The 115,343-nt window shown below is 48.4% G+C and carries 110 protein-coding genes, 1 tRNA gene, 3 pseudogenes and 2 riboswitches; of the genes and pseudogenes, 38 read left to right on the top strand and 76 right to left on the bottom strand.

Annotated features, from left to right (window positions below):
- Positions 1-271: 271 nt before the first annotated feature.
- The 4 genes and pseudogenes from recQ to P364_RS0106920 form a co-directional block, all read right to left on the bottom strand.
- Positions 272-2,152, bottom strand: a complete 1,881-nt coding sequence (recQ, locus tag P364_RS0106935; RefSeq protein WP_024629419.1) for a DNA helicase RecQ — start codon at positions 2,150-2,152, stop codon at positions 272-274.
- 343 nt (positions 2,153-2,495) lie between these two features.
- Positions 2,496-2,783 (bottom strand): annotated as a pseudogene (locus P364_RS0106930) (Rpn family recombination-promoting nuclease/putative transposase); the annotation flags it as partial.
- The gene (locus tag P364_RS0106925) at positions 2,783-4,597 is read right to left on the bottom strand and encodes an ABC transporter ATP-binding protein (protein ID WP_024629417.1); all 1,815 of its coding nucleotides are present in this window, start codon (positions 4,595-4,597) and stop codon (positions 2,783-2,785) included. The gene P364_RS0106925 and the pseudogene P364_RS0106930, both read right to left, overlap by 1 nt.
- Positions 4,590-6,425, bottom strand: a complete 1,836-nt coding sequence (locus P364_RS0106920) for an ABC transporter ATP-binding protein (protein WP_024629416.1) — start codon at positions 6,423-6,425, stop codon at positions 4,590-4,592. The genes P364_RS0106925 and P364_RS0106920 overlap by 8 nt, the downstream gene beginning before the upstream one ends.
- A 115-nt stretch (positions 6,426-6,540) precedes the next feature.
- Between P364_RS0106920 and P364_RS0106915 the strand changes: the two genes are divergently transcribed.
- A complete protein-coding gene (locus tag P364_RS0106915) occupies positions 6,541-7,434 on the top strand; it encodes a helix-turn-helix domain-containing protein (RefSeq protein ID WP_024629415.1) in 894 nt (297 codons plus the stop codon).
- Positions 7,435-7,453: 19 nt separating this feature from the next.
- Positions 7,454-7,975, top strand: coding sequence for a DUF5412 family protein (locus tag P364_RS36075; protein ID WP_024629414.1), 522 nt, complete (start codon positions 7,454-7,456; stop codon positions 7,973-7,975).
- A gap of 82 nt (positions 7,976-8,057) precedes the next feature.
- Here P364_RS36075 and P364_RS0106905 read toward each other — a convergent pair whose 3' ends face one another.
- The 5 genes from P364_RS0106905 to P364_RS0106885 form a co-directional block, all read right to left on the bottom strand.
- Positions 8,058-9,176 carry a glycosyltransferase family 2 protein gene (locus P364_RS0106905; protein WP_024629413.1) on the bottom strand — a complete coding sequence of 373 codons (1,119 nt, stop codon included), beginning with the start codon at positions 9,174-9,176 and terminating at the stop codon, positions 8,058-8,060.
- 179 nt (positions 9,177-9,355) lie between these two features.
- A complete protein-coding gene (locus P364_RS0106900) occupies positions 9,356-10,102 on the bottom strand; it encodes a class I SAM-dependent methyltransferase (protein ID WP_024629412.1) in 747 nt (248 codons plus the stop codon).
- Entirely contained in the window at positions 10,089-11,645 is a 1,557-nt protein-coding gene (locus P364_RS0106895; protein ID WP_024629411.1) for a nucleotide sugar dehydrogenase, read from the bottom strand. The genes P364_RS0106900 and P364_RS0106895 overlap by 14 nt, the downstream gene beginning before the upstream one ends.
- 19 nt (positions 11,646-11,664) lie before the next feature.
- Complete coding sequence (locus P364_RS0106890; protein ID WP_024629410.1) at positions 11,665-12,654, bottom strand: polysaccharide biosynthesis protein; 990 nt, start codon at positions 12,652-12,654, stop codon at positions 11,665-11,667.
- Between the two features lie 17 nt (positions 12,655-12,671).
- Positions 12,672-13,361 (bottom strand): glycosyltransferase, encoded by a 690-nt coding sequence (locus tag P364_RS0106885; RefSeq protein ID WP_024629409.1) that lies wholly within the window; start codon positions 13,359-13,361, stop codon positions 12,672-12,674.
- Positions 13,362-13,717: 356 nt separating this feature from the next.
- Between P364_RS0106885 and P364_RS0106880 the strand changes: the two genes are divergently transcribed.
- On the top strand, positions 13,718-14,428 hold the full coding sequence (locus tag P364_RS0106880; RefSeq protein WP_024629408.1) for a GT-D fold domain-containing glycosyltransferase: 711 nt from the start codon (positions 13,718-13,720) through the stop codon (positions 14,426-14,428).
- A gap of 180 nt (positions 14,429-14,608) precedes the next feature.
- Here the strand turns inward: P364_RS0106880 and P364_RS0106875 are convergent, their stop codons facing one another.
- Complete coding sequence (locus P364_RS0106875) at positions 14,609-15,025, bottom strand: hypothetical protein (RefSeq protein WP_024629407.1); 417 nt, start codon at positions 15,023-15,025, stop codon at positions 14,609-14,611.
- Positions 15,026-15,214: 189 nt separating this feature from the next.
- On the opposite strand from P364_RS0106875, the gene P364_RS0106870 reads away from it, so the two are divergent.
- From P364_RS0106870 to P364_RS0106815, 12 genes and pseudogenes are all read left to right on the top strand, one after another.
- Positions 15,215-16,348 carry an RluA family pseudouridine synthase gene (locus tag P364_RS0106870; protein WP_024629406.1) on the top strand — a complete coding sequence of 378 codons (1,134 nt, stop codon included), beginning with the start codon at positions 15,215-15,217 and terminating at the stop codon, positions 16,346-16,348.
- Positions 16,349-16,457: 109 nt separating this feature from the next.
- Positions 16,458-17,039, top strand: coding sequence for a DUF1273 domain-containing protein (locus P364_RS0106865; RefSeq protein WP_029880796.1), 582 nt, complete (start codon positions 16,458-16,460; stop codon positions 17,037-17,039).
- A gap of 177 nt (positions 17,040-17,216) precedes the next feature.
- On the top strand, positions 17,217-18,032 hold the full coding sequence (gene speD, locus P364_RS0106860; protein WP_024629404.1) for an adenosylmethionine decarboxylase: 816 nt from the start codon (positions 17,217-17,219) through the stop codon (positions 18,030-18,032).
- A 180-nt stretch (positions 18,033-18,212) separates the two neighbouring features.
- Positions 18,213-18,623: a flagellar basal body rod protein FlgB gene (gene flgB / locus P364_RS0106855; RefSeq protein WP_024629403.1), complete on the top strand. Its 411-nt coding sequence runs from the start codon at positions 18,213-18,215 to the stop codon at positions 18,621-18,623.
- 205 nt (positions 18,624-18,828) lie between these two features.
- A pseudogene (locus P364_RS36760) lies at positions 18,829-19,320 on the top strand (GNAT family N-acetyltransferase); the annotation flags it as partial.
- Positions 19,321-19,494: 174 nt separating this feature from the next.
- A complete protein-coding gene (locus P364_RS0106845; RefSeq protein WP_029880802.1) occupies positions 19,495-19,923 on the top strand; it encodes an NUDIX domain-containing protein in 429 nt (142 codons plus the stop codon).
- A 232-nt stretch (positions 19,924-20,155) separates the two neighbouring features.
- A complete protein-coding gene (locus P364_RS0106840; RefSeq protein WP_024629402.1) occupies positions 20,156-20,671 on the top strand; it encodes an RNA polymerase sigma factor in 516 nt (171 codons plus the stop codon).
- Positions 20,668-21,999, top strand: coding sequence for a DUF4179 domain-containing protein (locus P364_RS0106835; protein WP_024629401.1), 1,332 nt, complete (start codon positions 20,668-20,670; stop codon positions 21,997-21,999). Before P364_RS0106840 ends, P364_RS0106835 begins: the two co-directional genes overlap by 4 nt.
- Positions 22,000-22,110: 111 nt before the next feature.
- On the top strand, positions 22,111-23,154 hold the full coding sequence (locus tag P364_RS0106830; protein ID WP_024629400.1) for a S66 family peptidase: 1,044 nt from the start codon (positions 22,111-22,113) through the stop codon (positions 23,152-23,154).
- 64 nt (positions 23,155-23,218) lie between these two features.
- Positions 23,219-23,524 (top strand): hypothetical protein, encoded by a 306-nt coding sequence (locus tag P364_RS0106825; protein ID WP_024629399.1) that lies wholly within the window; start codon positions 23,219-23,221, stop codon positions 23,522-23,524.
- A 367-nt stretch (positions 23,525-23,891) separates the two neighbouring features.
- Positions 23,892-24,587, top strand: coding sequence for a threonine/serine exporter family protein (locus P364_RS0106820; RefSeq protein ID WP_236642097.1), 696 nt, complete (start codon positions 23,892-23,894; stop codon positions 24,585-24,587).
- A 19-nt stretch (positions 24,588-24,606) separates the two neighbouring features.
- Complete coding sequence (locus P364_RS0106815; protein ID WP_024629397.1) at positions 24,607-25,056, top strand: threonine/serine exporter family protein; 450 nt, start codon at positions 24,607-24,609, stop codon at positions 25,054-25,056.
- 229 nt (positions 25,057-25,285) lie between these two features.
- Here the strand turns inward: P364_RS0106815 and P364_RS0106810 are convergent, their stop codons facing one another.
- The 8 genes from P364_RS0106810 to P364_RS0106775 all read right to left on the bottom strand — a co-directional run bounded on the left by P364_RS0106810 (position 25,286) and on the right by P364_RS0106775 (position 33,735).
- The gene (locus tag P364_RS0106810) at positions 25,286-27,148 is read right to left on the bottom strand and encodes a transglycosylase domain-containing protein (RefSeq protein ID WP_024629396.1); all 1,863 of its coding nucleotides are present in this window, start codon (positions 27,146-27,148) and stop codon (positions 25,286-25,288) included.
- Positions 27,142-27,867: a HAMP domain-containing protein gene (locus tag P364_RS0106805; RefSeq protein WP_161634215.1), complete on the bottom strand. Its 726-nt coding sequence runs from the start codon at positions 27,865-27,867 to the stop codon at positions 27,142-27,144. The genes P364_RS0106810 and P364_RS0106805 overlap by 7 nt, the downstream gene beginning before the upstream one ends.
- Positions 27,868-28,003: 136 nt before the next feature.
- The gene (locus tag P364_RS0106800; protein WP_024629394.1) at positions 28,004-29,170 is read right to left on the bottom strand and encodes a sensor histidine kinase; all 1,167 of its coding nucleotides are present in this window, start codon (positions 29,168-29,170) and stop codon (positions 28,004-28,006) included.
- Between the two features lie 54 nt (positions 29,171-29,224).
- Complete coding sequence (locus P364_RS0106795) at positions 29,225-29,947, bottom strand: response regulator transcription factor (RefSeq protein WP_029880794.1); 723 nt, start codon at positions 29,945-29,947, stop codon at positions 29,225-29,227.
- A 344-nt stretch (positions 29,948-30,291) separates the two neighbouring features.
- Positions 30,292-30,759, bottom strand: a complete 468-nt coding sequence (locus tag P364_RS0106790) for a DinB family protein (RefSeq protein WP_236642096.1) — start codon at positions 30,757-30,759, stop codon at positions 30,292-30,294.
- Between the two features lie 174 nt (positions 30,760-30,933).
- Positions 30,934-31,878, bottom strand: a complete 945-nt coding sequence (locus P364_RS0106785; RefSeq protein ID WP_024629391.1) for a YwqG family protein — start codon at positions 31,876-31,878, stop codon at positions 30,934-30,936.
- Between the two features lie 151 nt (positions 31,879-32,029).
- Complete coding sequence (locus P364_RS0106780) at positions 32,030-33,319, bottom strand: ammonium transporter (protein ID WP_024629390.1); 1,290 nt, start codon at positions 33,317-33,319, stop codon at positions 32,030-32,032.
- A gap of 2 nt (positions 33,320-33,321) precedes the next feature.
- Entirely contained in the window at positions 33,322-33,735 is a 414-nt protein-coding gene (locus P364_RS0106775) for a hypothetical protein (RefSeq protein ID WP_024629389.1), read from the bottom strand.
- A 281-nt stretch (positions 33,736-34,016) separates the two neighbouring features.
- Here P364_RS0106775 and P364_RS0106770 point away from each other — a divergent pair, with 281 nt between their 5' ends.
- Complete coding sequence (locus P364_RS0106770; protein WP_024629388.1) at positions 34,017-34,517, top strand: DinB family protein; 501 nt, start codon at positions 34,017-34,019, stop codon at positions 34,515-34,517.
- Between the two features lie 88 nt (positions 34,518-34,605).
- Here P364_RS0106770 and P364_RS0106765 read toward each other — a convergent pair whose 3' ends face one another.
- Positions 34,606-35,109 carry a GNAT family N-acetyltransferase gene (locus tag P364_RS0106765; protein WP_024629387.1) on the bottom strand — a complete coding sequence of 168 codons (504 nt, stop codon included), beginning with the start codon at positions 35,107-35,109 and terminating at the stop codon, positions 34,606-34,608.
- A 100-nt stretch (positions 35,110-35,209) separates the two neighbouring features.
- The gene (locus P364_RS0106760; protein ID WP_161634214.1) at positions 35,210-36,346 is read right to left on the bottom strand and encodes a M23 family metallopeptidase; all 1,137 of its coding nucleotides are present in this window, start codon (positions 36,344-36,346) and stop codon (positions 35,210-35,212) included.
- Between the two features lie 238 nt (positions 36,347-36,584).
- On the opposite strand from P364_RS0106760, the gene P364_RS0106755 reads away from it, so the two are divergent.
- The 3 genes from P364_RS0106755 (at position 36,585) to thrS (ending at position 41,563) form a co-directional block, all read left to right on the top strand.
- On the top strand, positions 36,585-37,352 hold the full coding sequence (locus P364_RS0106755) for a response regulator transcription factor (protein ID WP_024629385.1): 768 nt from the start codon (positions 36,585-36,587) through the stop codon (positions 37,350-37,352).
- On the top strand, positions 37,349-39,109 hold the full coding sequence (locus tag P364_RS0106750; RefSeq protein ID WP_024629384.1) for a sensor histidine kinase: 1,761 nt from the start codon (positions 37,349-37,351) through the stop codon (positions 39,107-39,109). Before P364_RS0106755 ends, P364_RS0106750 begins: the two co-directional genes overlap by 4 nt.
- Before the next feature lie 477 nt (positions 39,110-39,586).
- Positions 39,587-41,563, top strand: coding sequence for a threonine--tRNA ligase (gene thrS, locus P364_RS0106745; protein ID WP_236642095.1), 1,977 nt, complete (start codon positions 39,587-39,589; stop codon positions 41,561-41,563).
- A 121-nt stretch (positions 41,564-41,684) separates the two neighbouring features.
- Here the strand turns inward: thrS and P364_RS0106740 are convergent, their stop codons facing one another.
- The gene (locus P364_RS0106740; protein WP_024629382.1) at positions 41,685-42,548 is read right to left on the bottom strand and encodes an SDR family oxidoreductase; all 864 of its coding nucleotides are present in this window, start codon (positions 42,546-42,548) and stop codon (positions 41,685-41,687) included.
- Between the two features lie 128 nt (positions 42,549-42,676).
- On the opposite strand from P364_RS0106740, the gene P364_RS0106735 reads away from it, so the two are divergent.
- Both P364_RS0106735 and P364_RS0106730 read left to right on the top strand, forming a co-directional pair.
- Positions 42,677-43,240, top strand: coding sequence for a hypothetical protein (locus tag P364_RS0106735; RefSeq protein ID WP_024629381.1), 564 nt, complete (start codon positions 42,677-42,679; stop codon positions 43,238-43,240).
- 60 nt (positions 43,241-43,300) lie between these two features.
- Positions 43,301-44,032, top strand: coding sequence for an MBL fold metallo-hydrolase (locus P364_RS0106730; RefSeq protein ID WP_024629380.1), 732 nt, complete (start codon positions 43,301-43,303; stop codon positions 44,030-44,032).
- A gap of 114 nt (positions 44,033-44,146) precedes the next feature.
- Here the strand turns inward: P364_RS0106730 and P364_RS0106725 are convergent, their stop codons facing one another.
- On the bottom strand, positions 44,147-45,355 hold the full coding sequence (locus P364_RS0106725; RefSeq protein ID WP_024629379.1) for a PQQ-dependent sugar dehydrogenase: 1,209 nt from the start codon (positions 45,353-45,355) through the stop codon (positions 44,147-44,149).
- Between the two features lie 502 nt (positions 45,356-45,857).
- Between P364_RS0106725 and P364_RS0106720 the strand changes: the two genes are divergently transcribed.
- On the top strand, positions 45,858-46,946 hold the full coding sequence (locus P364_RS0106720) for a M24 family metallopeptidase (RefSeq protein ID WP_024629378.1): 1,089 nt from the start codon (positions 45,858-45,860) through the stop codon (positions 46,944-46,946).
- Between the two features lie 145 nt (positions 46,947-47,091).
- Here P364_RS0106720 and P364_RS0106715 read toward each other — a convergent pair whose 3' ends face one another.
- Both P364_RS0106715 and P364_RS0106710 read right to left on the bottom strand, forming a co-directional pair.
- Positions 47,092-47,775, bottom strand: coding sequence for a queuosine precursor transporter (locus P364_RS0106715; RefSeq protein ID WP_024629377.1), 684 nt, complete (start codon positions 47,773-47,775; stop codon positions 47,092-47,094).
- A 236-nt stretch (positions 47,776-48,011) separates the two neighbouring features.
- The gene (locus P364_RS0106710; RefSeq protein WP_024629376.1) at positions 48,012-49,409 is read right to left on the bottom strand and encodes an L-cystine transporter; all 1,398 of its coding nucleotides are present in this window, start codon (positions 49,407-49,409) and stop codon (positions 48,012-48,014) included.
- 333 nt (positions 49,410-49,742) lie between these two features.
- Between P364_RS0106710 and P364_RS0106705 the strand changes: the two genes are divergently transcribed.
- Positions 49,743-51,443, top strand: a complete 1,701-nt coding sequence (locus P364_RS0106705) for a methyl-accepting chemotaxis protein (RefSeq protein ID WP_024629375.1) — start codon at positions 49,743-49,745, stop codon at positions 51,441-51,443.
- A 215-nt stretch (positions 51,444-51,658) separates the two neighbouring features.
- Here P364_RS0106705 and P364_RS0106700 read toward each other — a convergent pair whose 3' ends face one another.
- The 11 genes from P364_RS0106700 to cobD all read right to left on the bottom strand — a co-directional run bounded on the left by P364_RS0106700 (position 51,659) and on the right by cobD (position 63,129).
- Positions 51,659-53,212 carry a cobyric acid synthase gene (locus P364_RS0106700; RefSeq protein WP_052016534.1) on the bottom strand — a complete coding sequence of 518 codons (1,554 nt, stop codon included), beginning with the start codon at positions 53,210-53,212 and terminating at the stop codon, positions 51,659-51,661.
- A gap of 72 nt (positions 53,213-53,284) precedes the next feature.
- The gene (gene cobS / locus P364_RS0106695; protein ID WP_024629373.1) at positions 53,285-54,175 is read right to left on the bottom strand and encodes an adenosylcobinamide-GDP ribazoletransferase; all 891 of its coding nucleotides are present in this window, start codon (positions 54,173-54,175) and stop codon (positions 53,285-53,287) included.
- Complete coding sequence (gene cobU / locus P364_RS0106690) at positions 54,172-54,732, bottom strand: bifunctional adenosylcobinamide kinase/adenosylcobinamide-phosphate guanylyltransferase (protein ID WP_024629372.1); 561 nt, start codon at positions 54,730-54,732, stop codon at positions 54,172-54,174. Before cobU ends, cobS begins: the two co-directional genes overlap by 4 nt.
- The gene (cobT, locus tag P364_RS0106685) at positions 54,729-55,859 is read right to left on the bottom strand and encodes a nicotinate-nucleotide--dimethylbenzimidazole phosphoribosyltransferase (RefSeq protein WP_024629371.1); all 1,131 of its coding nucleotides are present in this window, start codon (positions 55,857-55,859) and stop codon (positions 54,729-54,731) included. The genes cobU and cobT overlap by 4 nt, the downstream gene beginning before the upstream one ends.
- A 48-nt stretch (positions 55,860-55,907) precedes the next feature.
- Positions 55,908-56,723 carry an ABC transporter ATP-binding protein gene (locus P364_RS0106680; RefSeq protein WP_024629370.1) on the bottom strand — a complete coding sequence of 272 codons (816 nt, stop codon included), beginning with the start codon at positions 56,721-56,723 and terminating at the stop codon, positions 55,908-55,910.
- A 2-nt stretch (positions 56,724-56,725) separates the two neighbouring features.
- Entirely contained in the window at positions 56,726-57,772 is a 1,047-nt protein-coding gene (locus P364_RS0106675; RefSeq protein WP_024629369.1) for a FecCD family ABC transporter permease, read from the bottom strand.
- Positions 57,769-58,764, bottom strand: a complete 996-nt coding sequence (locus P364_RS0106670) for an ABC transporter substrate-binding protein (RefSeq protein ID WP_442952269.1) — start codon at positions 58,762-58,764, stop codon at positions 57,769-57,771. Before P364_RS0106670 ends, P364_RS0106675 begins: the two co-directional genes overlap by 4 nt.
- 442 nt (positions 58,765-59,206) lie before the next feature.
- A riboswitch (cobalamin riboswitch) is annotated at positions 59,207-59,355 on the bottom strand.
- 154 nt (positions 59,356-59,509) lie between these two features.
- Positions 59,510-60,157 (bottom strand): histidine phosphatase family protein, encoded by a 648-nt coding sequence (locus P364_RS0106665; protein ID WP_024629367.1) that lies wholly within the window; start codon positions 60,155-60,157, stop codon positions 59,510-59,512.
- Positions 60,148-61,128, bottom strand: coding sequence for an adenosylcobinamide-phosphate synthase CbiB (gene cbiB, locus P364_RS0106660; protein ID WP_024629366.1), 981 nt, complete (start codon positions 61,126-61,128; stop codon positions 60,148-60,150). The genes P364_RS0106665 and cbiB overlap by 10 nt, the downstream gene beginning before the upstream one ends.
- 44 nt (positions 61,129-61,172) lie before the next feature.
- Positions 61,173-62,000 (bottom strand): adenosylcobinamide amidohydrolase, encoded by an 828-nt coding sequence (locus P364_RS0106655; protein WP_024629365.1) that lies wholly within the window; start codon positions 61,998-62,000, stop codon positions 61,173-61,175.
- Positions 61,981-63,129: a threonine-phosphate decarboxylase CobD gene (cobD, locus tag P364_RS0106650; protein ID WP_063870631.1), complete on the bottom strand. Its 1,149-nt coding sequence runs from the start codon at positions 63,127-63,129 to the stop codon at positions 61,981-61,983. Before cobD ends, P364_RS0106655 begins: the two co-directional genes overlap by 20 nt.
- Before the next feature lie 212 nt (positions 63,130-63,341).
- On the opposite strand from cobD, the gene P364_RS0106645 reads away from it, so the two are divergent.
- Together P364_RS0106645 and P364_RS0106640 are read left to right on the top strand one after the other, a co-directional pair.
- The gene (locus P364_RS0106645; protein ID WP_024629363.1) at positions 63,342-64,343 is read left to right on the top strand and encodes a lipoate--protein ligase; all 1,002 of its coding nucleotides are present in this window, start codon (positions 63,342-63,344) and stop codon (positions 64,341-64,343) included.
- 242 nt (positions 64,344-64,585) lie between these two features.
- Entirely contained in the window at positions 64,586-65,389 is an 804-nt protein-coding gene (locus P364_RS0106640) for a Cof-type HAD-IIB family hydrolase (RefSeq protein ID WP_024629362.1), read from the top strand.
- 173 nt (positions 65,390-65,562) lie between these two features.
- Here P364_RS0106640 and P364_RS0106635 read toward each other — a convergent pair whose 3' ends face one another.
- Positions 65,563-66,501: a DMT family transporter gene (locus tag P364_RS0106635; RefSeq protein ID WP_024629361.1), complete on the bottom strand. Its 939-nt coding sequence runs from the start codon at positions 66,499-66,501 to the stop codon at positions 65,563-65,565.
- Between the two features lie 120 nt (positions 66,502-66,621).
- Here P364_RS0106635 and P364_RS0106630 point away from each other — a divergent pair, with 120 nt between their 5' ends.
- On the top strand, positions 66,622-68,043 hold the full coding sequence (locus P364_RS0106630; protein WP_024629360.1) for an aminotransferase-like domain-containing protein: 1,422 nt from the start codon (positions 66,622-66,624) through the stop codon (positions 68,041-68,043).
- Between the two features lie 178 nt (positions 68,044-68,221).
- On the opposite strand, the gene clpP is transcribed toward P364_RS0106630, so the two are convergent.
- From clpP to cysT, 8 genes are all read right to left on the bottom strand, one after another.
- Positions 68,222-68,803 (bottom strand): ATP-dependent Clp endopeptidase proteolytic subunit ClpP, encoded by a 582-nt coding sequence (gene clpP / locus P364_RS0106625; RefSeq protein ID WP_024629359.1) that lies wholly within the window; start codon positions 68,801-68,803, stop codon positions 68,222-68,224.
- Between the two features lie 18 nt (positions 68,804-68,821).
- Complete coding sequence (locus tag P364_RS0106620) at positions 68,822-69,688, bottom strand: RNA polymerase sigma factor (RefSeq protein ID WP_024629358.1); 867 nt, start codon at positions 69,686-69,688, stop codon at positions 68,822-68,824.
- A 132-nt stretch (positions 69,689-69,820) separates the two neighbouring features.
- Entirely contained in the window at positions 69,821-70,600 is a 780-nt protein-coding gene (locus P364_RS0106615; RefSeq protein ID WP_024629357.1) for an MBL fold metallo-hydrolase, read from the bottom strand.
- A gap of 197 nt (positions 70,601-70,797) precedes the next feature.
- Positions 70,798-71,244 carry a hypothetical protein gene (locus P364_RS0106610; protein ID WP_024629356.1) on the bottom strand — a complete coding sequence of 149 codons (447 nt, stop codon included), beginning with the start codon at positions 71,242-71,244 and terminating at the stop codon, positions 70,798-70,800.
- Between the two features lie 218 nt (positions 71,245-71,462).
- Positions 71,463-72,524 (bottom strand): sulfate ABC transporter substrate-binding protein, encoded by a 1,062-nt coding sequence (locus tag P364_RS0106605; protein ID WP_024629355.1) that lies wholly within the window; start codon positions 72,522-72,524, stop codon positions 71,463-71,465.
- 54 nt (positions 72,525-72,578) lie between these two features.
- Positions 72,579-73,643 (bottom strand): sulfate/molybdate ABC transporter ATP-binding protein, encoded by a 1,065-nt coding sequence (locus tag P364_RS0106600; RefSeq protein WP_024629354.1) that lies wholly within the window; start codon positions 73,641-73,643, stop codon positions 72,579-72,581.
- Position 73,644: 1 nt separating this feature from the next.
- Positions 73,645-74,442 (bottom strand): sulfate ABC transporter permease subunit, encoded by a 798-nt coding sequence (locus P364_RS0106595; RefSeq protein ID WP_024629353.1) that lies wholly within the window; start codon positions 74,440-74,442, stop codon positions 73,645-73,647.
- A complete protein-coding gene (gene cysT / locus P364_RS0106590; protein WP_024629352.1) occupies positions 74,439-75,254 on the bottom strand; it encodes a sulfate ABC transporter permease subunit CysT in 816 nt (271 codons plus the stop codon). Before cysT ends, P364_RS0106595 begins: the two co-directional genes overlap by 4 nt.
- A gap of 348 nt (positions 75,255-75,602) precedes the next feature.
- Between cysT and P364_RS0106585 the strand changes: the two genes are divergently transcribed.
- Positions 75,603-76,004 carry a secondary thiamine-phosphate synthase enzyme YjbQ gene (locus tag P364_RS0106585; RefSeq protein ID WP_024629351.1) on the top strand — a complete coding sequence of 134 codons (402 nt, stop codon included), beginning with the start codon at positions 75,603-75,605 and terminating at the stop codon, positions 76,002-76,004.
- 189 nt (positions 76,005-76,193) lie between these two features.
- Here the strand turns inward: P364_RS0106585 and P364_RS0106580 are convergent, their stop codons facing one another.
- From P364_RS0106580 to tkt, 5 genes are all read right to left on the bottom strand, one after another.
- Entirely contained in the window at positions 76,194-76,796 is a 603-nt protein-coding gene (locus P364_RS0106580) for a TetR/AcrR family transcriptional regulator (protein WP_024629350.1), read from the bottom strand.
- 5 nt (positions 76,797-76,801) lie between these two features.
- Positions 76,802-77,434: a YigZ family protein gene (locus P364_RS0106575; RefSeq protein WP_024629349.1), complete on the bottom strand. Its 633-nt coding sequence runs from the start codon at positions 77,432-77,434 to the stop codon at positions 76,802-76,804.
- Positions 77,435-77,596: 162 nt separating this feature from the next.
- The gene (locus P364_RS0106570) at positions 77,597-78,952 is read right to left on the bottom strand and encodes a glucose-6-phosphate isomerase (RefSeq protein WP_024629348.1); all 1,356 of its coding nucleotides are present in this window, start codon (positions 78,950-78,952) and stop codon (positions 77,597-77,599) included.
- Positions 78,953-79,138: 186 nt separating this feature from the next.
- Positions 79,139-79,456, bottom strand: coding sequence for a pyrimidine/purine nucleoside phosphorylase (ppnP, locus tag P364_RS0106565; RefSeq protein WP_024629347.1), 318 nt, complete (start codon positions 79,454-79,456; stop codon positions 79,139-79,141).
- Between the two features lie 142 nt (positions 79,457-79,598).
- On the bottom strand, positions 79,599-81,641 hold the full coding sequence (gene tkt, locus P364_RS0106560; RefSeq protein ID WP_024629346.1) for a transketolase: 2,043 nt from the start codon (positions 81,639-81,641) through the stop codon (positions 79,599-79,601).
- 434 nt (positions 81,642-82,075) lie between these two features.
- Between tkt and P364_RS0106555 the strand changes: the two genes are divergently transcribed.
- Positions 82,076-82,564 carry a hypothetical protein gene (locus tag P364_RS0106555; RefSeq protein WP_024629345.1) on the top strand — a complete coding sequence of 163 codons (489 nt, stop codon included), beginning with the start codon at positions 82,076-82,078 and terminating at the stop codon, positions 82,562-82,564.
- Positions 82,565-82,642: 78 nt separating this feature from the next.
- Here the strand turns inward: P364_RS0106555 and purU are convergent, their stop codons facing one another.
- Together purU and P364_RS0106545 are read right to left on the bottom strand one after the other, a co-directional pair.
- The gene (purU, locus tag P364_RS0106550) at positions 82,643-83,536 is read right to left on the bottom strand and encodes a formyltetrahydrofolate deformylase (RefSeq protein WP_024629344.1); all 894 of its coding nucleotides are present in this window, start codon (positions 83,534-83,536) and stop codon (positions 82,643-82,645) included.
- Positions 83,537-83,558: 22 nt separating this feature from the next.
- Positions 83,559-84,686: a deoxyribonuclease IV gene (locus P364_RS0106545; RefSeq protein WP_024629343.1), complete on the bottom strand. Its 1,128-nt coding sequence runs from the start codon at positions 84,684-84,686 to the stop codon at positions 83,559-83,561.
- 170 nt (positions 84,687-84,856) lie between these two features.
- Between P364_RS0106545 and P364_RS0106540 the strand changes: the two genes are divergently transcribed.
- Positions 84,857-85,327, top strand: a complete 471-nt coding sequence (locus tag P364_RS0106540) for a DUF2621 domain-containing protein (RefSeq protein ID WP_024629342.1) — start codon at positions 84,857-84,859, stop codon at positions 85,325-85,327.
- A 157-nt stretch (positions 85,328-85,484) separates the two neighbouring features.
- On the top strand, positions 85,485-86,396 hold the full coding sequence (locus tag P364_RS0106535) for a TIGR01777 family oxidoreductase (protein ID WP_024629341.1): 912 nt from the start codon (positions 85,485-85,487) through the stop codon (positions 86,394-86,396).
- Here the strand turns inward: P364_RS0106535 and P364_RS0106530 are convergent.
- From P364_RS0106530 to P364_RS0106455, 16 genes are all read right to left on the bottom strand, one after another.
- The gene (locus P364_RS0106530) at positions 86,385-88,301 is read right to left on the bottom strand and encodes a DUF6382 domain-containing protein (RefSeq protein WP_024629340.1); all 1,917 of its coding nucleotides are present in this window, start codon (positions 88,299-88,301) and stop codon (positions 86,385-86,387) included. The two genes, P364_RS0106535 and P364_RS0106530, sit on opposite strands and share 12 nt — an antisense overlap.
- Before the next feature lie 63 nt (positions 88,302-88,364).
- Entirely contained in the window at positions 88,365-88,868 is a 504-nt protein-coding gene (locus P364_RS0106525) for a prepilin peptidase (protein ID WP_024629339.1), read from the bottom strand.
- 17 nt (positions 88,869-88,885) lie between these two features.
- Complete coding sequence (locus P364_RS0106520) at positions 88,886-89,935, bottom strand: pilus assembly protein (protein ID WP_081717923.1); 1,050 nt, start codon at positions 89,933-89,935, stop codon at positions 88,886-88,888.
- Between the two features lie 29 nt (positions 89,936-89,964).
- Positions 89,965-92,115, bottom strand: coding sequence for a hypothetical protein (locus tag P364_RS0106515; RefSeq protein ID WP_024629337.1), 2,151 nt, complete (start codon positions 92,113-92,115; stop codon positions 89,965-89,967).
- A gap of 57 nt (positions 92,116-92,172) precedes the next feature.
- A complete protein-coding gene (locus tag P364_RS0106510; RefSeq protein WP_024629336.1) occupies positions 92,173-92,850 on the bottom strand; it encodes a TadE family protein in 678 nt (225 codons plus the stop codon).
- Entirely contained in the window at positions 92,828-93,022 is a 195-nt protein-coding gene (locus tag P364_RS0106505) for a Flp1 family type IVb pilin (protein ID WP_024629335.1), read from the bottom strand. The genes P364_RS0106510 and P364_RS0106505 overlap by 23 nt, the downstream gene beginning before the upstream one ends.
- Positions 93,023-93,033: 11 nt before the next feature.
- Complete coding sequence (locus tag P364_RS0106500) at positions 93,034-93,903, bottom strand: type II secretion system F family protein (RefSeq protein ID WP_024629334.1); 870 nt, start codon at positions 93,901-93,903, stop codon at positions 93,034-93,036.
- Between the two features lie 12 nt (positions 93,904-93,915).
- Complete coding sequence (locus P364_RS0106495) at positions 93,916-94,683, bottom strand: type II secretion system F family protein (RefSeq protein WP_029880787.1); 768 nt, start codon at positions 94,681-94,683, stop codon at positions 93,916-93,918.
- A gap of 19 nt (positions 94,684-94,702) precedes the next feature.
- Positions 94,703-96,007 carry a CpaF family protein gene (locus P364_RS0106490; protein WP_024629332.1) on the bottom strand — a complete coding sequence of 435 codons (1,305 nt, stop codon included), beginning with the start codon at positions 96,005-96,007 and terminating at the stop codon, positions 94,703-94,705.
- Positions 96,004-97,227, bottom strand: coding sequence for a nucleotide-binding protein (locus P364_RS0106485; protein ID WP_024629331.1), 1,224 nt, complete (start codon positions 97,225-97,227; stop codon positions 96,004-96,006). Before P364_RS0106485 ends, P364_RS0106490 begins: the two co-directional genes overlap by 4 nt.
- Before the next feature lie 162 nt (positions 97,228-97,389).
- Positions 97,390-97,773, bottom strand: coding sequence for a VOC family protein (locus P364_RS0106480; protein WP_024629330.1), 384 nt, complete (start codon positions 97,771-97,773; stop codon positions 97,390-97,392).
- 272 nt (positions 97,774-98,045) lie between these two features.
- Entirely contained in the window at positions 98,046-98,909 is an 864-nt protein-coding gene (locus P364_RS0106475; protein ID WP_024629329.1) for a DUF6612 family protein, read from the bottom strand.
- Positions 98,910-99,007: 98 nt separating this feature from the next.
- Positions 99,008-99,430 carry a thiol-disulfide oxidoreductase DCC family protein gene (locus tag P364_RS0106470; protein ID WP_024629328.1) on the bottom strand — a complete coding sequence of 141 codons (423 nt, stop codon included), beginning with the start codon at positions 99,428-99,430 and terminating at the stop codon, positions 99,008-99,010.
- Between the two features lie 147 nt (positions 99,431-99,577).
- Positions 99,578-99,856 (bottom strand): hypothetical protein, encoded by a 279-nt coding sequence (locus P364_RS0106465; protein ID WP_024629327.1) that lies wholly within the window; start codon positions 99,854-99,856, stop codon positions 99,578-99,580.
- A gap of 98 nt (positions 99,857-99,954) precedes the next feature.
- A complete protein-coding gene (locus tag P364_RS0106460) occupies positions 99,955-100,200 on the bottom strand; it encodes a zinc ribbon domain-containing protein (protein ID WP_024629326.1) in 246 nt (81 codons plus the stop codon).
- 206 nt (positions 100,201-100,406) lie between these two features.
- Positions 100,407-100,826: an organic hydroperoxide resistance protein gene (locus P364_RS0106455; RefSeq protein ID WP_024629325.1), complete on the bottom strand. Its 420-nt coding sequence runs from the start codon at positions 100,824-100,826 to the stop codon at positions 100,407-100,409.
- A 456-nt stretch (positions 100,827-101,282) separates the two neighbouring features.
- Between P364_RS0106455 and P364_RS0106450 the strand changes: the two genes are divergently transcribed.
- Positions 101,283-102,578 carry an Nramp family divalent metal transporter gene (locus P364_RS0106450; RefSeq protein WP_029880785.1) on the top strand — a complete coding sequence of 432 codons (1,296 nt, stop codon included), beginning with the start codon at positions 101,283-101,285 and terminating at the stop codon, positions 102,576-102,578.
- Positions 102,579-102,728: 150 nt separating this feature from the next.
- On the opposite strand, the gene P364_RS0106445 is transcribed toward P364_RS0106450, so the two are convergent.
- Both P364_RS0106445 and P364_RS0106440 read right to left on the bottom strand, forming a co-directional pair.
- Positions 102,729-103,421, bottom strand: a complete 693-nt coding sequence (locus P364_RS0106445; RefSeq protein WP_024629323.1) for an HAD family hydrolase — start codon at positions 103,419-103,421, stop codon at positions 102,729-102,731.
- A gap of 165 nt (positions 103,422-103,586) precedes the next feature.
- Complete coding sequence (locus tag P364_RS0106440) at positions 103,587-103,985, bottom strand: hypothetical protein (RefSeq protein ID WP_228469185.1); 399 nt, start codon at positions 103,983-103,985, stop codon at positions 103,587-103,589.
- Positions 103,986-104,102: 117 nt separating this feature from the next.
- Positions 104,103-104,278, bottom strand: a riboswitch (cyclic di-AMP (ydaO/yuaA leader).
- 367 nt (positions 104,279-104,645) lie between these two features.
- Here P364_RS0106440 and P364_RS0106430 point away from each other — a divergent pair.
- Complete coding sequence (locus P364_RS0106430; RefSeq protein WP_024629320.1) at positions 104,646-105,122, top strand: glutathione peroxidase; 477 nt, start codon at positions 104,646-104,648, stop codon at positions 105,120-105,122.
- Here P364_RS0106430 and P364_RS38665 read toward each other — a convergent pair.
- Both P364_RS38665 and P364_RS0106425 read right to left on the bottom strand, forming a co-directional pair.
- A pseudogene (locus tag P364_RS38665) lies at positions 105,098-105,166 on the bottom strand (hypothetical protein); the annotation flags it as partial. The gene P364_RS0106430 and the pseudogene P364_RS38665 sit on opposite strands and share 25 nt — an antisense overlap.
- Positions 105,167-105,272: 106 nt before the next feature.
- Positions 105,273-105,355 (bottom strand) — tRNA-Leu (locus P364_RS0106425).
- A gap of 420 nt (positions 105,356-105,775) precedes the next feature.
- On the opposite strand from P364_RS0106425, the gene P364_RS0106420 reads away from it, so the two are divergent.
- The 3 genes from P364_RS0106420 (at position 105,776) to P364_RS36070 (ending at position 107,636) form a co-directional block, all read left to right on the top strand.
- Positions 105,776-106,477: an urease accessory protein UreF gene (locus P364_RS0106420; protein WP_052016528.1), complete on the top strand. Its 702-nt coding sequence runs from the start codon at positions 105,776-105,778 to the stop codon at positions 106,475-106,477.
- 273 nt (positions 106,478-106,750) lie between these two features.
- Complete coding sequence (locus P364_RS0106415; protein WP_024629318.1) at positions 106,751-106,954, top strand: hypothetical protein; 204 nt, start codon at positions 106,751-106,753, stop codon at positions 106,952-106,954.
- Positions 106,955-106,982: 28 nt separating this feature from the next.
- A complete protein-coding gene (locus tag P364_RS36070; RefSeq protein WP_024629317.1) occupies positions 106,983-107,636 on the top strand; it encodes a hypothetical protein in 654 nt (217 codons plus the stop codon).
- A 25-nt stretch (positions 107,637-107,661) separates the two neighbouring features.
- Here the strand turns inward: P364_RS36070 and urtE are convergent, their stop codons facing one another.
- The 5 genes from urtE to urtA all read right to left on the bottom strand — a co-directional run bounded on the left by urtE (position 107,662) and on the right by urtA (position 112,528).
- Entirely contained in the window at positions 107,662-108,357 is a 696-nt protein-coding gene (urtE, locus tag P364_RS0106405) for an urea ABC transporter ATP-binding subunit UrtE (RefSeq protein ID WP_024629316.1), read from the bottom strand.
- On the bottom strand, positions 108,335-109,144 hold the full coding sequence (gene urtD, locus P364_RS0106400) for an urea ABC transporter ATP-binding protein UrtD (RefSeq protein WP_024629315.1): 810 nt from the start codon (positions 109,142-109,144) through the stop codon (positions 108,335-108,337). The genes urtE and urtD overlap by 23 nt, the downstream gene beginning before the upstream one ends.
- Entirely contained in the window at positions 109,107-110,198 is a 1,092-nt protein-coding gene (gene urtC, locus P364_RS0106395; RefSeq protein WP_024629314.1) for an urea ABC transporter permease subunit UrtC, read from the bottom strand. Before urtC ends, urtD begins: the two co-directional genes overlap by 38 nt.
- 21 nt (positions 110,199-110,219) lie before the next feature.
- On the bottom strand, positions 110,220-111,125 hold the full coding sequence (urtB, locus tag P364_RS0106390) for an urea ABC transporter permease subunit UrtB (protein WP_024629313.1): 906 nt from the start codon (positions 111,123-111,125) through the stop codon (positions 110,220-110,222).
- A 152-nt stretch (positions 111,126-111,277) separates the two neighbouring features.
- A complete protein-coding gene (gene urtA / locus P364_RS0106385; RefSeq protein WP_024629312.1) occupies positions 111,278-112,528 on the bottom strand; it encodes an urea ABC transporter substrate-binding protein in 1,251 nt (416 codons plus the stop codon).
- Positions 112,529-112,788: 260 nt separating this feature from the next.
- Between urtA and P364_RS0106380 the strand changes: the two genes are divergently transcribed.
- From P364_RS0106380 to ureC, 3 genes are read left to right on the top strand one after another with little or no spacing between them, the layout of a single operon-like run.
- A complete protein-coding gene (locus P364_RS0106380; RefSeq protein WP_024629311.1) occupies positions 112,789-113,091 on the top strand; it encodes an urease subunit gamma in 303 nt (100 codons plus the stop codon).
- 18 nt (positions 113,092-113,109) lie between these two features.
- Positions 113,110-113,499 carry an urease subunit beta gene (locus P364_RS0106375; RefSeq protein WP_024629310.1) on the top strand — a complete coding sequence of 130 codons (390 nt, stop codon included), beginning with the start codon at positions 113,110-113,112 and terminating at the stop codon, positions 113,497-113,499.
- Positions 113,496-115,214 carry an urease subunit alpha gene (gene ureC / locus P364_RS0106370; RefSeq protein WP_024629309.1) on the top strand — a complete coding sequence of 573 codons (1,719 nt, stop codon included), beginning with the start codon at positions 113,496-113,498 and terminating at the stop codon, positions 115,212-115,214. The genes P364_RS0106375 and ureC overlap by 4 nt, the downstream gene beginning before the upstream one ends.
- Positions 115,215-115,343 lie beyond the last annotated feature (129 nt).

Below are 115,343 nucleotides of genomic sequence, written 5' to 3'. Positions count from 1 at the left end.
CAATGTCCACCCTTTGGAAGACAATCCGCCTTCTTTTGTCCACCCTACAGAGACAATATATCCAAATGTACCTTGTAAAAGGCCTCATTCGTTTCCCATCTGTGGTAAGTCTCAATCGCGTTGTATTCACTATCCACTATATACAAAACACTGATACCGAACGATTCCCCATATTCATGGACGAACCATTCCTAAATCTAAATACATATATCTCATCTATTTGAACACTTGAACTTGAACTTTACACAACCGAAAGCATACATCCATCAACTCACTCATACTCGTAAAACGCATCGTCATCCGTATCCACGTCTTCGCCCGTTTGCTTCTGGAAAAACTCCAGGAACGGCAGTCCGTACTTGCGGTACTTCACCTCACCGACCCCTTTGATATCCAGCATGTCACGTTCTGTCTGTGGACATACCACACTCATCTCGCGCAAGGTCGCGTCATTGAAAATAATGTACGACGGCACATGCTCTTTCGCCGCCAGATCACGTCGAATCAGACGCAGCTGCTCAAATACCGTCTCGTTAACCGCAGATGGCATGGCGTCGCGTCCACGACGTCCGCCGTAGTTCGTACCTGAAGCCGTCGCCGCTGTCTTGCGTACCACCCGCTGCATCACTTCACGCTGGCCTTTGAGTACTTCCACCGCCAGTGGCTGCAAACGAACAACCGGATACTGCCCCTCAGACAGCATCAGATAACCTTCGGACACCATGACGTTGATGATCTCCGCGATCTCACGTTCTGTACGGTTGCCCATTACGCCATAGGTTGGCAGGGAGTTAAAGCCGTAATCGAGCACTTTTTTGGCACGGGAGCCTTTGAGCACCGAAGCGACCAGCGATACTCCATACCGTTCACGCATGCGGTGAATGCAGCTGAATATTTTCTGCGCATCAATCGTCATATCCACCAGCTCACGGTCGTCCGTACATGAACTGCAAATGCCGCACGGCTTGTCCTCATGCACCTCACCGAAATAGTCCAGCTGTGCGCTGCGCAGACAACGCGTCGTGTAACAGTAATCCACCATCTGCTGCAGCTTCCGGTAATCGTTCTGCTTCCGGTCACCCTCCATCGGATTCTGTTCGATGAGGAACTTCTGAGTGATAATGTCCTGTGCTCCGAATAACAAAATGCACTGGCTCGGCTCTCCGTCCCGTCCCGCACGCCCGGCTTCCTGCACGTATGCCTCCATGTTCTTCGGCATGCTGTTATGAATAACGTAACGTACGTTAGACTTATCAATTCCCATCCCGAAGGCATTCGTAGCTACCATTACCCGGATATCATCGTACAAAAAAGCTTCCTGGCTTTGGGCCCGTTCATCGTCCGTCATCCCGGCATGGTAGCGTCCTGCTGGCAATCCCGCCTGGAGCAAACGCTGATGCAGATCGTCCACGTCCTTGCGAGTCGCGGCGTATACAATCCCCGGCTCGCTCGCATGCTCGCGCGCGTAATTCAGGACAAAGTCCTTTTTGCTCTCGCCGCGCAGCACGCTGAACGCCAGATTATCCCGCCCAAGTCCAGTCACATACGTCTGCGGGTCCTGCAAACGCAGCAGCCGCAGAATATCGCCCATGACCTCGGGCGTCGCTGTCGCCGTAAAGGCTGCAACCACTGGCCGCTCCGGCAAACTGTCCACAAACGGCGCTACCGCCAGGTAGCTTGTCCTAAAATCATGCCCCCACTGTGACACACAGTGAGCCTCATCCACAGCAACGCATGAGATCGGCAGAAAGCCCATCTCCTCGCGGAACCAGTCCAGCTCCAGTCGCTCAGGCGCGACATAGAGCAGCTTCAGCTCACCGCGCTGCGCCGCGCGGATGCGATCATTCACTTCTTTGCCGCTGAGTGTACTATTAATATAGGCGGCTGCAATACCAGCCGTGGTCAACGCATCGACCTGGTCCTTCATTAAGGAAATCAATGGGGAGACGACAAGTGTCAGCCCCGAATATAACAGAGCGGGGATCTGATAACAGATTGATTTCCCGCCTCCGGTTGGCATAATGCCCAGTGTATCTTCGCGTTCAAGCAGGCTGGCTACGATCTTTTTCTGTCCCTCACGGAAGTCGGGGTAGCCATAATATTTTTGCAGGAGACCCTGCGCTTCTTCTAATGTAGGTGTTTGCACACTCATGTAAAGACTCCTTACTTATCACCGGTGTTCTTCCACCAGCTTGGTCCAATCCGATTCTGACATCCGAAAGCGGCTTAAACCGCATCCTTGACAACAAAATGGCGTTCTCATGACTTGTCCGTCAAGCAAACGCCGCTCCCTTTAGTTTAACGGCCCAGACCCGAATGAGCAACCGCGTTTTCATGTAAAACGATCTTTGGTAGATGTGTAACAGCGGTATCCCCTAAGTGATCGGAAAGATTGCATGTAGAATCAAGTATGATTAAACATTTCTAGGAAAATAAAAAAACAACCGCCTGCCCTTTTGGGGACAAGACGATTGTTTGGTTTTAGCGTGCATTTGCTATTCTTTCAGCTCCTCAACTTCAGATTCAGTTAGACCGCTTGTTTTAGCAATGACTGAAACTTCGATACCGAATGAGAGCATATTTTTTGCTATTTCGATCGCCTTTCTTTTTTCACCTTCCGCTAATCCCTTCTCCGTAGCCCACTCAATCATTAAGGCTTCATCGTGCAAATACTTCTGCCGTTCCTCGTATAGTCGACGCGCCTCCCGATCCTGACTCAGAAACTCCAGCGTATCCATCGCTTTCTTCAATGTTGGTTCATTCATTTGCAGCACCTCATCATTTAATCCTCAAAAGCTTCTCGCATATTCATACGATAATATATACCCTTCTTCTCCATCAACTGCTCATGTGCTCCATCCTCGATAAGTCGACCTTCTTCCATCACAATGATGCGGGAACACTGACGAGCGACTTCCATACGATGAGTAACAATTAGTGCAGTTTTTCCTTCTATGAAACTTAGCAGATTACTCATTACTTTTTGCTCCGTCTGGATATCCAGCGATGATGTCGGTTCATCCATAATATACAGATCTGATGATCGCACGAACATTCTAGCCAGCGCGAGCCGCTGCTGTTGCCCTCCGGACAAATTGGAGCCTTTCTCCTGTAAAGGAGCATCATATTGCCCATCATGCGCTTCAATAAATTCATGCAATGCCGCTCGCTCTGCCGCAAGTCTTACCCCTGGTAAAGCAACTTCTGCAGTTAGGCGAATATTTTCTTCCACTGTACCTGTAAAAAAGTTCGGTACCTGCGGCATATAGGTCAGGATAGATAGTTCATCCATTCCGATATATTGAGTAACAGGCTTGTTATGCAGTAACGTTCTCCCTCCTGTGGGTTCAATCAGCCCCGCACAGACTTGGCACAAGGTCGACTTGCCCGAACCACTGGCACCAACTACCGCCACCGTCTCCCCCTGCCTCACATTCAACGTAAACTCATCGAGAACGACACGACCACTAATCTCATTGGTTACTCTAACCTGTTCAAGTCGAAGTATCGGTTCTGCCGGATCATCGGATTGTAGTATATTCCTCTGTTCTTTCAGCTTAATATCACCATACGCTCCCCCCAACTTCAGCCATGTCGAGATTCGTCCGAATGCCCCAACACTCGCCTGCATTTGGCTCCACTGACTCGACAACCCTAGTACAGGCCACACGACCAGCTCAAACAGCAGGCTGCTGGCTACAACCGTACCTGGTGACAAACCGTCTCTGGCCGCTGACAAAGCGATGAGGGACAAGGCAGCCAACTGGGCAAAACCGAATACGGCCATAGATACGTTATCTGACAGGCTCAAGGTCATTTGCAATTTCGCCTGACTCCGGTTGAGTGATTCTTGTTGTGACCGAAAACGAGACAGAAACCAGTTGGATGCGTTATAGGCTTGAACCAATGGTATCCCCTCAACATACTGTTGAATTTGCTGCTGAGACTCCCCTTCTTTCGCTTCTACCTCATCAGACAGACGTACAATTCGTTGATCATATAGTCTGGCAGTTAACCAAATCGCTGCCGCACTCACCAATGCAATTACAGCGACCCATGGATCTGCTCGGTACAAATATCCAAGTGACAATACAATAATAAAGACAACCGTTACCCCCTCTGCAATCGCCTCCACGACTTCTGCGCCATGTTTGGTGTCCTCTTTAATGCGGAGCATGATATCTCCAGATTTTTGTCTGCGCACCCACGCATACGGCATTCGGTTTAACAGCGTCAGCAGATCCATCGACATATCCCTGTATAGAGATTCTTTTAGCCACACGAGAACGTATCGATGCATCGCCAGTAAAACGATAAAACCTGTCAGGAGGCCTATGACGAGAATTGCTGTGTCGTTAAGCTGCTCCTGCCCTCCCTCATTAATGGAATCTACGAAGAATCCCTGGACAAAGGCTATTCCCCAATCAAACACGGCATCTGCTGCTATAAAAACAAGCAAGACCGCAACAGCAAGTCCATACGGTTTCATGAAGCGAAAAATAACAGGCCATACATTCGCCAGAGTTGCCGATACCTTATGTTCATTGGCTTGGATCCTTTCATCCATACGTTCCGTTTCCACATTTATGTTACTCATGACGTTCCTCCACTTCCAGGACCTGCTCCTCAATATAGCTACGATACCCATTGGGGCGCTCCAGCAATTCGTGATGTAATCCTGTATCCACAACGCGGCCTTCCCGCATATAAACCACCCGATCAGCCTGTTGGAGGAGCGACACTCGGTGTGTAACTGCAATAATCGTCGTTTCTTTCTCCGCAGTAAGTTTGGTAAACATGCCATGTAATCGCTGTTCATTTATGGGGTCTTGTGAAGATGTGGGCTCATCCAGCAACATGACATTAGGCTCCCTAAGAATTGCTCTTGCGAGACTGATTCTCTGAAGCTCACCGCCAGACATCGAACTTCCTTGAGGTTCAATAACCGTGTGATATCCCGATGTTTGATGCATAATTGCTTCATGTACCTGAGCATAAGATGCCGCTTCTACTATTTGTTCCGGGAAGACCGGTTCATGACCAAAGGCGATGTTTTCTTCCACTGTACCTGTGAAAATAAAAATTTGCTGCGGAACGTATACCTGACAATAGTCACTCATGCCAGAACTGTGTTCAGGTACAAATTGCACCGAACCATCCACAGGCATATGTACATCAGCTATACATTTTAGCAATGTGGATTTCCCACACCCGCTTGGCCCGGTGATAACAGTGAGTTTTCCCCTTTCAGCCGTAAAGGTGACATCGGATAGCATTTCTTTCTCCCCGTATCTGAAGTACACATGCTGGATATGCAGACCTGCCTTTTGGAGCTGTCCTTCGTGATCAGCAGCACTTTTTTCTAAGTTCTCATATTTATCTCCATTCATTGAACCAAACTCCATATTCTTCAAGGGACGCGTCATCTGCTTTGTCAGGGTTTTCTTTTTCTCCAAATCCATCACTTCAAAAATTCTCGCCGCATGAGAAGCTGATCCGATAAAACCATTCCAGAGGCTGGACATGGCCTCAATCGGACGAGTTAACTGACTGCTCGCAACCAGAAAAGCTGCCAGTCCTCCGACATCCATATGCCCATTTAGCACCTGAATCCCACCAAGATACAAAATCAAAATCATCCCGCCATAAGTTGACACTCGCCCAGCCGCTTCCGAAAGACGCTGCAAAACTGATACAGACATCGTTTGTCTGAATACCTGTTTCATTCGTTCCTTATAACGTTTGTATATGTAACCCTTCAGTCCGTAGCTTCGGATCTCAATAGGAGCCTGAATCACTTCAGTCAGCAGTGCATCCCTTGCCGCAGCATCTGCATTCAACTGATCATGTCGTCTTTGCAGGCGTCTGCCCAGACGCATAGTGACAACAGGATAGACCAAAGTGAATACAATGATCGACAACGACAACGGCAGATTCACCCAACTAAAGTACGCAAATGCAAGGATGAGTTGAATGATATTTTTTGCTAGCTCAATACCATGCTGGTTCAACCCATTTTGCGCTTCTTTGGCAGAAGTCCAGACCCTCGCAGTCAAATCACCTGTATGATAACGAGTGAGCTCACGTGAAGCAGTGTTTCCCAGTGAAGACAGCAGCAACATCTGTAAAGACAACAGCGTCTTTTGTTGAAAAAGCGTCTCAATCCACGTCATGATTGCGGTAACGATGACTCTTAACGCGACAATTGAAACACCAATCACGAGCCCCGAATAGATCAGGGAAAATTGTGATTCCGTAGCACCTTTGACCAGTCTTCGTATGGATTCCATATAACCCACTTCTATCAATGAGATCGCAAAGGCGGCGAGGAGCAACAGGACGATGAACATCCGATATCTGCCCGTTAATGTCCATAAACGCGTTATCATCCCTCGTGTGGTATAAGTTCTTTTTTCAGCAAACATGGATGCTTTCTCCAATCTTGTCATTAAATTAAGTACTTGGTTATGATATCATCAGAGATAAGAAAAAAATGAACATTTCTTGCTCTAACTACTTGAACTGATAAGGGAGATTCAAATGCAACACGATCAGCTACATACCTTTGATAAGTTATTTGATTACATAGAGGATCATATCCATGAAAAATTAACGCTGGATCATCTAGCTTCAGCCGCTCACATATCCAAGTTCCATCTCCATCGGATGTTCAAACATATGAGCGGACAATTGCCCGGAGAATATATACGCTCACGCAAACTGGCCCGCAGTCTGGAGCAGTTGGTCGATCAGAACTGGAAGATCATCGATATTAGCGGTCATTATTCTTTCGAACATGAACAGTCCTACATACGCGCATTCAAACAGGCATTTGGTATCACGCCTCTGCAATACCGCAAACAAGGAACTGGCGATCTCCAGCTTACCGCACGCTTGACTTCGTCTATGATTACGACGCTTCCGTATGGATACATTTTCAAACCTACGTATGTACGGAAACCAGCCATGATGCTGGTCGGTGAACGTTCACAGATACGGTATATCGATAACGAGGAACATTATGAATCCAATGCAAAAGGCAATAGCTTTTTTGAAAAATATTTCCACACCATACCCGATACAATGCATCCAAATATCTATATTGGGTTCACCAACGAGATCAATGATGACTACAGTACCTATCTGCCCTCAGTGCAAGTGACATGCCTCGACAATGCACCCGCAGGGTTGGATCAGATCGTGGTTCCGGCCAACCAGTATGCCGTATTCAAATACGTCTGTGATTTCCATCCCAGCCTAATCAACATTGATCATCTGGACAGTGTCTGGACGTTTATTGACGAGTACTGGCAGAGCCATTCAGGATATTCGAAGAGTGACTCATATTATTTTGAAAGGATCGACGGTAGCCTCGCACAGGATCATTACGGGGAGATGGAAATTTATATTCCTGCACAGCAAACTTCGCTTTAAAAAGGGGGGATCAATGCATATGGACCAGAAACCTCAAGCTAAAAGCTTATCTATGACAAAGCCATTTAAATCATGGATACGTCGACATCCGATACTCACTGCATTTTCCTTTCTGACTATGTCGATGGTTGCCGCCGTGTTCCTGTATTTCATGCTTCGCCCTTACTACTCCACGTTTGATCGCTCAGAACAAGGGGAACTCGCCTACACGATGCTATCGCCAAATGGAGAGTATGTCGCCGAGATGTACGGTGTGCCTTACGGTGGTGCGGCAGGTGGAGTCACAAGCTGGGTGGATGTGAAGAAGATCATTGCCCCGGACGTGCTCTCAGTAAAGACCATATATCGAGCTGAACATCACGGGGCCAACCACCTTGAATGGAAAAATGAAAATACGCTCCGGATCGAAAACCGGAACGAGTACAGCGATGATAGCATTACACTAAACATCGATGATGAAATCTATGACGGTTGGGGCTGGGCATGCCGGAGCCTGCGCATGAAGGATCAGTACGTTCGCTGCTTGGCACCCAAAAAGTAGAAAATACAAATAAGCAGCCACACTCCCCATCTCTCATGGCCCAGCGGGGCTACTCTTGTTTCACATCTAGAACGGATCAACACTACTCTTGCTCTTGCTCCCCCAGGCCCCTGTTCACCTTACTTAACACCGCTTCAATCTTCTGCCGATTGGCGAGCAGGCCGGGGTCATTCGGCAGATACTCTCTTGCTTTGCCATTATGCAGGAGCGCCTGCTCCCAGTTTCCCATGTGAGCGTAACAAAGTGAGAGCCGGGCGTGGGGCAGCCAGGTGCGACATGCTGCAGGCACGGGACGCAGACCCGGATCACGGCTGCTGACATCCAGCGCTTGCATATACCAGTAGATGGCGGAGAGCAACTCCTGCCGCTCCTGGAAACAGGCAGCGATGGCGCAGCAGAAGTCAGCATGTGGCAGATCGAATTGAAATGACTGTAACAGCGCACCCAGCTTCCTTCCCGGCTCGCCAAGCCGCTCATAACATTCCGCCAGCCGCGCGCAGGCAATGAGCCGATCCTCGCGATAACCGCTCGGCTCCAGCAGCAGCTTCGCGTACGCCCGAACCGCCGCCGCATAACGCTGGCGGTCGAAGCATTCGCCTGCATAATAGAACAGCAGGCGTCCCTGGGCTGCGCCCTCTTCGGCGATCCATTTGCGCAGAATGCGCACGTTTCGCGCCGAATGATGGCCCGCTTCGCGGCGGTGCGTGACGGCAATGTCTGCCGTGATGACCCCGCCCTGCGGGAAGTCCAACTGCTCGTGCAGCCGGCCATGCCAGCGGCACCCCGCCTCCCGCTTGACGAGGCGCAACCGTCGGTCCGTCACAAGCGGACTTCCCTCCGGCCCCTCGGCCAGCGTATAGCTCAACATCACAGCCGCCGTCTCACCGCCGGACGGCAGCTGCTGCTTCAGCATCTCCAGCTTCGCCCAATCAGCGGGAAGCAGCACATCATCCGCGTCCAGCCACAGGATATACTCCTGCGTAGCCTGGTCGAATGAATAATTCCGCGCGGCGGCAAAATCGCCCTTCCACTCATACGTGTAGACACGGTCGGTATACTGCGCGGCGATCTCGATCGTACGGTCGGAAGACCCGGTATCTACAATAACAATTTCGTCCGCGATTCCGGCGACCGAGTCGAGACAGCGCGCAAGCGTGCGTTGTTCGTTCTTCACAATCATACACAGACTGATGGTGATCACGGTTTAAGCCCCTTCCTGTCTTGCGCGTATTGCTACAGTTGTGTGACTGCCTTACTCTTTTCTACGTACTTGTCACTTGCCTACTTGGCCTACTTGGCTTCCTTCTTATCTTCCTTCCTGCCTCCTGGCTTTACCCTGACCTTCACCCTCAAGCTTCAACTTCATCCAATTATCATCCGTTACCCTTCTCCGTTCTCCTGACGACGCAGACGTTTAACCTGCTCCACCGCATTGTCCAGAGCTTTCTTGCGCTGATTCATAAGACGAAGATGATTCTTCTCCACCTCTGCAAAATGTACATGATCCAGCTCCATCCATTCCGTCAGTTGGTTCAGGGTTGGTGACATATACAGCTGAGTTTTCCGCCGCTTGCGTGCCACGCAACATAGATATTTATGATGCACTTCCAGCTTCAATACTTCAAAATACGGCAGCAGGCACATCGCCAGATTCCCGGCATAGAACGTCTGCTTGTGATCGTAAAAGGGATGGTAACCATACGGCACAGTCACAACCAGGGTTCCCTCCTCCTGAAGCAGTCGGTGAATTTGCAGCAATAACGTCTCCGGATGGGCAAAATGCTCCAGCACCTCGCCGAGCAGTACCGTATCAAAGGTGGTTCTGGCTTTCCATTGTGTAATATCCAATAAGCGAAAATCCACATTGTTCCGCACGGGTCTGGACTCCTTCTCCAGTTCCGCTCGCGCGTATTGTATACTCTCTTCTTCCAGATCAATTCCGGTCACCCGAAAGCCTTCCCGTGCCAGCAAAATGGAAGTAACTCCCTGGCTGCATCCAACATCCAGTATCCGCTTGCCTGTCGCTTCCCGGCACATCCAGTGAACACGTGTACGTGTAGCTTCGTGTGATTCCTCTGAATTGATCTCGCCATAATAACGCTCGTTTACCCGATCATGATTCGCCATGGCTGCCTCCAGAATTTTCGTGTGAGTGTTTCAGGTGAGGTTCACGGTCTGCCTCAATCTGGCCTGTCAGTTCCTGCTTATCCCCATCCAGCGTCTGATCCACTCGCATGTTCTCATGAACTTGCATGTCATGTACTTCCTTCACACCTTGCACCACATTCACATCCGGCTGAATCGGCTGGCCGAGCACCACAATATTTCCACCCACACAGCCTGCGGTTGCGTTACGTGTATCAAAGACAAGCTTTGCGTGGTCCGCCATCTCCTGATAATTGAAGCCCGTATGATCCGTCGTAATAATCACCAGATCAGCCCCCGCCCACAACGCTGGTGATGCTGGTTGAGCATGAGCAGTCGTGCCATCATCCTTGCGGAAGACAGATACCATCGGATCGGTAAAGACCACATTTGCCCCCGCTGCTTCCAGCAGCCTGAAGACATCCAGCGCTGGAGATTCACGCAGGTCGTCTATATCTTTTTTGTAAGCCAAACCGGCCAGCACAATGCGAGCTCCCTGCATCGACGAGCCATACTGTTCGAGCAGCTCTGCAGCACGTTTCACGACGCGCTCCGGCATTTGCCGATTGGTCGCATCCGCAAGCGTAATGAATTGCAGCTCCGATCCCTGACGGCCAGCGGCCCAGGACAGATAGATCGGGTCAATTGGAATGCAGTGCCCACCAATACCCGGCCCGGGATAGAATGGCATATAGCCAAAAGGCTTGGTCGCCGCAGCGTCCAGCACCTCCCAGATGTTTACGCCCATTTGCTCACAGGCGGGTGTAAGTTCGTTCACGAGCGCGATATTCACGCTGCGAAATGTATTTTCGAACAGTTTGGCTGTCTCCGCCACTGTCGTTGAACTAACGGGAACGATTTCGTTCAGGAACGAACCGTAGAATGCTTTTCCATAGGACAGACAGGCTGGCGTGGAGCCACCAATGATCTTCGGTGTATTTTTTACGCTGTAATGCACACTTCCCGGATCTACCCGCTCTGGAGAATAACAGACATGGAACTGCTGCCCTACTTTCCACCCTTTCGCGGCCTCAATCGGCTGCATTACACGCTCCTCGGTGGTGCCGGGATACGTGGTACTCTCCAATATGACAAGACAGCCCTCCTGAAGATAAGGCGTTATGCCATCCACGGCTGCAGCGATAAATGAAATGTCTGGCTGGTGATCCGCGGTCAAAGGCGTAGGCACACAGATAACAATGACGTCGGCCTGCGCTACTGCGGCGTAATCCGTACCCGCCATGAATAATCCAGCCTGAGCAAGAGATTGTACAGCCTTATCTTCAATGCCGATAATGTAAGAATTTCCGGCATTCAGCTTAGCGACCTTTGCTCCATCAATGTCAATCCCCTGCACCCGATACCCCGCCTGCGCCATCTCGACTGCCATGGGTAAACCGACATATCCCAGACCGATGACGGCGGCTTTCAGGGAGCGGTTGTTTATGTTTTGAAGCGTGGTACGTTCCTGTGTTTCCTTATTTCCACCCAACTCGCTGCTCTCTTCCATTCCTTCCGCCTCCAAACGGTCCGCCTCCCTTCTATTAATCGATAAAGCCGCCTGCACGCAAAAATTGGGCAATTGCGAAACGATTCATCATCGCGCTGTCTGAACGATACTCGGAAAAGGTCACACGAGGTAGACCGCTGTATGGATCTGTAAGGCTCTTGTCCGGTTCCTGTGGCAAAATCACATAATATTGCTCATCATATTTGTAGGTACGCGGTGCCTCGTATGGAGAAATGAGTACCTCGTGCAATTTTTCGCCCGGACGAATTCCGGTTACTTTATAATCGTGAGCCGGACGACCTGCCTGTTCCAGCATGACCGAAGCCAGATCCGTCATCTTGCAGGCTTTCATTTTCATTACAAATGTCTCTCCACCCACCGCTGCCTCAGCCGCCTTCAGCAACAAATGAATGGCCTCCGTCCGTGTCAGGAAAAAGCGGGTCATGCCTTTGTCCGTAATGGTCGGGCTCTTGCCTTCATCAATCTGACAACGGAACAATGGAACGACACTGCCGCTGGTTCCAAGCACATTGCCTCCGCGAATACACACAAAACGCGTTGACTCGCTCAGCCCATTGGCACGAATCATCATTTTTTCACCCAAGGCCTTGGTCATGCCATAAACGTTAATCGGATCTACCGCCTTGTCGGTGGACACGTCAATGACTTTGGCAACCTGCATGCGAATCGCAGCGCGGATAATGTTCTGCGTACCGATGACGTTGGTCTTGAACGCTTCATCCGGCTGGTCCTCGCATACCGGGACGTGTTTCAGCGCAGCCAGATGGAAGAGAACGTTCACTCCGCGACAGGCCGCCTCCACCGCCCGATCATCCCGAATGTCTCCAATGACAAAACGCAAACGCGCATCATGACCAAAATCCCGCTGCATCGCAACCTGGGCGTATTCATTACGCGACATAATCCGAATCTCAGCCGGATTCTGCTCCAGCAGTACCTCGGTCAGCTTTTGTCCCCAGGAGCCGGTTCCTCCAGTGATCAGAATCGTTTGTCCTTGAATCATGGTAAATCCCTCCTTGTTCAGATCATGAATTCGCGTAATACCGCAGCCATCTCTTCCCGGTTTAACCGATCTTTCGGCGGTACTTTTTTAATGGAAGTATTGCTGGAATGCACGATGTTCACGTAATTACGCGGAGCCAGCAGCTCATGCGGCAGCTCAATGACATTGCCATGTGTTCCCCGGCCCGGCAGCTTCACCCGGTATCCTGCAGCGTACTCTGCCGTTTTATATAGGTAGACATAGAATTGCGGGGAACGATGAAACGCTGGCGCCATCTCATGATTCACGCTGTCCCACAGGTATCCATTCTGGTTAATGAGTGCCATCGTTCCAGGCTGTGGCTGCACATCATAAAGCTGCTGAACAAACGTTTTGTGATACAGATCATCCGAATCTAGTCGGGCAATATAGATATCCTCTACTCCCTCGGCAAAAGCCAGAATGGCACGCACACTTTCGATTGTTGTTCCAAAACGTATATTGGAAGGCAGCGGCTCCTGTTCAGCCAGAATCTCTTGCATCAGTTCCCCCGATTCCTTGGACAGCTTCAACACGGCCAGGAAATCCTGATTCGTCTGGGCCTTAAGGCAATGAAGGGTGAATCTACGAAAAATGCCCACTCGCCGCTCCAGCCAATCTCTCGTTAATCGCTGCGGGTCCATTCCGTAATTGTTGAAGTTAATCTCAATAACCACTTTTCTGGACATACCCTTCCTCCTCATTCATTCTGTTATTTCTTTCACTTCAGTCAGACTATTTTCATAGTCTTTTACAGCCCTTTCCACACCAAAAACGGCCTCTGTCTGCCTGAAGATGCCATACAGAAGCTCTATTCAAACAAGCTGACTCTATAACGTATGAAAAAATAATAGAATCGGTCCGGACACTTGCACAGGTTCTTCCATAAATCAGCTTTTACATAAGCCCTTCAGCGCTTACCTCTCCCGGAAGTAGATTGATATACACCCGAAGATGTGCCCTGCCGGGTCGAATGCACAATACGTTGTCGAAGCTGCAACATAGAATAGAGCAATTGAATTTTCAAAGGGGGCCTTATACCAAAATGAATGCAGTCTATCTTGAAATGGAGGGTGTGCTGGATCAACTTGAAGCCGCGGTGAGGGAGAAGCGTCCTTTCTCTCTTGTTCGTGTAGGCGATGGGGAGAATATCGTCATGTCTCAGGAAACGGTCTGGAGCACGGAACAGGTTCTGAAGGAGCGATGGGCCATCAAGGCTAATTTGGGGCAAAAAGGACTGCGTCTACCCAATCTGCAGCTCCGGGATGAGGTTGCCGCTTCCTTGCAGCGCGCGGATATCGTAGGCGTTCTTCCACACGGGGACAGTAGCATCAAAGCCCCGGAGCATCTCAAAAGACAGCTGACCGACATTGTGTTCGCACATTTCGGCATCTCTCCGGCACTGACTTGCCATGCCTGTGTCAATCGGGAACTCGCCCAGGTGCCACGCTTCTGGAATATGCTTGCTGGCAAGCGTATTCTGCTCGTTACCCGGGAGATTGAGCAGCTGAGGGCCATGCTCGTTCAGGAGCCATATCATCTGGATATTACAGCTGCGCTGCCCTTCGACAGCTGGGATCAGATGCAGGAAACACTGCAATGGATTCAAACGAATCGGGATACCTTCGATGTAGCTCTCTTCTCCTGTGGCGTGAATGCGGTTGTACTTGCGGAGCGGACAGCAGCACTTGCAGGCAAAGTCGCCATTGACTTCGGCAAAGCCAACAACATTATTTTGAAAGGCCGCGCCAACTAGTTTGTAAAAGTGGATATTACAACAAAATCCCGGACTCCTCAGAGCCGGGATTTTGTTCTGGTTTGTTCTCTCTTTTCTCTTTTCTCTTTTCACCGTAAGACTTGAGGGTCTTATTAGCGCTAAACGTAAGGGATACCCTATCCATTTCAGGACTTCATCTGCTGTGGTTAGCAAGTCTGTTCATAGGAACCAATTGGTAGCTGCAATCCCATAGAACACCTCAGGTCCAGTCCGTACAGATGTGGACACCCCGGAAATAAACGAGGTATATACACTTTCCAGTGCAGGCGGTGCGGACAGATCCTGTGCAGTGAACGAATGAAATTCAGCGCCACCGCTCTGACCTACCGTCCCTTCAGCGCGATAAATCACAAAGAACGGATCGTAAAAACTGCCCCGTACAAGCTCAACAACGAACGTATCCCCCTCTTCTCCGGTAACACCAACCGTGCCATTCAAGGTGATAATGGGGTTTGGGACACCAAGGGTCTGCAGACCAATGGAGCCGAACGCTTCTGGTGATGGGCCCAGAGACAAACCGGGCTGTCCAACCGTTCCCGAGTTCATCGAACTTCTCATATCAAGAAACACACCCATGAGTAACACCTCCAATGCTATGGGATACGTTATTCTATGAATCTCGACTCTCTTTGGATTGGATGGGTAACAGATTCTCTCCACCTATTTTTATTTGCCCCCGGTTAATGGTATATTGGACTGCATAACGAAATGAACGGATCGTATGCACACAAGCGGTACAGGCTGTTCAGAAGGAGATTAGTATTTATGAATAAACGCAAACGCCCAACAGGCAATACATCGGCCAAGGGGAAAGCATCTGCAGGTTCGTCCACAGCGCGGTCCGGGCGGTCCACTTTTACTTCCGCCAAATCATCAGGACCATCCGCATCACGCAATGCAGGAGCGGCGAAAAAGCCAGTAGCTGCCAAGTCCTCCGCAGCTCCCAAGAAAGCCGGAGCATCCAAACCCAAAGCAGCCAAACGCTCGGGCAATTCCTATTATCGTAAGCAGGAACCACCACGCCCGTACAAAGTCACCGAACCGGATGAACTGCTCAACTTTTTGCTGAAACACTTGAAGTCCGGCCGGAATGCGGTCAAATCCATCCTGGGTCGCGGACAGGTATCCGTTGATCAGAAAGTGGTTACCAAGTTTAATCTGGAGCTGACGCCAGGGCAGATCGTAACGATCAGCAGAGAAGGCGCCGTTGCCGCTCCTTCCTTGACAGGCATTAACATTTTGCATGAAGACGATGATATCATTGTCATTCGCAAGGAAGCCGGACTGCTATCCATTGCCGCTGACAAAAGTGATGATCTTACCGCTTATCGCCAGCTGACCGAGCATGTTCGCCGTACCAACGCGCTGAACCGGATATTTATTGTCCATCGTCTGGACCGCGACACTTCGGGTGTCATGATGTTCGCCAAGAGTGAAGAAGTGCAGCAGAAACTGCAGGACAACTGGAAAGATAATGTACAGGAACGTGTGTATGTTGCCCTTGTAGAAGGTGCCGTTGCGAAGGAAGAAGGAACCATTTCCTCATGGCTGAAAGAAACCAAGACACTCAAAATGTATTCCAGTCCTCGCCCGAATGATGGACAGCATGCGATTACACACTACAAACGTCTGCAGTCGAACCGCGAGTTCTCCCTGTTGGAAGTCCGTTTGGAAACGGGACGAAAAAACCAGATCCGTGTGCATATGGAAGATCTCGGACATCCCATTGCAGGCGACAAAAAATACGGTGCACAAACCAAAACACTTGGACGCCTCGGACTGCATGCACGGGTACTCTCGTTCATCCATCCAACGACAGGCGAGCTAATGCGATTTGAGACCGATATTCCAAAGCAGTTCCTGTATCCATTCCGTGCAGATGCCCCACCAGCGAAATAACGAAATGATTCAGAGAACAAGCATTGGTGGCTCAGATCTCAGCCTATTCAAGACAAGCCCCGGTGCCAGATTTGGCCGATGGCCTAACCAAGTCTGAAGGGAGGAACCGATGCTGAACAACTTGCTGATTACCGGTTATCGTGCACATGAACTACAGATTTTTGGACAGAAGCATGAGGGGATTCCTTTCATCAAGAAGGCCATCTCCTCCCGTCTTACACCTCTGGTCGAAGACGGGCTGGAATGGGTACTGACCCCAGGACAATACGGCGTGGACCTATGGGCCTGCGAAGTGGTGCTTGAGCTGAAGAAGACGTTCCCGGATCTGAAGCTGTCAATCATTACTGCTTTTCAGAATCCAGAGGAACAATGGAAGGAAGACAAACAGGAGTATTATCGCTCCATCCTGCAAGGTGTAGACTATTACGGAGCGATTAGTCGTCAGCCGTATATCGGCCCGTGGCAGTTCACTGCTCGGGATGACTTGCTGCTGCGCAAAAGCGACGGTCTCCTGCTCGTCTATGACGAAGATGCCGGAGATGGCAGTCCTCGTTTTATTAAGGAAAAAGCAGTCAAAAAGCAGCAGAATGAAGATTACACCATCATTAGTATCACATCAGAGGATATCCAATCGGTCGCCGAAGATGAACGGATGAACGATGTTGGGGATTACGAGGATTCTTCATTCTAAGTGATCAAATGAGTCAACCTCGGATAAGGTACGAATGAATTAGTGATCATTGCACTTTTATGTAGCAGCTTAGTTGTTCAGGAATTCGTACATATGTTTTTTTTGGCCGCAGGTTGGGTATAAGTAGTAGTAAAACTGCGATTACCATGTCGTATGGGACAAAGGGGAACTGCAACCATGACATTAACGCCAGAACAGCGCATTCAACTGCATGGATTCAACAACCTGACCAAGTCGCTGAGTTTCAATATGTACGATATCTGTTACACGAAAACCAAAGATGAACGCGAAGCTTACATTGAATATATTGATGAACAATATAATGCGGCCCGGCTCAGTAAAATACTGACCAACGTGTCTGACATTATCGGTGCCCATGTGCTGAATGTCGCCCAACAGGATTATGTTCCACAGGGTGCAAGTGTGACAATGCTTGTCTCGGAAGGCCCCATTGTGGAGATTCCCGAAGAATCCTTCGATGAATCCCCCGGTCCCCTGCCCGATAATGTCGTCATGCAGCTCGACAAAAGCCATATTACCGTTCATACGTATCCCGAATTCCACCCGAGTGAAGGCATCAGTACGTTCCGGGCAGACATTGACGTCTCTACCTGTGGTGAAATCTCGCCCCTAAAGGCGCTGAACTATCTGATCCACTCGTTTGATACGGATATTATGACGATGGATTACCGGGTACGGGGGTTTACACGGGATACGAGCGGACGCAAGCTGTTCATTGATCATGAGATCGGTTCGATTCAGAATTATATTCCGGATGAGATCAAGAGCAGCTTCGACATGATTGACGTGAACGTGTATCAGGAGAACATTTTTCACACCAAGTGCAAGTTGAGGGAATTCGACCTCGATAACTATCTGTTTGGTTATACCAAAGATAAACTGAGTAAAGCCGAGCAACAGGAAATTACGGAGTGGCTGAAGCTGGAAATGGACGAGATTTATTATGGCAAAAACATCAATCGTCCTTCTTAATGGCTGATTCGTGAGGACTGATTCATAAAGACTGAATAAGGATAAGATGACATGAGGGCAGGATTTCTTAACGGAAGCCTCCGGCGTGCGCTTGTCCTTTTCTTTTGCCTAACTTGACAGGCGGCAGCGCAATTTTTTATGATGAAAGCAATTGCATTTCCATTGAAGGAGACTGAGCCGTTGATTGAAACGAACACTTCCAGACGCAATGAATCTCTGTTACAAGCGCTGAACGTACAGCACCAGGTTACCACTGAAAATATTGCCAATGCAGACACACCCAATTACAAAAAGAAATCGGTGGAGTTTGAGGAAGAGCTTAGACGTATCATTGAGAATGGTAAAACAGATCAGCTCGCCATGAAGCGGACTCATGAAAAACACTTTCCGGTCAGTAATCCCAATGCTTCCATCGTTAATTACCAGATTGTCGAGAACAACGAAACATCCATGAATAATAACAACAATAACGTTGACATTGACAAGGAAATGGCGGATCTTTCGGAGAATCAGCTTATGTATAACTACATGGTTGACCGGGTAAGCGGGCATTACAAGAAAATGAAAAATCTGTTGCAGGATATGAAATAATGAATGGTAGAGCAGCCCTTTGGCTGCTTTTTGTTTTGTCTAATATTCGGAAATATACAGATGATCTATATTAAATTTGGTGGAGCTTTTCTTTTCCTAATCAGAAGGTTCGACTCCCCTGGTTATGTCCTTTTTCGGTATCCTCTCCTTTCGTAGTATAATGAGATAAAATGATTGATTTCATATCAAATAAAAGAGGTGCAACATGGCTCCACGTCATTTAAATGCTTTTCAAGGCTCCAAAGTACGACTGGCCGCTCCTTGCCCGGAAGACTGCATGCGGCTCAGCCGCTTCACTGACAGTTATGATTACTTGCGTAATCTGGATACCGATATTGCTGTTCCACTAACGCCTGATGAGACGGGGTCATCCGCAGTTCGGAGAGACAACGGCTTTGAATTTGCGCTGCGTACTCTGGAGGACAATCGGTTCATTGGATTTACGGCCCTCTACCGAATTGAGTGGAATAACCGCTCTGCACGACTGGCGATTGGTATTGGTGATGACAAAGATCGTGGTCAAGGCTACGGCAGTGATGCTCTTGCCCTGATCATTCGTTATGGATTCCATGAATTGAATCTGAACCGGATTTCGCTGGAAGTGATTGAATACAATGAAGCTGCGAGACGTGCATATCTCAAAGCCGGATTTCGGGAGGAAGGTCGTCAGCGCTCTGCCGTTCTGCGGGATGGCACGCATTATGATCTGATCTCCATGAGTATCCTTGCGGAAGAATGGTCAACGCAGACCAAGCTTCCTTTGGCGTTTCAGTCCACTCAAGTCCGGGGAGCTGCACAGACGGAAGATCACTCAGACTCACAACTGCTAGCTGCTGAAGAATCTGCGTTGTCTGATTCACAAGCCAAGCTCATGGCGGATGCTTCTGTTCAACCTCGCATTGGTGTTGGGGCGGTTATCCTCAACGAGCGCAATGAAGTCCTTTTGGTTTGGCGGAATCGCCAGCCTGAACAGTACACCTGGAGTATCCCCGGAGGCAAAGTCGATCCTTACGAATCGTTGGAAACGGCGGTCATTCGGGAAATTAAGGAAGAAGTCGATTTGGATATTGCCATCGAGGGATTACTCTGCACGGCCGAAACCATTCGTCCGGAACAGGAAGAACATTGGATATCCGTACTTTATTTTACTCGGGTCATCCGCGGTATTGCCCGCAATCTGGAGGAAGGCGGTGCCATTGGCGAGATCGGCTGGTTCCCATTGAACGATCTTCCCTCTCCGCTAGCGAGTTTTACCGTGCCTGGCCTACAAGCCGTAAAGCAACTCTATTCCCAAGATTGAGTGTGGGAACCGTAATTTAGGATGACGAAACTTCAATAAAATGCATAACAACCGCCGAACTCCTTTTTCTGAGTCAAAGGGGAGCTTGGCGGTTATTTTCGATTTTCTGCGCAAATTCCTTCTTTATAGTAGTTTCAGTACATGTATACATAACTTTATTTTCCAAAACCAAGAACCGTTTGGCCCTTTCCACGGTCTAATACGCAACAACATCCATGAAAGGAGGAGCCATGTGACCCCTGCTCAACTAACCATCGTGGCACAAAAAGGGGATGCCGAGGCTTTTGCAGCCTTAATGGAGATGCATCAGAGCCGACTGTATCGGATCGCTTATGCCTATCTGCGCAACGAAGGCGATGCGCTGGAAGCGATACAGGAGACTACCTATAGAGCTTATCGAAAGCTCAAGAAACTAAAAGAACCCTCCTATTTCGGCACCTGGCTAATCCGTATTCTGCTGAACTACTGTGCGGACGAACGCAAACGCAAGAGCCGGTTCAGCCACGTTACCGAAATTCATGAACCCAGCGGCTGGGACCGACCCGAAGACCCCGATCTTGCCGCAGCCGTCTCTGCGCTGGATCGGGATTGTAAGCAGATTATTATTCTGAGTTATTTCGAAGGCTTCTCTTTGACAGAGGTCGCTGACATTCTGGAAATTCCTACAGGGACCGTAAAATCCCGACTGCATCGAGCTCTCGGACAGCTTCGGAATCAACTTGAAACGAAAGGAGATAAATTATCATGACCGATGAAATGGAATCATTTGAAGGTCTGGAACATCGTCTGGATGCTCGTAAAACGGAATACAACACTATACCTGTACCCGGCCCCGGAACATATCAGGCTGTACAGGCCGGAATCCGTCAGGCCACGCGCAAGCGCAGATCGCGGCTGCGCTGGTATATGAGTTCCATCTCGGCAGCTGCAATTATCCTCTTGTTTACGGGATGTATCCGCGTCTCTCCCGCTTTTGCGTCCTTTGTAGAGCAGCTACCGGGCATGGAAGGTATCGTTAGCATGATTCGCCAGGATAAAGGATTAATGATGGCCATCGATCAGTCCCTCTTGCAGAAGGTCGGTGTGACCGATGAGCATGATGGGGCTTCAATGACCGTGGACGGCATTATTACAGACGAGTCACGTATGGTTATTTTTTACACACTGAAAGGCATGAAAGATTCCGAGAAAGGCAACTATGATATCGATCTGCTTGATGAAAAGGGAAAGGATCTTCCTGTTGCGTTTAGCTATTCCTCTCCTAAGCCTGCTTCAGAAAATGGCGTTTATGAGGATAAAATCGATGTCTCATTCACAGAATCTTTACCGCCACAAGAGCTGACCGTTGTATTTAAGGAACGAGGTAAGGAAGGGGCTAAAAAGTGGAAGGTCACTTTCCCAGTGGATCACAGCTTAACGAAAGGTATGAAAAAAGTCATCCCTGTAAACCAAACCATGACCGTGGACGGGCAGCGTATTCATGTAAAACAGGCCGTTCTGCATCCCACTCGCCTTGTACTTGATATAGAATATGATCGGAACAACACCAAAAAAATCTTCGGAATCCGTGATCTACATTTAGTGGATGAGCAAGGCCGAGCATGGCGAACGGATTCTTCTTCCATCTCGGGCTCTGGGAGTTCCGTCTTTTTCGAAAGTATGTACTTCTCCACTCCGAAAAAACTGACGTTGCAGGGGTCTGGCCTTGCAGCGCTGGATAAGGATGAACTGGTTATCAGCATCGATCCTTCTTCAGGTGAAATACAAGGTGGCCCATCGAGTTTGAAATTCCTGAAAAGCACGGTACAGGGCAAAGATCTGGTCATCGAGTTTTCAATCTCAAACTCTCAAGATGCCACTTCTGGGCTATCATTTACCAATATCGAGGACAGTAAGGGAAAGCCTTTCGAAATTAATGAGTTCGGCTGGAGTCCTTCAGGTGAAAATGGGATCTCCGAAGCAAGGATTGTCATTAAAAATGCAGCCGTAGCTAAAGGAAAACTAACAATGGAAATATTCTCTTACCCTTATCAAAGTCGTGCACCGTTTTCTATTGAAATTCCTGTGACTCCCTAAATGAAAGATGAGCCGCCATAATAGCAAGCCACATAAAGTAATCATGCACTATAATGGAAACACCAAACATCTACATTAAATCAAAATGTCACAGGAAAGGATGTTTCCACAATGAATAACCGTTCCATCCGTTACCCACAACCACTCGCACCGGGAAATACCATTGGGGTGGCTGCGCCATCCAGCGGTGTGGGTGAATCCTTGCATCATTACCTTGAAGAGAGCAGGCACAACATGGAGCGCCTTGGTTTTGGTGTTCAGGAGAGCCCTTTTCTACGGCATAACGCCAAATGTGTAAGTTCGTCCAAGGAAGATCGCGCAGCCGAGATCAATGCGTTTTTCCGTGACCCTGAGATTCAGGCAATTATCCCTCCGTGGGGTGGAGAGTTCCTTATGGATATCCTGCCCCTGCTGGATTGGGAAGCTTTGAAAACCTTGCCGCCCAAATGGGTCATGGGGTATTCAGATATCAGTACCTTTTTATTCGCATACACCCTGATCACCGGAACGGCTTCGGCACATGGTACAAACTACGTGGATCTTAGGTCCAATGAACTCGATCCGGTGACCGCCCGCTGGATTGATGTATTGCAGACTGGACACGGAGGGCAGATCAATCAATCTTCCTCCACCCACTATCAATCGGAATGGAAACCGGAGTTGTCGAGGTTTAATCTGGATACCCCTTCACACTGGAAACAGCTGGGGCGGCCCCAAGGAGCTGACGCACAGGTTACGTTCTCAGGTCGGTTGATCGGCGGCTGTATGGATACAATCACTTGTCTGATCGGCACACCTTACGCACCAGTTGAAGCGTATCTCGATCAGTTCTGTGCGGAAGAAGGAACCATCTGGTATCTGGAAAGCTGTGAAATGAATGCGGGTGATATCTACCGTCATCTGTGGCAGATGAGACAGGCTGGCTGGTTTGCTGGCGTTAAAGGCTTCATGTTCGGCCGACCTGCCGGGTATTCGGATACAGGAGATTTCAATTTTACCGATGCCCTAACCTCAGCGCTGGGGGATATAGATGTTCCCGTACTGTATGATGTGGATCTGGGCCACATCCCGCCACAGTTAACCTTTGTGAATGGCGCACTGGGCAAAGTCGCTTATGAAAATGGGCGCGGAAGGCTTGAGATGGCATTTGTGTAAACACCTTTTGTAGGCAGATGCATACCTTGAAGTAAGAACTTATTTTGAGGAAGGGTTGTGCATCATGTCTGAATCCACATCCACACCATCCGCACTTGTCGTATACCAAGCCAATCAACCGATGCTTCAATCCGTGCAAAGTGTGCGGAATATGCTTCATCATACAGCCCGGCAGCACGTAGGCAAGAAGGTGCAAGTCCAGAATATCGATGGTCAGGTATGGGAAGGTGTCATTATCAGCGCAGATCGGGGTATTCTATATCTCCAGGTTACGCCGATGCATGGATATCCTGAGCCGCGTGCCTTGTTTGGACCGACGATTCTGCCACTCGTACTGTATGAGCTGTTAGTCATTACGCTGTTGATGTAATTGTTTTTTTATCGCTATAGAGCCAAATCCAAAAATCTTTGCTCCGGAGGCCCTTGGGTCCGGGAACGAAGATTTTTTTGGTTGGTTTAGGGGTGCTCGGGTAGTCCTTTTGGCTTGAATGTATGCATCAATCTCTGCAATCTGGATGACTTCCTGTCGTTCGTGCGGTATGTTTCCTTGCTAACGTGTGAAATATGATACAATGGTGTCGGCACCAAGCCTTATCTCATATGAACGGAGCTTGATCCGGTTGGAATATATCCCTCATGATCCTCCACCCGTGCCTCAGTCTGAGACGGAGCTGGTTGGGACAAATCATACTGAACAATCCCGTGTGATCGCAATCTGTCTATTGGCAGGCAAAATCATGCTGCAAAGCGGCGGTGAAACCTATCGTGTGGAAGATACGATGAAACGCATGGCTGCCGCGCTGGGCCTTCCCCATTCACACAGTTACGTTGTGCCCACAGGCATCTTCTTCTCGGTTGATGCAACCGAGCCTGCCAAGTTGATACGAATCTCCGAACGAACCACGGATTTGCATAAGGTATCCGAAGTGAATGCCGTTTCCCGGCGTATTGGACAAGGTGAATTGTCCGTTGAAGAAGCGTATGCGTTATTACAACAAATTGAGGGACAGCCCTCCTCCTATTCTGCAGTTGTGCGGCTTACGGCGGCGGCGTTATCCAGTGGGTGCTTTACCATTATGTTTGGTGGAGGCTGGGTCGACTTTCTCCCTGCAGTGCTCTGCGGTGGTATCGGCTATGCAGCGGTCATCGCCTTCCATCGACTGGTACTCGTGAAGTTTTTTGCCGAGCTGACAGCTTCATTTGTCATCGGTCTGCTCGCCTTTTTGCTTGTCTTTATGGGTGCAGGTCATGAACGGGACAAAATCATTATTGGCTCAGTCATGCCACTGGTACCGGGGTTGCTGATTACCAATGCTGTGCGTGACCTGATGGCTGGGCATCTCGTGTCCGGATTATCCAAGGGAGCCGAGGCGTTCCTGACGGCTTTTGCGATTGGTACCGGCATTGCTGTTGTTTTTTCACTTTTTATGTAAGACGGAGGAGTTGCAGGTTATGCTTCATTTTATTGAACAAGCCCTGACCAGCTTTGTCGCCTCGGCTGCATTCGGCATCATCTTCAACGCCCCACGACGCATGCTGCTTCACGGTGGATTTGTTGGCATGATCGGCTGGATCATCTACATTGTGCTTGAATATGCAGCAGATGCTGTTCCTGCTACACTGGCAGCGACCATCGCTGTAGGTGTCATCAGCCAGCTGTTCTCCCGTACGTTTCGCGCACCCGTCATTATCTTTAGCGTGGCAGGCATCATTCCGCTCGTTCCCGGTGGGCTGGCGTATAATGCGATGCGCAATTTTGTGCAAAATGACTACGGTGCTGCCATGGAGATGGCTGCCAAGGCACTCATGTTATCCGGTGCCATCGCGATCGGACTTGTATTGTCCGAAGTGTTGAACCAAATGATTCGTCGTTTACCAGAATCGTTGCGAGCAAAATCCTAGCAGTAGATGAATATACTATCACTAAAACGATAATGGCCCGTGGGAGACAGGGTAAACTGTCCTTCACGGGTTTTCCATATTTTTAACATATATTGAATCGGGATTATCTCCCTTGCAGCGGTCTCATCGTTGCATCCATCTATTCGATAACTTTACGATCCATAAGACAGAAATCCCCCATGTCTGCTTGAAAATCCTTGTCCTTTGTTATACAGTAAACCTTTCTCTTTTATGGCAAAGCACGCTTCATAACCGACGCAAATAAATCTGCCGCCACACCACTTCCGGATCTCATATAATGCTCTGCATCCGTACGATCAAATCCCATCCAGACTGCAGCCGTCCACTTGCCAGTATATCCCACGAACCACAGATCCCGATTGCCCTCCTTGCTTACACCAGGTAATGCAGCCTGCGTTGTTCCTGTCTTCCCCGCTACCTTATGCCGACTCAGCTGTGCTCTACTGCCTGTTCCCTGACTGACCACATCTTGGAGCATACCAGTCATGGCCGTTGCCGTGCTGGTGGAGATCACCTGCTTATTCTCTGGCTTAAAGGTATAGATCGCCCGGCCACGTGAATCCGTAATTTCACGAATCAGATGTGCCGTATTAAACTTGCCGTTATTGGCAAAGACAGAATAGGCCTGAGCCATTTTCAGTGGAGATACCCCCTTATGCAAGCCTCCCAAGGCAATCGACAGATTGAGATCCTCCTTACCCAGTTCAATGCCCAATCGATCAGCAAATTGATGTGCGCGTCCCAACCCTGTCTCATGCAGCAGCCATACGGCTGGAGCATTAATGGAATGTTCAATGGCTTGTGACATCGTAACTGCACCTCGGTAACGCCCACCCAGATTGCTTGGTTGATAACTCCCATATTTCATGCGTTGATCGGGTAGTATACTCTCCGGCTTAAACCGCCCGGATTCCAGTGCAGGTCCGTATGCAATAATGGGCTTGAATGCAGAACCTGGTTGCCTCGCATCCGTGGTTGCCCGGTTGATGCCTCCTTTTACAGGGTCACGCCCGCCCATCATCGCTTTGACTTCACCGTTATGCTGGTCCAGTATGACCATGCTCGCCTGCACTTGCTCATCCTTGCGATCATCGGGGAACCGGGAAGATTCGCGGAACGCTTGCTCCATCGCTAGCTGCGCTTGATCATCCAATCCTGTATGAATGGTCCAGCCTGCGGATTGAATCTCTGCCATACTTTTGCCTGTAAGGCGAGAAGCCTCCTCGATCACCGCATCTAATGCAGACACGTAAGCAGGCACTGGCGAGCCTGGACTCGATGCAGATGCTGGATCTGGCGGTGTATAGTCCACACTTCGCGCTTCCTCCATCTGTCTCTTTGTAATAATTCCTTGCTCATGCATGAGGCCAAGAACCACAGACCGCCTCTCTTGTGATAGTTCTTCCCGATCCACCGGGTTGTATATAGAAGGCCCCTTCGGAATTCCGGCGAGCGTAGCCATTTGCCAAATCTCAAGCTGATGTAAATCCTTAATCCCGAAGTAGCGCCAAGCCGCTGCTTTAACCCCGTACTGCTGACGTCCCATATAAATATGATTCAGATACAGCTCCAATAGCTCATCCTTGCTAAATTTCTTTTCCATCGCCATGGCAATCGACATCTCATTCACCTTGCGAACCAGGGTTTTATCTCCGTTCAAGTACAGATTTCTGGCCAGCTGCTGTGTAATGGAGCTACCTCCCTGACTCAGGTTCATATGTAAAACATCCTGCACAACCGCCCTGCCAATCCCGATAAAATCCAATCCGTCATGATTATAAAAACGTCGATCTTCCGTAGCCAGAAACGCCTGCTTTAACAGATCGGGCATGTCCTTCAAATCGGCATATTCCGAATATCCCTTGGTTTGCACTTGTAATCTCGAAATTTCTGTTCCGTTGGCATTCGTAATGATGGTGGAAGAGGCCGTTGATATGGCCTCAGGATGATTTCGAAGTACACCTTCGCCGTAAGCAACCAGATAGATATAGCCGATCACAAGCAAAATAACGATCACTACAGAGGCATCAAATATGTGATAGATTCCCCGCCTTATACTGGATCTCAACATTCAGGCTCCCTGAATACATGTGGAATGGAACCTGAATGTTCTTGTGGCTTCATTTCCATGGAATCCAGGGCAAGCTCCAGCCTTAACGTCTGTTCATACGCCAGCCTGACCCAGTGCTGAATCTCCGCTTCATCCCGGCAGCGTCCTTCCATGACCGTATCAAGCGATGAACGAACACCATAGAGAGTCAATTTAATCGGCAGATCGGCACTTAAGCGGCCCGATTGTGAACCAACCAAATCATCTTGGATATGTCGCTTTCCGAACCATTCTTCGCCTCTCGGCTCCCGTTCTATCCACTCATGATCTGAACTATTTATGTGCTCCGCTTGTATACGTATCGCAACGTCATTCAGATCGGCAGCAATCTGCCGCAGTTCCCCGCCATTCAGCACTTCAATCGGTGCTGAAATTTGGCCATTAGCCAGCTCATGAGCTCCACGAGCAATGACCTTGAGGTCATCTGCAATCTTCTGCGATCGAAACCAAAAAAACAAGGCAAACAAACTTCCCCCGATGAATATAACCAACGGTGTTGTTCCGATATGGTTTATCACCCAATGCATAACGCGAGTTATCCCTGTTGTCTCAGACAGGAGATGACGGTGGGCAAAACGTAACATGTGATAAACGACAAATAGGAGCGCTGCGCTAAGTAACGCGCTTGCTCCACAGATATATATGTATCTAAGTCTGACTGTACGTAATAATAATCTCATATTCGGCATCCTCCTCAATTTTGCAGCTCATGTGTACGATTGAGGTTAAGAATACCGAATATTTCTTAATGAGGAAGTGGGTAACTTCTTATCATTTTCTTAATTAAGCAATTAGGATGTTGAATCAAGGGAAGATCTAATACATCGGACGAGAATTCTGCCCGGTTAACGTACCTCTTGGATCTCTGTTCATCGGAGCAGCAGTTACAGGGAAACGCGTAACAAAATCGGTTCGGCCCTGTTCACTGTAGGCAGCTATACTTCCTTGATGTAATTCTATCATTGACTTGGCAATGGCCAGCCCCAGACCGGTGCCGCCCGTATCACGAGAGCGGGACTTGTCCACCCGGTAGAATCGATCAAATAAATGCGGCAAATCCTGCGCCGGAATCGGTTCACCGTAATTGCTGATACGCACCACGGCTTCATCACCTTCAAGAGACAACGCGATCTCCATCACTTTCCCCTGTGCCCCGTAACGGATTGCGTTACTGAACAGGTTCTCATATGCACGTACAAGCTCCCCGGGAGCGGCCTGAATCCATAAAGGCTCCTGTCCACCGATGATCTTGTATGTCATGCCCGCCTCTTCCAGCATCGGAGCGAACTCTTCCGCCAGCTGCATCAGAAACGGGTTCAGGTTCAAAGAAGTCAAGGACAAGGGCAGGCTCCCACCACTGACACGGGTATATTCGAACAAATCGTCGATCAGCTTCCTTAATGTCAATGATTTCTCGTACGCAATGCTCACGTAATAGCGCATTTCAATTTCATCCTGATACCGATCCTTCTCTATGTACTCCAAAAATCCGAGAATGGAGGTAAGCGGTGTCCTCAAATCATGAGAAATGCCTGTAATCAAATCATTTTTGGCAGCGACTGCACTACGCTCCTCCTGCAATGACAGCTGCAATTGTTCAGCCATCTGATTAATGCTGGCAGCAACAACGCCAAATTCATCCGATGTCTTTACCTCGATCCGATGAGACAACTCTCCTTTGGCAACCTCCTGAATTCCCGCCGTAATCTCATCCAAAACGAGCATCAGCCTCCGTGTGAACAGGAAAAAGAACAGCACAAAGCCAAGTATGCCAACTATAATCATTAATGGCACCGACCCAATATTGTTCACCAGCCACCTGATACCCCTTGCAGGGAGCGAATAATCAGGATAGGTCTGAGCATCCAGAATGGATCGTACAACTTTGCTGCCCCCATACAAAATAGCCGCAGTCAAAATGCCACTCAGCATAAATGCGTAAATAAATTTCCACCGGACTGTGTTAATTAATTTTGAATTCATCTCGGAACTCCCTGCTCACGCTCTGTATCCAATTCACCTTGTAAACGCACGTGCTTATTGTGGTTTGATCATCTTATACCCAACACCCCATACCGTCTGTATGAACTTGGGATGTTTGCTGTCGAGTTCAATTTTCTCCCGAATCTTGCGGATATGCACCATGACGGTGTTGTTGGATTCCATGAATTCCTCTTTCCAGACCTGTCTGTAGATCTGCTCCATACTAAGCACAGAGCCTTGATGGCGCGCCAGCAGCTCCAGAACGGCAAATTCACGGGGAGTCAGACGAACAGGCTGCTCATCCACCCAGACCTCATGGGTATCGGTATTGATGACCAGATCGTCAATCACCCATTCATGCTCCTTGTTCTCCCGGCCTTCATTGAAGGTATGATACCTGCGAAGCTGTGATTTTGCCCGTGCCACTAGTTCAAGCGGGTTAAACGGCTTGGTCACATAATCATCAGCACCGATGCTCAGCCCTGTGATTTTATCCATATCCATGCTTTTGGCGGACAGCATAATGATCGGCATTTTCTGCTCTTCCCGAATTTTCATACAGGCTTCAATTCCGTCCATATTTGGCATCATGACATCCAGAATGATCAGATCAATTGGCTCTTTCTTCAATTGCTCAAGCGCCTCGATCCCATCACTAGCTGTTAGAACTCGATACCCTTCATTGCCAAAATAAATCTCCATCAATTTAATAATATCCTGCTCATCATCCACAAGCAGAATGGTTGCTGGCTGTGCCACGGCATTATTCCTTTCCATTCCATGAATCATTGCTTTGATCAGAGTATACCACTAGAATATGAATCTGCGAAAATCATCACGCTCAGAAAAGGGATACCAACGTTAAATTTCCAGTATACTGAATACCCTCTCATAATGGGTTCGATTATCGTAAGCTGATAAAGTTTCTGAATATGTTCAGTCTATTTCTCTCAACCTATGTAGTGTTGTTGCCTTCCATTTGGTACTCCCTATCAGTAAAGTATAGTATCGTCGATCTAATCCCGATTTAACCGTTGCTTGTTTCGGATAACATGCTCTATGTATTCTATCTAATCTTGTTTCTATTCAGGCAGAAACTCGGTATGATGTATCTATTTTTTCTATTCAAACAATGCCACTTTGGGCTCTATACCAGTCAAAGTTAGCATCGTGTGCAGTTGGCCCCTGTGGTGGTATACATGTCCCATAATCTCAAGCAGCCACTCCAGACGACTGTACGAAGCGCCCCAGTAGGAGTCAGTCACCTGTAATAAGTCCTCCGTATTAAACTGTCTGTATCTATGGTAAAGGTACATCTGATTGGCAATCAGCGCTTCCTTGATCTCACTGAGTGTATTCGGCTGATTTTCCTCGTAAAACAAAGCCATTTCTTCTTCAGAGGCTCCCTCCGAAATATGTACATCTGCACGACAAATGACGGATAGATGAGAAAGCAATTCTCCAACCGGCCGTTTGCCTTCAATCGGAGTCAAAGCCAAATCCTGTTCGGATAGTTGGTCACATAAATTGATTAATGATGTGACTGCCACATCAATATGTTTAAATGCGGATTGAATCAACAGAAACACTCCCTTTTTATCCCATTATATAGAACGTATGATCGCTAATCAACCCATTTATTCCCCCTTCATATATAAACCAGCCATGTTTGAAAACTAACAATGACTAACAAAAAAGCCCCTCCTCCCTCTTATAGACGGCATTTGGGACTTTTTGTTGCTTCTATGATAACAAACATGAACTTAACTTGAATATAACGAACAATACGTTTGATCGAATCGTCCTGCAAGCAAGTCCTCCTTGCGAATGAAAAATTGCAACTCTCCACAGTCCCACCATTGAAATCCGATAGCGTCATGCGTATCAATTTTCAATAGAAGCAGTGTATCCGAAAGCTCTTGTTGTGTCCGTTCCTCATCTCCGCCATAATGAGCAGTCAGCTTCTTCTCACACGCCAGCTCATCATAATCATACTCTTCACCAAGTACGATCTGTAACAGCGCCTGATGCTCTGCATCCGGATGTTGACCGTCAGGATATCCAAACATGCCACCCCAGTTCTGTGTACTCGGATGATTCCAGCTGGACTCGAATTCAAGGTATCGGTCATATAGACCTTCCTCCCCTTCGACGGCTACTTTTCCACCAGATAGCGGGGCAGCGAGTGCATTCAGATCCAGGGAATCAATGTACGCATATGTAGGAAACTCAAGGTTAGGCAGCACCGTTACCGAGTGCGCTACAAAATCCTCCTGCTTCAGCGCAGTTTCGCCCGCAGGCTCTCGCCTTGTCAGGTTATGAGCGTCCGGCTCGTAAATTACACGATGCTCAATATGATAAGCAGGCTCATCCACTCCAATGAAAAAATATAACATGCCCCGTTCGGGCAAATTCCCGCGACCATCATTTGGCGTATATGGCGTCAAGTCCACAAGATTCAACTGGGCCAGGAAAGTCATAGGTACTCCATCCTGTGTCAAAGGCCATTTCATGTTCTCCGGCAGATCCGGATCTCCACCTACACGTGAATTTCCTGTTCTGCGATACTCATCCGTTGTCGATACATCAAGGCGAATTCCCCAACGACTTGAAGATAACAGCAGATCGGCAGCATTACCCAATCCATATTCCTCAAGTGTTTTCCGGGCTTTTCTGGTCAGACGTTCACATTGTTCTGGTTTAATCATACAGATCCTCCCCTTCTGACAATACATCTATGGTGAGACATATTCAGGTACACACCTGTATATTCTTCCGCTGCCTCTTCTTTCCCTGCTTCTAGCGAAAAAAGAGACTGACATTCGCTGTCAGCCTCTATCCTTACGATCCATCCCATCCCTAACGATTCCGATGCGGTAGATCATCCTGGAATGCACGAATATGCTCCTCGCTATCCAGAAACTCATGCGACTGGTGGGCAGCCATTACACCATGATAACTAATATCCAGGCCCAGATCTTCCTCTTCTTCCGTAGAACGGACAGGAACCATCTTGCCAATCAGCTTCAGACCGATCCAGGTCATGACAAATCCCCAGACGACCAAAGCCGTGAGGCCGAGCGCCTGAACACCCAGCAGCCTCCAGCCGCCTCCCATGAACAAGCCCCCATCCGTTGCAAATAAACCCACGGCAATCGTTCCCCACATCCCGGATACAGCATGAACAGGGAACGCACCCACCGGATCATCAATCTGCCTGCGGTCCAGCCAATTCGTTGCAGCCATCATGAGCAATCCGGATACCGCCCCGATGAATATCGCAGCCACATCACCGACAAAGGCACACCCCGCCGTAATACCAACTAAACCGGCCAGCGAGCCATTAATGACGGATGGTGCATCCGAACGATTGAAACGAAACAAGGTGTAGAGCAGTGTAACTGCGCCGCCCGAAGCAGCAGACAACATCGTAACAATGGCAATGTGACCGATCCTTACATCAGTCGCGCTGAGCGTACTTCCTGCATTGAAGCCAAACCAGCCGAACCATAGCAGAAATGCGCCTACAGAGGCCAGCGGCAGATTGCTCGGAAGCGCAATGGCACTCACGCCAAGCGGCGTGTATTTTCCTTTACGCGGCCCAATAATAATCGCTGCGGCCAGTGCAGAGAACCCGCCCAACGCGTGAATGACCGCAGAACCGGCAAAATCCTGCATGCCCAGCTTGCTGAGCCAACCGCCGCCCCATGCCCAGTGACCACCAATTGGATAAATAATTGCCGTCATCAGTATGATGTACAGCAGGTAGGCGCGAAAGTTAATCCGCTCAGCCACAGCACCCGATACGATGGAAATGACGGCAATGGTAAACGCGGCCTGGAACAGCCAAAATGTTTCCAGTGATACGGGTACGTCTAGATGAGACAAATCTCCATTGAGGAAAAATCCGGTTATGCCTACCAAACCACCAGCATCAGAACCATACATTAAACCAAATCCGATCGCATAGAAAAGCAATGTTCCGATTGTAATGTCGGCGAAAACCTTCATAATAATATTCACGCTATTTTTATAACGTACAAAGCCAGCTTCCAGCAGGGCAAACCCGCCCTCCATCAACAAAATCATGGCTGCACTCAGTACGACCCAGACCGTATCAATCCCGGAGCTTAACGTCTCCAAAGTCATGCTTATACATCCTCCGTTTCCCTAAGCTGTCTAATCTCCCGGATCGTTTCGGGCGTAAGCTCGATTTCGTCCCGTTCAATGCTGTCCGGATGCTTGATTCGTTCGGCAATGCGGTCCAGTTCTCGTATCCGCCGCCGAATCTGCTCCATTTTGCGAAAACGTTCCTTCACCTGGACCATATATTCCACCGCCTGGTGATGGGATGCGGGTCGCCCTGCGAACCATTTGCGTACTGTCGACAAAGATTGATAAGCGACTTCTTCCGCACGTTTTTTTTGCTCGAATTGTTCAATTTTATGTTTGAGCGTTTCAATCTCATTTTCTTTTTTGACCTTGAGCTGTTGGATAAGGTACAATAAATCGGACGATGATATTTGCAATGCTGTATGTTGATACACCTCGTCAATTACTAACATACCATGTCAGGACTCCTTACATATCAAGTTACTTGTTATCGATTATAGAGTCCAGCAGCACTTAGCGTCAATCCTTTTTTGGCGATGGTATGATTTGAAATAGCTCATTTATAAGAAATAGTTTTGTTCTCACCTGTACAACTTCAACTAACAAGGAAAATGTAATCCATCTTCGCATTCACCCTTCATATCCTCTATGATATATATCAAGCACCCACATGCTGGGCCTACACATAAACAAGCTAACATCATAGAACTCATATAAAGGAGAGGATTGCACGATGTTCACTCGTAATAACGACATTCGTAGCCAAATCTGGGAAGCGATCTCTGGACTTAATGAAGAACAATTGAACCTTAGACCCACACCTGAACGCTGGAGTATGATGCAAGTGCTCCGTCACCTAAATCTGATGGAACGTATAATTGTTAAGCAAGCTCGTGCGGCGCTAGAGAAGGAACAGACCGTTTCTGTGGACAAAAAACCATATGAGCTAACACTGGATCGCAGCCACTCTGTCAACGCTCCGTCTCATCTCCAGCCTCCTGCGGAACCGGAAGCTCTGACGAATGTTCGCCACGACCTGGAAGCCTCGCATCAGGCGCTGATGCACGTTGCACAGGATCATGATGCTGAACTGCTACGGAGCAAGTCCTTTCCTCACCCGGTTTTCGGTGAGATGGATCTGGCTCAGTGGATCGATTTTGCAAGCTATCATGAAGAGCGTCATCTGGCACAGATTCAGGATATTAAGCAAAGGCTTGGCGTGTCCCACACCTAAAACCTCAGTTATATATTCCATGTAAGCAAAAATAACCTCCAATCCACGCGCTGTGGATCTGGAGGTTTTCATTTACTTTGAAATACGCTTATATTTTTTTGCCCAAGATCGCCAAATCCCGGTTGATGCCATCCAGCACAGCCACTTCGGGGTAATACCCCCACTGTTCAAAGCCATGCTTGCGCAATAACCCCAGACTCGGTTCATTATGCCCAAAGACAAAGCCCAAAATCGTCTTGATTCCAAGCGCAGGACAAGCTTCAAAAATCGTGTTCAGCAAGCGTCCTCCTGCCCCAATGCCCCGACACTGCTGATCTACATATACGCTGACTTCCACCGTCCCATTGTAAGCAGGGCGTCCGTAAAATGAACTCAGGCTGGCCCAGGCCACAACCTGTCCGTTATGCCTCATCACCCAGAGTGGACGATGATCCGAAGAATGCTCCTCAAACCACGGAACTCGCTGCTCTACAGTCACTGGCTCCAAATCCGCCGTCACCATCCGGCTCTCAATCGTGGAATTATAGATCTCCACAATCCTTGGCAAGTCTTCGCGACGCGCATACTCAATCTGCACACTATCCAGTTCCATGTCTACTCCTCCATCATCCTGATCAATTCTATCTCATGACGGTATTATAACGGAGGAAGGAAGCTGGCGTCATCCCCCAAACATCCGGTCAGCCCCGCAATTACTCAGGCAATCCCTGGAAGGTCTTTCCCCGGGTTAACTGCTGGCTCTGATCCGCCCAACGAATGTTAACGGAACGGGAAGTGAACAGATCCGGGCCGTCCGACACCTGGAAGTGCAGGTGAGCCTCGCTGGAGTTCCCCGAGTTGCCCAGCGCTCCGATGAGGTCTCCCTGCTTGACTTTATCCCCTTTTTTGACCGCTACACTGCCTTCCTTGATATGACCGGTGATGCTATATTCTCCATTTCCATGGTCAATGACCACGTTGTTACCTGCCGGTTCTTCCGGGTTCATAACGCCTGGCGTATTGTCTGGAATATCGTTCTTGATGTCAACTACGGTTCCGTCCGCAGCTGCATAGAGCGGTTCACCAAAAGCGTAATAACTTGCATTCACCTGCGCATCCCCGTTATAGCTGAAACCTTCTTTGGTTCGCACGATATCAAGCGCGTAGCGCTGTGTTTCATGCTCATAATGATAGTTAGACATCACATCATTGCCTCCCCAGAACACATACCATTCCCCCTTCATAGGGAACTGAAATTCGGTTTTAGTGAACTTTTCATCCGTGTCCTCATGGGTTACCAGCGGCTGGATCAACAGCCCCTCAATCTGATTGGCTTCGCTAAAATAGGCTTGAATCCCTTTTGTTCCGGTTTGATCCTTCCAGGCAAGCTCAGTCAACTTGTTCATTTTGAGATGGACCACTTGATTCAGTGAGGTTACCCCCTCCAGAAATTGATCAGCAGATGTTTTGAATTGTTCAAGGGTTATCGCTTGCTTCAATTCCGGACTCATTTGACTGTAAATGTCATCCTTGGAACCGTTCATTAACGTATCAATGAAATTGTCAGGTGTAATGATGGCGCTCACCTCTGTACCTGAATTCTCTTCCAGACGACTGCTCTCACTCGCTTCATTTGTATTCGTCGTTTCTTCCTTTGACTGTCTGGCCTGTTCCGACGTAATCGAGTTACTGTTACCGCAAGCAGACAATATCACGCAGGCACCAAGGGTTATGGCAATCACCCTCCAACCCTTTCTACTCTGTAATTTCTCAGGTGCCGCATATGTGGATTCCAGCTGACTTCTCCCGTAATTCGAGCGCTGCTCCTGTACCTTAGTTCTCTCATTCAACCTGTTCATTCTCCACCTCATTCTCAACATCCCTTCTGGTGCTCGTTATACTTTCCAGTTAAGTGTACAGAATGAATCTTATCCTTCGTCTAACCCATCCTTACATGTAGCTAAACTATGGCGTCCTCTATGGCATCATAATTAAGATTCCGTTAAGATAGCTCTCACACTACATTGCCCTTCTGGATGGTATGATTAGCAATAAACAATAGGAAGTCCTGGGAGGTCATTTCACATCATGGATCACGTCTCCATACTGCTAGTTGATGATGAACAAACCATTTTACATATGCTCAAAACCGTTCTGCTTAAAGAGCGATTTGTAGACATTGATACCGTCGCGACTGGGGAAGAAGCGATTACCGCCTGCCAAAATAAAACCTATCATTGCATCGTGCTGGATATCATGCTGCCTGGCAAAAGCGGACTGGAAATCTGTCCATTTCTGCGGCAATTGACCGATGCACCGATTCTTTTTCTCACTGCCAAAACAACGGATTATGACAAGTTAACCGGATTCGCCGTTGGCGGCGATGATTATGTCGTTAAACCATTTAATCCACTTGAAGTGGTAGCTCGGATCAAATCGCTGCTGAAACGGTATTTGCCTACCAAACTGGCGACCTCTACAGCTGCTGCTTCACCCTTCCCTGACGCAAATACGTCATCTTCTACCGTACAGGATGGGATATATGATTTTGGTCGCTTTCAAGTATTTGAACAAGCCGGTGAACTTCAGGTTGAAGGACAGGCCGTAACTTGTCCGGCACTTGTCTATCAGCTGCTGCTCTTTTTCTGCAAGCATCCCAATCGTATATTCACCAAATCGGAATTGTATGAGCGCGTCTGGGGCTCGGAAGCCATCAGCGACGACAATACCGTTATGGTTCATATTCACCGGATTCGTGAGCGGATTGAAGCCGATCCCTCTAACCCTGCGTTTCTCGTCAATGTTCGGGGTCTGGGGTACAAACTCATACAGCCTAACCCTGTGTCACGCCCATGAGCATTCGTCGCAGATTAATGACGCGGTTTATCGGTATGCTTGCTGGTGCAGTAGTTATTATCATCCTGTTGGGTTCCGCCGCCACCTATTGGGTCATTCACAAGATGAATGAAGTAAGCCTGGTGGATGACTTCGCTACCAGCGGTCTTGACCAGTTGATCAATACCGCAGAGATTATGCCCGATGGGACGGTCCGCTATGATCCCAAGCTGCTGAAGCAGGTCGAGAAAAATCAGGGGTGGCTGCAGGTTCTGGATGATAAAGGTCATGTCATTGATGATTTCAATACACCGGACGACGTTCCAAAGCAATATAAGCCCGGAGAGTTGATCGCATACTGGGGGGCCGAAAAGGCGTTCCCCTATCAGATCGCCATGTTGATTCGGGAGAAAAACGGTGAGTATTTCACCTTGTTGTACGGCGAACGCAATCTGGCCAAATCCTTGCTCGATCAAGCCCGTGAGGATAGTCATTACGCCAATGGAGAGCTTATGCTTCAATCCAAACAAGAGGAAGCCATTCGTTCCAAAGGTGCCTTTCTGCAAATTTTGGACGCCTACGGACAGGAGCTGGCCTCTTACAACAAACCAGCCATAGGTGTTCCCAGTAAATACAGCATTCAGGAACTGGTTCTGCGTATTCGTTATCCCAATCGATATGGCATGTCGACCGCAACCTTTTACGATGAACAAAATGGCACAACCTGGATGCTCAACATACCGGTCGATACCACTGCTTCAGGGGATGAAAATCCCTATAACTTCATTTTGACCCCTGCACTCGTCGTGCTGCTCCTATCCGTTGTCATTTTACTCATCCTGCTGGCCCTTTGGTACGCCAATCGTTTCGGTTCCCCCATGCTGCATATGCTCCAATGGCTCCAGCGGCTGGAGCAGGGACATTATGAGGAACCCAAAGGCATCGGTGGCACCCCTCGCAGCCAGCGACGAAATGGCAAATGGAAACGGAAATACCACGTGTATGCTGAAGTGCTTCGCTCCATGCAGGCATTATCCACCACACTGAAACAAGATGAAGAGCTGCGTAAACAGACCGAGTCTCTGCGTGAGGAATGGATCGCCGGAATAACGCATGACCTCAAGACGCCTCTGTCCTCCATCCAGGGATACGCCCATATGCTTGAAGCACAGAAGTATAGCTGGTCCCCGGAAGAAGTGCGAGAATTCGCGGGTATTATGCTGGACAAATCCATGTATATGGACCGACTTGTGAATGACCTTGCCATGACGTACCGATTGCGCAGCGGTGGATACCAGCCACCTGTGGACGAAACTGACGTGAATACGTTACTGCATGATCTCGTCCAGCGTGCAGAACGCAATCCGGTCTATGGCAAAGGGAGAATTTTGTTCCGGCCTGCCAAAGCTCCGGTCTATGGCCATGTGCATATTCCATCTTTTGAGCGCATTGTGGATAATCTGACCGCTAATGCCCTTCTCCATAATCCAGCGGAGTCGACCCTGACCGTTAGTGTACATCCAGGTGAACAGACAGGCGAATTCAGTGTTCATTTTGCCGATAATGGGCAAGGAATGGACTCGGAAACGGTCTGGAGGCTGTTCGAACGATACTATCGCGGCACTGATACTGGCACATCCGATGTCGGATCAGGGCTTGGTATGGCGGTTACGAAAGGGTTAATCGAAGCGATGAAGGGCCGTATCGAGGTTCAATCAACTTCTGGTGTGGGTACTGTCATTCGGTTAATATGGGATGGACAATCAGAACAGGGGTAAAAAAACATTGCGCTTGACCTTTTCATTTTCAGTCTATATAATCGACACTCAATAACACCTGTTCCAATATATTGATATGGACTTGGACGATATTAAGATCAATTCAATTGATATCGATTATGCATATTTGGCGATGACCAGAGACAAGATTCCGTTTGCGTGCTGCCCAGAGAGAGAAGGGATTGGTGAAACCTTCTTCAGCGAACGGACCGGAATTACCCCTCTGCAGCCGTGACCTCGAACCTCAGTTTTGCGGACTTTTTCATGAGTTCCGGACAAAGCTGTCAGTAGAGTTCACCGCCTGATCCCCGATAACGGATTCCAATGAGGGTTATGATGTTCTTGCTTGCGGCGGCTGGTCGTGTTCAGGAGCATTCATAACCAAATTAGGGTGGAACCACGAGCTGAGCGCACTCGTCCCTTTTCCGGGACGGGTGTTTTTTGCGCTTCAAATTTGAATATTGGAGAGTGGTTCACATGAGTAATCCGAATAAAAACAGCCAATCCAGCAATCCATCGAATGATCAACAGCAACCCGGGCATCCGATTGAAATTCGCCTGCAAGGCGGAGCTGTACGTTCTTACGAAGCCGGTATCACTGTAGGAGAGGTCGCCTCATCCATCAGCACAAGTCTGGGCAAACAAGCCATCGGCGGTATTGTAGATGGTAAGAATGTCGATCTCGATTGGGTGCTTGAGCAAGATTGCGAACTCGTCATCGTTACACTGGACAGTGAGGAAGGTCTGTATCGTTATCGACACAGCACAGCTCATGTACTCGCACAGGCTCTCAAACGCATTTACGGTGCGGAACAAGTGAAGCTGGGCATCGGGCCTGTCATTGAAGATGGATTTTATTACGATGTCGATCTGGAGCATGCTTTATCTATCAGTGATCTGGCTGGCATCGAGCGGGAAATGAACAAAATCATTCAGGAAAACGAAAAGATCAGCCGCCGAGTGGTTAATCGTGAGGAAGCGCTCCGCATCTTTGGAGAGATTCAGGACCCGTATAAGCTTGAACTTATTCAGGATTTACCAGAGGATGCCGAGCTTTCGATTTATGACCAAGGAGAGTTTTTCGATCTCTGCCGGGGCCCTCATCTTCCGTCCACTGGTCGAATCAAAGCATTCAAGCTGCTGAATGTGGCTGGTGCGTACTGGCGGGGCAACTCGGATAATAAAATGCTGCAACGCATCTACGGTACTGCTTTCCCAAGCAAGGCCCAATTGGATGAACATCTGCACATGCTGGAAGAAGCGAAGAAACGGGATCACCGCAAACTGGGCAAAGAGCTTGAACTGTTCATGTTCTCTGAAGAAGCACCCGGCATGCCCTTCTATCTGCCCAAAGGCATGACTGTCCGCACAGAACTGGAGCAATTCTCCCGTGAGTTGCAGCTACAGGAAGGTTATCAGGAAGTGCGTACTCCACTTATGATGAACAATCGTCTGTGGGAGCAATCGGGTCACTGGGAGCATTACAAGGACAACATGTATTTCTCCGAGGTGGATGATGACACTTTTGCACTGAAACCGATGAACTGTCCGGGACATATGCTGATTTTTAAAAATACACTTCATTCCTATCGTGAGCTGCCAATTCGCATGATGGAGTTCGGTCAGGTTCATCGCCATGAATTCTCAGGCGCTCTGAACGGCATGATGCGTGTTCGGACTTTCTGTCAGGATGATGCGCATCTCTATGTCATGCCAGAACAGATTGAAGAAGAGATCAACCAAGCGATCTCATTGATCGGACGCATGTACGACATCTTTGGATTCGAATATAAGATTGAACTGTCCACTCGCCCGGACGATTCCATGGGATCGGAAGAGCTGTGGGATCAAGCAGAAAGAGCATTGCAAAATGTACTTGATCGGCGCGGTGTGAAATACCGCATTAACGAGGGTGACGGTGCCTTTTACGGTCCGAAAATTGACTTCCACATTCTCGATGCGCTGAAGCGCAGCTGGCAATGCGGAACAATCCAGCTTGATTTTCAAATGCCCGAGAAGTTCGATCTCACTTATATTGGCGAGGATAGCCTGAAACACCGTCCTGTCGTGATCCACCGTGCCATCTATGGTTCCATCGATCGCTTCATCGGTATTCTGACTGAACATTACGCCGGTGCGTTTCCACTTTGGCTCGCGCCCGTGCAAGTGAAGCTGCTGCCTGTGTCGGATCATTACGCCGACTATGCGCTTCAAGTTCAGAGCCAGCTGCGGGCTGCCGGCATTCGGGTAGAAACAGATCTACGCAGTGAGAAACTCGGCTACAAAATCCGTGAAGCGCAGATGGAAAAAGTGCCTTACTCGCTCGTACTCGGGGAAAATGAGAAAAATGCCTCATCCGCCTCTGTCCGTGCATACGGTCAAGGCGATCAAGGCATTCAGCGCATTGAAACATTTATTGAGATGATTCAGCAGGCTGTGAAGGCAAAAGCCTGAGCGGCTCAAACAGGAGTTGGCTGAAACATAACGTTAGAGGCAGACCGTTAATATGGATAACGGCTGCCTCTAATTCTGTTTCCATAAGAAAGTCGCCGCTTCTGCTTCGAATGATCAGCAATTACAATTTTTCTTCAGGTCTGAGTCCGACTTGCTCTTCGCTCCATGTCCAGAAGCGCTCAGCTGTTGCGTTATCCAGCGCATGAGCTTTCAATTCCTGATCCTTTTGTTGATAGAAATAACGTCCGGTTATCCCGGCAACTTCAGGACTTGTGGCGAGATAAATCGCTGTCTGCGCCCCTTCATCAGGAGAGAGGAAAAACGGTAACTTGCCTACCATAGCCATAATACGTGTGCCAAAACCGGTATTACGATCTACGCCAATACTTGTACCAACCGCTCCGGGATGAAGACAGTTCACCGTGATGCGGGTATCCGCCAATTTGCGGGCCAGAACACGGGTGAATAACACGTTAGCCAGCTTGGATTGCGCATAACTTTTGATTGGATTATAGCCTTTATGCAGATGGGGATCTTCGAAATGAATTTTGCCAGCTTTGTACGCACCAGACGAAACATTCACAATCCGCCCCTGCTCCGCAGCCTTCAACGGCTCAATCAGGAGTAAGGTAAGCAAAAAATGTCCAAGATGGTTAATGCCGATGCCTTGCTCAAAACCGTTCGAGGTCTCCTGGCGCTTCAACATGACGACACCCGCATTATTAACGAGAACGTCAAGTGTATCATAACGCTCCCGAAATGATTGGGCAAAATGACAGATGCTTTCCAGTGACCCCAGGTCACACAGCATCAGTTCAATCGCAGTAGAGCCGGACTGACGCAGTGCCTCCTCCAGAGCCTGCTGTCCGCGCTTCTCGCTGCGGCAAGCCATAATTACGTGATACCCTTGCCTTGCAAGTTCAATAGTAGTTGCCAAACCCATGCCTGAATTGGCTCCCGTTACAATCGCTGTCTTTGTGGACATCAGGTATTTCCCTTCTGAACCGAAGTTCTTCGTATTTTGGGACCATTGTCTTCTAGTTTCTAAAGCACTCCTGACGTCAATATGAGATAATCGAAAGATCACATATTGGTCTTATAGGGAGGATACGCATGCTAACCAAAGAAGACTTCAAGAAACTGAAAAAAGAAGCGAAACATGACATTGCACTAATCGAACAGGAGGTTCAACATCTCCAGCAAAAGCCAGACTCAACACTGCACGAAAAGGATAAACTGGGGGACGATGAAGAGATTGGTGAGCTTATCCGAAAACGGCAAGAGCGCAAATATAGTTCATGGACAATTGAATTATGCACGATTATTGAAAACCTGCTGAATCAACTATACCAGCAAACGCATCAAAAAAAATTTAATTCGATCCAGCTGATGAAAACTCCCGCATACCGTTCTTTATCCAATATCGAGATCCTTCAGGCTGAATTGAAAAATCAACACATTTCCCCGAAATCGGGAATGGAGAACATTGAAGAAGAAATCACCAACGTGTTTCAACTCCGAAATAAACTTATTCACTCCAACTTTTCTTATGCTTCCATCGTCAGAGAGAATCACGATGCGAAACAAGAGTTTGAATCCATCCTGGATACGGTGAAGCAATATAGAAAACACTTGAAATATAATCAGCCAGAGATTGGACCCATCCATGATAAATGATAAATACACAATGATCCTACTCTATAAAGGAGGTGCTCCGGATTCGATCCGGGAACCAATATGAAAAAGCCATCCTTGGATATAACGGTTCTACATCTTCACATTGTCACACCTGCGGGGAAGAACCTGATCTACCCTGTCATGCTGCGCGATGAAGATGGCATTACACTTGTGGATACAGGCATGATTGGCCAATTCGATGAACTTCAGTCCGCGTTGGACCATGAAGGCGTTCAACTGTCCGATATCAAGCGCATTATTTTAACACATTCCGATATAGATCATATTGGTAACCTTGGTGCCCTAGTGAATGCTGTTCCGGATGTGGAAATCTGGGCGCATAGCGATGAAATTCCGTATATCACGGGCAAAGAGCCCATGATCAAGTTCACACCAGAACGCAAAGCGTTGCTGCCTGAACCTGTAGCGGAGTTGGCGGAACAATTGATCTCCCAACGGACTGAGTTCAAAATATCCAAAGTGTTAGAGGACGGCGACATGCTGCCTCTACAAGGTGGCATCCAGGTCATTCATACACCGGGGCACACCCCAGGACATATCTGCCTGTACTTCCGGGAGCAACAATTCCTGCTCGCTGCCGATGAATTACGTGTGGTCGATGATGAATTGGTGGGGCCTTCTCCACCCGCAACACCGGACATGCCTGAAGCACTGCGCAGTTTAAAAAGGCTGCTTGGCCTGAAGCTGGAGAAAGTGCTTTGTTACCATGGTGGAGAGTACACCACTGAACCCAGTCGACACATTGCCGAACTTGCGGAAAGCGCGGACTAATCGGAACCTGCAACCTAAACCTAAGACTATGTTTACTTCAATAATAAGCGAAGGGGGCTGTCCCATATGTCATGAATATGGCGGGACAGCCCCTCTTTCATTTCACATTACATGTTACAGATTTGGCGTCAGAACGATCAATTGGTCATCTCCATCACGTGGAGAACCCCGGCCATCCCTGTTGTTGGTCAGCACATATAACTTTCCGTCTTCCCCCGTAGTTACATTGCGAATACGTCCCCACTCGCCTTCAAAAATCGGTTCCACCTGTGTCACTTGTGTGCCATCTTCAGATAGCATAATTTTGAGTAATTGCTCACCCCGCAGATTGGCAGCAAGCAAAGACCCAGCCCATGGCCCTTCTTCTATAAAAGCTAAACCTGACGGGGCCCAAGTCTCATTACCACTGTGTGCAAGTGGAGCCTGATAAGCGTCGTTATCATTCTCATCGCCCTCCACTTTTGGCCAGCCATAATTCTCACCGGCTTCAATCCGATTAATCTCATCATAATTACGCTGCCCATGCTCCGTAGCATACAGATATCCTTTATTCGGGTTCCAGGCCAGCCCCTGTGCATTCCGATGACCCATGCTGTACACAGGTGAATTAGGCCATGGGTTATCTTCTGGGATCGATCCGTCGAGACCAATCCGCAATATTTTGCCACCCAAGCTATCTTCGTTCTGGGCCAGCTCCGGTTCATACCGCTCACCCGTTGTGATATAGAGCAGTTCATCGGGACCAATCTTGATCCGACCCCCATTGTGATTCACCCCGCCAGGAATGTCACCAAGCAGCTCCTTGTCTATGGTTGCCCTTCCACCACTCACCTTCAAGCGCAATACCCGATTGGCAATGTCATCGCCTTCAAGATAGGAATGATATGCATACAGATAGCCATTATCATCAAAGTCTGGATCAGCAGCAAGTCCAAGCAAGCCGCCTTCCCCCTCTTCATGAAATGGAGCAGCCAATTCAATCAAAGGTTCAGATGCCAGCTCTCCGCTCTCGATGACCCGAATGGTACCCGGTCGCTCTGTTACAAACATCCGTCCATCAGGCACGCTCACCAACTCCCAGGGTACATTGAGTCCGTCGACCAGCACGGAAGCCTCGTAAGGAATAACGGCATTTTCCTCCGTTTTTTCCTCACCGCCACTCGCACCGTTATTGCCTTGACTCGCTGTCGTCTGCTCCTGCCCTGTACCTTGACCCTGAGACGTCTGCTGTGATCCTGTCGTCGGGTTACCGGAAGCACAGGCTGTTAATAAGGCGATACTGAGTAACGAAGCATATAACGGAACGTTTAGTCGATTATTCATGATTACATCTCCCTTCTAATGTCGTTGTTATATCGTGTAATCCTAGTTTCAAGGACCGTCCATTTCCAACGTAAGTAAACGAGTAAATAAATCTAAGTAAGCAAATTAGCAAATCAACGCGGTTTCGCCCTGTATTACCCTCCCCACCTGCCCCTCAAACGGGTAGTTAAAGCTAATTTCCGGTCATCATTCCTGCCTCCATTTGGATTTCCCCGACATTCTTCTATAATAGAAAGAAGATATATAAATTGAACTAAACATTTACACGAGAACGGAGAGGACAGAAATAACCTGAGGAAGCGCAGCTAAAAGCTTTCTGAAAGAAAGCTGCATCGGAAGCATACGCTTCGCCTTTATCCCCGGATTTTACCCTTTGACAAAGACAATCCAAAAAATCTGGGGATAACAGCGAACGGAAGGTTGTTCTGTCATCGGAGTGGCAAGTGTAAATATTCTTTAGTTCATTTATATAGAACGAACTGAAAGGTGGACGTATACACTCATGAATCAAACTCCTTTATCCCGGCTGGAAGCTGGTTTGTCTACGCAAGGATTGGACGCTATGCTGATCACAGATCCAAAACATATTTACTATTTAACCGGTTTTGCGAGCAATCCGCATGAACGTTTCCTCGGGCTTGTTCTCGCACGCGGCGAAGATCCGCTGTTGATCGTGCCCGCACTCGACGAGGAAGCCGCAGAAGCCGCTTCTTCGGTATCCAACATTGCCACACATTCAGACACGGACAATCCTTACGCTTTGTTTGAGCGTTATCAGGGACGTCTGGGCCGCGTGGGACTCGAAAAAGAATACGTGACGGTCGCACGTTACGAACAGTTGACCGCCGCGCTGGGCGCAGCCAACTTTGAAGATGTCGGCCCTCTACTTCGCACCTTGCGTGTGAAAAAAACACCGGATGAAGTGGCACGTATTCGCCACGCCATTCATCTGATCGAAGAGACGCTTCGCCAGGGTCTGTCCCACGTTCGTACAGGCGTAACCGAAATTGAACTGGTTGCCGAGATGGAATATCAGATGAAGAAGCTGGGTGCAGACGGTCCTTCCTTTGATACCATGGTTCTTACTGGACCCAAAACAGGCTTGCCGCACGGCACGCCGGGGGATCGCAAGCTCCAACACGGGGATCTGTTGATGTTTGATATGGGTGTCTACGCTGGCGGGTATGCATCGGATATTACGCGCACATTTGCCTTTGGTGACATTTCACCTGAACTCCAAACCATCTATAATACCGTGCTCGCAGCAAATGAAGCTGCCATTCGTGCTGTGAAGCCAGGCGTCACCTGTGCGGATATTGACCGTGCGGCGCGTCAGGTTACGGAAGAAGCCGGATATGGCGAGCGCTTCCTGCACAGAGTCGGACATGGAATGGGTATTGACGTGCATGAGTATCCTTCACTGCATGGTCAGAACATGGACATTCTGGAGGAAGGTACGGTATTTACGATCGAACCGGGCATTTATACCGCAGCAGGCGGTGTGCGTATCGAGGATGATGTACTCGTGACCGAAAATGGCGTCGAAGTGCTGACAACCTATCCGAAAGAGCTGCAAATTCTGACGGACTAATCCTTATCGGGATCATATCACTTTCGTTTTCATTTTATAGAAAATAGGTACTGTAACGAAAAGTCCCGCGAAAACCATGAATTCATGGCTTTGCGGGACTTTTGTGTTTCGATTCAGTATTCTGCGGACGAACTTAACGACGAGTCTAAGCTTCATCCTTGAATTTAAAGCTTCGTGCAGCATATAGAAACGGCGTTCCTACTGCGGTCAATACAAATTTGATCACATACGTCGTCAGGAAAATCTCAAGCCAGACATCCCATGAATAGATGAATGCAAATGCGATTGTACAAAATACCAGCGTATCCACAAACGAACTGATAATGGAGCTTCCGTTGGTGCGTATCCACAACTGATTGCGCCCTGGTGCCACCTTACGCAGCCAAGTGTACAGTCGTACGTCCAGAAACTGACTGATGAAATAGGCTGAGAGACTTCCGAGTGCAAGACGTGGCAGCATACCAAACAGAGTTTTCATCGACTCCTGTGCAAAGTCCGTAGACGCCGGCTCAAAGAATAATACCATCTGCATCAGCACTGTCGTCATGATCAATGTGAAGAACCCGAACCATACGGCTTTACGCGCCTCACCTGGTCCATACTTCTCATTGAGCAGATCGCTGGTCAGATACATACTGACATACATTGTATTGCCCAGTGTCAGAACGATACCCATAATATCTATCGTTTTGGTCACCTGTATGTTGGCAATGACTGTTGCCACACCGATCCAGGCATAAAGACCCTTTTTACCGAACAAGCGGTAACACAAAAGGAAAAATCCATAAGTAACGAGAACGAATACCGCTCCCCACCCTAAGTTAAACATAAATACATACACTGCCTTCCTAGTTTTGATTACGCGGGATGGTTACGAACCGCGGTTTGGCTCCGGGCCAAAACATGAATACTCTATCACATTTCCCAACAGTTGAACAGCACTAAATAACTCCAGCATACTCTCGAATGTAAAAAACCGCCCTCCGGGTTAACCCGGAGGGCGGCTGATCAGGCTTGGGTACTTATACATCCAGCTGCCAGAGGTGAAAAGTAAGTCTGGATCAATTACACCTGAACGGCGGAATCCAGATCACGGCTTTGATCATTAAATGTATCCTGATCGTTTTCTTTCAAAATTTTGCTGGATACAAGACCTGCGGTCATCGAATCGTTCACGTTCAGCGCTGTACGACCCATGTCGATCAGCGGCTCAACCGAGATCAGCAATCCTGCCAAAGCTACCGGCAGGTTCATCGTGGACAACACGATCAGGGAAGCGAAGGTGGCCCCGCCGCCTACACCGGCTACGCCGAATGAACTGATTACGACTACCAGGATCAGCGTAATGATGAAATCCCAGCTCATCGGGTCGATCCCGACCGTAGGAGCAATCATGACCGCCAGCATGGCCGGATAGATCCCGGCGCAGCCGTTTTGACCAATAGTAGCCCCGAAGCTTGCCGACAGGTTCGCAATCCCGTCCGATACGCCCAGTCTCTTCGTTTGTGTCTCCACGTTAAGCGGAATCGCAGCCGCACTTGAACGGGATGTGAAGGCAAAGATCAGCGTTGGCAGAACCTTTTTCACATACGTAATTGGATTGAAGCCGAACAGTGAGATAATAATCAGGTGGATGATGAACATCACGATCAACGCCACGTAGGAAGCAATGACGAATTTGATCAGCTTCAGTATCTCATCCGGGTTCGTTGTGGCGGTTACCTTCGTAATCAGCGCCAGAATCCCGTATGGCGTCAGCCTGAGCACTAGCGTTACGATTCGCATAACCACCGCATATACCGCATTGACCATGCCGCGGAACGTTTCGGCCTGCTGTGGTTTTTTGCGATCCAGTCCGAGTACGGCCACACCGATAAAGGCTGAGAAAATAACAACAGCCAGCGTGGATGTACGACGTTCTCCGGTCATATCCGCGAACGGATTCGACGGAATGAACTCCAGTACTTGCTGTGGAATCGTCTGATCCTTCACATCAACGAGACGTTCCTCCATCTTCTGCCCCTGAGCAAGCTCTCTGTCTCCACCCTCAATCTCAATGGACTTCAGGTTGAAGCTCAAGCTCGTTACAATACTCACGCTTGCGGCAATCGCTGTCGTGATGAGCAGGATGGCGATAATCGAAAGGCTCATTTTACCGAGATTCTGCTTGCCTTTCAGATTCATGATAGCCGAAATGATGGAAACCATAATTAATGGAATCACGACCATTTGTAACAAACGAACATATCCTGAACCGGCCAGATTAAACCAATCGACCGACTTGGTAATGATGTCAGAATCAGACGTGTAGAGCAGTTGCAGAATGACTCCGTAGACGACCCCGATGCCCAGACCCGCAAATACACGCTTCGTAAAGGAGATATGTTTCTTCTGCATCCAGAACAGGACACCTAGAAGAGCGAGCATAACCACTACGTTCAAAATGATTAAAAAGGTATTCATTTGTATAAATCCTCCTCAGTGTGAGTAACCGGATTCCCGGTTTTCTACTCGCTCAAAAGCGATATTCAACAATATATCACATAACAAACTATTCTGGTAGGTATTAATTGATATTATGTAATATGTATGTAATCAATTCATCTATTTCTGAAAAAAAACCACCGAATCACGAAAGTTGTTGTATTCAACCTCAGGTTAATTTTGTAATATAGGTATATCCGCTTATTCCCAAGTTTTCTCAACGTGAAAATTAGGCCTTTTTTCGTTGGTAATTAGTCTTATGATAACGGAAAAGCGACAATGTTAATGAACATGACGTGAAAGGATGATTATATGTTTCGAAATCGCACCGTTGCTGGTAAAATCAGAGGCACGTTGTTCCTCGTACTGCTGGTTGCTTCCCTGTTGTTCAGTATTAGTTTCTATGCTGTCTCTATGAATATTATGCAAAGCTACGTGCTTCCACAGTTCGACAAGGTCCTGAACACGTCGATTCAGGATATATACAAGAACACATCGGCTTCTAAAATTTTACAGGTTCAAAGTGGCGGCGCAGGTTCCGATGGTGCAGCACTGACCGTTGAATCCTACTTGGCTGATAAAGCAAAAGAGCATAGTCTGGACGCGGCCTACGTCGTGGCTATACAGGATGGCAAAGCTACCGTTGTGATCGCGAACACCTCCTCAGGCATGAAAGCCGGAGATGAGATTAAAGCAGAAGCAGCAATGAATGCGGCCATTGAGAAAAAAGAAATGGAAATCAGCAACGTTTATGTCGATTCCTTCGGTGTACATAAAGGGGCCTTTATTCCGATCGCAGGAAGTAACATGATCATGGGCGTAAGTATGGATGCCCAGTTCATTCAGGACAAAATTGCCCAGATCTTCTGGTTATGCCTCGGAATTACCGCCCTGGTCTTCCTGCTTGGCTGGCTTATCTCCACAAGCATGATCAAGCGAGTAACCAAACCGATCATTCAACTTGTTCAGCATAGCAAGCAGATATCAGAAGGTGATCTGACTGCCGAACTCCAGATTAAAGGCAAGGATGAAATTGCACAACTTGCTCTAAGCTTCCAGACGATGACCCATAATTTGAAAGAAATGATCAGCCGCGCACTCACGACCTCCAATGAAGTTGTGGAAGGCTCCAATGATTTGCTCAAACGGGTAGAATCCATGTCCGGAATGGTGAAAGACTCCAGCCGTTCTGCGGAAAGCGCCGAAAAAGGCAGCGTAAGCATCGCTTCCAGCGCAGCTGAAAATGCAAGAGCCATGGAAGAAATCACGCAAGGCATTATGCATATTGCCTCTTCCTCTGCCGAAGTATCCGAGCAGATCGGAGATGCTGCAAATGAAGCTGTTAACGGTAACCGACTGGCACAGGATGCCGTTCTGCAAATGGAACGTGTTGGCCAGACTGCGAGTGAGTCACTGCGCTATGTCGAAACGATGAATGAACGCTCGATCGCCATAAGTACCATTGTTGAATCCATTTTTGAGATCACCAGACAGATTAACATGCTGTCCCTCAACGCTTCCATTGAAGCAGCACGTGCAGGGGAGCATGGACGCGGATTCGCCGTCGTTGCCGGAGAAGTACGTAAGCTGGCTGAACAATCCAAGACAGCTACAGAGGAAATTTCTGATTACCTGGGTACCATCCGTGAAGACGCCGAACGTTCGGTTGATGCCATGAACCGTGTAACCCAAGAGATTGGATCAGGTACTCACGTGGTTCAACAGGCAGGCTCCGCGTTCCAGCAGCTTAACGAATTAATTCAGAACGTCAATCTGACGATTCAGACGGTATCGGCCTCTACCCAGCAAGTATCCGCTGGAGCTGAAGAAGTCAGTGCTTCCGTGGAAGAAACGGCTCAGATTACGTCCAAGTCTCGTCAAAGCATGCAGCAGATTGCAGCTACAGCAGATCTTCAACTGAATGAGATGGATTCCCATTCGAACACCGTACGTCATTTGCATGAGCAAGCGGTAGAACTGCAGTCCGCCATGAAAAACTTCAAAATAAACTAACCGGAATACCTTTAACCCATTATTCCCCTATTCGAATCACATTTTACTACAGCTATACAAATACCCCCATGCTCAGCAGCGTTCAGGTTTCAGAGAACGATTGCCACACATGGGGGTATTTTTTTGACTATAACAGACGATTCAATGCAGACGCTTAACTCCAATGGGTAACTCTTCGCCAAGTAATTAAACTTGGGCTACGTTTGTTAAGACTTTTACACGGGTGCCTGCACGCCCATAATCTCGTACACCCGCTGCATATCCAGTGAAGACCGTAACGACTCGGCAACACGGTCAAACTCCATTTCCTTGCGTTCACGTGCGCTGTACGTCTCCAGCAGCGGAGCGAGTCCTTTGCCTTCGCGAAGACCATTGAGCCACGAACGCCGGAATTGATCACTTTCAAATAAACCATGCAGGTACGTTCCCCACACCTTACCATCCACAGTGCCCCAGCCTTCATTGAAGGGTTGGCCCCCTGAATGGCCGATTTCGAACAAGGCCATTACACGTTCAGGCTCAAGACACTCGGTAACGCCCATATGAATCTCGTATCCATTGATGGGCAATGAGCTTGCTGCTTCGCTGTCCTTGGGCAAACGAATTGGATGAAAACTATGTACATGCCCCGAGGCTCTTACCGTTTGTTTGTTCTGTAGAAATGTTGTCGACAGGGGCAGCCATCCCAAACCATTGGCTTCCTGAATCTGATTCACTTCCACATCAAACGGATCTTTGAGATGCTGACCGAGCATTTGATATCCACCACATATCCCGATAAGTTGAACATGTTCACGCTCCGTCTGGCTGGAGATCGCTTGCTCCAACCCTGAGGCACGCAGAAATGCCAGATCTCCAATCGTATCCTTTGTACCCGGAAGCAGAATGGCATCGGGTTGCCCCAAATCATCGGGAGAAGTCACGTATCGCACATTCACATCCGGTTCCCTAGAAAGGGCATCAAAGTCTGTAAAGTTGGAAATACGCGGATAACGAATTACTGCAAGGTCCAGGTCCAGGTCCAGCTCCTGCTCACCGGATTTGCCGTGTCGCATGGAGTCAAGCACCACAGAATCTTCCGCTTCAATCTGAATATCACTTATGTAAGGCAACACGCCCAATACAGGAATGCCTGTCCGTTCCTCAAGCCAGTCCAATCCGGGCTGCAGCAAGGACAGATCTCCGCGAAACTTGTTGATGATGAATCCTTTTACACGCTGAGCCTCATGCGGCTCAAGCAGCTCCATCGTACCTACAATGGAAGCAAAGACCCCGCCACGATCAATATCCGAGATCAGAATAACCGGAGCATCCGCCCAGCCCGCCAGATTCATATTAACGATATCCCGATCCTTCAAATTAATCTCCGCAGGACTGCCCGCGCCTTCCATCAGCACGATATTGTACGTCGCGCGTAGCCGATTCAGCGCATCCATGACCGTCGCCTTGGCTTCAGGTAGAAAATGCTGCCGGTAATCCCAAGCACTCATCTGCGCAAGAGGTACACCGTGTACGACAATCTGGGAATGCATATCCCGAACCGGCTTTATCAGGATCGGATTCATGTCTGTCGTCGCTTCAATGCCGCACGCCTCAGCCTGCGCCCCCTGGGCTCTTCCGATTTCCTTGCCGTCTTCCGTGACGTAGGAATTCAGCGCCATATTCTGTGATTTGAACGGGGCTGGCCTGAATCCGTCCTGCTTGAATATTCGGCATAGCGCCGTCGTAATTACGCTTTTCCCCACATCCGATGCCGTCCCTTGCAGCATTAATACTGCCGCCGTTTGTTCGGACGTTTGTACAGACGTATCTTCCACGTTCCCTCACCTCAGTTCTCAGCGTTATATCAAAAAGAATCCCTGTAACAGACTAAGTACCGTTAGCAGTGCGGCCTCCAGCAACTCATTCATAGCCCCGTACGTGTCCCCTGTAAGTCCGCCCAGCCGTTCACTGATACGCCCGGCAACGAATTTGCCAATCACATAGCCAGCCAGTGGCACCGCAAGGATCGCTGCAACGGGATATAGCCACCATGGTAATGTCCCCAATCCATTCTCTGTCGCAAGCACCTGGAACATGGCTGTATCCGGCTGGAAGATCCATACCGCTGCCAACGTGATCACACCTGCCAGAATGGTAAGTCCTACCGCAGAGCTGCGTGCACGCTGGACTTCCCTCCGCTCTCCCAGCCCCTTGAACAGGACAGCAAGCCCATCGTCCTTCCGGGCATTCGGCCAGGCCGCCATGGCATACACCATGAACCAGCGGCTCCAGATCATCGGCAGGATGAGCAAAGCTCCATAGGCCCAATTCCCACGCGCGATAAAATCAGCAATCAAAGCTGCTTTCATCATTAACAGAAGCACACAGGCGATCACGCCCATGGCCCCTACCCGACTGTCTTTCATAATTTCCAGCATTCGTTCACGGGTGCGATAACTGAGCAGACCATCTGCCGTATCCATCCACCCATCCAGATGAAGACCTCCGGTTAGCCATACCCATAGCGTCAAAGTTAATACCGCCGCCGGAAAAGATGGAAGCAGCGCACCTGTCAGGGCTCCGCCTAACCAGACGCACAATCCAATGACCGCACCAACCAGCGGGTAATACACTACACTCTCCCGCAATAATGGCGGGACGAAATCAATCTGCAATTTCACCGGGAATCGGGACAGAAATTGAAAAGCGGCCGCAGCCGCATGTTTTTGTTCCAAATCGTCTTTACTCATAAACGGTACTCCTTGCTTTTCAGCTCAATCGGAATGCCCACAGTCACCAGAAACACTTCACGGCAAATCGCGGCAATCCGTTGATTGAGAATGCCCGCCAAATCCCGATATCTTCTGCCCAGCGCATACTCTGGTACAATGCCATCGCCCACTTCGTTGGTAACAAGCACGAGCAGACCAGGATACAACTGAATGGCAGCTACCAGCTCGTCCATATGATCATGCAATACCTGCACAGGCTCATGTTCATGCGCTAACAGCACATTGGTCAACCAAAGTGTCAGACAATCCACCAGAATGGTCGGTGCAGAGTTCCCCGTATGAGACTCTCCCATTCGTGTAATTAATTCAGGCAATTCCAACGGTTCCTCCACCGTATGCCACAGATATCCTGCTTCATCCCGCTGATTCTGATGCAGACGTATACGCTCGCGCATCTCGTCATCATAAGCCTGAGCCGTAGCCACATACCAGGCCTCGGAGGAACGCTGCATACAGAGACGCTCTGCAAACGAGCTTTTGCCACTCCGAGCCCCGCCCGTCACGAGTACACTCATGGGGATTCCTCTCCTGGAACGGATGAATCAGCAGAAGCGGATGAAGCGTCATTAGGTTGAGTCTCCGTCGTGCCATCCGACACACCAGCACTTGCAAATGTCGCCATCTCGCTGAGAATACGGCATGAGGCATCAATCAGATGAAGACTGAGCACGCCTCCGGTGCCTTCACCCAGACGCATGTCCAGATCCAGCATCGGTTTCAGGCCAAGCTCACGCAGCAACGCTGCATGTCCACTTTCATGCGATGTGTGGGAAGCAATCATGTATTCTGTACTGACCGGAGCAAGCTGCCTTGCAATCAGCGCCGCAGCGGTGGAGATAAATCCATCCACGACAACGGGGCATCCGTTTGCAGCAGCAGCGAGAATCACACCTGTCAGTCCGGCAATCTCCATTCCGCCCACTTTGCACAGCACATCGAGTGCATCGTCTGCATTCGGAGCATTCACGCTAAGAGCCTGGCTGACCACTGCGGCTTTACGCTGCAAACCGGCATCATCCACGCCTGTTCCCCGACCCACTGCTGAAGCAGGAGCTGTTCCCGTTATTGCACACATCACTGCCGCACTAGCGGTTGTATTGCCGATGCCCATCTCTCCGGTGACAAATAACTGCGTCCCCTTCGCCACCTCGTTCGAGACCACTTCGGCCCCTGCAAGAATAGCCTGAATCGCTTCGTCCCGGGTCATTGCAGCACCCTTTGCCATGTTGGCTGTGCCTTTGCGGACCTTGCGGGAAATCAGGTTTGGATGTTCCAGATCGGCATTCACCCCAATATCCACACAGATTACATCAGCTCCAGCGTGGCGCGCAAGGACATTGACAGCCGCTCCCCCCGCCAGGAAATTCAGGACCATCTGTGGAGTCACCTCAGCAGGAAAAGCACTAATCCCTTCTTCAACAACCCCATGATCCGCAGCCATAACGATGACAGCTCTGCGATCAAAGCAAGGACGAGCCTTGCCCGTGATTCCCGCAAGACGAATAACCAGCTGTTCCAGCTTACCCAGACTGCCGGGTGGCTTCGTCAATGCATCCACATGTGCGGAGGCTTCCGCCGCCACTTCTTCATTAGGACCCACGATCCGACCTAGTAACTGTTCCAACACCTGTTCATTATTCATACAGCTAGCACTTCCTTTATTAAAAATACGGGGTCATCCCCGCTTCGTTCACTTCTTCTCCCGCCTCAGCAACAGCTGTGGCAATCCATTGTCGGGATGACTCACCATCGCTGGACTCACCCGGAAGATCTCCCGAATGTTCTCTTCCGTCATCAACGAATGGGGTGTATCCTTCCCTACGCAAGTTCCGTCCCGCAGTGCCAGAATGTGGTCGCAAAATTGCGCGGCCAGGTTCAGATCATGCAGCACAGCCACAATCGTAATATGATTTTTTTGACGCCATGCCGATAATAACTCCATAAATTGCAATTGATATTTGATATCGAGAAAGGTGGTTGGTTCATCCAGCAACAGCAGCCGTGGTTCCTGAGCCATGACTTTGGCAAGCGCAACCCGCTGCCGCTGTCCTCCACTAAGCGCATCCAAAGGCCGTTCGGCCATGTCACTTAAACCCAACTCCTCCAGCACCCGATCGACTACTGCCGCTCCATCCGACGTTTCTTTTCCGAGCCAGTTCTGGTAAGGGTAACGTCCCATCTCGACAACATCCCTTACGGGATAGGAAATCGCTGGCAGGCCATCCTGCTGCAAGACCGCAATCATGCGCGACAATTCTTTACGGTTGTAGGAGGAGATATCCCGGCCATCAATCTGTATGCTGCCTGCGCTCGGATGTTCGGTTCCGGCAAGTAGCTGAAGGAGAGTCGATTTGCCGCTGCCGTTTGGGCCAACAACGCCCCACCACTCCCCCTCTTTGACTTGCCAATCCACCGCATGCAGAGCCTGATGGTTACCATACATTTTACCAGCTCCTGTGACCTTAATCATCGGTCGGTTCGCGGTAAGATCTGTTCTCACGAACATACTCATGGCATCATCCCTTTCCGCAGCTTTTTGTTCCGATGCAGCAAATAAGCGAAGAAGGGCGCTCCAACAAAGGCCGTCACTACCCCCAGTGGAATTTCGGTAGGCGCCAGCAATGTGCGTGCAATCGTATCTGCCCAGACCATGAAGATCGCTCCCCCAATCGCTGACAAAGGGACCAGCAATCGATAATCGGGTCCCACGATGAGCCGAAGAATATGCGGAATGACCAGTCCGACGAAGCCAATTACGCCCGATACGGAGACAGCACCTGCCGTAAGCAGCGTACCCACAGCAAGTACCGACAACTTCAATCCATCAACTCGAACCCCGATATGCGTGGCCTGACGTTCCCCCAGGGCAAGCACATTTAACGAACGCGCACGGCTCCAGAGGAAGATTAGTCCCAGCACAAAATACGGGAAAAGGATGGCCGTATACGACCACCCACGCAGTGACAGACTCCCCATCGTCCAGTATATAATTTCATTGATAGTCTGTTTCGACATCGTCGACAGGAAGGAGACGACTGCTCCCAGGAAACTTTGCATAACCACCCCAGCCAGAATCAGACTGTGTGTTGGTATTTTGCGTCCCTCACGAGCGAGGGCCAGCACAAACCACAATGTGATTACTCCCGTCAGAAATGCGACCAGTGGCAGGGTCCAGATTCCAATCAGTGCGTACTGCAATCCGAAGAAAATCAGAAAAGCCGCACCCACTGATGCACCGGACGATACGCCCAGCGTAAACGGATCAGCCAGAGGGTTCCGAAGAACCCCCTGGAATCCCGTTCCGGCAATCGCCAGTGATGCACCTACAAGTACGGCCAGCAGTACACGTGGAAATCTGACCTTCCATATAATCTGTTCTGCTGCTGTATTCCAGTCAGGAACAATCCAGTCGCCCAGCCAGGGAATGCGATGAAGCAAGATGCCCGCAATGTCCCCGACAGGCAGGGCAACCGAACCGATACCCGTGCTGATGAGCACGGTTAACACAAGCAGCACCATTCCGGCCGATCCGTACACTGCCAGCTTTTTACTCATTGGAATAAGTCAGGGTAGATCGCTTTGGCTACTTCTTTCAGACCTTGGGTTACTCGTGGTCCTGGACGGCTCAGCAGGTTCGCATCCAGGCCAATGACTGCATCGTTTTTCACAGCCGTGATTTGATCCCAGCCGCTGCGGGCTTTGATGATTTGATCCAATGTTTTGGAATTTTCATCAATGACGTCATCCGCATACAAAATGACATCCGGATTGGAAGCAATAACGTTCTCTTCATTAATCTCATACCAACCCTCTTTGTCGGAAGCAATGTTGGTACCTCCGGCCAGTGTGATCAATTCATCCATGAATTCACCTTTACCCACAGTCCAGCCTGGGGAGAATTCAACATATACTTTTTTCTTTTCTTCCGGTTTAACTGCCTTCACAGCTTCAGTGACATCAGCCACATCCTGTTTCATCTGGGTGATGATCTCCTGTGCCTTTTCCTGACGATCGGTGATTTTACCAAATGTTTCAATGTTAGTGATCACATCATCAACTGATTTGGGATTTGTTTTGAAAATGGTGATGCCCAGATCACGCAGTTTCTTCACAGCATCTTCACTCATGGAGATGCCTGTAAATACGATGTCTGCTTCAGCTGCAATGATTGACTCTTCGTTAGGCTTTGATATACCGCCCATTTTTGGTTTTGCTGTTGCCGCTTCCGGATAATCATCATAGTCGGATACTCCAACGATCTGCTCGTCCAATCCCAGGGCGAACAGGGATTCCGTTTCAGCCGGAGATACGGATACGATTTTGGCAGGTGCTTTGTCAAACGTAAACGATTCACCCGTAGCATCGGTTACCGTGAGTGGATATTGTGTTTTGAGATCTGTCTGCGCCTGTCCTTGGGATTGCTCCTGTGCAGGTTGCGAGGTTCCTGTACCCTCATTCGTTGTTGTTGTTCCACATCCGGCCAAAGCCAGTGCCAGCATCGCTGCGCTCAGCAGTGACGCCATGCCTTTCCATGTCTTGAAATTCATTGTGTTCATTCTCCCCTTCTCTATCCATTCTAGTGAGTAGTGCTCCTGTCCCAATTCCGCTTGAATTTGTGTTCCTATATAAGTTGATCCAATAAAACTTTACACTAGGCCACTACGATTGCAGTACCATCTTCCGATCGCTGTTATCCCCAGATTTTTTTGATCCCCTTTTTGAAAAGGGAAAAATCCGGTGATAAGCGTATGCTTCCGATGCAGCTTTCTTTCAGAAAGCTTTTAGGCGAACGCATACGCTTCTTCAGATTGGTTCTGCACTCTTCGTTCTCGTGTAAATATTCGGTTCATCTTATATGAAAAAATAAAATCCCCAATCCTTGGTCAGGATCAGGGATGACGTCTCGCATGTGGCGATCAGCACATGCCAGCTTAACGCTGTACATGCACAGAGAACTGCCCGAAACGCTGTCCTTTCCTCGAAGGAACACCGGTTTATACGTCCAGGGCAGGTAACCTGACTTACAGGAATTCATCCTGATTTACAGTGGCGGGACCGTGCCGGATTTACACCGGCTTCCCTATTTCACCCGTTTGCCGTTCATAGTCTGATAAGAAACCATGAAACTTTGCTGCATGCACGCGGGACCCTTGGTCGCTAATATTGTTTAACCATTCAAGTGAGCATCCTGCATCATTGGTAGAGCTTGTTGAGCCTCCATCCGATGACGCATTTGCTTAGTTACACTTCTGTTGTGATTATAGGTTATATTGTACATCCTTACAACCTGATTTACGGAAAAGTCAATCTGGTTCCCACCCAGCTGTCCCCATCGCCATCCAGCCGAATCTTTATCGCTTGTCCTGGTATCACCTGCGTATCCCAGAATCCTTGATGCGGAATGAGGCGTGACACCATATAACGAATAACACCGCCATGCGTAATCACCGCTATCTTTGGCACGTTTGTATTGCGAGAATGCTGTATTCGTGAAGAGGACAACAAACTCTCTTCCAGAAATGAATCAATTCGCGCAGCAAATGCCTTCCATGGCTCGCCCTTCGGGGGCGTCACCTCTTGTGGGGCATCGATCCAGTTCCGGTACTGTGGATTGTCCTTGAGCTGATCATAGGTCAATCCCTCCCACTGACCAAAGTCGATCTCCCTTAGACGGGCATCAAGCTTGGCCTGTCCCGCTTGGGACGGTGCAATGTGAGTGAGTGTCTGCTGACAACGCAGCAAATCACTGCAATACAGGGCGTCCCATGTGACATGGCTGATCTCTTCGCGCAGCAGAGCCAGCTCCTGCTCTGCTTCTGGCAGCAGACCGATGTCGGTATGCCCGAGATATCTTTTTTCCAAATTCCACGCTGTTGTACCATGACGTATCAATACAATCTCTCGGCTTTGTATTCCACTTTGTCCAGCTTCTATATCCATAGCAGTGCACCTCCAGCAGCCCATATCCCTAGAGTGACCAGCCAACATAATAAAACAAAAGAACCTGCTGACCAAAACATAAGTCTTGTTGTTCGTACAATATCTTCTGCTTCCATCCGACGTAACGGCTCGCCCATATAAGCGCGAAATGAAGCCACTCCGTGGTACACGTTATGACCGCCAAGTCTTATGCCCAGCGCTCCGGCCACCGCTGACTCGGGAAAACCGCTGTTGGGGCTTGGGTGCAGCCGTGCATCCCGAGATACCATGCGCGCTGCCCCTCTGGCATCCAGCTTCATGAACCAGGCTCCTATAATCAACAGCAAGGCGGTAAGCCGTGCGGGAATCCAGTTGGCCCAATCATCCAGACGGGCAGATGCCCAGCCGAGATGAAGATATTTTTCATTTTTATAACCTACCATGGAATCCAGCGTATTCACGGCCCGATAAGCCATGGCAAGCGGTGCACCGCCAATCAGGGCGTAAAACAGTGGAGAAACGATGGCATCCACAATATTCTCGGCAACTGTCTCCACCGTTCCCCGCACAACCTCCGGTTCTTCCAGATGAGCCGTATCACGCCCTACAATCATGCCCAGTGAACGTCTCGCCGCAGGCCAATCCTGTTGACTCAGATGGCGGTAGACTTCCATGCCTGCATCCTTCAAACCTTTGGAAGCAATGGTGGTTGCGATCAACACCACTTCAGCCACAACCGCAATGGCAGGATGAATGAGGCCCAGAACATATACCAATCCCCAAGTCACTGCAAAAGCTCCCCCTGCAATCAAAATGGGAAATAAAATCCCTGCCCTTCTGAGGGCCCGGTTCGAGTTCACACGCAACCTTATCGCCCGCTCCAGTGCAGAGATGGCCTTGCCCATGCCAATCACCGGATGAGGAATCCAGCGCGGATCTCCGATGCAGCGATCCAGTATGTATGCCCCTATAATAATCCAGGCTCCGGCCATTCCCGTCCAGATCGGCCAGGAAGCCCATTGATTCAGCAGAGATGTCATTGCTTGTTATTCCTCTCTTTCCACTCCTGCGCGGCTTGCAAACTTTCAGTTATCGTATCATACACCAGCCTGCCGATCGCAGCACCCATGACCGTAGCCGTTCCGGCGTACCTGACGAGCGGTTTATTTTCTTCAGTCTGACTTACCGCGAGCACAATAGCATCCGTTGTTGTTCCAGTTGCGGTCAGCCCATTTTCCGAATCCATCACACCGAAATCAGCTAACGCAGCGGCCTTTGCTTCTACCGCAGTCTGAATGGCATTCACCATCGCTCCGGCGGTCATACGCCCGTTCATCCACAACATGATATTGATCGTACCGGGGGTGTAGCTTGAAGCTGACACCTTCCCATGTTTCTGAGACGCACTCTCATTGTCGATCTCATTCCCCGCAGCATCAAACACAGTTCTTGCAGAACCTGCACGCGCAGCATTGGATACCCCTGCTGTCGTACAGCAGAGTAATCCGAACTCATCGCTTTCGTATTCCTGGATAGCCGTGTGCTCCAATTGAACTGCAGTCAGAAGTCCGGCGCATTGATCCTGTTGCTCTTGCCATTCACTCAATAGATCGGCAATATCACGCGGTGGATCGTCACACCGATAATGTCTGTCCACGTAGATGTTGAATATACGGTCCAGTTCAATCATGCCGCCCCCATACACGGCACTGGAAAGTGCTGTTACAACAGAGGGACTAGAAGCTTTAATATGTCGTTCATGTACAGAGATGTTTAGTCCCTGCCACACAGAAGATCTATATTCGTTATAGTCTGTTTGTACATCAATGCATTGCTTATAAGCGTTATAGAATGGCAGTGCCATCGTTCTGCCCCCCTGCCTCTAGTCCGGTTGTCGTCTCAAGCTCCATTATATTTTCCATTGTCTCCAGCAAACACCCGTTAGCCATCGCGTCCTTGACTGCAAAGCGGACATGCCGCTCACCAAGTCCCGGATACATGGCACAGCTCCGGATCAGTATACCTCGTTCACCGAGAGCAGCCTGCATGGATGTCGCTGTCCACGGCTCTGGCAGAGCTGCCAATATAAAGTTCGCTTCCCCTCTCGTCACCTTACATCCCAAAGCCTCCAGCCCTGTCGTTAATCTCTCCCGCTCGCAGGACACCAGTGCCACGGTCTCCTGTTCAAAATTCTCCCCACTGCGCAGACAGGCTTCTCCTGCGATCAGCGCCAACCCATTCACACTCCAGGTGACCTGTTTCTCTGTCATGGCACGAATCAATTCAGGACGACCCAGCGCATAGCCCAATCGTAAGCCTGGAATGGCGTAAAACTTGGTCATCGAGCGAATGATGATCACTTGGGGATGCTCTTTCAAGCTGGGCGCAAGCGATTGCCGCTGTGACTCAGGAATAAAGTCCATAAATGCCTCATCTACCACCAATATGGTGCCTGTGATCTCAGCTTTACGCGCAAGTCGATGTAGAGTCTCAACCGGATACTGCACTCCATTGGGATTGTTCGGCTGTCCAAGGAAAAGCAAGTCCACCCGTTCCATCAGCTTTTCGATATCTTCCGGTTCTGCTCTCCAGTCCAGTTCTTCCCGTCCTTGAACATGAAGGACCTCTGCTCCAAATTGTCTGGATAACGCACTGTACTCCGAAAAACCGGGCTCTACCGTGCCTACTCTACGTGGCACGAGTCCAAGCAGAATTAGAGCCATGCTTTCCGCCGCCCCGTTGCCCACGGATATGTAATCCGGGGTTAAACCCAGTCGGTCACTGAGCAGCATTTTGAACGCCCGATGACCCGGATCGGGGTAACGAAGTACCGTCTGCCATCCATGCTCCAGAGCCTCCAGCACTTCCCGAGGTGGACCCAGTGGATTAATGTTCGCGCTAAAATCGAGGAAATCCGCAGCATTCCCTCCAAAACGTGCAGCGGCTGTCTCCACATCACCGCCATGTCCGAAAACTTCAATTAAACCGGTCATTCTATCCGTCATCCTTTCTGCATGTCCTTTTTATTATGGATGTCGTGACAGTCAGGGGTCAATCCTGTTTTGCCTGTTCAAGCCCGTTCGAGCTGTAATTCCTTTGTGTCCTATCGACAATTCGTTTACAATAGAGAAGGAATTTCGATTCCGTAAAGCATCACTACATAAGGGATATTCTATCCCTCACATACATTAATGGAGGAATGACCATGCTGTTTGTTGATAACCAGGGCATTACAGATCCTTCTGTAAACCTCGCCATTGAGGAATACATCCTGAAGCATCTGCCGATGGATGACAGCTACTTGCTGTTTTACATCAATCGCCCGTCCATTATTATCGGAAAACATCAGAATACCATTGAAGAGATCAACATTGAGTATGTTCAGGATAACGGTGTTCAAGTCGTACGTCGTCTTTCGGGAGGCGGGGCTGTTTATCATGATCTGGGCAACCTCAATTTCAGCTTTATTACCAAGGATGACGGACAATCCTTCCACAACTTCCGCAAATTCACCCAGCCTGTGGTGGAAGCCCTGCAAGAACTCGGTGTCAATGCCGAACTGACGGGACGGAACGATCTGCAAGTCGGAGAAAAGAAAATTTCGGGCAACGCCCAATTCTCCACGCGTGGTCGCATGTTCAGTCACGGCACATTGATGTTTAACCTGAACCTCGACCACGTCCAGGCTTCACTCAACGTGAATCCCGAGAAGTTCAAGTCCAAGAGCACCAAGTCCGTGCGCAGCCGGGTTGCCAACATTCGTGATCTGATTGACAGCAATCTGACTATTGAACAATTCCGGGACGAGCTGCTGCGTCACATTTTCCGCATGGAGCCACAGGACGTTCCTCAATATGAACTCACGGAGAAAGATTGGGACAAGATCAAGGAAATCTCCGCCGAGCGTTATAGCAACTGGGATTGGAACTATGGCTTGTCACCGGAGAGCAATGTGAAGCATACACGAAAATTCCCTGTCGGCATCATTGACCTGCGCATGAATATCAAAGATGGACGCATTGAAGATGTCAAAATCTTTGGTGATTTCTTCGGCGTAGGCGATGTGGCGGATATCGAAGATATGCTGCGTGGCAAGCGTTACGAGGAATCCGAGGTGCGTACTGCACTCGAGGGTCTGGATGTTAAACATTACTTCGGCAACCTGGAGCTGGAGGACTTTATTGGCCTCATTTTCCTGGAAGAATAAAATTTAGATGTGAGTATAATTTTAGAACGAATTCTATAATTACACGTTAACGGAGAAGGCAGAATCAATCTGAAGAAGCGAAGCGTTCGCCTTTATCCCCGGATTTCCCCTCTGGGGAATGTATTCAATGAAATCCGGGGATAACAGCGATCGAAAGATGAATCTGCAGTCGGAGTGGTCTCGTGTAATATTTATCCATTCGTTCGTTTTTATAGATACAGATAAAAAGGAGAGAAACACAGATGACCTACAAATTAATCGCAATTGACATTGATGATACCCTGATCAACGATAACAAGGAAGTAACGCCCGCAACACAGACCGCCCTGGAACAAGCGGTTGCTCATGGTGTGGTTGTAACTTTGGCTACTGGACGTGCCTATGCTTCTGCACAAGCACTCGCTCGTCAGACAGGACTGAACGTGCCAATCATTACGTATCAGGGCGCTTTGGTGAAGAACTTGCTGGACGAAAAAGTACTCTATGAGCGCTACGTTCCACAGGACGCTTCCCGCAAATTGTACGACTACTGCCTGGAGCATAATCTGCACCTGCAAACGTACATTGACGATAAATTATATGCCCGTGAAGAAAACGACAAGCTGCGTGATTACGCCAAGCTGAACGGTACGCAGTACCATATCGAACCGGATTTCATCAAAGTGATCGAGCAAAAAACACCGAAACTGCTCATCATTGATGAGCCGGACTACCTGGACGAAGTTGCAGTTGACTTGCGCAAACTGCTCGGACCTGAAGTGCACATCACCAAATCCAAGCCATACTTCCTTGAAATCATGCATCATGAGGGAACCAAAGGCCATGCACTTACGTTCCTGGCAGATCATTTTGGCCGCGAACTGAGCGAATGCATCGCCATCGGCGATTCCTGGAATGACCATGAAATGTTGGAAGTTGCAGGTCTGGGTGTAGCGATGGGCAATGCGATCCCTGCTCTGAAAGAGCTGGCAGACTACATCACCGCGAGCAATAACGAAGACGGCGTGAAGCAGGTTATTGAGAAATTTGTGCTGAACGCGGAGTAAATGCTTCAGAGACAGAACAGCCCGGAGACCACAGTAGATTGTGGATTCCGGGCTGTTCTTCTATTCAGTCGTTCAAAGATACGAGCACAATTCCCGCAAACAATAACACAACACCGAGTCCCTGTCTGTTCAATGTGATGTCTCGCCTCATTCCTGCGTAAAATAGATATTTCCTATTTTACCATGGATTTGGAAGTCTGACCCAATAGAGTTTTGCGTTTTCCTTTCTGCAACCAGCCCATCACTTTCTCATTCATCGCCAGCAAACCCGAAACGATCAGCGCAACACCGATCCACGTAATCCAGCTAACATGTTCATTGTAGAGAACCGCCCCAAGACCAACCGCAATGGGTGGGGAGATGTATAACCAGGTTGCTGGAAACAGCGGGTTGGTACGAGACATGATCCAGTAGAACAAGCTGTGACCAACCATCGAACCGACTACCGTCAGATAGATCAGAGATGATACCGCTGGCAACCAATCCAGTCCAGTTGTGCTCCATGATTCCGTCACTACGGAGAGCCCTGATAACAGCAGTCCTCCGTACATCATTTGCACCGCATTAATCGCTACAGGACTGGCCTCCTTAAACTGGTTAATGACCTTTTTGGAGTACAATGCACCCGCCGAGTAACAGACTTCACCCACCAATACGGCAATACACCCCCATAACCACAGGGAATTTGCACCGATGGATACACCCGGTAATACAACGAGAATAACCCCGGCAAAACCGATCAGACAGCCCGCAATCATGCGTGCGGACGTTTTTTGACGCAACAATGCTGTCTGCATTACCATAATCATCAGCGGACCTGTTGCTGATAGAATCGCTCCAACACCAGAGCTCACATATTGTTCAGCCCAATATAAAGTCGCAAAGGTTCCGAACGTCAGTCCGGCCCCTGTCAGAAGCATCTCTTTCCGCCACAGTAAAGACAGGTTCACTTTCCCTTTCATCCACATCCATGCAAACATTAGAGCACCTGCAATAATAAAGCGTAGTCCTGCCGACAGAAAAGGCGGCATGCCTGCCTCCACGCCAATTTTAATCGCCAGAAACGTTGTTCCAAAAATAAGACACATTACGGTAAATGCTAATCCAACCATGCTAGCCCCTCCTTCATCTGTTCTCCATCATATAGCACCGTCTACAGAACAGAATGAATAAAACAGAACAGTTAGCTCTCATTTGCTGTTACAATGGAGTTCAAAAGGAGTGTGAGCGGGGTGGGCAAAGCCATGTTGATGACAGATAACAGCCTGAAACTATATGAGCAAGTGGTACATTATCTTGTTGTACGGATCGAAGCCGGAGAGTGGAAAGAAAATGAGAAGCTGCCGTCCGTACGGAGCCTGTCTGAGCTGCTCGGCGTGCATCGCCTCACTGTTTTCAAGGCTTATCAGGAATTAAAGGAACGGGGAAACGTATACGTCAAGGATAAGTCCGGTTATTATGTTAGTCCTGCTGACCCTTCTCCCGTGACAGACCAGGCCGATGACCCGGCAGTTTCCGCTTGGCTGCATTGGGATTCACTTGCCCGCGTACAATCCCTTGAGGCGGAATTCCAATTTTCCAAATCATTGATTGATCCCGCCCTGCTACCAAACCGATATTGGGGCGAGCTGATGCGGGATTTACTGGATCTATATCCCCGTCTGCTTGGCACATACTCCACAATTCAGGGAGATCTGGAGCTGCGTATTGCCTTGGCAAGCCATCTGACGATGAGGGAGCGTTTCTATCTCTCAGCCGATGAAGTGCTGATTACTTCCGGTGCACAGCAGGCCATTGATGTCATCTCTCGAAGTCTCGTCAGACCCGGTGACCGTGTACTCATGGAGAGACCTACGTATGGGCCGGCGATGGAAATTTTTCGCAAACAGGGTGCAAAGTTGATTTTTACCGATATTCATCCTGACGGCTACGATCTGGAACAGATTGAACGCCTGATGAAGCAAGAAAAACCAAGAGTATTTTATATGACGCCGACCTTCCAGAATCCTACGGGCATCAATATTCCAACCGAGCAACGCAAACAATTGCCTGAACTGGCGGAACAGTACGGATGTTTCCTGGTGGAAGACGACAGCACTTATGATATCTATTTCAAAGAAAAGCCTCCCGCGCCGATCTTCACATACGATACAACGGGGCATACGCTCTATATTCGTAGCTATAGCAAATATGTTGTGCCGGGTCTGCGGATTGCCGCCATTATGTGCCGTCCCCGGTTCATGCCGGGATTACAGGCTGTAAAGGCACTGACGGATAACGGATCACCTCTGCTGAATCAGAAGCTGTTCCTCCGTTATTTCCAGTCGCCACGCATGCACCAGCACCTGTCAAAGCTGCGTACCGCCATTCAGCTACGAATGGAAGTCATGGAACAGTGCCTTCAACAAACCAATTGGACGTGGACTCGCCCCGAAGGTGGACTTAACATCTGGGCAGAGCTTCCGGAAGGCGTGGATACAGGGCGATTGCTTCACCGATGCATGGAGCATTCCGTTGCTTTTGTGCCGGGAACCGTGTTCGATCCTTCCGATGCGGACGCCAGTCGAAAATTGCGGCTCTCCTTCTCTTATGCTCACGAGCAGCAGATCCGGGAAGGCATGAGCAGACTTGTTGCGCTGGCTGAAAATACCTGATGGCACGTTGCTAAGGTCAGCACCAGCCTGTCGTCCAAAAGCTAAAAGATATACTCGCTATACCAGTAAAAAAATTAAACATAACAAACCCGAAAGGCACTAAATAACCTTTCGGGCTGTTGAGTTTACTCTGTCCTATTATGTTAATCTAACTGGTGTTTCTGTATCTGCAAGCTGCCTACGAACTGGATATAACCTTATCCACCAGTCCATACTCCACGGCTTCTGCCGCAGTCAGGAAGTAATCTCGATCGGTATCCTTTTCAATCCGCTCCATTGGCTGTCCTGTATGATCGGCAAGCAGCTTGTTAAGGCGCTGACGATGTTGGATAATCCGATTGGCGTGAATCAGCATATCCGATGCCTGCCCTCGCGTACCGCCAAGCGGCTGGTGAATCATGATTTCACTGTTTGGCAGCGCCAGTCGTTTCCCTTTTGTTCCACCAACCAGCAGGATCGTACCAAAGCTGGCCGCCATGCCTGTGCAGATCGTGGAAATGTCAGGCTTCACGAATTGCATCGTGTCATAGATGGAGAAACCGGCGGTGACGGAGCCACCTGGACTGTTAATATACATCTGGATATCCTTCTCCGGGTCCTCTGCGGTCAGAAACAATAATTGGGCCACGATCGCGTTGGCCATCTGATCCTCAATTTCCCCGGATACCATAATGATTCGATCTTTCAGCAAACGGGAATAAATATCATAGCTCCGCTCTCCGCGGGCTGTCTGTTCAACAACATAAGGTACCACGTTCATGCATTTTGCCTCCCCGGTTTATGCAACCATGCTGACCGTATATCCTCCCCCATACGACATGGAATTCGTATCGGAGCTTGAATAACTGTACATCACTGGTTGCATCGATTGAGACGGCAGAGTCTGCTGCAAAATCGTTCCCGCTACAGCCATCGGATCATCGGTCTGATTCAGGCATAGATCAATTAAACGGGCTGTATCACCGCTGCGGAATGCCAGTAAATAACTGCGCAGTTCCTCCCGATTTTGTTGATTCTCATCCGCTTGATTTGTCTGATCAGAATCGGCTTCGTTCAGGCTGTGTCTCACTTTAGCCAGTGCAGAACGGGCACGATTCAAGGCGGCTTTGACCGCTCCTTCCGTCGTGTCCAACAGTTCAGCAGTCTCTACCGTCGTGTATCCCATCAAATCACGTAACATATATATCGCTCGCTGCCACGGTGGCAGTTCATTCACAAGGATCTGAACAGCGGACTCCACTTCCTCGAATCGCTCTTCTTCCTCAAATTCTTGCATAAATGGCTTCATGCTTTCCAGTTTGCTCGCCAAGTTCTCACGCTTCCGTATGGCGTCAATCCAGGTGTTGCGTGCAACACGGATGAGATAGGCTTCCCAGTTCATGTCCTCTGTCATTCCCGTTCTTCGGGCAGCTGAAGAGGATAGTGCTTTAACACAGGTATCCTGAACCAGATCCTCCGTCTCCCAGACTGAACCAGTTAATGACATGCAGTAGGCGTACAATGAGCCCAGCAGGTTCGGCAGCGCAGCTTCAATCGTTTGCTCTAACGTATATCCGGTTTGGACACTGTAATGGCTATATGGTTCAATCGGTTTATCATCATGTGGTCTGTTGATTCTGCAATCCACGGACTTCACAAAGGCCATGTTTGGGGCCCCCCTTTGTTGGTTCCTGATTGATCTTGCTTCAATTCCCTTGCTGTAATTGCTTTACACTATGTAAACGAAGAACCTCCGGCAAAGGATACGCTCTTCTGAATTTATTTTTAGATGGCTATCCTATTCTCCCAGCTTCACCTGCAGACCGGTAAGTGCCAGCGTAATTCCCTGATCCAGATTATAATTCTGGCGTACATCCACGTCGTGAGACATATGTGTAAAATAAGTCTGATTCGGCTTCAACTCCTGCAACAGCTCCTGCGCCTCAACCATGTCATACACCGAACGTGTGGAGAATTCCGCAAGCTCATGAACAAAGCTCGTTCCGAGGACCAGCAGATCCAGCCCGTATAGCGGCTGCCTCTCCGCAGCCTTCAAATCAATGGCATCCGAGCAATACGCCCAGGTGTATCCTTCACGTTCCAACCGATACGCATACGAATAGCCATTATGACCGTGGCAAACTTTCCAAGAGTGCACCTTCCATCCACCAAGCTCGATATCATCATCCGTTTCCAGAAAATCCATATGGCGACCAAGCCATGGAAACTGACTCTGGATGGTCGCAATTACTTCCCGTGGTGCATACAACTGCCCTTTTACACCCAACCAGCGACAGGCATCGGCCCATTCCGGCAAGCCTCCAATATGATCGAAATGTGCATGAGTAATTAGCAGCGTCTGCACCATCCGCATCCCGAGGTTTTCCATCTGTGACCTCCAGTCCGGTCCGCAGTCAATCATGAAAGGTTCGTGCTCGCCATCTCCATGGATCAAAACAGCAGAGCGTCTGCGGCGGTTGATTCCCGTAAGCCGTGCTTCTGTGCAGACGTCACACTCACAATACACCCGCGGAACACCCATCGCATCCCCGGTTCCCAGAAATGTTAGCTGATTCATTATGAAAGTCCCCTCTCTATCCCGGAAGCAATGCATCCCAATTTATATTCCATCCGATTCATGATATGTAAATTGTAATCTCCCACCTCTGTTTTTGCAAAAAAAGACCCTCCCGCGCAGTTATTCACTGCAAACGGGACAGTCTCTGTTGTCTGACATTTAGCAGTCCAACTTCATATCCTTTGTTTCGCTATCAGCTAGATCAAAGCCCGCAGCTTCAACGTCAATTCCTGACCTTCAGGCACTTCCTTTGACTCGGTAATGACCCAATTCGATGCAAGGCGTTTGGCCAGTACATCTGCCTGTTCTGATTTTAATTTTAACCCGGTTACGATGCCTTCACCAACAGTGAAGTCTTGCTCCGGCTGTAATCCGAAAGACTTTTGCAAGTAGATCCCCAGACCACCACGAGTATTAAAGGTAATCCGGTAGCCGTCTTTAACCGCACCTTCCAGATTCTCGCCATGCTCGTCCGCATAGGAGAAGAAATCATCATATCTGTAGTGCTCCTCAGACACGGCATCAAACGCAGCCACATCTTTGGCCTGTATCGCTTCCAACAAAGCTGCATTTGACATGCCTTTGCTACGAGCCTGCTCCAGCAGAATGGCTGTATTTTGGGACAACTTAAACTCAGCACTCATCCAACTCACACCTTCCTGTCACTATATATCATTATTCCATGGATATTCCTAATTCATTATATCCTGTCCCGATAGCCGGATACAAAGTGGCCTGGCGAAACCTCCATCCACTCCGGTTCTTCATCCCGTCCCCGAGCGGATGGGTCGGTGCTCTCCCTGATAATATAAAAACCTCCACCTCACTGGATAGAGTGAAATGAAGGTCGGGATCGCAAACACTATAACCCTGCCAACACCTGGTACCATACGCCTCGTTTGGAATACAGTGTGCTGCGTACCTTATCCCATCCGCCGAGGTAGTTTATATCGAACAGACCTTCAGGCGTAGGGAACGAGGACTTCGTTTCTGCAAACACTTCAGGGTCTACCGAACGGAAACCATGCTTGGCAAAAATGCGCTGTGCTTCCGGCGTACGCAGATACGCTATAAAGGCCTGAGCCAATTCACGGTTGCCATGTTTATCCGCATATTTGTCTACGACAACCGCTGGATTTTCAATCAGGATCGTGTTTTTGGGAACCACGATGTCATAATTTACACCCTTCGCAATTCGGGCAAGCAATTCATTCTCATACGTAACGATAACATCTCCCACGCCATACTCAAATGCCGCCATTGAAGAACGACCGCTCTTATCCAATGACTCGACATTCTCATGCACCTTTTCCAAAAAGGCTTTAGCCACGGCAGGATCTTTCTTTCCTTGCTCCTCAGACAGCTTCAATCCTGCACCATAGATGGCATTAATATCCCACTGGGCTCCGCCTGACGTCTTCGGATTGGGATAGAGCACCTTAACACCCGGCTTGGTTAAATCTTCAAAATCGCGAATCCCCAGCGGGTTGCCTGCTCTTGTACCCAGAACGACGATCGAACGGGTGATCATGCCATCATTCGGTGCCTGTTTCCAATTGGAACTGACCAGATCGGCTTTGACCAGCTTGTCGATATCACTTTCCATTGCCAAAAGCGCTACATCAGCTTCGAATCCACCCACAATCGCTCTGGCTTGTGTGCCGGAGGCTTCATAGGATTCCTGGAAGTGAACAGTCTGTCCGGTCTTCGCCTTCCATACCGCTTGGAATTCGGGCAGCAACTCTCCAACGGCATCTTTGGCTACACTGTAAGCACCGATAACCAATGTGTTTGATTGGTCGCCTGTCGAGGTTCCGTTCTGTCCGCCCGCATCCTCCTGCTTACTACATCCAACGGTCATGCAGACGAGCAGAAGCATGAGGACAACATATATAGGTATGGCTTTCTTCTTCCTCGTCTGCATGGGCAGCACCTCTCTCCAAAATTCTAAACTTTACTGAATCAAATGATCTTCTGATTAGATGATGACTGGCATTGGATCTTCTTTCAACCGATTCTCAACAACCCAGCTATGGGTATCATTGAACAGATATGCACGATGTACGAGCACACGAATCTGTTGACCGACTTGCAAGGTTGTTTTCTCCAGAGAACGATACGTAATGAGTTTATGGCCCTCAACTTCCACTTCTACCATCCATTCACTTCCACGGAAATGAAGGTGTTTGACGGTACCCTTTTCAGTAGCGGACAGCATGCTAAACTCGTTTTTCAAACCAATCTCGATATACTCAGGCCGAATCAGTGCACGTGTGCGTTCCCCTTCCACCGCATGTTCAAAGCCCTTGAGCTGTGAAGCGTCCTCCACGACGGTAGATTCCCCGATAAATGTGGCAACGAAAGGTGTCTCCGGGTTTTTGTAAATATCCCATGGCGTACCCTTCTGTTCTAATCGTCCTTGGCTGATAATCATAATTTCGTCGGCAACTTCAATCGCTTCATCCTGGTCATGGGTTACAAAGATCGAAGTGATGCCCACCCGCTCAATCAGCTCTCTCAGCCATGAACGCAACTCCTGACGGATCTTGGCATCAATGGCGGCGAACGGTTCATCCAGCAGCAGCAGCTGTGGCTCCGGGGCCAATGCTCTGGCAAAAGCAACACGCTGCCGCTGTCCACCAGACAACTGATGCGGATAACGCTGTTCGAAACCTTTCAATCCCGTCAACTCCACAAGCTCCATGACCCGATCACGGATCTGAGCTTTGGGAGTCTTTTTGACCTTGAGTCCAAAGGCGATATTATCAAATACTGTCATATGTTTGAACAAGGCATAGTTCTGAAATACAAATCCGATCCCCCTCTCCTGCGGAGGCAGATGGTTTACGACCTTTCCGTGAAAACGAATCTCCCCGGAACCCGGGTTCTCAAGCCCCGCAAGCATGCGCAGAATGGACGTTTTCCCACCTCCGCTGGGGCCTAGCAAACCGATTAGATGGCCTTTGGCAATATCGAACGAGACATCTTTTACCGCATGAAAATCACCGAAATGTTTGTTCAGATCACGGACTTCGACATGCATCTCAATGCACTTCCTTTCGCTTCTTGGCCCATTCCATCATAAGCAGGAGCCCGACGGAAAAGGTAACCAGTACCAATGCCACACCATTTGCGGCAGCAACGTTAAAATTCTCAACATCCTGATATACCAGCGTTGTTGCCGTTTGTGTTTTGTTCATAATGTTACCCGATACAACCAGCACCGCACCGAATTCTCCAAGTGAGCGGGCAACCGTCAACACAAGACCGTATACAACCGCCCAACGTATGGAAGGCCAGGTAACACTCCAGAACGTTCTCCAGCCGTATGCACCAAGCGTTGATGCAGCCTCTTCCTGCTGAGATCCCAGCTCCTGCAAAACAGGCATCACCTCTCGGACCATCAGTGGAAAAGTGACAAACAACGTTGCTATGACCATGCCCGGGAAGGCATACACCACATTGAATCCTATCCCTTCAAAAAAAACGCCCATAATGCTGTTGGGTCCCAGCAGCAATACAATCATCAATCCGCCAATGACTGGGGATACGGCATAGGGCAGATCCACGATGCTGTTCAGCAGCCCTTTTACCCGGTCACTCAGCCATCCGGCGCGGACCAGATAGATAGCCATCATTACGCCAAACAATGTATTTAACAGCGTGACGACAAGTACAACAAGTCCTGTCATCATCAGGGCATGCAGCGCCTCAGGACGCAACAGCCCTTCCAGGAAACCTCCTGCCCCGTCTTCAAATGCACCAATAACAATTCGTCCAAGCGGGATGATCAGCAGTACAATGAACACCGCAAACGTCAGTCCGATTAATAGTCGCCTCATCGTCTTCTCCCCCGCATCTGCACCAGATTAATGAGCCAGAGGATCAGAAAGGAGAGTGTTAAGAGCAGTACGGATACCGCAGCGGCACCGGTTGGATTGTCACTTTCGATCTCGCCATATATGAATACGGAAGCCGTCAAAGTTCTTCCCGGGATATTGCCTGCCACCAGCACAACAGCGCCAAATTCGGCCAGTGCTCTGGAGAATGCAAGCATCCCCCCACTAATCATGCCCGGAGCCATGGACGGTAGAATGACCTGCCTGAACGTGCGCGCCTTCGATGCTCCCATCGTGTAGGATGCCTCTTCCTCCGAAGGATCGATCTCTTCAAGTAGAGGCTGCACCGCACGGATGACAAAAGGAAACGTAACAAAGGTCATCGCGATCACAATCGCAGGCTGGTGAAACACAATTTCAAACCCCATGGATTCCGCCAGTTTTCCGATGGCACTAACCGGACCCAGGAGCAGCATAATCATCAGTCCACCAACGGCGGTTGGCAATGCAAAAGGAAGATCTACCAGACTGTTAAGGAATGACCTCCCGAAAAAGCGATAACGTGTCAGCACCCAGGCTATCATGGTTCCCAGAATGACATTAATCACCGTTGCGATAACGGCCAGCCGGATCGTTAAGAGCACGGCTTTCCACGCAATAGGGTCCATGATGCTTTGGATAAAGTTGCTCCATCCTTCTGAGAAGGAATTGACGTACACACCGATGATTGGAAGTACAATGAGTACGATAAAATATAACAATACGGTACTACGGAATCCCCAAGTCCATCCCTTATGACGAAGAACGGTATTCATTGCTGCATTCCCTCCCAGCCTCCGGTTCTATGTCCGGTCGGCAGTCTTCCTGCTTCCATACAACCTTTTTCCTAAGTTGGATTTTATTACTTCAACATTATTCCCATTAGTCTACTTGGTTTTTTTGCTTATCTGATACTTTACCAGTTTGCAGTGCTAATCGTCAATGCTTTTATTGAATAAAATTGGGGCAGCCATGTGATGGAATTAATAAAAAATTTCCTGCCCGCTACGCAGCCAGAACAACCTTCCAATCGCTGTTATCCGCAAGCTTCCTGGTTTGTTTGTTATGTAATGGTTAAGGTACAATCTAGAGGACTAATTTGAAGCAAAAGGAGTGGGAGTAATATGTTATATACGAAGAATTTATCGACTTCCAGACGGGATGAGATGAAAGATATTACGCGGGAAGTGGAGCAGGTTGTCCGTGAAAGTGGTGTGCAAAATGGAACGGTATTGATTTACTGTCCACATACGACAGCAGGCATTGCAATTAATGAGAATGCTGACCCGGATGTCAAACATGACGTACTGCTTCGTCTGAACGAAGTGTACCCTTGGGAGCATCCCGAATATCGCCATGCTGAGGGGAATACGGCATCTCACTTGAAATCGATCACAACCGGACCATCACAAACGGTGATCATACATGAGGGCAGATTAGTGCTCGGCAGATGGCAGGGCATCTATTTTTGCGAATTTGACGGTCCCCGTCAACGGGAATATTTCCTTAAAATCATGGAAGGATAGTACATTTACACCCATGTCCAACTATTCTTCATCAAAATAATAAAACAAACAGGCGGTCCACCCTATTTCCGGGATGTAATCCGCCTGTCTTGGTCTTCTTCGCTTAGAAACTTTCGCGAGACAACGTTATAAAGAATTAATGTTATGACAATTCACCGCCCTGAAGTGTAGGAGTGCGACAAAAGCGCCTTATTGGACGCCAGGCTGGTGTTGGAGATTTCGACAGAGTACTTTGACATGAGATAACGCAGCCGATTCAATCTCTGAAAAGGTCAAACGATCCTGAATATAGTATGATATGAATCCGTGCATAGACAAAAACAGTGTACGTGGTACACATTGAATATCCTCTTCTGTGCAGCCCTCTTCATTCATGTATTGCCGAATAATAGAGGCAAACAATTCGAAGCATCTTCCTTGCTCCGTACGACAATACGATAGCAATTCCTCATCCCGAATCATGAACATGATCTCGTACTGATACGGATTCTCCAAACCAAAACGAATAAACTCCATCATGATATGTTCCACCTTGCTCACGCCGCCCACGACTGGCCTGACCATGGCTTGCAGCAGCAGATGCCCCAGATGATTGAAATCTTCAACCACAATGGCATAAAACAGCTCCGCCTTTTCTTTAAAATGATAATACAGCGACCCATGACTATAGCCCAGATGCTGGCCGATGCTTCGCATCGAAATGGCGCGGTATCCTTTGGTAATAAAAAGATGCCTCGCCGCCTCCAGTATCCGCTCCCTCGACAACTCCTGTTCGACTGCTCTTCTAGCCATATATTTTATTCCCCTTCAATAAAATAAAGCCGCTGTCCCTCCGTGATCCGGGATTGCCCTTGCGTCAAATCTGTGATCCAGGCTACAAATGCCTCGGCTTCACTATCCGGCGGAAGACAAGTCAACGTAACCTTATCGGTGAATCCAGTTTCACCTGTACGGACTTCCCGGCTCCTTAATTCATTTTCCACTTTGCCCAGCCATGTGTAATCCAGTTCAACAAAAACTTCACGATGAAGCACTTTGGTAACCGCTTCCCCCGCTTCAATGGCTGCAACTGCTCCATCCGTATAAGCGCGAATTAGCCCACCTGCTCCAAGCATGATTCCCCCAAAGTAACGTGTAACTACGATAGCCACATTTTTCAATTGCTGATTTTTGATCACTTCAAGAATGGGTTTCCCCGCGGTTCCGCTTGGTTCCCCATCATCGGATTGCTTCTGGATCTCATCCCGCTCACCAATCATGTAAGCCGAGCAGTTATGAGTGGCATTCCAATGTTTTTTCTTGATTTCATCAATAAACGCATTGGCTTCTTCTTCTGTCGTGACCGGCATAATATGACCGATAAATCGCGACTTCTTGATTACAATTTCCAGATTGCCCGGTCCTCGAACCGTGCGATAACGTTCAATCATCCCTATCCAACTTTCCAATTTGATCCATTTTACAAGAAAGCAGTTCCCCGCGTGGACGCGGACGAACTGCCTTGGTTTAACATTCGGGAAACCATTGCTTTGACAAAGACTCCCCGAATGTAGTTACATTACCTTATTTAGCTATATGAGCAGACCGATGAATTATTCGGAAAGTCTCGCTTCCAGCGCTGCTTTCTCTTCTTCAAAGCCTGGTTTGCCCAGCAAAGCGAACATATTTTTCTTGTAAGCTTCCACGCCTGGTTGGTCAAATGGATTGACTCCGAGCAGGTAACCACTAATGCCGCATGCTTTTTCAAAGAAGTATACCAGATATCCGAAAGAATATGGAGACATATCTGGAATGTTCACAATCAGATTCGGTACTTGACCATCTGTGTGTGCAAGCAGTGTTCCTTGGAATGCTTTTTTGTTAACAAAGTCCATCGTTTTACCTTCAAGGAAATTCAGACCATCCAGATCATCCGGATCCGCTTCGATCGAGATATGCTCCGATACTTCAGCAACCTGAATGACGGTTTCGAAGATGTTCCGGCTTCCCTCTTGAATGAATTGACCCATGGAGTGCAAGTCAGTCGAAAAATCAACGGATGCAGGATAGATCCCTTTATAGTCCTTACCTTCACTCTCTCCGTACAGCTGTTTCCACCATTCGGATACAAAGTGCAGGGATGGCTCGTAGTTCACGAGGATTTCTGTTCCTTTACCTTTGCGATACAACGCGTTACGAACAGCTGCATATTGATATGCTTCGTTCTCAGCTACGTTCGGGTTGCTGTACTCTTTGGAAGCATCAGCCGCACCTTGCATCATTTCCTCAATGCTAATGCCAGCTGCTGCGATTGGAAGCAAACCTACAGCCGTCAGAACGGAGTAACGTCCACCTACATCATCCGGGATAATGAAGGATTCATAGCCTTCTTCATTTGCCAGTTTTTTCAGTGCGCCGCGCTCTTTATCTGTTGTTGCATAGATACGTTTGCGCGCTTCTTCTTTACCGTATTTTTTCTCCAGTGCTGCACGGAAGATACGGAAAGCAATCGCTGGCTCCGTAGTTGTACCGGATTTGGAGATGACGTTAACCGAGAAGTCTTTGCCTTCAACCAGATCCAGCAAATGAGTTACATATGTGGAGCTAATGTTGTTTCCTGCGAAATAGATTTCAGGCGTTTTGCGTTTTTCTTTAGGCAGGTTGTTGTAGAAAGAGTGTGTCAGCATCTCAATCGCTGCACGAGCACCCAGGTATGATCCACCAATACCGATAACGATCAGTACTTCGGAATCGCTTTGGATTTTGGCAGCCGCTTTTTGAATACGGGAGAACTCTTCTTTGTCATAAGCGGTAGGCAGGTCGATCCAGCCTAGATAATCCGATCCTGTACCTGTTCCGTTGTGGAGCTGCTCGTGAGCCAAACGAATCGGTTCAGCGAAATAGTCCACTTCATGCTGATTGACGAATTGCAGAGCTGTGCTGTAGTCAAACTTCACTTTTTTTGCCATGATCTATAAAACCTCCTGATATCGGTAGCGTATTTTTTTCCGTTTTCCATTCGAAACAACTTAGCCTAAGGATACTTCAAATCCACAGGACTGACAAGCTTGCAGCCCGAACTTTGTCGTTAGAGTTTAAGAAGCAAAAAGGGTTAACCGAATCCGCGAGTCGCGGTTCTGGTTACCCTTCTTGTATTATTCCGCCGGGTACGAACAGCAGTAGTCGGTAACGCTGCGTATCTCCAGTTTAAATTTGGATTCGGCAGGCACGTGGAACGTAGCTTGACCTTGAATCTCTTGCCAATCTGCTTCTCCGGGAAGCAATACTCTCAGATCGCCGGACAGAATCTCCATAATCTCACGGGAATCTGTGCCGAACTCATAATTGCCTGGAAGCATAATGCCCAGAGTCACCTTGCTGCCATCCCCCAAAATAACTGTTCTGCTCGTTACTTGACCCTCATAATAAATGTTGGCCTCTTTGACTACACTGACTTGATCAAACTGTGACATGCGTACCCGCTCCCCCTGAAGTTAATGAAAACAAAAGGCAAAACAGATCAGGGCGGTTGCCCGCCCATTCTCTGCCGGAAATCACTTGCTGCTCGGCAGGACAGAAATCAAACTGTCCCTCCTGGCAGCATTTTTCAAGCTATTACAGCAATGCTTTCACGCGACTAACCACGTTCTCCACAGTGAAACCATACTCTTGGATAACACGGTCGCCAGGCGCGGATGCACCAAATGTGCTGATTCCGAGAATGTCGCCTTGGTCGCCGACATATTTTTCCCAGCCCATTGGATGAGCCATTTCAATCGCCAGACGAGCTTTCACATCCGGAAGCAGGACGGATTCTTTGTATGCTTTGTCCTGTTTCTCGAACAGATCCCAGCTCGGCATGCTGATTACGCGAACTTGGATACCTTGTTCAGCAAGTGCTGCTTGGGCTTTGACAGCCAGTTGCACTTCGGAACCTGTTGCGATAATTTGGGCGACAGCTTTGCCTTCTTTTGCATCAGAGACAACATACGCACCACGTTTCACGTTCTCACGTGAACCTTCAACGGTACCTTCCAGAATCGGCAGGTTTTGACGAGTGAGTACGAGTGCAACCGGATTGCTCTTGTTCTCAAGCGCATAAGCCCATGCTGCAGAAGTTTCATTACCGTCAGCCGGACGAATAACTGTCAGGTTAGGAATGATACGCAGGGATGCCAATTGCTCGATTGGTTCGTGAGTAGGACCGTCTTCACCAACAGCGATACTGTCGTGAGTCAGAACATACGTCACAGGCAGACCCATCAGAGCAGCCAGACGAACAGCTGGACGCAGATAGTCTGTAAATACGAAGAATGTACCTCCGAATACTTTCACACCACTGTGCAGTGCCATACCGTTCATTGCTCCAGCCATACCGAATTCACGGATACCGAAGTAAATGTTGCGACCGGAATAATCTTCTGGTGAGAAGTTCTCCAGATTGTTCAAGTGAGTCATTGTGGAGCTTTCCAGGTCAGCAGATCCGCCTGTCAGTTGTGGCACGTTATGAGCCAAACCGTTCAGCGCATTACCGGATGCTACACGTGTGGATACCGCTTTGTCTGTTGCTGCATATTTAGGCAGATCGCGATCCCAACCTTCTGGAAGGTCGCCATTGATTGCTGTTTCGAATTGAGCTGCCAGCTCAGGGAATGCTTTTTTGTACTCGGCCAATTTCTCGTCCCAAGCTTTGTTTGCAGAGATACCACGATCTTTCACTTGTGCAAAGTGGTCGCGAACTTCAGTTGGTACGTGGAAATCTTCCTCGTAAACCCATTTGTAAAATTCTTTAGTCAATTTGGCTTCGTCTGAACCCAGTGGAGATCCGTGAGTACCGCCGTGGCCGCCTTTACCTTGTTTGTTCGGGCTACCATAACCAATAACAGTTTTAACTTCGATCAGTGTAGGACGCAGTGTATCTGCTTGACCTTCTTGGATCGCTTTTTCGATTGCAGGCAGATCGTTACCATCTTCAACGCGCAGCACTTGCCAGCCATAAGCTTCAAAACGCTTCGCAATGCTCTCAGAAGAAGACAAGTTCAATTTACCATCCAATGTGATGTCATTGGAGTCGAACAACATGATCAATTTGCCCAGGTGCAAACGTCCAGCCAGGGAAGCTGATTCATGGGATACGCCTTCCATCAAGTCACCGTCACCACAGATTGCATACGTGTAGTGGTCGATTACGTTGAATTTGTCTTTGTTGTATGTTGCGCCCAGTTGAGCTTCAGCCATAGCCATACCTACAGCCATTGCAATACCTTGACCCAGTGGTCCAGTTGTTGCATCAACACCTGCAGTATGCCCGAATTCCGGGTGACCCGGCGTTTTGCTTCCCCATTGACGGAACTGTTTCAGTTGATCCATAGGCAGGTCATACCCGCTCAGGTGAAGCAAGCTGTACAGCAACATGGAGCCATGTCCTGCGGACAGGACAAAACGGTCCCGGTTAACCCAAGTTGGGTGGTCCGGGTTATGTGTCATCGTTTTTGCAAAAAGTTGGTACCCCATTGGAGCGGAGCCCATAGGCATTCCCGGGTGTCCGGAATTTGCCTTCTCGATTGCATCAATCGCCAGTGTACGTACGGTAGTGATTGACAGATTGTCGATGGTGTTGTTTTCTTCCTTTTGAATCGCTTCGTTCTTGTCAGTCATGGTTTGTCCTCCTCATGTCTTTAGATAAGTCGGGTTGCGCAAGCGAATCCCTCTCATCATACAAGCAAACCGAATTTCACAATAAGTGAATCCGCTTGAGTGTTTCATTTTGACTTATTCACTTTTGTATTGTATCACTTGGCGTGAAGGTTTTCCATAACCTTCTTTTAGAAGATCGGGAAAATTCGGCTGTTTGTGACGAGGGATTTGTTTCCAGTTGCGCAAAAAGAGTGTCATACTGAGCATTTCAGTATATCTTCTAGCTCAGCCAGCATCGCAAATCCATCGGATGAAGTATAACCTTTAAGCGGAAAACCATACTCTTTTTAGATATTGAAGTTGATTTTGCATATAATGTTCCTTGATCATGATTGGAAAATCGGACTTTTGTGCACATCAGGCTATACTTCATATCAAATAAGGAGGATTCGCTTATGCTGAATCATTCTGCTAAGTCAACAAAGTCGTTAAAGCACATATTACCCTGGAAAGCCGGGGTTTTAACAGGGATCACATCAGGTCTAGTGCTTGGATTCTTTTTAAAGGCCATGCAGATTTACACCGGTGTAAAAGTCTATACCCTGCTGCTGAACATCGATTTTGTTCCCTGGCTCCCGCCAACATTACCCGAATACCTCGAATTTGTGCTGCATCTTATCGTTTCCATAATCCTCGGCATCTTGTACATCTGGTGGATTCAGCGTTCGGGTCATCCGATATCCAAAGGCGTCCTGATTGGCGTGCTCTCTTCTCTGCTGTATATTCCGCTCTCCCAGCTGTCGAGTCGTGTGCCTGATCTGTATGATGTAAAAGCGATCCTTTACTGGCTGGCAGGGCATCTGTTATTTGGCGTGGTCGTTGGTTTGTGCGGTTATGTATGGCGACACAACCAAAAAGGCAATCCCCCGTTCAGACACGAATAGGGAATCGCCTTTTTCTTTTTTTAGGAATAAAAGTATATATCTTTCCGAATCAACCTTGCGCAGTATTAAAGCATTAGCTTAAAATACAACGGTTTTATTTTCATGAACCAGTACACGGTCTTCAACATGCCATTTGACGGCACGGGCAAGAACAACACGCTCAATGGTACGTCCAATGCGCTTCAACTCAGTTACATCATCCCCGTGGCTTACACGCTGTACGTCCTGCTCAATAATCGGTCCGCCATCCAGCTCTTCCGTAACATAGTGAGCCGTCGCACCGATAATTTTGACACCGCGGTTGTACGCTTGGGCATACGGTTTACCGCCGACAAAGGCAGGCAAAAACGAGTGATGAATATTAATGATGCGGTTACGGTAATGCTCAATGAACATTGGGGAAATGATCTGCATGTAACGCGCAAGAATGATTACATCGATATCATTACCAATGACGTCAAGTTGGCGCTGTTCCGCTTCCTTCTTCGTATCCGCTGTAACCGGAATATGATGATAAGGAATGCCAAATGATTCTACATAGTCCTTCATATCCAGATGATTGCTCACGACAAGTGCAATGTCTGCATCCAGATCGCCAGCCTGCCATTGCCACAACAGCTCGACCAGACAGTGATCCTCCTTGGATACAAAAATGGCCAGTTTCTTCTTGCGGCTAACCGCGGAAAGACTCCAATCCATTTTGAAACGGCTTGCCACTTCTTCAAAATCAGCTTGCAGCTTGGGCAGGTTCGCCGACAACTGTGGAAGATCGAACTCGATCCGCATAAAAAACATGCCACCAGCCGGGTCCATGGTGTACTGGTCCGACTGAACAATGTTTGCACCATGCTGGTGCAGGAAATGGGAAACTGCAGCAACAATTCCGGGTCCATCAGGACAGGAAATGAGCATCCGCGCCCGATCGGCGCGGTTTTTAACATCAGGACGTACTTGTTTAGCGTGAATCTCCATCGGGTTATTCTTCCTCCTTCAACTATGCCAGGACGAGCAGTTCTTTTCCTGCAAGCCAGGCAATCAAGCGATGATTCAGTTGTTCTTCATTCAAATGCGGGAACAATGCGGCTTCAGCCACGAGGTCATACAGACGTTCCAACGGTTCACGCGGGTCGGCTTTTTTGGCTTTGGCATCATTTTTGAGCAGCGTCCAAACATCCAGTACGTACGAACGGGACTCAATCTCTTTTCCTTTGAAGAAATGATGCAGTTGTTCCACTTCTGTCAGGAACTCGGGGCCAAATCGACCAGCAACATCCCCGCGAAGCAACGCGATTTCCGCTTCATACATTGGACGCTGTGTTTTGGCATCTTTACCAATCCAAGGCGTTTCCAAAATAAACGGACGGCCCTTCAGAGCTTCATGATGCACGATGCGGTTAATTGCCTCAAAACCAATCCAGCCGGAGCCAATTGGTGTATGACGGTCCTTGTGCGCACCTACAGGGTTCTTACTATCATTAATATGCATTACGGCAATGCGGTCAAGCCCTACCGTACGATCAAATTGTTCAAGAACACCGTCCAGGTCGTTTACAATGTCATAACCTGCATCGTGAATGTGACATGTATCCATACATACGGTAAGGCGTTCATTGTGTGTAACCTTCTCCATGATCTGAGCGATTTCTTCGAAGCTGCGGCCCATTTCAGTCCCTTTGCCAGCCATCGTTTCCAGCGCGATATTGACATCCGTCTCTTTTACACCTTCTAACACTTCATTCAATCCTTCAGCAATACGTCCGATGCCGTAGTGAGCATCTTTGTCCGTAAATGCGCCGGGATGCAGCACGATATTTTTGACACCAATCGCATGTGTACGACGAATCTCTTCCTGAAGGAAACTTACGGCCAGTTCATACGTGTTTTCTTTGTATGATCCGAGGTTAATAATGTATGGCGCATGGACAACGATATCTTCCATTCCGCCGTCTTGCATCGCAAGCTTGCCTTCCTCAATATACATGGACTCAATAGGCTTGCGGCGGGTATTTTGCGGTGCACCCGTATATATCATAAACGAACTTGAACCGTACGAGGACGCTTCCTTCGTTGCACTCAATAACCCCTTGTCCGAAAAGGACACATGGGAGCCGATTTTCAGCATCATTAATCCCCCTTTTTCTGAATTATTCCTTATTCTAACGCGATTATCGAAATAAATCTAGAAATGCGCTATAATTCGGGATATAGGCTATTTTTTACAGCTATAATTTGGAACATGGGTGGGCGGAATCCGTCTTTCCGTGAAAATCAATAAACCGAGGTGACTCCGCAATGATTTTCGGCTCCTACGCTTTGACGTTGACCATTAGTTCCCCCAGCAATTGGTTTATGAATACGATCGCATTCTGGACCGTTCTTTTGCTCGGAAGTATGTGTGTTGGCGGATTTTTTATGATGCGAAAGTTTTTGAAAGTGCTTCCGAAGGCTGACGGGAAATCAAAACTCGATTGGCAGAACCACTGGGTTGAAACCAGTCGTCATTTATGGACTGATGAAGCAAAAGCTTTTCTCGACCAGCTTGTAGAACCTGTACCTGGACCATTTCGAGATATCGCCAAACATTCCATCGCAGCAGAAATCGGCAAAATTGCGTACGAAAATAATGCGCCTGAAGTATCCAGGGATCATTGCATTAAAGGATACATTATAGCCACACCAAAGCGGGATAATAAGTTTCTGGTAAAATTTCTGGAGAAGAACCAAATTGACTATTCGCCTTATAAACATTTGATGAATAAATAGATCATGGATTTCAGCAGAACATGTATTTTGCTTACATATGTGCAAACATGCTCCGTCAGGTAAGTCATTCCCAGCAAGGCTGTGCTTACCATCCGGGGCTGTTTGCCGATTCGAGAATATATGTCTGTACAGTCAACCTAACAAGGAGGTCGCCAAGATGAAGATTGCGATTTGCGGAGGTACCGGTTTTGTCGGAGGAGCGCTCGTTGATTACTGGCTTCAGGCAGGCCATCATGTGAAAGTTATTACACGCAAACTTCCGAATTTACATAATCCCAGCCAAAATCTTACCTATATCTCATGGGAACAGGTGGAGGAACAGCCTCATTTGCTGGAAGGAATGGATGCATTGGTGAATCTTGCCGGGGAAACGTTGAATCAACGCTGGACAACCAAGGCAAAATTGGAGATTGTGGAATCCAGGGTGACCACTGTAGCGCGTGTCGCCAAATTGGTGAATACACTGGAGAACAAGCCAGAGGTAGTCGTACAGGCATCTGCCATGGCAATCTATGGCACCTCTGCTTCGAAAACCTTTGATGAGAGCAGTCCGCAACAATCGATGAATTTTCCATCCCGCGTATCGGAACAATGGGAAGTTGCTGCCGATGCCATCAAACATGTGAGACTTGTAAAGATTCGCGTTAGCCTCGTGCTTGGTCATAAAAAAGGTGCCTTTCCATTAATGAAACTGCCTTATATGCTTGGTGTTGGAGGCAGGGTGGGAAGTGGCAAACAGTGGACCAGTTGGATTCATATTATGGATATTGTACGTTTGATTGATTTCACAATCCAAAATAAAGAAATCTCCGGTCCGGTGAACGCCTCTTCGCCCAACCCGGTAACCAACGATGAATTCGGACACACGGTAGGTAAGGTGTATCATCGTCCGCACTGGTTCCCCGTACCCGGAATTCTGATCAAAACACTGGTTGGAGAACTCTCTGTCGTGCTGCTTCAGGGACAGCGGGTCATCCCGCAAAAAGCGTTGGATCACGGATTCCAGTTTACCTTCCCTACATTGACCGAAGCACTGGAAGATCTGAAACACCGGGGTCTATCCGACTGATCGATACGTGTAAACTGACTCAGCCAACGTAAAGGTATCTCCATCTTCGAGCGGATATTCTTTGTACGGAGCAAGGACATTGCCCTTGAGAATGGTTCCATTCACAGAACCCAAATCCTTAATGACATAGCCCGATTTGTTCCGGCTCAATTCCACATGAGCACGGGACACGCCGGTGGCTGAATCCACCCACTGGACCATATCCGCCGATCGGCCAATGACAAACGATGCACCACGGACATCCATCCGTTCATTTTTTTCTCCTGTTGCTGATCTGCGTTCAAGATAAAAAGAAGGTATCACTGGACCTGCTCCTGTAATGCCTGCTCCGGCAACACTCTGCAAGTTTACAGTTGCATCAGCCGCCGCATGATGATGGAAGAGCTCCGATGTTGCAGCAGTGGCTTCGATAGCATGCTGAACGAAAGGTTCATCAGAAGCCTCGGATGGTATATGCAGATTCTGAAAGCGAGAATTCCCTGCTACAGGTGACCTGGATTCAAAAGAATGCCCCCGCTCTGATTGAGCACTCTGACTCTGCATATCACCAGACCTCTGTTGACTCGTGTAACCTTGTGCATATGCATTACCTTCTGGTGACATTTCAGATGCATTCCAACGCCAGCTCTCCTGAAACATCTCTTCTTCACTTTCTTTTTGTTTATCTTTGCCTCTGCCCAAGCCAAATAAAGCAGATCGCTTATTCGATGAACCCTCCTGTAATTCGCCATCTGCATATTCTTCATTCGGAATTTTTTTGCGTAGCAGATTGGATTTCGAATTTCCGAATTTCCCTTTAGTCACCCACGCCCAACCCGCGATACCAAGCAACCCAGCACTTAATGCTGCGGATAGAATCATTTGTGTCTGACCCGGTTGTTCCATATAGATAAATCTCCATACCAGCGCCATGGCAATCATACAGCCCAGAAGGATATAGGTCGTTTTGGAAGATCCCTGCTTCTCGTCCTTTTCCATGTCATCGTCCTGTAATGAATCAAATGTTTGGCGCTGTGACGGATTCGTAACACCTTTTGATTGCAATGAAGACTCTATCGGTGAACGTCTCCGGGAAAATCCTGAAAAGGGTTTGTTAAGCGCTTTGTCTTCCTCTGTATTAGATACTCTTGGTTGCTGGAATGATTTCGATTGCTGCTCAGCTTCACTACTTCCATCCGATTGACGATACTGATGATCTTGCCCACTTCTCTTTGAAAACGGCTCATTTCCCCGCTCTGGAATTGCAGAGATTGGCATTCCCAATCCAATGTCAGTTGACCCGGATGATCCACGCGAAGACATAAACGATGCCTGGCCTGAACCATTCTGCTCATCTGCATATAATTCAAGCAAAAGTTCACGCAGCTGTCTGATATCCCATTGTTCACTGTCACATAGCTGGAGGACACGCTGAATCCCTTCGCCTTGGAGTTCCTGAACATGGGACATTAGCCTGATAACCAGTTCGCGGAATTGCTGAGCGGTCGGATCAACCTCAACCGCATCGACAATCGGGATGTATACCAATCCAAGTTCTCCTATTTCCAGTGAACCATTAATAAATATGTACTCTTCCTGAATCTGTAATTTACGTGAATCCAACATATATTGTCTACATTCCGTAAACGTGTCTGCCAATTGAAACAATAGACCATATAACACGCGCAATTTGATTCTTCCTGACTTTAACATCTGAGGTAACATCTTATACCCTGAAATGTCATACTGTAACGTTACATTTCGATCCACCTCGCGGATATGAACGGGAAGAAGCCTTGGAATTTGATTGGAAGACAGCATGCCCATCTGCACACGGCTCAGTTCGTCCATTCGCAGCCCTTCCGCTTTCTCCAAAACCATAAACGATCCGCCGTTTCGAATGAAATCTCTCGTTAATCCATACATGTCAATCCTCTCTTTCCGTTAATAAGCTATAATTCACAATTCCCACATCTTATAAAATTTTTATTAAGACATGTAGATATAGGAGCTAATGAATCCGGGCAATACGGCCAGCATAAAAGGAAACTTTAATGTCTTTTCCTGATTGACCAGCTTGAGCGAACCGAGCATGAAGAAACCAGCAAGATTTCCTGCCATCCCGCGAATCCGCTTCGCGGAATCCCTGCGGAACAAGAGAATGACTAATCCAATTGCCCCTGCGTACAAAACGGAGTAAATAATAACGTGAACGCCGAAGGCCAGGCCAGTCCAGGCGCCAATGCCTCCAAACAATTTAACATCTCCCGCACCCACTGCACCGATCATATACATTAGGAACAACACACCGAACCCAACTGCGAACCCGGATGCTGAGAACAGAACCCCCTCCCATCCTCCCCAGATAATATGGGCAAGTACTCCCATGACAGTCACTGGTAAAGTTAAACGATTTGGAATTTTCATCGAACGAACATCTGTAACAAAAGCTGCAATCACATATAGACCACAGGCCAGGTAAAAGCACTGCACCTCCATCATCTCCTTTATTATTTTCTGGAAGCTACATTAAACTCAGTAACCGTCTTGGCACCATCCGCTGTCTCCACAACAAACGTCCATGTGCCCTCCGTTGTACGTGTTCCTACAAACCAGTTCCACTCGATCACACCATTTTCATCGGCAGTCGCCCATCCAATATGCTTGGCCGAACTTTCTCCGGACTTGTAAAATATCGTCAAGTTCGCTGTAGCTCCGGGCTCCACTTTAACCTTAATCGTCGCATTGTTGCCTATGTATGCCGGATCCGGTTTTGATAAAATGGTTGCATCTCCTGCGGAATCCGCGTCTCCTCCACTGCTGCTGGAACCTTCTCCGGTATCTCCGATCCATACCCGTTCTGCTGCTGCCGCTTGAATGCGTAAAGATTTCCCCAAGAAGGGGACTTTAACAGGCAATTCATAGCTCAGTTCAAGCCGGAAGTACGGATTCGTTTTATTTTTGAGATCAGGTATGGAAATACCGTTAACATGAACACGCTCAATATCCAGCACAGTAGTATTAATAAATGGCTGAAGTAACGGTTTAACAGTCGGATCAAGCACGGTCTCAAGTACGGATGTCTTGATCTCCTGTAACGGTTGTTCACCTCTGGCAGCGGCTGCACGTACCCAATCGCTTAGCGGCTCTGGTAGTGAGGAGGCATAATCTTCGGCCCATTCCGTCAGTGACAGCTCAGGTATTTTCCATCCACCCTCCGAGCCTCCACTACCAGCGGAATCAGAGGGCGAGAATACAAGAGAGACCGGATATATCTTAGTGGATAACTGTTTTACCGCTTCTCCTGCCGTGCTCTGCAACGCTGTCGATACTAAAGTCATCTGTACGATATAAATCAGGAACATGACAAAGAACAGGAATACAGGCAAAACCAGTGAGGCTTCCAAAACAATGCTGCCTTGTTCCCTTTTTGGAGAACGCAACTTTTGGAGAAAACGTATCTGCTTATTCAGTAATTTCAATCTTTCCAGTCTGTTTATTCGTGTTAGTCGATTGTGCAAAAATGCCAAAACTTTTTCCTGCTGATGCTGCTTATCCATAATCCCTCCACCGAAACGACCCGGATTATTTAATAGGAATAATCGGCCTTCCGATCAATGAAAAATCGCCCATCTTCTACCTGGTCAGCACTACCCATGACAGCACCTATACTTCTGGTGACTCCCGGCAAAAACCACAGCTTGATACTGCTGCGCATGTTTCCCGAGGCATAGGTCTGCTTCTCGTCCGGGTTCACGCCCGTATTTAACCTGATCAAAGCCAACATTCTGGACATTTTGCGTTCATTGTTGCTATGCATTAAAAGGAACAATCGGAGATGATCCCTGTAGGTAAGCTTGACTTTGATATATTTAGACAATTCCACACTACCGTCTTTAGCCAATTTCACCATATCTGCTATAGCGTTTGTAATTCCATATAAAATGGCAGCAGATAGTACAAGAAGTGGATTCCCAAGCTTGCTGTTCTCAATTAATCCTTCTGCAGTTCGAATCGCCAGACGCATACCAAAGATCTCCGCATATGCAGCAGCAATGTTGCCCGAAGGATTATGAAAACCATAGACGATGTATTCCAGTTCCTGATTCTCCAGTTTGAATACTTCACCAGAATCTCCGCTACCTTCAGTCCAGTTGAACAGTTGTCCAAAATCCATTGAATTAAAATACGCCAGTGCATACTCATTCTGGAACAATTCATCGCCAAGGCTATCCAGCAGACCAGACATACCGCTGAATAAACTGTCCATTCCGTTCATGGCGTTACCACCAGATTCATACGGATCGCCAGCAATCTCTGCCTTTTTGGCTTCCTCCCGGCTCGCTTTGTTAAAAGCGATGTTGGCGTTGTAGTACTCTTCCAGCTGTTTGAAAGCTTCCGTTGATCCAGAGCTTCCCTTTTCAATCTGCGACAAAATCCGTTTAACATCCTTCAACTTCCCTTTGGATTCCTTGTCATTCGCTTTACGCTGGGCATCAGATCCGCGACCGCTTTCCAACTGCTGTTTACTTTGAAGAATGACATTGGAGGGTCCACTTCTCACGTAAGTGTCCATGTATCGTTCCGTTACCTGACTAGCCTGTCTAACCGCTGGTTTAATGGAAACACCACTCATCACCGTAACAGTGCGAAGCTGTGTATTAAGCTCCATGCTGTCATTTCTGACATTGGTAAAATCCGAATTTTGCGAGCGTATACGTGCGTTTAACTGATCGAACAGCGTATCAGCTCTTACAAGTTCCGAAGCAAGGGAGCGTGTACTTTTGGCTTCACTACCCGATCCGGTAGACGGAGGGCTCGTCCCAGGCAGCGTTGAGTTGCCTACTTTTTCGTAACTGGCATTCTGTGAACGGTTCTCCCCTTCAGCGATTACCCGCTTCATTTCCTCATTGATTTTGCGAGCTTCTTCAATCTTGACTTGTGCTTCCTCCAATTTCGCCTGGTGAGCCTGCAATGCTGGCTGTATGATCACGCTTATGCCTGTCGCCACATTCCCCGTGCCTGTACGATAACGAGCCAGCTCCAGCATATACGATTGCTGGTTGAAGGGCAGTCCTTCATCCATTTGTTTCTTGTTCAGATAATCCGCATATCGTGCTGCTACCTCAGCGGCTGTCTCAGGTGTGTCTCTCAGCATCTCATCGTATATCGCAGAAGAAGGCGGGTTCATGATCAAAGCCGGAAGAGCCTTCAGCTTTTCGGCCGACTCCGTCTGATTGGCTATTGCTTCGTCCAGCAACTCCTCACGTTTGTCATACAGTTTCTGCAATTTTTTGAGCAAATCCACGGTATGAGCAGCTTCTTTCATCTCTTCCGACATTGGCTTAAAACGATTGACTACTTCCAGGGTAAAATCAACTGGCGCTCGATATTTCATATCCTCTTGAATCTGGCGATTAAAAATATCATACCTGCCCAGCTCACGCTCCATGCTCAGTGAAGTCGTATCCCATTGGATATCCAGAATAGGAAATCCATCTTTTACAGCCGAGGGCTTCACACTATCATTCAGCACCTTGGCCATAATAGCCTCACCACTGCTGTCACCGTATCCAAACAGACCATACTCCCGCAGGGACGTGTCATAGGCTGACATCACAGATCTCATCGCCGCATGCGTCATTCGTTCTGCCTGTACTCTGAAAGCAGCAATACGTGCATAATCAATGAAAATGGAAACAAACATAAAGATTCCAGCCAAAATCAAGATCAAGAACACGGTTACAGCTCCTGATTCATCGTCTTTTTTTCTGAACAGCGTTTCCTCCTCCTTTCCTCATTTTTTGGTTTTGCCAAAATGCTGCACAACCTGTCCTGCTTCAGCGGCAGTACTGGCTGCGGCTCCGCCCTTGCCTTTAAATTTGGCTGCATAATAACGGACCAGATCTACCGTTCGGATGAATTCTGTCGGTTCTACAACCGCAGATGATCCTTGCGTTAATGCACTGTTACCTGAATCGAATAAAAAAGAAGGCAGCGGTAAAGAAATCACCTGCTCCAGCTTGGTCGTTACTTTTCGCTGGGTCAGCGAGTTCTGATATTCAATCGTTCCTTTCATGCCAGAAGGTATGCCTTGTGCGGCTTGGGACAGTTTCTTTTCCGAAAGGCTTCCTCCTTCTCCCGCAGGTACAGCAACAATAACCTCATTGTCCGCTCCCGCCCAACCAAACAGTGCTCCGAGCAATCGATCATCGGTCACTCTCCAGTACAAGTTGTCATGTTCCCCAGCCACAACTTCACCCGTCATCGCCTGCTTGTGGCTATTGTCCCAGCTGTAGGCGGCACGTTCAGAAGCTGCATAGGCATGCTGGTTCAGAAATGTCTTCTGATACATGTAGATGGAGAAAAAGAGAATCAGGACGAGAATAAACAACACGATAGGGAAGACCAGGGAGGCTTCAATGGTGAAGCTCCCTTCTTCCTTTTTCAATCTACTTACTCGGGAAAAATTCATTACTTTTCGTGTCCACTTTACTAAGCAGGCTCGTAATTAATGCTGAAATTTGATTCTTAAATATCAATGCAATAATGATAATAACGCCGATGATCAGAATGAGCTCCAGCGTACCGAGTCCATCTTCTTCCTTCCAAAATCCAGTTACCTTGCTTTTCATTAAGTTCAGCATCCCAATTCCTCCTACATATTCATCATCATAAAAGCAGGTGCCCCGATCATCACCACAATCGAAAAAAAGATCAGCACCATCGGAAACACCAGTTTGGAAGAAGCCTGTTCCCCCTTAGCCCGACTAACGGCCTTGCGTTTCTCCCATAACACATGGGACAGATCCCGCAGCGCCAATACAAAGTCACCTCCCCCTCGCCGGAAATTCAGCAGCACCGTTGTTGTAAATATCGTCACTTCCTGCACACCACAGCGACGACTGAACTGTTCAAACGATTGTTGAAACGAATAACCATTATTCCAATCACCAACCGTCTTTCGTAGCTCGTTGTAGAGGGGATGATCACGTTCTCCCTGACTGGCTACACAGTGAACAATGGCACGCTGTACCGTTTCCCCTGCTCCAACCAGTAAGACAATTCGGTTCAATAACTCTGGCAGCTCCATGAGTATGTCCTGATCTCTTCGCTGCACTTTGGTGTTAAGGTCTTTATATAGTGCAAAAGGCAGTGCAACACCCAATGCCAGTCCACCTACCATACCTCCAAGCCCCATATCCCCAACGAGCGACAAAAGGCAGCCTATGAGCAACATCAGCCACGAATAAGTCAGCATTTCAGCACAGTAGAGCATTGTTTTCTCTCCACTATGCTGTATGCCATACATTTTCTGAATGGCATGCTGCATGCGGAACATGATTACAGGCAATCTGCGGCCCACCTCGAACTTGTCCAGTAAAAACAAAAAGGGGCCATGCAGCTTCTTCAGACGTAATCCTTCCATATCCAGTTTGCGCAGATGTCGGTAGGTCTGTCCTCGCGTTCGATCAAGCACCAGCCACCCTGCTCCGAGCACCCCTCCGAAAATAACGGGAAGCAGCATCGTGTCAGCTCCTTATACTTTGATATCCATAATGCGTGTAATCCACAAATAACAGCAGGCAAGTAACGCCAATGCCCCGCTTGAGATCATATATCCCATCCCGCTATATAACGGCTCCATAAAATCCTTGGCCGTAAAGTTCAGAAAAATCAGAAAAATAAACGGAGCGGCAAACATCACTTTGGATTCAAACTTTTTCTGCGCCACCGCTACCATGATATCCTGCTGAATATCCAGCTTCTCACCAATGACCGCAGAGGTTCGCCTCACCACTTCGACCAGGTCTCCACCGGTTCGCTTACAAGTGATGAACACATCGGCAAAGTTTGTGATATCCTCAATTTTGGCGCGATCCGAGAAATCTTGCAGTGCCTCTTCAATGGGCTGACCATACTCCATCCGCGTCCTTAGAATAGTGAATTCACGAATGAGATCTGTATCCGCCTCAGGATTCAGCATACGCAGATCCTCCACTGATTCCTTAAATCCGTTCTCTACCGATTTTCCAGCTGCCAGCGCAGAGGACAACGCATATAATGCCTGCTTAAAATGTAAACTGAGTGTCATTCTTCTGCGTTCCAGCAGCACTTTGGTCCAATGTTTCGGTACCCATATACACCCCGCAGCCAATATCAATCCGGCCAACCAATGATGATAGAACAGGATACCGATGCCAAAGAACAACAAACCACTAATCAGCATGCAGACCATCCGCTGTCTCCTGGATAGCGTATAGACGGTGTAGTCCGTTAACGCCTGTCTGGCCTCGCCCAAATTCATCACCTTCCAAAAAAGATAACTAATTTACGTTGTTACTCGATTTAATCAACTTATCATTATTGCGTTCTATGTACTCGCTCAGCCAGTCTCCCAGCCCTGCCATCTGAATTTTGTCCACTTGTCTCAGCGTCCCAACTTGCACGAGTCCGCCAATAATCCTGCCTTCTTTTTCTTCGATTTCCTGGAAACGAAACAGTGGATTGAGCAGTACTTCTCCGTCCTGCATGCCAATCACTTCACTAATCTCAGTCACCCGACGTGAACGGTCCCGTAAGCGGGATAAATGTACAAAGATATCAATGGCCGAGCTGATCTGCTGCCGGACAACTGCAATGGGAAGATCAGCTCCACTGAGCACCATGGTCTCCAATCTGCTGATCATATCCGAGATCGTATTTGCGTGTCCCGTGGACAACGAGCCATCATGTCCAGTGTTCATGGCCTGCAACATATCCAGCGCTTCTGCTCCCCGCACCTCACCAATAACAATTCGATTCGGGCGCATCCGCAAGGATGACTTGATCAGGTCCCGAATGGATATTTGCCCCTTACCCTCGGTATTAGCATTCCGCGTCTCAAGCGATACCAGATTGGGTACTGTGACAATCTGCAATTCAGCAGAGTCCTCAATCGTGATGATCCGTTCATCCGCCGGGATAAATTGAGATAATGCATTTAGGAAAGTGGTTTTCCCCGACCCAGTTCCGCCGCCGATAAAGATATTGTATTTGCTGCGCACCAACTGCTGCAGCAATTCTGCCGCTTCCTCATGCAAGGCACCTTTATCAATCAGATCCGACATCTTCATTGGTTCACTCGGGAATTTCCGAATCGTCATGGTCGGACCTTTCAACGCAATCGGAGGCAGCACGATATTGACCCGCGACCCGTCTTTCAACCGTGCATCCACAATTGGAGAAGACTCATTCACAATCCGGTTCACCCCGGATACGATCATCTGAATAATGTCTTCCAGTCGTTCCCTGGACTCGAACTCCAGCGTGATCTGTCTAACTTCACCTTCCTGCTCAATGAAAATCTCCCGGTGACTATTGATCATAATCTCTGTAATTTCAGGATGATCCACCAATGGCTGCAGAATATCTAGGCCTCGAAAGGAGTCAAATAACCGTTGCACCAGCGTATGACGCTCCCCGGAGGTCAGATCTTCCAGCGTCGGGTCAGAGAGCACTTTACGCTCAATCCCCTGCCACAGTTCATCATCTCCAGCAGAGGATGTTAAATCCAGACCTGCTCTGACCTCGCGACGCATGATTTGAAACTGCTCTTCACGGTCCAGTATCATCTTGGATGAATCCGTCATAATGACCACCCATCAGCCTTCTGTATCCGCCCCGTCTGCTTCAGTTCTTCGTCTCCATCCTGCACGATCATGGCGCATAGTCTCTTCACTTCGCGTTGAAAGATCGGTGAACTAAGCATCACTTCCTCCTGACTCAGCTGCTTCCAGGAAGGGATATACGGCAGCACAGCATCCAGATGCAGATCAGGACTTGGCAGGGCATTAATGACGCTGTCCCGATACTTGTTAACAATGAACCGGGCACGGTCAAGTACACTTTCATACAGATCCGGTTTGGTGCGTTTCGTATGCTGCATCCATTGACCCCAGCGGTGCATAGAAGAGATGTCATCCTCAACCAGCCACACAAATGCATCGGCAGCATCGAAAATCCCGTCACTGCGCCCGTCCCAGCCTGAGTCCCCATCCAGAATGAGCACATCATATTGCCCACAGTCCGCCAAATACCGGATCAGGCTCTTCGTATCCTCACGGGACATTTGCAGCAGTTCCTTCCGATTCGATAACGGCCAGAATACATCCGACTTCAGCGCCTCGTGACGAAGCACGTATCCGTCAACCCCTTTGGAGGAAGATTGCACTTGTCCCTGTTTGCCTGATTCCCTCCTGCCCACCTTCAAATCATAAAGCAGACGCGACAGCCCCGTTTCTGCATCAGGTATAAGCTGTCCACTTCTAGACAGACCCTTCTCCAGAAACGGCATTGAGCTATCCAGCGTCTCCAGATTGAGATACAGAACAGCATATCCCGCAACCCCCAGTTGCTTTGCCATATGCATCGCCACCGCAGTCTTGCCACTCCCGCCGGAAGCTGATACAACTCCAATAGAGAGCGCCCCCTGTCCCGGACGATGAGTCTTCTTCCGACGTGGCTGCCGACAAGCATGGAGAACAGCGTCCATCAGGGCAGGCAAAGGTTGATATTTCATCAGCCGTTTATCCTCATCCACCTCATCCAGTCCTTCACTCAGCATCAGCCATGGAATACCCGAGGTTTCGCCCCCGTTACTCAGCCAGCTGTTCAGAAAATCAGGTTCCGCAATAACCAGATCTGGCAGTTCCCGTCCTTCCTGTTCGTTCATATGGTCTTTGAATGGTTCCCATTGTGAAAAAGCGGTGAAACGTATATTAGAGCCAGACGAACTGCCTTGTACAAAATCAAGCCATGCGCTGATATACTCTCTGTCTTTGGAAGCCAGCACTGCCTTTAGAACAATCAATTTTTCTTCCCTCCCTGCAAAAAAAGCACAAAAAAGCACCGTCCAACAACCGCAAAAAATATGCAGTATATGGACGGTGCTTCCGTCACGTGCTATGAATGTATGGATAATATAGCATACAATTTCTGGAGGAGCAAGGGATTTATTCAAACGATAATCCGTTCAAGAATGATAAGGTGCATCAAATTCTACAATATTGCGATCAGGGTCTAACACAAATATCTGTGAAAAACCGGCAACACTATCTGGTCTAGCCTCATACTCAATTCCCTGCTGTTCCAGCCAGGCCAAAGTCTCCTTGTAACTCTTCACCCAGATCGCAAAGTGTCCATCCGTTGTATCGATACCTGCCTCACGAAGCGTATGTCCCTGCGGATGCTGCAACAGATGAAGCTGTTGACTACCAATGGCATACCATGTGCCTGTGGAGTTAAAAGGCGGCCGCTCAATCTCCTGCATGTGGAGCAAACCAGAATAGAATTTTTTCGCAACCTCAAGATCACGTACAGCCAGACTCACATGGTGGATATGTGCATATTCAATCATTTCTTTGACCTCCTGCCTGAAATAGCTTTCCCTCAACTTCCATCAACTCTAAATCGAATCGCTTACATTGACTATACTATAACACCTTAAACGCTGACCACAACGCATACAATAAAAGAAAAACACCCCTGAATGAAATGCATCGAACCTATCGGTTCACACAAATTCATATCAGAAGTGCTTTCTCCAGAAAGCCCACCTCATCGTAGCTTAGCTTTAACTAGGCTACATTCTCATCAGAGAATATGAACCCCGCTCTAACAGCTCACTCCTTATTTAGCACTATCCAATGCTTCTTGCGGGATCTTAATCTCTTCCACGCCGTTATGGTTCGAGAACGTGCTGGTCATTTTCATGTCCATCGAAATTTTCTGTCCTTCCTGCTCCATTTCCATCACCATGTCGACATCCGTACTTGCAGGCAGGTAGGTTTCTTTGTTAATCATATATTTCATTTTCATGCTGGTAATATTCATTTGATCAAGCATGGCTTGAGTCTGAGCATCCGATCCGTTTTGCTCCATGACTGCTTTGGCCAGCTCCTTCACGTTATCACCGGATACGTCAGCGTTAATGACGTAGTTGTCGCCTTCTTCCGTAATCTTGGTGTCCTCTGCAATCTTTTTGAATTGCTCCAGCTCACCTTCCGGATTCATGCTTGACTGCATTTGCTCAATCAATGGTTTCGTTTGATCATCAGGAATCTTGACCCATTGCTCTCCCACCTGGGAATAAATATGATCCGAAGTAATATACTGCTTCACATTCTGCGCTTCCTGTCCGGGCATTTCCATCTTCATCTCCTGATAGATCATCATCGGGTCCTTGATGATATCCATCTTCAGCGATGTTTTCACCTGTTGATCCTGGGACTGTTCGCCAGACACCAGCTTCAAATTTTGATCAATATTGGCTTCGGTAGTGAAGCTTTTCATGTCTTTCGTCGCTGCATTCGTTTTCTCAATTAACTCGTCCAATGTGGGGATCTTTGTCTCCTGCTCCGCAGTTGTATTGCCCTCGTTAGACGTTTCGTTGCCAGCTGGCGGCGTTGCTGTACTGTTATCTGCATCGCTTCCGCAAGCGGTCATGCTTACTGCCAATAATGCCCCAATAATTAATGTAGTCCACTTCTTCAAGTTATTTGCCCCCCATAATAGAATTGATCCGTACTCATTACCCAATTATTTCCGTTATTAATCAATCACTCTGATACAATATGTTACACTTCAGTTATTCAAAGGAAACGTTCCTTCATTTCAGGTGTAGGCAGCATGCACGCTTCATCTTTACCGAACCAGCGATATCGGTTGCGAGCTACCGTGTTATATATGGCATTGCGAATAAATTTTGGTATAATAATTAGCCCGTACAATAAGGGATAAGGGAATTTCAATCCTTTGGCCAGCCGCAGCGCTGCGGTGGAACGCGTATAATATTTCCCATCCTCAATGAGTACAAAAGTATCCATGCTGTCTGTGGACAGATTGCCCTTCTTCAGCAATGTTTTCGCTACATCCGATTGAAGTGATGCAAAATGATATTTCCCCTCAGGGTCACGCTTGATAATCCACTTCGTTAAGCCTTGGCAGAAATGACAAACTCCGTCCACAAGCACAATCGGGTGTCCCTGATGCTGATCCGTTTGATTTGCAGTCATAATCGTGGCCTCCTCATAGTTGTGCTATTAGAGTAAATTACCCGTTTCGAGTCATCTCGATCGCTTTTTTTTACATTTTATTTAGGTGTAACGAAAAAAAGAAAAAGAGCGCAGGCTCTGTGCCCACGCTCGTATCTGTTTTGGCAATTACTCGGCAATTGCCTTTTCCATCCATTGGTCGTCAATCATCTGTTGATGAAGGTCACCAGCCCACTGGTCCATGCATTTGCAAATGAAATCTTTGCGACATACCGGACAAGGGGTTTTCTGTAGACGGCTGATATTGGTCAGCTTCCATTCCGGGGAATGGGAGTAGAATACACGGCATTGTGTACCGTCTACCAATTTCATTTTAAATTCATACAATCCGTCTTCCTTGTTGCCACTAGCTAGTTCTAAATTTGCAATACGCGGTCTATAAGACATGGATATCACCTGTTAATTCAAATTTGGTTCATGCAATGACACTTCTTAGTACTAAGTCATATTAAAGAAATTTTAGTTCGATGTCAACTCACGCACATTTACCCGCCAAATAGAATATCAAGAATGGTACCCACCTGACCCTGTTTTTTCCCTTTCAATACATCCGGATCGAATACTTCAACATATCCACAGGAAGAACAGGCGACGAAGAGATAATGATTGTGCTGAATATCGAACATTTTGCTAAGTCCAGCTCCTGACATGGACACTTCCTTAATATTACAATCCGTCCCCCTGCATTTTGTACATACAAATCGTCGTTCTATCATCTCTTCAATACTCAATATTGTTCCCCCCTCATTCGAATGTATGACATCAAGCAAGAGTAGATTATGTAAAATAGTACGCTGTCCGCCATGCAATCTCCTGCATTCCAACGGGATTATACAATACAAAACCCTGCCGATGGCCAGCAGGGTCTTGTACTCGAACGTCAGGTATCCAAGGATACCCTGCTCTATATGTTCCCTCTACTCCAAGGAGTCAGGTCTTAAACTACATTAAGTACCACATCAATATTGCCGCGTGTTGCTTTGGAGTAAGGACAGAAATCATGTGCCTTGCGCGCCAGATCTTCGGCTTGACTGTGATCCACACCAGGCATGCTCACATCCAAGCGTACCGACAGCTGGAAACCGTCATCCGCAGGGTCTTTGCCAATGGATACATTGCTGGTTACCACCACATTCTCCAACTTCACGCCTGCTTTGCGCGCCACATTGGCGAGGGCACTCTCATAACATGCACCGTATCCAGCTGCAAAGAGCTGTTCAGGGTTGGTTCCTTCACCACCAGGGCCTCCAAGCTCTTTTGGCATTTTCAGATCATGCTTGAGCACACCATCCGAAGAAGCCACCGAACCTGTACGTCCACCTTTAACTGTCGCTGTTGCTGTATATAAAGCTTCCATTAAGAATCTCTCCTTCACCTTCAAATTTTTTAACGCCTACTATTCAATTTAAACTTCTGGCTTATTTTGAAACGCATGTTGTTCCTTATTCAGCTTTTACATCTTTATTATTTTCATGCACGTGAAATGCACATTGGTTATTTATTAAGGGTTGGGTAATATACTAAGGCACAACTCCTTCTCCGGTAAATCTTGTCCTTCTACACAAAAGTTGCACTAGACAAAAATAATTGAAGGAGTACAATGTAAGTATCAACATAAACGTTTAGACATATCGAAAGTAGTTTAATTACGTTTTTGATTTTGATTTCATTTTGATTTCAATGTTCAAATTTAATCAAAGGAATGACACCGTTCCTCTTCATATAGAATATCAATACTTCAAAGTCGGGTGATTATATTATGAGCAAAAAAAATCCGTTCAACGCTCCTTCCAATGAACCATTGGCTGCGGGTATGGCCCCATCTCTCGGAGAAGCCCACAGCTCCATGAAGGTGCCTCAGAACGCTGCTTGGTGGAAAAAATTCCTTGCTTTTGTTGGGCCGGGTTACCTGGTTGCCGTTGGATATATGGATCCCGGGAACTGGGCAACTGATATTGCAGGTGGTTCACAATTCGGTTATACGTTATTGTCCGTTATTCTGATTTCAAACCTGATGGCTGTTGTGTTACAGTCTCTCGCTGGTAAGCTCGGGATTGTCACAGGACGGGATTTGGCGCAAGCCTGCCGCGAACGATTCAGCATGCCTGTCGTGATGGTGTTATGGATATTGTGTGAGCTTGCGATTGCAGCCACCGACCTTGCGGAGGTTATTGGTTCAGCCATCGCACTCAAGCTGCTATTCAACATTCCCATGTTATATGGCGTCATTATTACAGCAGTCGATGTTCTCGTCATTCTTTTGTTGCAAAATAAAGGCTTCCGCGCATTGGAATCGCTCGTTATTGTGCTGATGGCTACTATCGCCCTCTGCTTTGGGATTGACCTGTTTCTCGCTAAACCGGATATGGGCGGCGTCATGCACGGCTTTGTACCAAGTGCCGAGATTTTGCAAAATCCAGCCATGCTCTACATCGCCATCGGAATTATTGGCGCAACCGTGATGCCCCATAATCTGTATCTGCATTCTTCTATCGTACAGACCCGTCAGATTGAAAAGACAACTAAGGGTAAAAAAGAAGCGATTCTGTATACCACCATGGATTCAACCATCGCTTTAACGCTGGCCCTGTTCATCAATGCAGCCATCCTGATTGTGTCTGCTGCCGTGTTCCATAGTGCAGGCATGACCCAGGTTGCGGAAATTACGGATGCTTACCATCTGCTGACACCTTTGCTGGGAACCACCATCGCCAGCATCCTGTTCGGTGTAGCCCTGCTGGCTTCAGGCCAGAACTCAACACTCACCGGCACACTGTCCGGTCAGATTGTAATGGAGGGCTTCCTGAACATTCGTATTCCGGCGTGGCTTCGTCGGCTGGTAACACGTCTGATTGCAATCATCCCGGCCGTTATCGTAACAGCTATTGCCGGAGAGCACGGAACAGAAGAACTGCTGATTCTGAGCCAGGTTCTGTTGTCGCTGCAGCTCCCCTTTGCCGTTATTCCACTGATCATGTTTACAAGTGACAAAAAAAGCATGGGGGATTTTGCTAACAAGCTGTGGCTCAAAATCATCTCCTGGATCATTGCCGGAGTTATCGTTATCCTGAATGTGTATCTGATCATCCAGACCATTCGGATGTTCTAGGTTACATGGAACTACACTCTATATTGTCTAACTCAAAAAGGCTGATCAACTCAAGTAATGTATCCCTTGAGATGATCAGCCTTTTATATGTTCGAGCAGTTTGAGCAGCAACCTAATCCATACGGATTAGCTCATAATATCACTCTTTATTTAGTTGTCTGAATTTTGAGTTACCATCAACAAGGGAAGTAGTTCATCCAGTGATTCAACTGTCCAGTCCGGACGCTCTGCTTCTGCTAGCTCCGGCTGGAACCTGCCATACCCCTGCAAAATTCGGATCGTGTGCATACCCAGCTTCTTAGCCGGAATAATATCATTATCAATCCGGTCGCCGATCATGACCGCTTCCTCCGGTTTACATCCCGCCTGTTTCAGAGCTACAGCATACAATTCAGGATCAGGCTTGGACACTCCTTCTTCAGCCGAACAGGCCAGCACATCCACGTACTTGCGCAAACCGTAGCTATCCAGCCGATTTTCCGTCCCCGGGCTCTGATTGGCAATGATGCCAATCTTATAGTGCTGCGACAACGTCTGGAGAACAGCGTCGGCTGACGCGAAGGGGCGTTCAAGCTCTTTACGGAACTTCAGCTTCTCCTGTATCTGTTCCCGATGCCCCTCATCGCTGATCAGGGTACGAATAGCCAGTTTCATCGGCCATTGCTCGTAATTTCGGTAGGAAGCGGCAAATAGTTCTCGTACTGTCTGCATCTCCACCTGATAACCAAGCGCACAAGCTTCTCGAACGAACTGACCTATAATATCATCCACCGGCTCCCACTCGTCCACAAGCGTATCCCCCACATCAAAGAACAACCATTCTATTCCACGTACATCCGGCACGCCTATTCCTCCTCGTTAGCCACAGGAAATTCATTCCCCCATTACCCAAACCATAAAAAAGAAGACCCACCATCACGCATGAGTCTCCTCAAGATTCCGTTTATTTATGATTTCAATTATAACAGGCAGCTGACACCGGATCAATCACAGGAATAGTACCAACCACTAACCATTAAGCAGAAACCCAACTTCCCCATTCAAGGAATACACAATACGGTCTGCTCCCATTCCCCGATAGATGCCTTTGGGGTGGCTTTGTTCTGTAATGACACACAGGGACTTGGATGTCCAGGAGCGGCAGATTTGCAAGTATCGGCAGGTCAGGTTTAGGCTATTTTCAAAAATAAAAACATTGCCTACACTGCCTTGCGGCAAAAACCATTTCTGAGCTGCAGCCGTGTTCATGCGAATGACATGCTCCACACCAATTCTCCGGAGCCTGCGCTCTTCCCCTGCACTGTTGGTCAGAACGGCAAACGGCATTTTTTTGTACATCAGCAATTTGATAAATTTACGTCCTGCTTCATTTGGAGCAGTCACTAAGATCATCTCTTTATCCATCATTCGTTCCTCCCTTGGCGTGAAAAGACAACAAAAAAGAAGCGTGGGGGACCAAGGCCTCCCGGACGCTTCTTCAATAATCCATAGCAAAAAGACACTATGAATCAGCGTACGGCTTGTTGCCTCTCCCTTTAACGCTTACGAGGTTAGCTGACGGATTCGGGCGCGAGAGTCGCCCTATTTCCGGCTGTCACCGGAAAATTCACCCCATGGATGCCTACTGTCTTGGACAGTTCATCCTGTTGGTTCCCCCGTTTCCCACCCATGAATGAATGGAAACTCAGCGATTAAAACATCGTTCCATTATGTTCCTTAATCAGAGCGATATTATCGTTTGTTTCGTTTTTCATGTAAAATTTAATTGAAATTGGAATTACGATATGAATCATACACCCGTGCCATATCGGTGTAAAGTCTGCGCAGATCACCGAATCGACGGATTTTTGCCATTTCACATCAATAATAGCGCTTACAACACATCCATTCTCTACCCATCTCTTCAAAGCTCTCTAATTCTCTCTTTAGCGAAATTCAGGTAGCAAAACATTCACAGTTCATACACGAGAGGTCCAAATGGGGTTAAAAAAACAATATTAATTTTGCAATATTTAATTGCAATCAATATAATAGAAGATAGAAGAATATGAAATGGAGGCGATTTTCATGTCAGTCTACGACTACAAAGTAAACACCCTTCGCGGTCAGGAAGTTGAGATGTCCAACTATCGTGACAAAGTACTGCTTATCGTGAATACAGCAAGCCAATGCGGCCTCACACCTCAATTCAAAGGTCTGCAAGAACTCCAGGACAAGTTCAAAGATTCCCCATTTGAAGTTCTTGGTTTTCCAAGCAACCAGTTTGCACAGGAAAAAGGCTCTTCTGATGATATTGCCGAGTTCTGCCAGATGAACTATGGTGTCAGCTTCCCCATGTTTGAGAAGATTGATGTGAATGGTTCAAGCGCTCATCCTCTATTCCAGCATCTTACCAAAGAAGCACCAGGCGTACTCGGCTCCAAAGCCATCAAATGGAACTTCACCAAATTCCTTGTGGATCAGAACGGACGTGTTTTAAAACGGTATGCTCCCAAAACAACACCTGATAAAATTGAAGCAGACATCAAAGAATTGCTTAAATAACAAGTGAAGGCCATCCGACCCCTGCAGACAGAATGAGCATGCATTCAGGGAAGCGGGTGACCTTTTTTTGTCTGGACTCATCTTTACTGTAAAAAAAACATAAAAAAGAAGCTCCCCATACGGGAAGCTTCTTCTTAATCGTTCTTATGATGCGGTCGAGAGGACTCGAACCTCCACGGGTATACACCCACTACCCCCTCAAGATAGCGTGTCTGCCATTCCACCACGACCGCATGTCGTAAATAATCGGCAACAGAATTGATTATACCCGCTTCAGGTTTAAATGTAAAGCATTTTTAATATTATCATTTTAACTGCGCTTTCCCTTCCAAAAATCGTATAATCTCGTCATTTTCTCCTATAAAGCACATATGATTAAAATTGATCCGTTTTTATATCCGAGCAGGCTGATCACTCTACTTCCTTTATAAGGAACAATTAATCCATTCACCTTTCACAATATAACTTAAAATGTTATACAAATTAACACAAACAAGATTTTAAATTTAAAAAGCAAGAAACTATTGACAAAAAGAGGATATTTATGTAAATATATATATCATATAATTCGGATTTACGAACAGAAAACCAACTAAAACGGAGTATAAATGTTATTTTATATGACATTTAACGAACGTAGGAGGCGAAAGATTGTGAACCGTGGGAATAAGCTGCTCGATTACGTCAAACTGCTTGATTCCTCTATCCAGGTCGGAGGGTTCACCCATTCTTTGGGTATGGATACCCATATTACTGAAGGAACCATTCGCAGTGCTGAAGATTTAGAATCATTCATGCGCTGTCAATTGCACCCCAGTATCGTGCGTCTGGAAGGTATGGCGATTAAAGGCATATACACCGCCACAGATCATAATGACGCGTGGCGTACAGCCCTTATCGACAAACTCGTTCATGTCCAGCGCACCCCCGCCAGCCTAAGGGATCAAGCCTCCACCATGGGCAAACGCTTGATCAAGCTCGCACGCGCACTCCACCCCTGGATTGATTTTAGCGAGCTTGAACATATCCTGACTAAGTACGAATCCGTAGGCTGCCTCCCCACTGTTCACGCCTGGATTAACCACCACCTCGAAATCCCTGTCGAGGAGGCGGTCCTTGGTTACCTGTATTCAGCCATGAGCGCCTGCATAACCGAAGCCTCCAAGGTGATTCCCCTCACTCCCGATACAACCCAGGACCTGTTGGTTCGCCTCGCCGCAGACCTGGAGCATGAATGGCATACCGTCAGCGCCTCCGCTGCGGATGGACTGGTACAACCAGCCTCAATGTCCATGAAAACATTATTCCCCAGCTTCCATATGCTTGGAGCAGGACTTCACGCCTACAGGGCCTGATCTTTACCCCTTCACCCCCATACAACTCACCTCCTCATACAGTAAAACATGAAAAACACGCCGCAACCTCATTGCTGGCGTGTTTTTCATGTCATTTATTTTGTCTATTTAACGTAATTACGCCATTTTACATAATAAAATACACTTATTTCCGTCTTTTTTAATTGTTAGATGACGTAAATACGTATATAATAAATTATACAGCTCGCATATATATATTCTACATCAAGAATAACCAGCTGAATACTATATTCCACTGAGGGGTGAACCCTTTTGAACAAAAAGAAACCTGTGACTCCTTTCGGATGGGCCATCAAACGAAGACTAACCGAGCTCCAGGTCGACCAAAAGACATTTTGTGAACAGTACGACATCCCGCCATACCGTCTGTCCAATCTCATCCACGGTACACGCAAAGCAACCCGGTTCAGGAACCAGGTCGCCGATATTTTGGAAATTCCAGATGATTTAAGATAAGATTTTCTGCCAAGGAGGAGCTCATTTCATGAGGTACTTAATATCCGATCTGGAGAGATTATCGTTCCAGTCTATGCAACACCAGCTCATCATCGTCGACCATAACTGGATCATTCGCAGCTGCAATACGGCTTGGCAACAAGGACTCGGGCAACTGCTTCCCAAACCGGGCGTATCCAGCCAATCCAGCACCATACCCGAAACATCTTATTACCTTCGTTTAATAGAGGGGTGGACATTACGCGAGGAACAAGCAAAGAATGCGAAGATCGTTCAGGAGTTGAAAAGTATCACTGCACCTTTTAAAGACAGTCATACATATGACATCTTCGTTCAAACGGCCCACAACGAACAACGGTGGTTCCGTCTCGAACTCACCCCATTGATTCAGGCCGACCCATCCCTGCTGTCTGATCTCGCACTGATTGCACACACGGATGTTACCGAACAGAAACAAACAGAACGCCAATTGAAGAAAGCTCTGTCCGAAGTGCGCACGTTGCGTGGACTGCTTCCCATTTGTGCTGTCTGCAAACAGATTAAGGATGAACAGGACAGCTGGAATTCAGTTGAAAGTTATCTGGAGAAGCATACTCATGCCGAATTCACCCATGATATCTGCCCGGATTGCATCCGAAGACTATATCCGAAGTACTCCAACATTCTGGACAAGCATGCCTGAACTCTCTCTACACCACGAACCTTAGCTACACAGACAGATGGTGCTCAAACTGCGACATATCCAGTTCCCGCGGTGTTCCTTGCAGTGCAATTGCCCCTTTGTCCATTACATAGATATAATCTGCAGCACCGCGTACAAAATCAATGCTCTGCTCTACCAGCAAGATGGAGATCTCACCCTTTGCTTTAATTCGCAAAATAACCTGCCGGATATCCTCTACGATGGAAGGCTGAATGCCTTCTGTCGGCTCATCCAGAAGCAACAAACCAGGCCTTGAAGCCAGCGCGCGGGCAAAGGCCAACTGCTGCTGCTGACCGCCACTCAGATCACCACCCTGCCTTCCATACATTGTGGCAAGCACCGGAAACATGGCCAGCACATCCTCCGGGAACGTCTTTACTCCTGAGTTGCTTGTCTCCAGACCTAGCAACAGATTTTCTTTTACCGTAAGCTGCGGAAAGATTTCCCGTCCCTGCGGCACATATCCAATTCCCGCCCTGGCCCGCCTGGCCGGGTCGTGGGTGGATAGTTCCTGACCTTTCCACTGAATACTTCCCTTCCGCGCTTTAAGAAGACCCATCAATGTTTTCATCAAGGTGGTTTTCCCTACACCATTGCGCCCCATCAGGCATACCACCCGACCCGGCCGGACATCCAGATTTACGCCGCGCAGCACATTGCTTTCCCCATAACCAGATTCAATTCGTTGCAGCGACAGCATGGTCATCCCTCCTTTTGCCCAGATACACTTCAGCCACTCTCGGATCTTCCTGCACTTCCGCCATCGTACCTTCCTTTAACATCTTACCTTCATGCATCACGGTCACTTTGGCTGCATACTCGCGTACAAACTCCATATCATGCTCCACCACCACAACAGACCGTTCTCGTGCAATCTCCTGCAATAGGCGGCCCGTCTTATGTGTCTCTTCATCCGTCATTCCCGCTGCTGGCTCATCCAGCAGCAATACACGGGGTTCCTGCAGCAGCAGCATGCCAATCTCGAGCCACTGCTTCTCCCCATGGGATAAGACCCCTGCACGCGCATCCACACGTTCCTGCAAACCAATTTGGTGCGTAATCCGCTCCATCGCAGGACTTATTTTCGAATACCGCTGAATGCCTAGCGCCTGTAAAGGAGAACGATGAGTTTCCGCAGCCAGCGTCAGGTTCTCCTGCACGGTCAGCCCAGCAAAGATCGATGGGGCCTGGAACTTGCGCCCTACCCCTTTCCGAACAATCTGGTGCTCCTTCAGGCGTGTCAGATCCGCACCATCCGACATCTTCACCGTACCGGACACAGGCTTGGTTTTGCCACAGATGACGTCCAGCATTGTCGTTTTCCCCGCACCGTTCGGGCCGATCAGAAAATGCAGATCATGTTCATACAGCTTCAGATTCATGCCTTTGACTGCAACAAAACCGCCAAATGCCACCGTAATCCCCTCGGCAACCAGCACTACCGGAACCTCAGTAGACTTTTGGTTTCTCCTGACTGACTGGAACATGCACAACCTCTCCTCTCCGTTTCAGCAAGCGCACGACATGACGGTATACACCAACAAGCCCATTCGGCATGAACAAGACCACGGTTACAAAGAGCCCTCCAATGACAAACAACCAACCTTCCGGATAAGCTTCACTGATACCCGTTTTGGCCGCGTTCAGCACCACAGCTCCGATCACCGCACCAATCAGCGTCCCCCGACCGCCCAATGCAACCCATAACACCATCTCAATTGAAGGCACGATTCCCATCATGGAAGGCGAGATGATCCCTACCTGGAGCACAAATAACATACCAGCAATTCCCGCCAGCGCCCCGGAAAGGGCGAAGGCCAGCGTTTTGAAACCTGCCGGGTCATATCCAAGAAAGCGAACCCGATTCTCCCCATCCCGCGCAGCTTCAAGCACCTGACCGAACCTGCTGTTCACCACCCGGCGACAAAGCAGATAGGCTAGCGCCAGGACAGCAAGCGTTATATAGTAGAGAGCAATCGTTGTCCCTGCCGAATGAAGGGTAAAACCAAAGATGGCGTTATATCCCGTTATACCGTTGGTCCCTCCCGTCCATTCCTGTTTGCCAACGAATAACGTCACTGTAATGAGGACTAAAGCTTGGGTCAGGATTGTAAAATATACACCGGTGATCCGGTTACGGAACGTGAACCACCCCAAGGCAAAGGCCAGTAATGCCGGAAGAGCAATGCCCAGCAATAGCGCCACCGGAAATGACCTAAATGGCTCCCAAAACCACGGCAGACCACTAAGACCACTCCATCCCATAAAGTCCGGAAGTGTTGTACCACTAGCCTGCAGCTTCAGATACATCGCCATGGCGTACCCGCCAAGTCCGAAGAATACGCCATGCCCCAGACTAAGCACCCCTCCATATCCCCAGATCAGATCCAGACCAATCGCCAGAATGGCCAGGGCCAGGAATTTCGCCAACAAACTAAGCCGGAATTCCGTGGAAATAAGCGGAGCCAGACACATCATGATCAGGACAACGGCCCAGATGATCTTCATTTTCAGACTACCCGTCTTGAGAAGTGCAGACATTACATAACCCCCTTTTTCGCATTAATCCAGACTCCGGGTCCGTATGGCAACGAGCCCGCGCGGCTTCCATTGGAGAAAAGCTACAATACAGACAAATACCAACACCTTGCCGATGGAGGCGGAGGTATACGTTTCGAATAACGTATTGAACATGCCAATTCCGAGCGCACCACACACGGTCCCCACCAGTTTCCCGACACCACCTAGCACAACCACCATGAATGCATCCACGATATAATACGTACCCAGTGAGGGGCCAATCGGGCCAATGAGCGTCAATGCACATCCAGCGATCCCGGCAATGCCCGAACCAATGGCAAAGGTCATGCCATCCACTCGTCTGGTGGAAATCCCAAGACAGCCCGCCATACTTCGATTCTGCATCACTGCCCTCATCCGTCTCCCGGAAGAAGTCCGATAAATGTACAAGTACATACACAACAACACAATCGCAACCAGCACAATAATGAAAATCCGTTTGTACGGAAACACAATGCCGTCCGCGATGGTCAGACCTCCATTAAGCCAAGCCGGACTGGATACTCCTACATTTGGTGCTCCAAATATCGTTCGGGCCAATTGTTGCAGCATCATACCTACACCCCATGTCGCAAGCAGACTGTCGAGTGGCCTCCCATATAGATGTCTGATCAGCACCACTTCCAGCAACCAGCCTATTAGAGCCGCCACACCAAAGGCGATAGGCAAAGCCACTATAAAATAGACATCAAACCACGCTGGCGGAGCGTATGAAATGAACAGGTTCTGCGTCACATACGTTGCGTAAGCGCCAATCATGATCAATTCACCATGAGCCATGTTAATGACATTCATCAGTCCAAACGTAACTGCGAGGCCTAAAGCAATCAGCAGCAGGATGGAACTAATGCTTAACCCATTGAACAGTTGCAGGACAAACATATCCATCGCCTTTCCCTCCTCATGCTGTGAACATCCGGATTAAAAATGGGTACAAGACACCATTCCCATTCCACACCAACGCTTTACCGTAACGTTGTATGAGGGTGTGTTGTCTCACCCTCATCGGTTATTCAGCAGTTTTGACGTGAGTTTCTTGTCTATTTGTTACTAAGGGAAGCACCCCATTCGTACGTTTTCAGATACGGATCAGGTTTGACCGGAGCGCCCGAGTTCCACAACTCCTTGAACTGTCCATCTTCCTGCACTTCGCCAATCCGCACCGTTTTGTAGATATGCTGGTTCTCTCCATCCACCGTCACTTTTCCTTCCGGCGCATCGAATTCCAAACCTTTGGCGACCTCCTTCACCTTTTCAACATCGGTTGATCCGGCTTTTTCTACAGCTGCTTTCCACAGATACACCGCCACATATCCCGCTTCAATCGGATCGGCCGTCACCCGATCAGCTCCATATTTTTCTTTATATTTCTCTACAAATGTTTTATTTTCAGGAGTATCTGTTGTCTGATAATAGTTCCACGAAGCCAGATGCCCTTTCAGCACATCCGCACCAATCCCTCGGATTTCTTCCTCCGCCACACTTACTGACAGAGTGGTCAACTGCTCCGAAGAGATCCCGGCATCCTTCAATTGTTTGAAAAAGGCGACATTGCTGTCCCCGTTCAGCGTGTTGTACACAATATCCGGCTTGGCAGCCTTGATTTTGCTGATAATCGTACTGTAATCCGTATGCCCCAGCGGTGTATATTCTTCGCCTACCACTTCGCCACCTTCAGCTGCCAGCTGGGCTTTAATGACCTGATTGGCCGTTTTCGGGAACACATAATCTGAACCCAGCAGGTAGAACTTCTTGCCCCTGTTCTCCAGCAACCAGGTTACAGACGGTACGATCTGTTGATTCGTTGTGGCTCCTGTATAAAAAATGTTGGGTGATGATTCCAATCCTTCATATTGCACCGGATAAAACAACAGACCTTTGTTCTGTTCAAACACCGGAAGCATCGCTTTCCTACTCGCAGAGGTCCATCCGCCAAATACAGCGGCTACTTTGTCCTGCTGAAGCAGCTTCCCTGCTTTCTCCGCAAATGTAGGCCAATCGGAAGCGCCGTCCTCAACCACAGGCTCGATCTGTTTACCCAGAACTCCGCCCGCTGCATTGATCTCTTCAATGGCAAGCATCTCCGCATCCTTAACCGACACTTCACTGATCGCCATCGTTCCACTCAGGGAGTGAAGAACACCTACTTTAATCGTATCTCCGGACGAAGCAGGTTCTCCCGTCCCAACGGAACCCGATGCCTCAGGCGGCGAGCCACCTTCCACACACCCTGTCAACGCAATGACTGCACCGAGCAAAACACTCCATAACTTGACCGACCTCTTCTTCAATAGCCTACACTCCCTTTTTCTAGTCTATTGACGAACATTAAGGTCATATATGTCCGAAATGTTCGTTGATCCAAATTATGGAGGGTCACACTCGACGTGTCAATAATTCTTACATAATTTTATTTCTTGCATACTCGTTTCATGCATAATGCTAATATAATTAGAACCATATTGACAAAGGGTCCACCCTGTGTGAGTATATTTAACATAAAACATGATCCATGACGATATAGACTATCTAAGGGAAAGGTCGGATTGCCTTGCACTGGACTGAACAGGAAAAAGAAAAACTCCTGATTACCGTGGCCGCTAACCTCGCTCGCGAACGCAGAGGACGCGGACTTAAACTGAATGTTCCCGAAGCAATCGCATTATTGACCTCCGAACTTATGGAACGCGCACGCGATGGCATGAGTGTCGCAGAGTTGATGAGATACGGCGGCACGATCCTGACACGTGAAGACTGCATGGATGGTGTGCCCGATATGATTCCTGAGGTACAGGTGGAAGCCACTTTTCCTGACGGAACAAAACTGGTCACGGTCCATGAACCTATACGCTGAGAAAGGCAGGAGAACTCCATGATCCCTGGTGAATATCGCTTAAAACAGGATGATGAGATCGTCTGTCATCCCGATCGCTCAACCGTGCGTCTGATTGTACTGAACCGCGGCGACCGTCCCGTTCAGGTCGGTTCTCACGTTCACTTCTATGAAGTCAATGCTGCGTTGGACTTCGATCGCCCTTCCTCTTTCGGCCACCGCTTGCATATTCCGGCAGGCACTGCTGTCCGGTTTGAACCCGGTGAAGAAAAACCGGTCGAACTCACCACATTTGGCGGCAAACGTCAGATTTATGGATTTAACGGATTAACTGAGGGTTCGGCAGATCAGCCACCTGATCCACAGAAACTGGAAACATTTCTGAAGGCCTTCGCACCCCCTGTGCAGAACGGAGGGGACCCTATATGAAACGAATGAGCCGGGAACAATACGCGTCCATGTTCGGGCCGACGACCGGGGATGCCGTCAGATTGGCAGATACGGAACTATGGGCGGAGATTGAGCATGATTATGCGGTCTATGGGGATGAAAGCAAATTCGGCGGGGGCAAGGTTATTCGTGATGGAATGGGTCAGTCCACCTCTGCCCTTCGCAGTGATGGTACGCCTGATACAGTCATCACCAACGCCGTCATCATTGATCATTGGGGGATTGTAAAAGCAGACATCGGCATCCGCGATGGCCTCATCTGCGCAATCGGCAAATCCGGTAACCCCGATACGATGGACGGAGTTGATCCCGCGCTGGTTATTGGCGCATCGACCGAAATCATTGCCGGAGAAGGCATGATTGTGACCGCGGGAGGTATTGATACCCATATTCATTTTATCTGTCCTCAACAGATTCAAACGGCATTATCTTCAGGAGTAACAACCATGATCGGCGGCGGCACAGGACCTGCAACCGGCACCAAAGCGACCACTTGTACACCCGGAGCCTGGCATATCCACCGCATGCTGGAGTCCGCAGAGGCATTTCCCATGAATATTGGTTATCTCGGCAAAGGCAACAGTTCCAGCACCGCTCCATTAATTGAACAGATTGAAGCCGGTGTCATTGGACTGAAGCTGCATGAAGATTGGGGCACAACGCCAAGCACTATTGATGCCTGTCTGACCGCAGCCGGAGAGCATGATGTTCAGGTAGCCATTCATACCGATACGCTGAACGAGACCGGATTTCTCGAAAATACACTGGCAGCCATTAACGGACGGACGATTCATACCTACCATACGGAAGGTGCTGGCGGCGGACACGCGCCAGATATTATTCGCGCTGCCGGAGAGTCTTACATCATCCCCTCTTCAACCAACCCAACACGTCCTTACACACGCAATACCGTCGAAGAGCATCTCGATATGCTGATGGTTTGTCACCATCTGGACCCGTCCATCCCTGAGGATGTTGCCTTTGCTGATTCACGGATTCGTCCCGAAACGATCGCGGCCGAAGACATTTTGCATGATCTTGGCGTATTCAGCATCATCAGTTCCGATTCGCAGGCGATGGGCCGGGTTGGCGAAGTGATTATTCGTACCTGGCAAACCGCCGACAAGATGAAAAAGCAGCGAGGCAAGCTTGAACTGACCTCAGGCTCCCCTTCCGATAACGATCGGATCAAAAGGTATGTTGCCAAATATACGATCAATCCGGCAATTGCTCACGGTATAGGCCATCTCGTCGGTTCCGTAGAGGTAGGCAAGCTCGCAGACCTGATCGTCTGGAACCCGGTCTATTTCGGAGTAAAGCCCGAGATGGTCATCAAGGGCGGCTTGATCACCTTTGCCCAGATGGGTGACCCCAACGCTTCGATCCCTACGCCGCAGCCCGTATTCGGTAGACCAATGTTCGGTGCCTACGGCGGCGCAATTGCCAAAGGGTCGATCACTTTTGTCTCCCAAGCCGCAGCAGATGCAGGAATCAAGGAGGCATTGGGCTTGAACAAACGCGTAGAACCTGTCAAAGGCTGCCGCTCCGTGAGCAAAAAGGACATGATTCATAACGACGTCACACCCGTCATCGAAGTCGATCCCGAAACCTATGAGGTTCGGGCCGATGGTGAACTTCTCACCTGTGAACCTGCGGATGAATTGCCGATGGCTCAACGCTATTTCATGTTTTGACATCTAATATAAAAAAGCAAAATATAAGTTGAACTGTTCCATTTACACTTGATCACTCCGCTGGCAGAACAACCTTCCGATCGCTGTTATCCCCAGATTTCTTTGACCCCCTTTTGAAAGGGAGAAATC

The organism is Paenibacillus sp. MAEPY2 (assembly GCF_000499205.1).
Taxonomy (GTDB): Bacteria; Bacillota; Bacilli; order Paenibacillales; family Paenibacillaceae; genus Paenibacillus; species Paenibacillus vandeheii.
This window is presented reverse-complemented; position numbering and strand designations above follow the sequence as displayed.

Bases quoted from the DNA above. Each gene is read 5' to 3' on its own strand.
- recQ (WP_024629419.1), bottom strand. From the start codon at position 2,152: ATGAGTGTGCAAACACCTACATTAGAAGAAGCGCAGGGTCTCCTGCAA.
- P364_RS0106925 (WP_024629417.1), bottom strand. From the start codon at position 4,597: ATGAGTAACATAAATGTGGAAACGGAACGTATGGATGAAAGGATCCAA.
- P364_RS0106920 (WP_024629416.1), bottom strand. From the start codon at position 6,425: ATGTTTGCTGAAAAAAGAACTTATACCACACGAGGGATGATAACGCGT.
- P364_RS0106915 (WP_024629415.1), top strand. From the start codon at position 6,541: ATGCAACACGATCAGCTACATACCTTTGATAAGTTATTTGATTACATA.
- P364_RS36075 (WP_024629414.1), top strand. From the start codon at position 7,454: ATGGACCAGAAACCTCAAGCTAAAAGCTTATCTATGACAAAGCCATTT.
- P364_RS0106900 (WP_024629412.1), bottom strand. From the start codon at position 10,102: ATGGCGAATCATGATCGGGTAAACGAGCGTTATTATGGCGAGATCAAT.
- P364_RS0106890 (WP_024629410.1), bottom strand. From the start codon at position 12,654: ATGATTCAAGGACAAACGATTCTGATCACTGGAGGAACCGGCTCCTGG.
- P364_RS0106885 (WP_024629409.1), bottom strand. From the start codon at position 13,361: ATGTCCAGAAAAGTGGTTATTGAGATTAACTTCAACAATTACGGAATG.
- P364_RS0106880 (WP_024629408.1), top strand. From the start codon at position 13,718: ATGAATGCAGTCTATCTTGAAATGGAGGGTGTGCTGGATCAACTTGAA.
- P364_RS0106875 (WP_024629407.1), bottom strand. From the start codon at position 15,025: ATGGGTGTGTTTCTTGATATGAGAAGTTCGATGAACTCGGGAACGGTT.
- P364_RS0106870 (WP_024629406.1), top strand. From the start codon at position 15,215: ATGAATAAACGCAAACGCCCAACAGGCAATACATCGGCCAAGGGGAAA.
- P364_RS0106865 (WP_029880796.1), top strand. From the start codon at position 16,458: ATGCTGAACAACTTGCTGATTACCGGTTATCGTGCACATGAACTACAG.
- speD (WP_024629404.1), top strand. From the start codon at position 17,217: ATGACATTAACGCCAGAACAGCGCATTCAACTGCATGGATTCAACAAC.
- P364_RS0106845 (WP_029880802.1), top strand. From the start codon at position 19,495: ATGGCGGATGCTTCTGTTCAACCTCGCATTGGTGTTGGGGCGGTTATC.
- P364_RS0106835 (WP_024629401.1), top strand. From the start codon at position 20,668: ATGACCGATGAAATGGAATCATTTGAAGGTCTGGAACATCGTCTGGAT.
- P364_RS0106830 (WP_024629400.1), top strand. From the start codon at position 22,111: ATGAATAACCGTTCCATCCGTTACCCACAACCACTCGCACCGGGAAAT.
- P364_RS0106825 (WP_024629399.1), top strand. From the start codon at position 23,219: ATGTCTGAATCCACATCCACACCATCCGCACTTGTCGTATACCAAGCC.
- P364_RS0106820 (WP_236642097.1), top strand. From the start codon at position 23,892: ATGCTGCAAAGCGGCGGTGAAACCTATCGTGTGGAAGATACGATGAAA.
- P364_RS0106815 (WP_024629397.1), top strand. From the start codon at position 24,607: ATGCTTCATTTTATTGAACAAGCCCTGACCAGCTTTGTCGCCTCGGCT.
- P364_RS0106810 (WP_024629396.1), bottom strand. From the start codon at position 27,148: ATGTTGAGATCCAGTATAAGGCGGGGAATCTATCACATATTTGATGCC.
- P364_RS0106805 (WP_161634215.1), bottom strand. From the start codon at position 27,867: ATGAGATTATTATTACGTACAGTCAGACTTAGATACATATATATCTGT.
- P364_RS0106800 (WP_024629394.1), bottom strand. From the start codon at position 29,170: ATGAATTCAAAATTAATTAACACAGTCCGGTGGAAATTTATTTACGCA.
- P364_RS0106795 (WP_029880794.1), bottom strand. From the start codon at position 29,947: ATGGAAAGGAATAATGCCGTGGCACAGCCAGCAACCATTCTGCTTGTG.
- P364_RS0106785 (WP_024629391.1), bottom strand. From the start codon at position 31,878: ATGATTAAACCAGAACAATGTGAACGTCTGACCAGAAAAGCCCGGAAA.
- P364_RS0106780 (WP_024629390.1), bottom strand. From the start codon at position 33,319: ATGACTTTGGAGACGTTAAGCTCCGGGATTGATACGGTCTGGGTCGTA.
- P364_RS0106775 (WP_024629389.1), bottom strand. From the start codon at position 33,735: ATGTTAGTAATTGACGAGGTGTATCAACATACAGCATTGCAAATATCA.
- P364_RS0106770 (WP_024629388.1), top strand. From the start codon at position 34,017: ATGTTCACTCGTAATAACGACATTCGTAGCCAAATCTGGGAAGCGATC.
- P364_RS0106765 (WP_024629387.1), bottom strand. From the start codon at position 35,109: ATGGAACTGGATAGTGTGCAGATTGAGTATGCGCGTCGCGAAGACTTG.
- P364_RS0106755 (WP_024629385.1), top strand. From the start codon at position 36,585: ATGGATCACGTCTCCATACTGCTAGTTGATGATGAACAAACCATTTTA.
- P364_RS0106750 (WP_024629384.1), top strand. From the start codon at position 37,349: ATGAGCATTCGTCGCAGATTAATGACGCGGTTTATCGGTATGCTTGCT.
- thrS (WP_236642095.1), top strand. From the start codon at position 39,587: ATGAGTAATCCGAATAAAAACAGCCAATCCAGCAATCCATCGAATGAT.
- P364_RS0106740 (WP_024629382.1), bottom strand. From the start codon at position 42,548: ATGTCCACAAAGACAGCGATTGTAACGGGAGCCAATTCAGGCATGGGT.
- P364_RS0106735 (WP_024629381.1), top strand. From the start codon at position 42,677: ATGCTAACCAAAGAAGACTTCAAGAAACTGAAAAAAGAAGCGAAACAT.
- P364_RS0106730 (WP_024629380.1), top strand. From the start codon at position 43,301: ATGAAAAAGCCATCCTTGGATATAACGGTTCTACATCTTCACATTGTC.
- P364_RS0106725 (WP_024629379.1), bottom strand. From the start codon at position 45,355: ATGAATAATCGACTAAACGTTCCGTTATATGCTTCGTTACTCAGTATC.
- P364_RS0106720 (WP_024629378.1), top strand. From the start codon at position 45,858: ATGAATCAAACTCCTTTATCCCGGCTGGAAGCTGGTTTGTCTACGCAA.
- P364_RS0106715 (WP_024629377.1), bottom strand. From the start codon at position 47,775: ATGTTTAACTTAGGGTGGGGAGCGGTATTCGTTCTCGTTACTTATGGA.
- P364_RS0106710 (WP_024629376.1), bottom strand. From the start codon at position 49,409: ATGAATACCTTTTTAATCATTTTGAACGTAGTGGTTATGCTCGCTCTT.
- P364_RS0106705 (WP_024629375.1), top strand. From the start codon at position 49,743: ATGTTTCGAAATCGCACCGTTGCTGGTAAAATCAGAGGCACGTTGTTC.
- P364_RS0106700 (WP_052016534.1), bottom strand. From the start codon at position 53,212: ATGCTGCAAGGGACGGCATCGGATGTGGGGAAAAGCGTAATTACGACG.
- cobS (WP_024629373.1), bottom strand. From the start codon at position 54,175: ATGAGTAAAGACGATTTGGAACAAAAACATGCGGCTGCGGCCGCTTTT.
- cobU (WP_024629372.1), bottom strand. From the start codon at position 54,732: ATGAGTGTACTCGTGACGGGCGGGGCTCGGAGTGGCAAAAGCTCGTTT.
- cobT (WP_024629371.1), bottom strand. From the start codon at position 55,859: ATGAATAATGAACAGGTGTTGGAACAGTTACTAGGTCGGATCGTGGGT.
- P364_RS0106680 (WP_024629370.1), bottom strand. From the start codon at position 56,723: ATGTTCGTGAGAACAGATCTTACCGCGAACCGACCGATGATTAAGGTC.
- P364_RS0106675 (WP_024629369.1), bottom strand. From the start codon at position 57,772: ATGAGTAAAAAGCTGGCAGTGTACGGATCGGCCGGAATGGTGCTGCTT.
- P364_RS0106670 (WP_442952269.1), bottom strand. From the start codon at position 58,764: ATGAATTTCAAGACATGGAAAGGCATGGCGTCACTGCTGAGCGCAGCG.
- P364_RS0106665 (WP_024629367.1), bottom strand. From the start codon at position 60,157: ATGGATATAGAAGCTGGACAAAGTGGAATACAAAGCCGAGAGATTGTA.
- cbiB (WP_024629366.1), bottom strand. From the start codon at position 61,128: ATGGCCGGAGCCTGGATTATTATAGGGGCATACATACTGGATCGCTGC.
- P364_RS0106655 (WP_024629365.1), bottom strand. From the start codon at position 62,000: ATGGCACTGCCATTCTATAACGCTTATAAGCAATGCATTGATGTACAA.
- cobD (WP_063870631.1), bottom strand. From the start codon at position 63,129: ATGACCGGTTTAATTGAAGTTTTCGGACATGGCGGTGATGTGGAGACA.
- P364_RS0106645 (WP_024629363.1), top strand. From the start codon at position 63,342: ATGCTGTTTGTTGATAACCAGGGCATTACAGATCCTTCTGTAAACCTC.
- P364_RS0106640 (WP_024629362.1), top strand. From the start codon at position 64,586: ATGACCTACAAATTAATCGCAATTGACATTGATGATACCCTGATCAAC.
- P364_RS0106635 (WP_024629361.1), bottom strand. From the start codon at position 66,501: ATGGTTGGATTAGCATTTACCGTAATGTGTCTTATTTTTGGAACAACG.
- clpP (WP_024629359.1), bottom strand. From the start codon at position 68,803: ATGAACGTGGTACCTTATGTTGTTGAACAGACAGCCCGCGGAGAGCGG.
- P364_RS0106620 (WP_024629358.1), bottom strand. From the start codon at position 69,688: ATGGCCTTTGTGAAGTCCGTGGATTGCAGAATCAACAGACCACATGAT.
- P364_RS0106615 (WP_024629357.1), bottom strand. From the start codon at position 70,600: ATGAATCAGCTAACATTTCTGGGAACCGGGGATGCGATGGGTGTTCCG.
- P364_RS0106610 (WP_024629356.1), bottom strand. From the start codon at position 71,244: ATGAGTGCTGAGTTTAAGTTGTCCCAAAATACAGCCATTCTGCTGGAG.
- P364_RS0106605 (WP_024629355.1), bottom strand. From the start codon at position 72,524: ATGCAGACGAGGAAGAAGAAAGCCATACCTATATATGTTGTCCTCATG.
- P364_RS0106600 (WP_024629354.1), bottom strand. From the start codon at position 73,643: ATGCATGTCGAAGTCCGTGATCTGAACAAACATTTCGGTGATTTTCAT.
- P364_RS0106595 (WP_024629353.1), bottom strand. From the start codon at position 74,442: ATGAGGCGACTATTAATCGGACTGACGTTTGCGGTGTTCATTGTACTG.
- cysT (WP_024629352.1), bottom strand. From the start codon at position 75,254: ATGAATACCGTTCTTCGTCATAAGGGATGGACTTGGGGATTCCGTAGT.
- P364_RS0106585 (WP_024629351.1), top strand. From the start codon at position 75,603: ATGTTATATACGAAGAATTTATCGACTTCCAGACGGGATGAGATGAAA.
- P364_RS0106580 (WP_024629350.1), bottom strand. From the start codon at position 76,796: ATGGCTAGAAGAGCAGTCGAACAGGAGTTGTCGAGGGAGCGGATACTG.
- P364_RS0106575 (WP_024629349.1), bottom strand. From the start codon at position 77,434: ATGATTGAACGTTATCGCACGGTTCGAGGACCGGGCAATCTGGAAATT.
- P364_RS0106570 (WP_024629348.1), bottom strand. From the start codon at position 78,952: ATGGCAAAAAAAGTGAAGTTTGACTACAGCACAGCTCTGCAATTCGTC.
- ppnP (WP_024629347.1), bottom strand. From the start codon at position 79,456: ATGTCACAGTTTGATCAAGTCAGTGTAGTCAAAGAGGCCAACATTTAT.
- tkt (WP_024629346.1), bottom strand. From the start codon at position 81,641: ATGACTGACAAGAACGAAGCGATTCAAAAGGAAGAAAACAACACCATC.
- P364_RS0106555 (WP_024629345.1), top strand. From the start codon at position 82,076: ATGCTGAATCATTCTGCTAAGTCAACAAAGTCGTTAAAGCACATATTA.
- purU (WP_024629344.1), bottom strand. From the start codon at position 83,536: ATGGAGATTCACGCTAAACAAGTACGTCCTGATGTTAAAAACCGCGCC.
- P364_RS0106545 (WP_024629343.1), bottom strand. From the start codon at position 84,686: ATGCTGAAAATCGGCTCCCATGTGTCCTTTTCGGACAAGGGGTTATTG.
- P364_RS0106540 (WP_024629342.1), top strand. From the start codon at position 84,857: ATGATTTTCGGCTCCTACGCTTTGACGTTGACCATTAGTTCCCCCAGC.
- P364_RS0106535 (WP_024629341.1), top strand. From the start codon at position 85,485: ATGAAGATTGCGATTTGCGGAGGTACCGGTTTTGTCGGAGGAGCGCTC.
- P364_RS0106530 (WP_024629340.1), bottom strand. From the start codon at position 88,301: ATGTATGGATTAACGAGAGATTTCATTCGAAACGGCGGATCGTTTATG.
- P364_RS0106520 (WP_081717923.1), bottom strand. From the start codon at position 89,935: ATGGATAAGCAGCATCAGCAGGAAAAAGTTTTGGCATTTTTGCACAAT.
- P364_RS0106510 (WP_024629336.1), bottom strand. From the start codon at position 92,850: ATGAATTTTTCCCGAGTAAGTAGATTGAAAAAGGAAGAAGGGAGCTTC.
- P364_RS0106505 (WP_024629335.1), bottom strand. From the start codon at position 93,022: ATGCTGAACTTAATGAAAAGCAAGGTAACTGGATTTTGGAAGGAAGAA.
- P364_RS0106500 (WP_024629334.1), bottom strand. From the start codon at position 93,903: ATGCTGCTTCCCGTTATTTTCGGAGGGGTGCTCGGAGCAGGGTGGCTG.
- P364_RS0106495 (WP_029880787.1), bottom strand. From the start codon at position 94,683: ATGAATTTGGGCGAGGCCAGACAGGCGTTAACGGACTACACCGTCTAT.
- P364_RS0106490 (WP_024629332.1), bottom strand. From the start codon at position 96,007: ATGACGGATTCATCCAAGATGATACTGGACCGTGAAGAGCAGTTTCAA.
- P364_RS0106480 (WP_024629330.1), bottom strand. From the start codon at position 97,773: ATGATTGAATATGCACATATCCACCATGTGAGTCTGGCTGTACGTGAT.
- P364_RS0106470 (WP_024629328.1), bottom strand. From the start codon at position 99,430: ATGACTGCAAATCAAACGGATCAGCATCAGGGACACCCGATTGTGCTT.
- P364_RS0106465 (WP_024629327.1), bottom strand. From the start codon at position 99,856: ATGTCTTATAGACCGCGTATTGCAAATTTAGAACTAGCTAGTGGCAAC.
- P364_RS0106455 (WP_024629325.1), bottom strand. From the start codon at position 100,826: ATGGAAGCTTTATATACAGCAACAGCGACAGTTAAAGGTGGACGTACA.
- P364_RS0106450 (WP_029880785.1), top strand. From the start codon at position 101,283: ATGGCCCCATCTCTCGGAGAAGCCCACAGCTCCATGAAGGTGCCTCAG.
- P364_RS0106440 (WP_228469185.1), bottom strand. From the start codon at position 103,985: ATGATGGATAAAGAGATGATCTTAGTGACTGCTCCAAATGAAGCAGGA.
- P364_RS0106430 (WP_024629320.1), top strand. From the start codon at position 104,646: ATGTCAGTCTACGACTACAAAGTAAACACCCTTCGCGGTCAGGAAGTT.
- P364_RS36070 (WP_024629317.1), top strand. From the start codon at position 106,983: ATGAGGTACTTAATATCCGATCTGGAGAGATTATCGTTCCAGTCTATG.
- urtE (WP_024629316.1), bottom strand. From the start codon at position 108,357: ATGCTGTCGCTGCAACGAATTGAATCTGGTTATGGGGAAAGCAATGTG.
- urtD (WP_024629315.1), bottom strand. From the start codon at position 109,144: ATGTTCCAGTCAGTCAGGAGAAACCAAAAGTCTACTGAGGTTCCGGTA.
- urtC (WP_024629314.1), bottom strand. From the start codon at position 110,198: ATGTCTGCACTTCTCAAGACGGGTAGTCTGAAAATGAAGATCATCTGG.
- urtB (WP_024629313.1), bottom strand. From the start codon at position 111,125: ATGGATATGTTTGTCCTGCAACTGTTCAATGGGTTAAGCATTAGTTCC.
- P364_RS0106375 (WP_024629310.1), top strand. From the start codon at position 113,110: ATGATCCCTGGTGAATATCGCTTAAAACAGGATGATGAGATCGTCTGT.
- ureC (WP_024629309.1), top strand. From the start codon at position 113,496: ATGAAACGAATGAGCCGGGAACAATACGCGTCCATGTTCGGGCCGACG.